Genomic DNA, 105,212 nt, shown 5'->3' with positions numbered 1-105,212 from the left:
TGAGATCGACTGCTATTATGCAACCACGAAGATCGGAACCATTACGGTTTCATCCACCGATGTTGGCAACGGCAAAGATCTTACCACGCCCGTGCCGGCAAATGTGATCCAAACGCTGGGAAGCGGGCGTATGCCCATCCATTATGTTGCCTCACGAACCAGTGCCATCAATCCCGGCGAAACCATGGTGACCAATTCCGCAATTTCGGTCAGTACAATGGTCACAGTCGAAAGCGCCGGCGATCTGCCAGGTGGGGAAAACGGCCTTCCTGCACCTGCCTTCGGTGTGAACATTATTGGCTTTGTTGCTGCACAAAATGGGGTGCCGGTCACTATCCCAGACTACCTTAACAAGGCTGTCGGGGATGAGGTGACAGTTATTTTCAAGGCCTATTTCATGGACACCGATACGCTCGAAGTGGGTGCTGAGATAGTTAAAGCCAGCTATACGTTGCCGAAGGGTGTTGGTCCAGACGACCTCAACGCATCAATGGCGTTCACTATCCCGTCAAGTAAGGCACTCTATCTATTTCCAATGGCTGAAGGGCGCCTCCAATTTAGCGCTAGGAATTCCCATGGCTCGGTGACCTCCACTCCTGCGGTTACTATCATCTGTGACACCCGCGGCAATCTCAATCCCCCGGATGACAGAGATGATCCATCGTAACCCTACCGCATATAAATTTTAGAAGTTTACTATCGAAACTTGGTTTCTAATGAATTCACGATAATAACACCGATCACACTATGTGTGATCGGTGTTGATAGAGAACTGTCCGATTAGTTAATCCCAAAAAAAAGACCATCGTGTTGAGACTATTGCAGCTTTTCTGGCCGCCACTGAATTTTAATTCAGTGGCGCTTTGCTGTTGGGTCCCGGTATATGATGGTTTAAATTCTTTCATCGAAGCAGCGGAGGGGAGCTTCGGCCGCGCAACTTGAAAGCGACCGGCCCCTGGAAATTCAAAGGTTACGAGATCAGCGGTTTCACGTTGATATTGCTGAGCTACCCATGAGCGCGGCAAAGGCTTTCTTTTTGTGGCGGTCGACCGGACGAGCAAGCTGGTGTTCGCCCGTATCTATCGCGAGGCCACAAAACTGGCGGTAGCCGGCTTCCTGAAGCCATTGATTAGAGCCCGTGTTTTACAGGATTCCCTACGATAACGACGGATAATGGCAACGCATCTTCATGGAGAATAGGGCCGTCTTCCACGCCTATGATTCAGTCCCGGCGTGGTATCGGGTCAACAAAAAACGGCACGGATGTTGTGATCCGTGCCGATATGAACGATTCGTCAGAGAAAGCTTACCGAATGTTCGCAGGCAAAGCGAAAATGCGCTTCCGCAATCTGGCTGCCAATGGCGAACCGCTGTTCGCGGCCTCGTAGAAAAGATGTCCGTCCAAATATGCCTTGACGCTAGAGCTGTCTCCGCCGTTATTCGCTCCACCCCATGTCACAACACCGCCACCGTTTTTGATAGCGACGAATGCCTGAGTATTGCTATAGATCGCGCGAATATCGTTGAGCTGGTTTGCCACATTGGTGATGTCGCCTCCCGCGTCTGCTTTTCCCCATGCAACCACCGTTCCGTCCCGTCGCAGAGCCGCGAACGCAGTGCTGGTTCCTGCCACTTGGATGATGTCGTGGTTGAGCGCGGCAAAGTCGTCCGGGATGCTGCCCCCAAAGTCAGGCCGGCCCCAAGCCACTACTGTGCCGTTGTGCCTACGAGCGCAAAACGCTCCGAAACTCGCAGTCACCTCTTCAATGTCAGTCAGCCCCAGAATGTCGGTGGGCACCGTGCCGCCATATTCCCCGGAACCCCAGGCAAGAACAGACCTTTGATCAGTTATCACCGCAAATGCCTGCTGTGTGGCGCTTGCCAATTCCACGATATCGTTTCGGTTCTTAATGTTTGCCGGGACAGATCCGCCGTAGCGTTCCGCGCCCCAGGCAACAACTGCGCCATTTCTCCGCAAAGCGACAAAGCTGGCGCCGTTGCCACGAATATCCACAATGTCATGATATTGGTTCACCTCGTCAAGACTGCCTCTCCGCGACCCCCAGGAGACTATCCGGCCATCACTGGTTAGTGCGCAGAAAGCTGCTCCTCCGGGAATGACGGCTACTATATTTTTCAAAGCAAGAATATCAGTCGGTATCTCTCCTCCGTAAAAAGCCCTTCCCCATCCGGTCAAGTAACCTTGGCCCCGCAGGGCCACGAAGGCACCGTCATTACCGAAGACGCGACGGGCGTCAGAGATAGCGTCTTCAGGGCCCCCTCCTCCCATAGTCGGGTCTCCCCATGCCGAAATGCTCCCGTTTTCATGGGTTACGGCGAAGGCGAGCATCGTGGAGCTGATATTGACGGCGGCTGCCTTGGTCGCGAGGATTGGCGGAACGCTGCCTCCTGCTTCAGCCGCTCCCCAGGCGGTTACGCTACCTTCCGAACTCAACGCCGATAGCGCCGCCGCACTGACGTCGGAGTTATTTCCGGAACCACATACATTAACCGGATTAATAATGACCATGCTCAAGTGCGATCGCACCCACAAGGGAATCCACGGGCGTGTATCCTTGAAACTGACACCCCGCACCCACGTCGTATCGTCTGCGTAGCACCACTCGGCGTCTAAGTCGGTTCTGGTGGTGACGTCCAGCGCATGCAGGTATTGCGACGCTCCGTAATCGCTGAAGCTGCCAATACATGAACGAGCTCCCATCACCAGCAGATTGTTGGCCTGAGGAGTTTGTAGCACATTGAACTCGTTCCATTCGGATTCTTGCGCCGCCATGCCAGGTGCCTTCGGCGTTACCTTGTAGCGGACGGTGACAGAATCGGCCTTGGCCGCGTCGGCTTCGATGACGCTCCTTGGTATCACAATCTGGATGTCGTGGCCTTTTTGCTGCGCGTCAACAATTTTATAGCCTTGAGTGCTGCCGTTCGTCGTATGGGCAGCCCAGTACCAATCGACTCTATCACCCTCGTCCATGTTGGGCCAAGCCGGAATGGTAACGTTCGCCCCGTTGGGAAACAGCGATGCGTACAACACGCCGTCCACCACTCCCTTGACCTCGGGTTTTGGAAGCAACTTACTGGCAGTAATGTTTAGAAACAGATGCCGAGACGACAGAGTACTGCTTTCCCGCTGGATTCGATAGAACACATCGACGCTGCCGCCAGCGAGTCTGTCCACAAAACTGAACGGCACGGTGACCGGAATAGGTAGATTCAGCGGGCTGTCTTGGCCTATCGTAGCCAAGTAAGGATAGACAATCTCATAACCATTGGAGTCAATGCCACTCCAGTAGAACCTCATGCTGTCGCCAAGCCGCATCCCAGGCCAGGCGGGAACAATCACATGCGCCCCACCAGGTGCATCAGCGGGATTGAGTGTATGATCATGAGCCTCGATGACCGATGGCTCGGCCGGGACTAACGCGGTTCCAATGATTTCGAGGGAGGTGCGCAGCGATTGTCCCTTGACGACGCCTTTTGCGTCTTTGACCAGATAGTAAAGCGACGCCGTACCAGGGGTCACCCACGCAAGTACGCCGTTGCTGATCTTCATCAGCTTGCCCTGGGCCGCATCGCTTTCTTCGTGACCAGGGAGGAGGGAACGAGAGTGCCCGTCAAACACCAGATGAATCGTATCATTGGCAGCTATCGATGCCTGACGGGGAATGGAGACGGTTGCGTCGTTACCCATCAATGCGTCACGGTTCAGAATGTCATTCGGAGCCTCGATCACAAAAGGAGCGGCAAAGACGGCGCCACTGAGCTGCACTGCAACAGGCGTGGATGGGGCGTATTTTGACCACGTGCTAACGGCATTGGTGACGCTATAGCTAATCATCATGTTGTCGCTGTCACCGGCATTTGCAATCGTTTGGCGATCCACGTCAACGATAACGGGACGGCCTATTTCGGTGGTTTTCAATCGCGGATAGGCAATGACTTGCGCTCCCCAATTTACCTGCAACAAATCGTTGACCGCCATGTTTTCCCATGCGGGAACAGTCACCATAACCCCGTGGTCTGCTGCGTGTGGGTCGATGAATGAAGGTTGCACCAATGGAGGCTGCAAGTTTTCGTTTATATATGGCGTATCGAGCACATTAGGATCGACACCACCGGGTATAGTGGTTTGCACTAAAACGGTCGTTTTATACGAGGGCTGTATCTGTCCGAAAACTCTAGTTCGAAACGTGTACCAGACATCGACTTTCCCATCGCCTGTCTTGACGATGTGAGCCGCATCAACCCACATCGAAATCGGGTTCTTTCTATCGAATTGTTCATCGATCAGGTGGGTATCGGCGGGATTTGTTTCATCGCCCCAATAGAGAGTGAGTGTGTCTCCCGTTCTGAATTCAGGTTGCGGGTCGATCAGTACGAGCACACGGTTGAAGGGGTTTTCAACATCTCGGCGACCTATTCCACCGTAGGCTATGGCGTGTTCCACAGTGGGTTCCCACAGGTTTTCTATCAGCCGCAGTGGCGGCGGCGCCATGGTGGAATCGATCTCGTTGGCTTGCGTGTTGGGTTGTTTTTTATTCATAAGTACCTCCAGTATTTCTAACAATTTTAAATAAAAACACCAGTCTGCTCACTTTGGTAACTATCAATGTTGACAGTTGATAAGTAAAAAACATCATGTTTGAATTGATGCGCAGAAAAGGTGAAAGCCGGATCGGCGAAACCATGGCGTCACGGCTCTTTTATTGAAATTGTCGCGAAATACACGTCGCAATGTACTTGATATTGATCCATCATATGAAATTGGAGGTTGAGAATATGTCCGCTTCTATCAGGAAAAGGAAGCTTTTCGGCATGCTGGCTGCAACAGCACTCAGTATGACTGTTTTTGGGTTGCCAGCTCACGCTGTCACGCCAACAGAAGAAGAAGACCAAGCAGCACTGTCGCTTTATCTAAGTAAAATTCCTAAGGGGAAAACTGTCGTGTTGGATCTGACCGATCCGATCGTTGAAGCCGCCATGATGGCTAGATATCGGCTTGACGGTATTACGCCTCAATCTGACCCCACGCTGTTTGAACAGCTGAAAGAATACAAGGAGCGGCAGCTGAAATTGAAGAGCAGAGGCGAACCTATCACAGCGCGTTCCATGATGAGGGCTGCTGGGATATCCGATGATGTGCCTCAACCTTATGTTCAGATGCTGGGGTTCAAAGGCACTAAGAATGTGAGTTACGACGTAGTTGGAACCGCATATGCGCCCATTGAAGGTCTTGCAACCGGGCCTTCAAATAAAAACCTGAAAATAACACAGCAAATTCTCGAGAGTGTTAACGGCAGATATGTGGCAATAACGCGTGCAAGCACTCAAAACAGCAATGACCCGAGCAAGAATTACGATATACGGCGCATGCCCGCAACCAGCAATACAACGCCTATCAAGCCCACTAGTGCAATCCTTGGCGTTACCAATATGAGATACAGCGAGGGGGCGGTCTTGGTACTTGCGACCGACCAGGCTGTAGGGCTACCCATTAATGACTTCCAAGCCACAGCGAGAGAACTGACTGATCCAATTCACATAAAAACGACCAACAAGTTGGAAAATCCGGTCGTTGTTTGTTTGAACAGAGGTAATCCTGTCGGTAGCCTTTGTGATTATGGCCCCACGGCCGCTAATACTCTCAAAGTGGTATTTCCAATAAGTGGGGCACTCAGGTACAGCCACGCGCTCATGCCCTTCGGAGGTGGAACGGAAGACACCAACCCGCATTTTGAAATAGCGTTGGGATCGATCGATGGCGGTGCGTGTCAGCTGGAGCCGAGCGCTATTTCCATCAAAGACAGCTTTCAGTTGGATGCGGACAAAAAAGGCTTCACGTTTAGTATCAAGGCTGCGGACTTTGGAGCGCCATGTTATAGAAGCGGCACTGTACTGCCCTTTGGTGTGACGGTCACGTCGACGCTCGACGACGGCGGCGCGTTTGGTCAGCCTTTTACTACTGGATGGGCGTCTAATTATACGCTTCTCCACGGTGTGGATGAGGACAATTTTGAGCGCATCTCCCCAATTGAAATCCAGTATGGTTGTGTGCTGGAAGGCACAATGGTGGAGCTCGTGAACGCGGAAGTGAGCGAGATGCCGATCGAAAACCTCAGAGAGGGAAGCCTGATTGCTGGCAAGGGTGGCGAGACTCTTCGAGTCCGCTCGGTTACGTACGGCACGGACACGGATTTTGTGCGGATTGTGGCAGGGGATAGCACGGTATTACTGACGCCGGGCCACCCTGTGCGTACCGGGAATGGCTTGATCGTCGCCAGCAAAATCAAGGCAGGCGACCATGTCTACGACAAAAGTGGCAATGCTGTGCAAGTGAAGGAAGCGGCCAAGCAGATCATGGATACCCCACGCAAGGTGTACAACCTGGTGCTCGAAAAACAGAACCGCGAAGATGTCTCGACGCCTGAAGATGCGATTTTTATGGCAGGAGGAATCCAGGTGGGCGACAACACCATGCAGGGTATGTTGGCCAAGAAACAATAACCCAATAGAAGATACAGGAACTCCTGGCAATATGACCGTGGTATATAGGCATATAATCAGGGGATCTATAGATACTTAAATACCGGACATTTTCAGTATTGTGCAATCAAAATGGCAGCTGAGCCGCGACGGTTTGTCTGGCGTTGTGGTGAAAGGACATAATCGCATTTGAACGTTGCGACAAAGCCTCGGCCATTCGATTTGATTGTCGGTTGCATACTGGCCTTCTCACTGTTCCGTGCGGATTTGCCGGAGCAGGGAAACGGTTCTCAACGGCTATGATGACAAGTGCTATCTGTGTAACCTCGAACGCCTTTTTGGTGCGATTTCAACACGGCGCTATCGGCTTCCAGTGATGGAGGACAGCATTATCCTCGCATGAATAGCTCCAGTAGTGCCCTTGAAAAGGCTGGTCATACTGGCGGCTGATCGGAAGACCGGCAAGAAAACAAAGAAGAAGCGTACCGGCACCGCCATGGCCAACAATAGCGATGTCGCCAGAGGGCAGGACTCGCCTCACTGCTTTGAAGCCCTCTACGATGCGCTGTTGCACATCAATGGCTCGCTCCCAGCCGTGAATGCTCGCCTCGGGCGCTGAAAAGAACTGGTCGGCGATGATTTCATGTTGCTCTGCGGGCAGGAAGCCGGTGGCGCTTCGGTCGATCTCGTTAAAACGGCGATCCGTGGAGGGAGCAATTCCCCGAACGCCAGCCAGAATTTCGGCAGCTTCAATTGCCTTTGTTTCGGTGCTGGACCAGATCGACGTGATCGATCGCAGCTCGGGCCTGCCGGCAAAGGAATGCATGCGTTCAAGGCCACGCTCTGACAGACTCCATGATGGAACAGGCTTGGCGGGATCTATCACGACTTCTGGATGTGAAATGAAATAGATTTTTGTCATGCGCGGCCCCAATCGTCGCATCATCGGAACCACAGGGCCTAAAAAGCGCTCTGTGGCCACCCTGACGAATTCAAATCCCGAATGTTACAAAGCCATTTTCGTCGATGGCCCAGGCCGGGTTCCAGGCGATTTCCCAGGCGTGATCGTCGGGATCGGCGACATAACCGCGAAAACCGCCATGGACTGGTGCATCGGCTGCCCGCAACAGTTTTCCGCCAGCCCCAACCAGCCGGTCCATCAGCGGCATGACATCCGCTTGCTGCGCCACATTATGCGCAAGAGAAAATGCGCCCGGCTGCAAAAGGCCATGGCGGTTCATGTCGGCTTCAAGGGAGGCTTTCAGGAAGGTTCCGAGAACGAAACCGTTCATCTGATAAAAGATGATTTCTTCGTTCTGGAAAACCGGCACCCACCCGAAACCCTCGGCATAAAAACGACGCGAGCGCGCAAGATCGACGATACCGATAGTGATGACGGAGATTTGCTGTTTCATGACCAAGACCTCTTTTTCTCCCATGCAGCATTGCATCGGAGTGGAAGGTCAAGGGACTCGACGCCTCTGCCGAAATGACAGCAATAGCGAAGGCCAGGACCCGCTTTGCAACGGGGATCGGGCTAACCGCACCGATCTCTCCTTTTTAGACCCGGAATGGATAGCACATTCCGGATCGTCTTCAAAACAAATAGGGAAGTTTCGATATCAGCGCACTGCGCCGACGAGCAGATTGTCCGGGCCTTCAATCGTGACCCAGCGACCGGTATCGTTGGCGGCCTGGCGCTTCAGATAGGTGTAGTCCGTCTCGTTCCAGCGCATGACTTCGTCGGTCAGGTTGTCGAGAACAAAGTCACCGCGATCAGTGCGAACGGTGAGGACCGCATGTCCTTCGCCGTCCGGCTTGCGAACAACAGTTATCAGAAGATCGGTGAGCGGAATACCAGCCTTCTGCAATTCGCGTTGCTTCAGCAGGACGTAATCCTCACAGTCGCCAACGGTCGTCGGATAAGCCCAATATTCCTCAACGCCGTAGATTTCCATGTCGGTCATCGGCTTGATACGTTCGTTGACCGAAAGGTTGACTTCGACGATGCGTTGCCAGTTTGAATGGTTGAGCTGCAGCGGGCGAGTGTCGCGGCTGGTAATGCCGCATTCCTTAGCTTCGCGCTTGCAGAATTCATAGTGTCCGATCGGCTGCGAGGTCAGCTTGCCGGTCTGCATGAAATCACCGGAGGCGGCTTCTGCGCCAAAGCTTGCCATCAGCAGCGACGCTGCGAAACCAGCGGCTGCCATAATCTTTGTGGTCGAGCGAACAACGCAAAACATACTCAACGCCCTTTGGCTCTCGCCATTACTCATTTATTAACGAAACGTTAATGTCTGAAATAGTGTGGAGTCAATTCGGTTTGCCCCGGGATTGCCCGACTTCTTAATTAATGGTTAATGCGAGTATCTTTCAATTATACAATCCTTGATTGATCTTGCGGGCGGACAGGGAGCAGCTTGGACGGCGAAAACAACCCATAATTTTGCCACGGTCCGGGCGCTTGTCTTTTGCCTCGAATAAGCCAATTGTTGGTGTTCGACCGGATCGGAACGATCCCTTTGCAAAGGCCCAAAAATGACAGGCGCAACGACGCGCAAGGCCACGGCAGACGACATGGATGCGCTCCTGCGCATCGAAGAACATTGTTTCCAGACAGACAGGATTTCCCGCCGTTCATTTCGCGCCCTCATCGCACGGCCGACAGCGGAAACCATCGTTGCAACGGTGGATGGCATAGTCATCGGCTATGCGATGATCCTGTTTCGTCATGGCACCGCGCTTGCACGGCTATATTCCATAGCTGTCGATCCTGAGGTCGGGATCAAGGGTATAGGATCGCTTCTGTTACAGGCCGCTGAGACTGCAGCTTACGATCACGACCGTCCATTGCTGCGGCTGGAGGTGCGCGAAGATAATGAGCGTGCCATCGCGCTCTATAAGCGCCACGGTTATCGCCCCATTGGACGTTATCTCGATTATTATGCGGATCATTCGGATGCGCTGCGTTTTGAAAAGACGGTTCGCGGTGACATTTCGCCGGTTACCGCCTTTCCCTATTACGAGCAGACGACTGATTTTACCTGCGGTGCGGCCTGCCTGATGATGGTGCTTGCCCGGCACAATCGGGAAACGCGGCTCGATCCGGTGCTGGAGGTCCGCCTTTGGCGGGATGCAACGACGATCTACATGATGTCGGGGCCGGGCGGTTGCGAGCCTTTCGGGCTCGCTGTTGCTGCACATGAGCGCGGCCTGAAAGCATCGATCATCGTCTCCATCGAGGACATGCTTTTTCTGCAATCGGTGCGATCGGAAGAAAAACGCAAGGTCATGCAACTGGCGCAGACCGATTTTCGCCAGCGCACGGAAGCCTATGCCATTCCGGTGGACTATCGCGGTTTCACGCTGCACGACATTCTGGCTGCCTTGCGCCGTGGAGCGGCGGTGATCGTGTTGATCAGCGGTTATCATATGTTCGGCAAGAAGGTGCCGCACTGGGTTCTGGCCCATGGTGAAGATGGGCGGCACATTCTCATTCACGACCCCTGGGTGGAGGAAGAGCTCGGCGAAACCATCGCCGATGCTGCAAATGTTCCTGTTCCCTTTCACATTTTCGACCGCATTGCGCGGTTCGGCAGCGATGGGCTCAGGGCGGCGGTTATTCTGGAAAAAAGGACGGACTGATGACGATCTGCGTCATTCTGGTAGGACGCCTCTCGGATATCGACAATGGGGCGACGCCGCATAAGGTCATGACCACGCGCGATTATCTCGCGCATCCCGCGCTCTTCAACGGCCAGCTGCGCCCGCGCATCATCAATCTGTCGCGCTCCTACGCTTATCAGAGCCGCGGCTATTACGCTTCGCTTCTGGCCGAAGCGCGGGGCCATCGCATCATTCCCTCCGTGGAAACGATGATCGATCTGTCGGAACGGCGGCTCTATGAAAACGCCGTTCCCGAACTGGAAGACATGCTGAACAGGGCGCTCGGCAAGCATCCGGAAAAAGCGCCGGAAACAATCCATGTGCATTTCGGTCTTGCCGACGATCCCGAGTTTGAACGGTTCGGACGGCTGCTCTTCGACTGGTTTCGCGCGCCCTCGCTGGAAGTCACGATCAAGCCCGGTGAATGGGCGCGAATCCAGAAGATCGGCTTTGCGAATATTGCGAAGTTTAGCAAAGCGCAGAAAGAACGCTTCGAGGAGGCGCTCGATCGCTATACCCAGCGTGAGTGGCGTGCCGCCCGCCCCAAGGTGCCGGCGCGCTATTCCTTTGCAACACTGTGCGATCCAAAGGAGGCCATGCCACCCTCGACAGTTTCCACGCTGAAGCACTGGGCGAGGATTGCGGCGCGGCTCGGTGTGGAGGTGGAACCGATCGGCAAGCGTGATCTGCCGCGGCTTGCCAATTATGACGCCCTGTTCATCCGCGAGACGACGTCGATTTCCAATCACACCTACCGTTTTGCACGGCGCGCGCAGCAGGAAAACATGCCGGTGATCGATGATCCGATTTCCATGATCCGCTGCACCAACAAGGTCTATCTGCACGAATTGATGCAGGCGAACGATGTGGCGGTTCCGCCAACGGTGATGATCGCGGGCGAGGAAGATCTGGAGCGAGCCGCCGATATGCTCGGCTTTCCGATGGTCATCAAGATACCGGATTCGTCATTTTCGCGCGGCGTGAAGAAGGTGAAGGATTTTGCCGAACTGAAAGCGCTCGCCACATTATGGCTGGAGGACAGCGATCTCCTGCTGGCGCAGAAATATATGCCGACGAAGTTCGACTGGCGCGTTGGCGTTCTTGACGGCAAGCCGCTGTTCATCTGCCAGTATATGATGGCGAAGAACCACTGGCAGATCGTCAAGCACGATACGGGCGGCAAGCCGCTGGAAGGCGGATTTCGTTCCTATGCGCTGGGCGATGCGCCGCCATCGGTACTGGAAACGGGCTTGCGGGCTGCACGCTGCATCGGCGACGGACTATATGGCGTCGACCTGAAGGAAACGGACGATGGCGTTGTGGTGATCGAGGTCAACGACAATCCCAATCTTGAACACGGTATCGAGGATGCAGCCGAAAAGGACGAGGTCTGGATCAAGCTGACCCGCTGGTTCACCGACCGGCTGGATCGGAAATAGATCCAGCAGTCAGGCGAAGTGCAGCTGAAATCAAAGCGGCGTAAAGCAGACCTTGGTGTGTCCCGCGCCGATGAAACCCAGACGGCCTGCGGCACCCTTTGACAGGTCGAGAACACGTCCCTTGATGAACGGGCCGCGATCATTGATGCGCACGACAAGCGACTTGCCGTTTCTCTGATTGGTAACCTTGACCTTGCTGCCAAGCGGCAGGGTGCGATGTGCTGCGGTCAGGCCGGACGGGTTCATGCGTTCACCCGAAGCCGTGCGGGAAGTGAGGGCGTACCAGGAGGCACCGCCGCATTGCTGTGCTGAAGCCTCGATTGCGGTGGCCGAGAGAAGACCGGTTGCCGCAACGGCAAGCATAGCCATACGGGTCTTGAAAGTCATGCCAGTTCCACTAGTTGTTAACGGGGTGTCCCACAGTTGTCGCTGAGAAAGACGGTTCCGAACTGGAATCTAAATGTGGCGCTGGCGTGGTTCGAATGAGAACATTGTGCGATAACTGAATCTATATCGCCTAGGGAAAATCATCCTATACTGACCGTTGTTTACTTCATATCTCAAACATAACACAGGAATATTAGGAAGTGTTTGGGTTGATTGCTGTAAAGCTGTTTACGATTCGTTAGGAATCTGCGGTGCGGCTTTGCTGTGCCTTAATTTCGCGCGCAGATCGCAAGAAAAGCTGCTTGCGTGTCGGGTAGCCGACCCCGATCGAGGTGCAATTTTTATTTGCAAGGCAAGTTTTCAGCGCTAGCGGCGAAGTTGACAAATTAAGGCGTTTTGGGGGCAAAATTGCAATTTCTGACTGTGTTCCAGAAGCTCCTCTCGAACTTCAAAAGTTATCCACAGGCCTGAAAGATGGTGAGATGACGTTTCTTTGACTGCTGTCACCCTGCACGAAACCGCTGAATTCCTGCTATAAGCGTTCAGATCAGACGACGGAACGCCATGCAGGACCACCCGGAAAAAGACAGGATCGACACCGCTTCGCCCGCGATTTCGGCGAGCAAGCGGATCGTCTATCTTTGCCTGGGCTTTCTCATGCTCGGACTTGGAATTGTGGGTGCCTTCCTGCCGGTCATGCCGACAACGATCTTCATCATTTTTGCCGCATGGTTCTTTGCGCGGTCTTCGCCAAAGATCGAGGCACGGCTGCTGGCCGATCAGCGTTTCGGACCGCTGGTCATCAAATGGCGCGAGCGCGGTGCCATCCCGCCGCGCGCCAAGCTTTACGCATGTCTTGGTATGACGGTCGGTTATGGCCTGTTCTGGTGGGGTGCAAAACCCGGCTGGCTGCTGGCAGGAGCGGTAACGCTGTTCATGCTGGGTTCCGCCGCTTATGTATTGTCACGCCCGAACGAGTAAGTTTGTCCGCCTTACGGCGTCACATCAAATCCGAACCATTTTTCGGACAGTCTTTTGATGGTGCCATCGGCCTTCGCTGCCATGATTGCAGAATTGAATTGGCGCTTGAGATCAGCTTCGTCCTTGCGCAGGCCGACAGCGACCCCGCGCCCGAGCAGGCCGCCTTTGAAAAGTGGCCCGGTCATGACGACATTCGCGTAGGCTGGCGTCTTCTGGATCGTATTCAGATAGGACCGCGCGGTAACCAGCATATCGATGCGTCCGCTTTTGAGGTCGAGATCGACTTGTTCGGCGGTCTTGTACTCACGGATCGTGGTTCCCTGGCTGAAATAGGTATCGACCAGCATCTGGGCTATCGATCCTCCCACAACGCCGATAGTTGCTCCCTTTAGCTCTGCGGCAAAGTCCCGAACGATCTTTTCGGTGTCTGCCTGATTGCCGGAAAGGTCGAGGTTTTCGTTCGAATGAGAAAGTCCGCTATAAGGACTGCCGCGCAAGGTGGCGAACACTTGCGGAGTGCGGGCATAGGAGATGGAGAAATCGATGATTTTCTCGCGCGCTTCCGTCGCCGACAGGGCGCCCATGACTGCATCGGCTTTTCCAGCCTGCAGGCTCGGGATGATGGCATCGAAAGGGATGGCAATAAAATTGCATTCGACGTTCATCGTCTGACAAAGATATTTGCCAAGCTCGACTTCATAACCGTCGAGCGTGCCGTCCGATTGCGTGAGATTGTAGGGCCGAAAGTATCCCTCGGTAGCAATGGTGAGCACGGGGCGCCCACCTTGAGCATAAGACGGCAGCGACCAGCTTGCGAGCGCTGTTATCCAGACGAGATTGAACAGACGTGGATAGGTCACGTAGAAACCTTGTGTTGTCACCGTGTCATTCGAAGCATAGGTCGGGAAATGCGGCTGCGTAAACTGGCCGGAAATTGGGAGCCGTTATTCGCGTGGCAGGTTCCATCCATTTGAAAACCTGACCCTCTTGCGGGCGGACGAATGCCGTCTCGTCCCTTGCCGGTTCAGTGGTCCCTGAAACCCCACAAAACCACTGGCAAACGGCTCTGATACAAACCTGTAACAATAGTGTCATATGAATGTAATATAGAGCGCGTAGAGGGCTAACGACGCCACATCGTCATATGTCTTTTACAACAGGAGCCGCAGCTCATGAACAAGATGATTTCCTCGACCGCAGCGCTTGCCATCGCTGCCGTTATGTCGGTTTCCGCCGCTCAGGCGCGCGATCAGATTCAGGTTGCCGGTTCCTCGACCGTTCTGCCTTATGCAAAAATCGTCGCCGAGACATTCGGCGAAACCTTCCCGAACTTCAAGACGCCGGTTGTTGAATCGGGCGGCTCGGGCGCAGGCATCAAGGAATTCTGCAAGGGCGTTGGTGAAAACACCATCGATATCGCCAATGCATCGCGCGCCATGAAGGACTCGGAACTGAAGTCGTGCATCGACGCTGGCGTAAAGGACGTTCAGGAAGTACGCTTCGGCTATGACGGCATCGTGTTTGCAACCGACGCCAAGGGTCCGGATTGGAAGCTGAAGCCGGAAGATGTCTACAAGGCGCTCGCAGCCAAGCTGGTCGTAGATGGCAAGCTGGTCGACAATCCGAACACCAAGTGGAACCAGGTCAACCCGAACCTTCCGGACTGGGACATTGCCGCCTATATCCCGGGCGAAAAGCACGGCACCCGCGAAGTGTTTGAGGAAAAAGTTCTGGCCGACGGCTGCAAGCACTCCGGCGCGTTGGACGAAATCAAGAAGACCGGCCTCGACGACAAGGCTGCCGCTTCCGCCTGTATCGCAGTGCGCAAGGACGGCAAGGCTGTCGACATCGATGGCGATTATGCTGAAACGCTGGCTCGCATCGACTCCAACAAGACCGGCATTGGCGTTTTCGGCCTCTACTTCTTCGAAAACAATGCCGACAAGCTGAAGGTCGCCACCGTCAACGACGTTACCCCTTCCGCTGCAACGGTTGCTTCGGGCGAATATCCGGTGTCGCGTCCGCTGTTCTTCTACGTGAAGAAGGCGCATCTCGGCGTCATCCCGGGCCTCAAGGAATATGTTGAGTTCTTCCTCAACGACCAGATGATCGGTCCTGACGGCCCGCTCGCCGAATACGGTCTGGTTCCGGCCCCGGATGCAGAACGTGAAGCACAGCGCGCTGGCTTCGCCGAAGGCAAGACGTTGGCTGCGAAGTAAGTTTTGATCTGTGGAACGCGGGGATGAGAAATCTCCGCGTTCTTCTCCTTTCGCGCCTTTATATTATGACAGGCGCATTCGCGCGGAACGGCATGGGTGGAAGCTGCACCTCAAAGCCATCCGCATTCATCAGGGCAACCGGGGAAATTGAATGTCCTTCTTTCTGGTTCTCGTCAGTATCGTTGCAATCGGGCTGATCGGATTCTTCATAGGCCGCCAGCGTGCCGTTGCACTGGACAAGGCGCAGTCGGCTTCCGCAAAAGCCTCGCCGACCGAGAAAATGCATTCCCGCCCGCATTATCACGGCTGGTGGGTTTTCCTCGTTTCAGCGTTGCCCGCGGTTCTGTTCCTCGCCATATGGGCCCTTGGAACGTCGGTTTATATCGATCACAGTGCGACCGCCCGCTTGCCGGATGCCATTGAGGAAGGTTCCTTCACCAATCGCAGCCTGCAACTCGGCATGGTTCGCGGTCTGGCCAGCGGGCTCGACCGGCTGACGCCAACCGAACTGGAAAGCTTTCCATCGAATTATCAGGATGCTCGCACGCTTCTGGGCGCAAAGGGCGTGGCGCTCGCGACCGAAGGCGCGGATTATATGGTGCCGATCGCGCTGTACCTGAAAAAGGCAACGGCGCTGACGCACACAATCGGTTCCGCAGTTTCTCTGGTGATCGCCGTCGCGGGCCTGATCTTTGGGCTTTCCACGATCAGCCGGCGCATGCGTGCGCGCAACAATGTCGAGCGGATCGTTCTCTGGGGCCTGATTGCAGCCTCCGGCATCGCGATCCTGACGACAGTCGGCATCATCTGCTCGATGCTGTTCCAGACCATCAGCTTCTTCCAGTCGGTTTCGCCGTGGGACTTCTTTTTCGGCACGGTGTGGGACCCGCGCTTTGCCGCTGCCGGGTCGGGTGGCGAGACGGGCCAGTTTGGTCTCATCCCGCTTCTGGCAGGCACGCTCTATATCGCATTCGTGGCCATGCTGTTCGCGGTTCCGGTCGGATTGTTCTCGGCCATTTACATGGCCGAATATGCTTCGCCTCGCGTGCGCACCATCGTAAAGCCGGTTCTGGAGCTTCTGGCGGGCATTCCCAGCATCGTCTACGGCTTCTTCGCGCTCGTGACCGTCGGACCTTTCCTGCGCGATCTCTCCATTGCCATCGCAGGCGGGCAGGGTTTTATCATGGCGCAGAGCGTCCTGACCGCCGGTCTCGTCATGGGCGTGATGCTAATCCCGTTTGTATCCTCGCTTTCCGATGACATCATCACCGCCGTGCCGCGTGCGTTGCGTGACGGCTCGCTCGGCCTCGGCGCGACCCGCTCGGAAACCATCAAGCGGGTGGTTCTTCCGGCGGCATTGCCTGGCATCGTCGGCGCGCTTCTGATGACCGCCTCCCGCGCCATCGGCGAAACCATGATCGTGGTGCTCGCTGCAGGTGTTGCGGCACGCATCAACATCAATCCATTCGAGGCGATGACCACCATCACGGTGAAGATCGTCAATCAGCTCACCGGCGACCTTGAGTTCAACTCGCCGCAGACGCTGGTGGCCTTTGCACTCGGCATCACGCTTTTCGTCCTGACGCTGATCATGAACATCTTTGCGCTGCACATCGTGCGCAAGTACCGGGAGCAGTACGAATAATGACCGATACGACCTTTAACGCCAGCGGCGCCACGGCACGGCCGACACGCCGCGATATTGGGATCAAGCGTCGCTACGCTGCTGAACGCCGCTTCCGCTACTATGGCATTGCCGCAATTGCCATCGGTGTGTTCTTCCTGTGCGCGCTCCTGTTCTCGGTCTTTTCCAAGGGCTATACTGCCTTCTGGCAGACGACGCTCTATCTGCCGGTCAAGCTTGAGGAAAAGGTGATCGATCCGGGCAACAAGCGTGCCACCGATCCGAATGTGCTGATCACCGCCAACTATCCGCTGCTGGTTCGCAACGCCCTGGCCGAAAAGCTTGGTATTTCCACGGCAGACCGGCCGGCTATGCGCGATCTGGGCCGCTTCTATTCGGACGGCGTACGCATTCAGCTGCGCAAGATCGTGATGGACAATCCGTCGCTCATCGGCACGACGCAGACCGTTCCGGTTCTGGCAGGCGCCGACATCGATTCCGCCTTCAAGGGACAGATCGATCTTTCCGTGCCGGAGACGAGCCGCAAGGTATCGGACCGACAAGTAGGCTGGATGAAAACGCTTTCGGAAGAAGGCGTCATGAAGGAGGCCTTCAATACGGGTCTGTTTACGTTCGGCGCATCCAGCCGCCCGGAAACCTCCGGTCTCGGGGTTGCGCTGGTTGGCTCGCTCTACATGATGCTCATCGTTCTCGGCCTCTCGCTGCCTATCGGCGTTGCTGCTTCGATCTATCTGGAAGAGTTCGCCAAGAAGAACCGGTTCACCGACATGATCGAGGTGAACATCAACAATCTGGCGGCCGTGCCATCCATCGTGTTCGGTCTGCTCGGGCTTGCGGTTTTCATCAATTTCTTCGGCCTGCCGCGCTCTGCGTCGCTGGTTGGTGGTCTGGTACTGACATTGATGACGCTTCCCACCATCATCATCGCGACTCGTGCCGCGCTTCGCGCCGTGCCGCCATCGATCCGTTCCGCGGCTCTTGGCCTTGGCGCTTCGAAAACGCAGATGGTGTTCCACCATGTCCTGCCGCTGGCCGCACCCGGCATCCTGACCGGCACGATCATCGGTCTCGCCCACGCGCTTGGTGAAACCGCGCCGCTCCTCCTGATCGGCATGGTGGCATTCGTTGCCGACGTGCCGTCGACGCCGATGGACCCGGCGACCGCTTTGCCGGTGCAGATCTATATGTGGGCAAACGAAGCAGAACGTGCCTTTGTTGAACGCACGTCAGGCGCTATCATCGTCCTGCTTCTGTTCCTGGCCGTGATGAATATTGCAGCAATCATTCTGCGCCGCCGCTTCGAGCGCCGCTGGTAAACGGGAGTCGCAAGCTATGAACCTGATGACTGAACGATCTCTCGAGAAAGCCGTAGGAGAAAAAATGAACGCCAACGCCAGTTCCATAAAGATGCGGGGCGACAAGGTCTGCGTGTTTTATGGCGAGAAGCAGGCTCTGTTCGACGTCGATCTGGAAATCCAGGAAAAGATGGTCACAGCGCTGATTGGTCCCTCCGGTTGCGGCAAGTCTACCTTCCTGCGTTCGCTCAACCGCATGAATGATACGATCGAAGGCTGCAAGGTCGGTGGCAAGATCACGCTCGACAACGAGGACATTTACGATCCGAAGATCGACGTCGTTGAACTGCGGGCCCGCGTCGGCATGGTGTTCCAGAAGCCGAATCCGTTCCCGAAATCGATTTATGAGAACGTCGCTTACGGCCCGCGCATCCACGGTCTTGCCCGCACCAAGGCTGATCTGGAGGAAATCGTCGTGACGAGCCTGCAGAAGGCCAGCCTGTTCGAAGAAGTGAAGGACCGCCTGCACGATGCGGGCACCGGCCTTTCAGGCGGCCAGCAGCAGCGCCTTTGCATTGCGCGCGCGATTGCGGTCAGCCCGGAAGTCATCCTCATGGACGAACCGTGCTCGGCGCTCGACCCGATCGCAACCGCGAAGGTGGAAGAGCTGATCGATGAACTGCGCCAGAACTATACGATCGTGATCGTCACGCACTCGATGCAGCAGGCCGCGCGCGTTTCGCAACGCACGGCCATGTTCCACCTTGGCAATCTGGTCGAAGTGGGCGACACGGAAACCATGTTCACCGCGCCGACCGAAAAGCGCACGCAGGACTACATCACCGGACGCTTCGGCTGATCCGGAACTGCGTTTCAACAGACAGTGCGGCTTCCCCGCAATTTTTATTACGAGGTCTACTATGCCGTCTCAGCATACCGTTCGTTCCTACGACGAGGAATTGAAGTTTCTCTCCCATAAGATCGCCGAGATGGGCGGACATGCGGAACGTATGGTCGAGCAGTCGGTCGCCGCAATCGTCAATGCGGACAATGCGCTCGCGCAGCGTGTCATCTCTGACGATCTCATTCTCGACGCCAGCGAGCGCGAGATCGACGACAAGGCCGTCATGATTATCGCCAAGCGCCAGCCCATGGCCGTGGACCTGCGCGAGATCATCGGCTCGATCCGCATCTCCGCCGATCTGGAGCGCGTGGGCGACCTCGGCAAGAACATTGCCAAGCGTGTTGCCGCCGTTTCGGAATCACGCCAGCCGGTAAAGCTCTATCGCGGTCTGGAAACGCTGGCCGAACTGGCGCTGACCCAGCTGAAGGACGTTCTCGACGCCTATGCGTCGCGTTCGGTGCAGCAGATCAATGTCGTTCGCGACCGCGACGACGAAATTGACGCCATGTACACGTCGCTGTTCCGCGAACTCTTGACTTACATGATGGAAGATCCGCGCAATATTTCCGCCTGCACGCATCTTCTGTTCTGCGCGAAGAATATCGAGCGCATCGGCGATCACGCGACCAATATCGCGGAGACTGTTTATTACATCGTGACCGGCCTGCAAATGCCGGCTGAGCGACCCAAGGAAGACCTGAGCCACGGTATTGTCGTGGATGAGGCGCGTAAACCCTGAACTGCAACCGGCCGGACTTTGGTCCGGCGGCTGAGAATGTATGAATAGCGCGGCGGCACGCGGTCGATTGGGGGGATTGTATCCACCGCCCGCCGAATTTGGATAGGGAAATACTGGATGTCACAGGCACCCAAAATCGCTGTGGTGGAAGACGAAGAGGCGCTGAGCGTTCTGCTTCGCTACAATCTTGAGGCAGAGGGCTATCAGGTCGATACGATGCTGCGCGGCGACGAGGCCGAAATCGCCTTGCGCGAGAATGTGCCGGATCTGCTCATTCTGGACTGGATGCTGCCGGGCGTATCGGGCATTGAGCTTTGCCGTCGCCTGCGCCAGTGGCCGGAAACCGAGCGCCTGCCGATCATCATGCTGACGGCGCGTGGCGAGGAGAGTGAACGCGTCCGCGGTTTAAGCGTCGGCGCCGACGATTATGTCGTAAAGCCATTTTCAACGCCGGAGCTTCTGGCCCGCGTCAAAGCAATGCTGCGCCGCTCCAATCCGAGCATCCTGTCTCACGTGCTGAAAGTGGGCGATCTTGTTCTGGACCGTCAGCAGCATCGGGTTTACCGCAAGGAAAAGGAAGTTCGTCTTGGACCGACGGAATTCCGGCTGCTCGAATATTTCATGATGTCGCCCGGCCGTGTCTTCTCGCGCAGCCAGCTTCTGGATGGCGTTTGGGGTCCCGATATCTATGTGGATGATCGCACCGTGGACGTCCATGTCGGGCGGCTTCGCAAGGCAATCAATGTCGGTCGTGCGCTTGATCCGATCCGGACCGTTCGCGGCGCCGGTTATTCTTTCGGTTGATCGACACCGTTTCGAAACTCTCAAATACAGCTCTTGATCGGCCCGTCATGTTCATCGTGGCGGGCCGTTTCACGGGTGATAGGCCCTGGGCAATGCTGACCCGATTCGCATCAGCCGGGTCAAAACCCGCGCCAATTAGGCGTTTTCACGCGATGTTACAAATATGTTTCCAAAGTTGACGGCAACCAACGGAACCCACGAAAAACCCAATTTTTGCAGGTCATTTGAAGCAGCATGAATGTGGTCGGGAAAACTATCCAAGCAAACACGAATTAAGGCAGCGATATGGCGTGTATTGCGAGAATTTGAATCGCATTAAATCAATATCTTATCTGAATTCGTAATTCTCGTTAATAAATTATTAATATATTTAAATGGCTTGTAGGCATATTCGCACTCTCGATTCGGGATTCATTTGAGGCTGTCTGGTCGCCTCCTGCATCGTTGGGATTTGACGCTTCGCCTTTTTTTGGCCTAAAAATTCCAAAACCTTGAATTCGATTGAGCGACAGTAGGATGAGCGATTTTGATCTTCGTCCTCTTTGACTTGCACCGCAGTCAGACGTTCCCGCGCATCGTTTCGGATGTGTCTGCCTGAACGTATGACTGGATCAGTTAAGGGTCCTAACATGAGACTGAGCCATTGACGCGCGCCGCGAAGTGGAAATTGCCCGTTCTTATCGGGCTGGTGGTTGCGCCTTTCGTGGTGACCGGCTGCACGACGACCGGGACTTCGGGAAAAGCCAATTCGGAAAAGACGGCGGCAAGCCACGTCAAATCCGTCAATGGCGTGAAGACCTACACCTACACCGCGCGTGACAAGGAATGTCTTGAACGCGCGATGTTCTTCGAATCCAACCGTTCGAGTCCCGACGGGCTTCTGGCTGTCGGCACGGTCGTCATGAATCGTCTCGCATCGGGCCGTTATCCTGATACGATTTGCGGTGTGGTCGGTCAGAAGAACCAGTTCGCACCCGGTGTTCTCACCCGCAAGATGAATTCCAAGGCGCTGCCTGATGTTCAGGCAACTGCCGATGCAGTCTTGAAGGGGCAGCGTCATCCGAAGCTCAAGAACGCCATGTTCTTCCATACGGCGGGCCTGAAGTTCCCCTACAACAACATGCACTATGTGCTCGTCGCTGGCGGCAATTCCTTCTATGAGAAGCGCAATCGCGACGGCTCGCTCCAGAATCCGGTTCCGCAGGAACCATACAATCTTGCGCTCGCCTATTCGCCGCAATCGCCTTCCGTTCCTCAAGATCCATCCTATGACGTGACCCTGCCGCAGACGGGCCCGGTTCCGGACGCAGCACCGACAGTTCAGGTGGCGCTCGCAGAGGCTTCCCAGGCTCAAAGCGCGGAACAGAACGGCGGCGCCGGTCCGCAGGTCCGCGGTGATCGCCTGGCGCGTCATCGCGGTGTCCCTGCAACTCAGCAGGAGAACCCCATGCAAATGGCCTCCTATCAGCCGCAATTCGATACGACCGCTCCGCAGCCGACGTCGCTCGGCTATGGTCCGGCAAGCCAGAAGCAGGCTGACGCCATCGGCGCGCTTCTCCTGTCTCAGGACAGGCCGGAAGCGCCGCTATAAAAAGCTGATCTGCACTTGATCAATCAGAACGCCGGTCCTGTTTGCTTCAGGCCGGCGTTTTGATTTGACCAAGAGTCGCCGTTTTCGGCACAAGGCGTCAGGGCCGGTATATCGGGCGATAGATCACCATCGGCGTGTCGTAGAAATCCACCTGATTCTGCCAAGCGCGCCTGTCGGCTCTGCGATCGAGGTCGAGCCGCATGAGGCAATTGGCGAAAGCATCGGTCCTGGGTTTGAAGCCATAGCTTTGGCAGGTTTGCTCGTCAGCCGCACGGCGCTGTTCGGGCGTCATCGTCACGCAGCCGGCCAGAAGGCCGGTAACGCCCAGTAAGATAAGCACTTTCTTATTCATTACTTTCTGCTTTCTTCTGCAACTGACCGCGTGAATACTATAGCGGAAAGGCAGGAAAAAAGGTGGTGAATTTATGCCGTCTGATAAACTGTCGGTGATTCCATATCCAAAGAGGTCTTCCACCCATGGCTCATGAACAGCTGAATCCAGTCATCGATCCGGTGAAACTTGAACGTCTTGCGGAAGTCGCCGTTCGTGTCGGTCTGCAATTGCGCGAGGGGCAGGATCTCGTCATCACCGCGCCGGTCGTCGCATTGCCGCTGGTTCGCCTTATCGCCAAACATGCCTACAAGGCCGGAGCCGGACTGGTGTCGCCATTCTTCGTGGATGACGAATTGGCTCTTGCCCGCTACGAGAACGCACCCGATGCAAGTTTCGACCGCGCGGCCAACTGGCTTTATGAAGGCATGGCGAAGGCCTATGCGGACGGTGCTGCCCGCTTGGCCATCGCCGCCGATAATCCGATGCTTCTTTCCAGTCAGGACCCGGCCAAGGTTTCACGCGCCAACCGCGCCAATTCAAAGGCCTATCAGCCGGCGCTGGAAAAGATTGCCGGTTTCGACATCAACTGGAACATCGTCTCCTATCCCAACCCGGCATGGGCAAAGCTCATGTTTCCGAACGACCCGGCGGACATCGCGACCCGCAAGCTGTCCGATGCGATCTTTGCGGCTTCGCGTGTCGACGTCGACGATCCGGTCGGCGCGTGGGCCGCGCATAATGCAGCGCTTCGCAGGCGCACCCGTTTCCTGAACGGCAAGGCTTATCGCGCCCTGCATTTCAAAGGCCCGAACACTGATCTGACTGTCGGGCTTGCCGACGGCCATGAATGGCACGGCGGCGCTTCCACGGCGAAAAACGGCATTACCTGTAATCCGAACATTCCGACGGAAGAAGTGTTTACGACGCCCCATGCCCTGCGTGTCGAGGGCCATGTGACCAGCACCAAGCCTTTGTCACATCAGGGCACCCTGATCGAGAATATAGCGGTTCGCTTTGAGGGCGGACGCATTGTCGAGGCGAAGGCAAGCCGCGGTGAAGAAGTACTCAACAAGGTGCTGGATACGGATGAGGGCGCGCGTCGTCTGGGCGAAGTGGCGCTGGTGCCGCATTCCTCACCGATCTCGCAGAGCGGGCTTTTGTTCTACAACACCCTGTTCGACGAAAATGCAGCGAGCCACATCGCGCTCGGCCAATGCTATTCCAAATGCTTTATCGACGGCGCCAAGCTGACGCCGGAACAGATCAAGGCGCAGGGCGGCAATTCGAGCCTTATCCATATCGACTGGATGATCGGCTCCGGCGAGATCGACGTGGATGGCATCAACGCGGACGGAACCCGGGAGCCGGTGATGCGCGGCGGCGAATGGGCTAACTGATCATGCAAAGGCCGGGGATTTCCCGGCCTTTGCACTATATCCGTTCGGTCAGTTCTTTTCCTGAACATGAGCTTCGAGGAACCACAGCGCCTTGTCGAGGCTGCGGGAAGCCGCGGTAAAAATATCCGCCGTGTCGTCATCGCCGGCATCGTCGGCATCCTTGATCGATTTGCGCAGCAAATTGGCGACATCGCCATAACGCTCGATCAATGCCAGCAGATGGTCATGAACGGCATAAATGTCGGTCGGATAGGGCTTCAATCTGGTTTCCTTCGCCACGACCTGCGTGGTGCCATAGGCTGTTCCGCCAAGCTGTACGGCACGCTCGGCAATCGTATCGACGTGTTCGTCGAGGTCGCCGCGAAAACCATCGAGCATTTCATGAACGGCGATGAATTGCGGCCCCTTGAGGTTCCAGTGAGCCTGCTTGGTGATGAGGGCAAGATCGATTGTCGCGGCCAGATTTTCGTTGAGCAGGGCGATCATTGTCGTCTTCGTATTGGAAGGAAGATCGTTGCGGGTTGCATGCATCGACTTGTTGGACATTTTATCCTCACATCCTTTTGCTCGATCCGGCTTGGAGAGACTGGGAGAATGTCGCTCATGATCGTGGGCAGCTATTCCAGCACAAACGAACCCGCCAGATCCTTAGAAGGCTCGATTTGCCGGAGGGGGCCTTCGTTGCCTTCAAGGCAACGCAAAACATTCCCGCACCCGGGGGTGAAATGCATGTGGGCAGTTTTTGTTCCGTGAGAAACGGCAAAAAAACGGCGCCGGTCCGGCTTCCACCAAGTTACGGCTTGTCGCAGCGCAAATTCTGATTTACCCGGTTGCGCATGAAGATACTTGCGCTCGATACTGCCGCTTCGTGGTGTTCTGTTGCCGTCTATGCTTCCGATGGCGATGTGGTGCTTGCCGATGTGAGCGAAAACATTGGCAAGGGTCACGCGGAAGTATTGATGACCTATGTCGAACGGGCTTTGACGGAAGCGAGACTATCGCTTCGCGACATGGATGGGGTGGCGGTCAATATAGGGCCGGGATCGTTTACCGGCGTTCGTATCGGTGTCTCGGCGGCCCGTGGTTTCGCGCTGGCGCTGGGCGTGCCAGCCATCGGGATAACAGCCTTCGAAGCGCTTGCCTCTGAAACCCGGATCGAGAGCCCGGAAAAACCGGTACTGGTCTTTCTCGACGCCCATCGCGGCGAGATTTATGCGCAATCGTTCGACGCAAAGGGGACCGCCAGCGCAGAGCCGCTGGTTCTGTCGCGGGAGGAAGCAGAGGCTCATGCAGCGTCCCAAGCGGAAAAGACGGTTCTTGCTGGCTCCGCCGCTCGCTCAATCAATGAAGCAATTGGCGGCCGCTTCGCGCTGGGCCCGGTTGAACCGACTGCAAAAATCGGCACCTATGCGCGTCTGGCAAGTTCCCGCCAGCCGGGGGATGCGCCGAAGCCGCTTTACATGCGCGGACCCGATGCAAAACCGCAGGTCGGATTTGCGTTGCCGCGGAAGAGCGCCGGGGAATAGCCGATGATGGGCTTGCCGTTCGGCCGTTTCGGTCGCAGGGAGGTTTCGGTAGAACCATTGCGCGCCCAGGACAGTCATGCGATCCAGCGCATTCACGCCGTCGCTTTCCTTCATGGCTGGAGTTCCGACGATTTCCGGTCACTGATTGCACAGGATACGGTTTTCGGCTTCGTTGCCCGTACGGAGGGTAAACCCAATGACGCCTGTGGCTTTGTGCTGGCGCGTCTTGTGGCTGGAGAAGCGGAAATCCTCACCATCGCCGTCGCGCGCGACGTGCAGCGGCAGGGCGTCGGGCGTGCGCTGATGGATGCCGTTCTGCGCCATCTTTATCAGGAACGGGCCGAAACGCTTTTTCTCGAGGTGGACGAGGCGAATGTCGCTGCGCAGGCCCTTTATCGCCGCCTCGGCTTCCAGAAAGTCGGCGACCGTCCTGCCTATTACGAAACGCCGAACGGCCGCTCGGCAGCGCTCATCCTCCGGCGTGACCTGAAGAGGGCGCAATGATCGGCGCGATCAGGATATTTCTGGTTGTCGCGGCCATGGTTGCGCTGAGCCTGTCGCTGATCCCGTTTCAATATCTGTTTCTGAAAATGAAGAACGGGTGGAAGCGCCGTCTGCCAAACTTCTTCCACCGCGTCGTGGCGCGCCTGTTCGGCTTCCGCATCAGGACTGTTGGCCAGATGCACGAGGGCCGCCCCCTTCTCCTTGTTTCCAACCATACCTCATGGAGCGACATTGTCGTACTCTCGGCGGTGGGGCAGGTATCGTTTATTGCGAAGTCCGAGGTGCGCGGCTGGCCGGTTTTCGGCATGTTCGCCGTTCTGCAGCGCACGGTTTTCGTGGAGCGCGAGCGGCGCGGCAAGACAGGAGAGCAAACGTCGGAGATTGCACGGCGTCTGGCAACCGAGGACGCAATGGTGTTGTTCGCCGAAGGCACGACATCGGATGGCAATCGCGTTTTGCCGTTCAAGACAGCGCTTTTCGGCGCGGCGCATGCTGCGATCAAGGAAACGAACCTACCGGAAGTCATGGTTCAACCGGTCGCCATTGCCTATACCGGGGTTCACGGCATGGCGATGGGCCGTTATTTCCGCCCGATTGCCGCATGGCCGGGCGATGTCGAGCTGATGCCGCATCTCAAAGGTATCTTGCGGGAAGGGGCGATAGACGTCGAAGTGCGTTTCGGGGAACCTGTCGTCGTAACGGCCGGGACCGATCGCAAGGCGCTTGCTCGCACAATGGAAAACCGGGTGCGCGCGCTTTTGCAAAGTGCATTGCTGGGCCGCGATATTCCCGAAGAGTGACAGCCGTCAGATTGTCACCTTCCAAAATGGCGACAAAAGCTGTAGATAGCCGCGCATGAGCGACAATATTACCGATCTCGACCCCACGGCAGAGCGCCCCAACGCGCGCAAGGTTTTCGTAAAGACCTATGGCTGCCAGATGAATGTCTATGACAGCCAGCGCATGGCCGACAGCCTTGCCGCGGAAGGCTATGTCGCGACCGACACACCGGACGATGCCGATCTGGTCTTGCTGAACACCTGTCATATTCGCGAAAAAGCATCGGAAAAGCTCTATTCCGCGCTTGGTCGTCTGCGGAAGATGAAGGATGCGCGTGAAGCGAATGGCAAGGAATTGACCATTGGCGTCGCGGGTTGCGTCGCGCAGGCCGAGGGACAGGAAATCCTGCGCCGCGCGCCGAATGTCGATCTCGTCATCGGGCCGCAGACCTATCATCGCCTGCCCAATGCGCTTGCGCGGGTTCGCAGCGGCGAAAAGGTCGTTGAGACGGAATACGCTCTCGAAGATAAATTCGAACATCTGCCGTCGCCCAAGCGCGAGGAAACGCGCAAGCGTGGTGTTTCCGCGTTCCTGACCGTGCAGGAAGGCTGCGACAAGTTCTGTACCTTCTGCGTGGTTCCCTATACGCGCGGTTCCGAGGTTTCGCGTAGCGTGAAGCAGATCGTGGCGGAGGCCGAGCGCCTTGCCGATAGCGGCGTGCGTGAACTGACCCTGCTTGGCCAGAACGTCAATGCCTGGCACGGCGCTGGCGACGATGGCCGCGAATGGGGCCTCGGCGAATTACTGTTCCGCCTTGCGCGCATTCCAGGCATTGCGCGCCTTCGTTACACGACCAGCCACCCGCGCGACATGGACGACAGCCTGATTGCCGCCCATCGCGACCTGCGGCAATTGATGCCCTATCTGCATCTGCCAGTGCAGTCCGGCTCGGACCGGATTCTCAAGGCAATGAACCGCCGTCACAAGGCGGATGAATATCTGCGCCTGATCGAGCGTATTCGTGAAGTGCGCCCGGATATGGCGCTGTCGGGCGATTTCATCGTCGGTTTTCCCGGCGAAACCGATCAGGATTTCGAGGATACGATGCGGCTCGTGCGGGAGGTCAATTACGCGCAGGCCTATTCATTCAAATATTCTCCGCGCCCCGGTACGCCCGGCGCCGATCTTGACGATCATGTTGCGGAAGCGGTGAAGGACGAGCGTCTCCAGCGCCTTCAGGCGCTGCTGTCGGAACAGCAATATGCGTTCCAGGATTCCATGATCGGTCGCGAGATGGATGTGCTTCTGGAAAAGCCCGGCCGCGAGGCCGGTCAGATGGTGGGCCGCTCGCCATGGCTCCTGCCTGTCATCATCGATGGCAACAGTGACAGGATCGGCGACATCATTCATGTGAAAATCACCTCCACAGGGACCAATAGCCTTATTGCGCAAAAACTGGCCTGAAGGCATGATGATGCCGAGGCAGAAAATTTCGGCGTCTTGAGTCGCTTGCCGGTAATCCTGTCGAGACTGTGATTGCAATGCGTGGACGGTTTGTGTTCGCGCATAATCTGGTCTGAGAAGTCTGCAACTTTTCAGGATTGTGCTTTAAGGAGATACGGTTGAGCGCTACGGAAAAGCTGAAATCTGCCAAGCCAACCAATCAAACGCAAAAAAGCCCGACGACCGGGGCCTCGGATATGGCCCATATCGTGCTCACCTTCGACAACAACCGTCTTGCCAGCGCGCTTTACGGTCAGTTCGATGAAAACCTTGCCCGTATCGAACAGAAGCTTGGCGTGGATGTCCGCTCCAAGGGAAATCAGCTGTCGATCCGGGGCGAGCCGACCGCGACCGAACAGGCGCGCCGCGCGCTCGACCATCTTTATGAAACGCTGCAGAAGGGCCATGAGCTGACGGTGTCGGATGTGGATGGCGCGCTGCGCATGGCTATTGCCGCCGACGACCAGCTCACCTTGCCAACGATGGAAAACAAGGGAAAGCTTTCCGCCGCCCAGATTTCCACGCGCAAGAAGACAATCTTCGCCCGCACGCCGACGCAGGATGCCTATATGCGTGCGCTCGACCGGTCGGAACTGGTGTTCGGCGTTGGTCCCGCCGGTACGGGCAAAACCTATCTTGCTGTTGCCCATGCGGCGATGCTTCTTGAGCGTGGTCTTGTCGAGCGGATCATTCTTTCCCGTCCGGCTGTGGAAGCAGGCGAGCGCCTTGGCTTCTTGCCGGGTGACATGAAGGAAAAGGTCGATCCCTATCTGCGCCCGCTTTACGATGCGCTTTACGACATGATGCCAGCGGAAAAGGTCGAGCGTGCCATTACCGCAGGTGTGATCGAAATCGCGCCCCTTGCCTTCATGCGCGGGCGTACGCTGGCGCATTCTGCGGTCATTCTCGATGAGGCGCAGAACACAACCTCCATGCAGATGAAGATGTTCCTGACCCGTCTCGGTGAAGGATCGCGCATGATCGTGACTGGCGACCCAAGCCAGATCGACCTTCCGCCGGGCCAGAAATCAGGGTTGGTAGAGGCGCTTCGCGTGCTGGACGACGTGGAGGGCGTCATCAAAGTGCGCTTCACAGAAAAGGACGTCGTGCGTCATCCGCTTGTGGCGGCCATTGTCGGTGCCTACGATCGCGACGGCAAACAGCACGCGCGTTCGGAATGATCTTGCAATTGCCGATCGGAATCACGATTTAAAAAATGCTGTCTGCCTTTTGGGCAGGCAGCTCTCATACAATTGAAAGGACGAAGCGGTCTGCTGGAAGGCGACCGCTGCATAACGTGTCAGACAACGCGATCCATATCGATATCATGATTGAAGCCGGCAACTGGCCGGACGAAGCGAGCCTTGAAGGTCTCGTCAGGAAGCCGGTCGAAGCCGCCTGGACCAGTCTGGGCCTCAAAAGCGCGGCAAGCGAACTGAGTGTGGTCTTCACCGACGATGCCTCAATCCAGACCCTGAACGCAGAATGGCGTGGCAAGGACAAGCCGACCAATGTTCTGTCCTTTCCGGCCTTTCCGGTGAAGGCCGGTTCTCAGCCGGGCCCGATGCTGGGCGACATCGTCATCGCGCGCGAGACGGTGGAGCGTGAGGCGAAGGAGGAAGGCAAGCCGCTCGAAAACCATCTTGCGCACCTCGTTGTGCATGGGTTTCTGCACCTTTTGGGGTACGATCATGAAACCGATGAGGAAGCGGAAGTGATGGAGGCGCGCGAGCGCGAAATCCTTCATGCTCTTGCCATTCCCGACCCTTATGCTGTATCCGATTAGAACACGAACAACGATTGACCATGGCTGATCAAACATCGCACCCTCCGTCCGCTGGCGAAAATCGCAGCGAGACTCAAGACGCCGAAGGGCAAAGTACGCAGCGGCCCGTAGTGGCCGAGAAGCGTTCCTTGTTGTCCAATATTTTCCCGTTCATGCGTTCGCGCCAATCATCTTCGCTGCGCGAAGATCTGGCCGATGCCCTTTCCAGCACGGCAAGCGAGCAGGATTCAGCATTCTCGCCAGAAGAAAAGGCGATGCTGCACAATATCCTTCGCCTGCGCGAAATCCGCGTCGAAGACGTGATGATCCCGCGCGCCGATGTCGAGGCGGTGGAAATCTCCACGCCTCTGTGGGAAGTGCTGGAGCTTTTCGAAAAATCCGGCCATTCGCGCATGCCGGTCTATGCCGAGACGCTGGACGATCCACGCGGCATGATCCATATCCGCGATGTTCTCAATTACATCACCAAGCAGGCCCGCCAGAAGACCACGCGCCGCAGCAGCACACGCAGCAAGGCGACAGCCGAAGACAAGGCCGCGAAGTTCGACATGGGCCGCATCGATCTCACCAAGACGATCGGTGAACTCAATCTCATGCGCAAGGTGCTGTTCGTGCCGCCATCCATGATGGCGAGCGGATTGATGGCGCGCATGCAGGCGACCCATATCCAGATGGCGCTGGTCATCGATGAATATGGCGGAACCGACGGTCTGGTCTCGCTGGAAGACATCGTCGAAATGGTTGTGGGCGACATCGAAGACGAACATGACGACGAAGAAATCATGATCGCCGAAGAAGCCGATGGCGTGTTCGTTGTCGATGCGCGCGCCGATCTGGAAGAACTGGCCGCGAAAATCGGCCCGTCTTTCGAAGTGGGCGAACATGGCGAGGACGTTGACACCGTTGGCGGTCTCATCTTCTCCGTGCTCGGGCGCATTCCGGTTCGTGGCGAGGTCGTGCAGGCTATTCCGGGTTACGAGTTCCATGTGCTGGAAGTTGATCCGCGTCGCGTGAAGAAGGTGCGGATTGTGCCGCTCTCCGCAGCCGATCGCCGTCGCCAGCAACGGGCAGTCGTTTCAGCCAGACCGGGTGAAGCCGAACCCGCAACCGACACCTCCAAAGAGGCCGGATGATCGAAAGGCTGGCGGGGAGGATCATTCTTTCGAGCGGCTGGCGTCGTGCGCTGGCCGCTTTTCTCAGTGGCGCTTTCGCCACGCTGACCCAGCCGCCATTCGATGTTTTTGTCGCTGGCTTCATCTCATTTCCCATTCTGGTCTGGCTGATTGATGGCGCCGTCGCCACCGTCAATGCGGGGCCTGTTCGCCGCCTCCTTCCCGCAGCCATGGTTGGCTGGTGGTTTGGCTTCGGCTATTTCGTTTCCGGATTGTGGTGGATCGGTACGGCGCTGCTGGTCGATGCGGACCAGTTTGCCTGGGCCTTGCCGCTCGCTGTTCTGGGCCTGCCCGCCTTTCTCGCATTGTTCTATGCGTTTGCAACCGCGGTTGCCCGCATCTTCTGGTCGGACGGTTTGGGGCGCATCGTCGCGCTTGCTTTTGGTTTTGCATTGGCAGAATGGCTACGCCTTTTCCTGTTCACCGGCTTTCCCTGGAACGCCATTGGCTATGCCGTCATGCCGACTCCGCTCCTGATGCAGTCGGTCGCCGTGGCGGGGCTGATCGGAATGAGTGCAGCGGCTGTTTTCGTCTTTGCCGCCCCGGCCCTGCTCATCGGCGGGCGGTTTGCGAAGACAGGCATTGCGGCTGCGCTTATACTTGTCATCAGCCACCTCGGTTTCGGTGCCTGGACGCTTTCACATGCTCCCGCCATCGGCGAGGAAAAGGGCGCGCTCGCAGTGCGCATCGTGCAGCCTTCCATTGCCCAGACCATGAAATGGGATAATGCGGAGCGCCGGTCGATCTTTGACAAGCTGGTGTCTCTGGCAGGTGAGGCTCCTGCCGAAGGCAAGCCGAAGCCCGATGTCATCGTCTGGCCGGAAACAGCGGTTCCTTATATTCTCACCTCGACGCCGGAAGCGCTGTCGCGCATTGGCGAGGTTTTGCAGGACGGGCAGGTGCTGCTGACCGGTGCTGTCCGTGAAGAGAAGGGGGCAGCGGGTGACCAGCCGCGTTATTATAATTCGATCTATACGATTGATGATCGCGGCGTCATTGTCGACGCCGCCGACAAGGTGCATCTCGTCCCCTTTGGCGAATATCTGCCTTATGAGAATTTTCTTCGCAGGCTCGGGCTTCAGGAGGTGGTGGAAATGCCCGGTGGGTTTACCGCTGGCACCACGCGCCGGGCGCTGAACGCGAAAGCTGGCCAAACCTTCTTGCCGCTGATCTGTTACGAGGCGATTTTCCCCGATGAACTCGGATATTCGGGCCAGAGGGCAAGCGCCATCATCAATGTGACAAATGACGCGTGGTATGGAGATACACCGGGACCGTACCAGCATTTCCGGCAGGCACAAGTCCGCGCCGTGGAGCAAGGCCTGCCCCTCATTCGCGCAGCCAATAATGGTCTTTCAGCTATTGTTGATGCCTATGGTCGAATCATCGATGGCCTCGCGCACGATGCTGTCGGGGTCATTGACGCTTACCTACCGTCAACTCGTGCACCATTTTGGGGCACGCCACCCGGGTCGCGACAATCTCTGGTAGCGCTGTTAACCTTACTCGTGTTGAGCGTGGCTTTCCGACTGCCAAACGGCAGGCGTTTTCATTGACAGACTAATATTGTTACGATGTTATGGCTCGGCGGCGACGGTTTTTGCGGAAAATCGTCAGACTACCTCCCAAAACTTATTAGTATCGCTGTTCAGATGAACAGAGCATGAATGAAAGCTCGCAGCTGCGAGGAGTGACAGTTGTATGATTGAGAACAAAAAGAAGCCCAACCCCATTGACGTGCATGTCGGCAGCCGCATCCGTCTCCGCCGTAACATGCTGGGCCTCAGTCAGGAAAAACTCGGCGAAAACCTCGGAATCACCTTTCAGCAAATCCAGAAATACGAGAAAGGCACCAACCGCGTCGGTGCAAGCCGTCTTCAAGCGATCTCGGCGATTTTGAACGTTCCGGTTTCCTTCTTTTTTGAAGATGCGCCGGGCTCCTCGAACCAGTCCGGTTTTGCAGAGGACAATGAAGCGACCTATGTCGTGGATTTTCTGAATTCCAATGAAGGTGTTCAGCTGACCCGCGCATTCACGAAAATTTCAGATCCTAAAGTGCGCCGCAAGATCATCGATCTCGTGAAGTCGCTCGCGGCGGACGCTGACTGATAGCATATCCGGAAAGAGCGATTTGTGCGGGACATGGCCATGTCCCGCGGGACTTTGCGCTTCACAGCGCCGGAACAGGCAGAAAATGCCATCTGGAACGAATTTTCGCGCCGGGGCACTGTCGCAACAAGAATATGCATTGACGGTTTAATCCCAACTTCGCTAACACATTACCGTGCCCGGAACGCTGGAACCTGTTCCGGGCGCTACTGTGTTTCCATGGCGGAAATATTCTCCGCTGGATTTTCAAGAGGGGTTACCCGTGTCGCGCAGTTCTTATCTCTTCACCAGCGAATCTGTGTCCGAAGGTCATCCGGACAAGGTTTGCGACCGCATCTCCGATGAAATCGTGGACATGATCTACAAGGAAGCGCGCCGCACCGGCGTCGATCCTTGGTCTGTTCGTGTCGCTTGCGAAACGCTTGCCACCACCAATCGCGTGGTCATTGCCGGCGAAGTGCGCGTGCCGGATACTTTCCTGAAGAAGAATAAGGACGGAACGATCGCCCATGATGCCGCCGGGCATCCGCTGATCAATCCTTCGCGTTTCCGCTCGGCGGCACGCAAGGCGATCCGGGAAATCGGTTACGAACAGAACGGTTTTAACTGGAAGACAGTGAAGATCGACGTGCTTCTGCATCCGCAATCCGCCGACATTGCCCAGGGCGTGGACAACGCCGCCGACCGTCAGGGCGAGGAAGGTGCAGGCGATCAGGGCATCATGTTCGGCTATGCCTGCCGCGAAACCCCGGACCTCATGCCGGCGCCGATCTATTATTCCCACAAGATTCTCGAAAAGCTCTCTGAGGCCCGCCACAAGGGCGAGGGCGATGCGGGCAAGCTCGGTCCCGACGCCAAGAGCCAGGTCACGGTGCGCTACGAGAACGGCAAGGCCGCCGAGGTCACGCAGATCGTTCTTTCCACGCAGCATCTGGATGCAAGCTGGGATTCGAAAAAGGTCCGTTCGGTTGTCGAACCTTATATCCGGGAAGCGCTGGGCGACCTCCCGATAGCGGCCAATTGCAACTGGTACATCAATCCGACCGGCAAGTTCGTCATTGGCGGGCCAGATGGCGATGCGGGCCTGACGGGCCGCAAGATCATCGTGGATACCTATGGCGGCGCAGCCCCTCATGGCGGCGGCGCATTCTCGGGCAAGGACACGACCAAAGTGGATCGCTCCGCTGCCTATGCCGCGCGCTATCTTGCCAAGAACGTGGTTGCCGCCGGTCTTGCCGACCGCTGCACGATCCAGCTCTCCTATGCCATCGGCGTCGCGCAGCCGCTTTCGGTCTATGTTGATCTGCACGGCACCGGCAAGGTTGCTGAATCCGCTGTCGAGGACGCGCTTCGCGAGGTCATGGATCTGTCGCCGACGGGTATCCGCAAGCATCTCGACCTCAACAAGCCGATCTATGCCAAAACCTCGTCCTATGGCCATTTCGGACGCAAGCCTGGCCGTGACGGTTCGTTCTCCTGGGAGAAGACGGACTTGACCAAGGCGCTGAAGGCGGCGGTGGCGTAACTTCCGGCGGAAAGTTGCATCACGGGCCGCTTGGCGTTATGTGTCCCGACGATTTTCGAGGAGCGCGGTCTTGGATCGCGCTCTTCTGTTATTCGAACCTGCTATGATGCCACGGATAAAATATGACCGAAGAATCTCATCCTCTGCGCGGTGCCGGAAATTTCTTCGGCCGTCGCCACGGCAAGCCTCTGCGAAGCCATCAGAAGAACCTGTTCGAGGACCTTCTGCCGCGCCTGAAGATCGATGTCGAAAACCCGGCACAGCAGGATTTGCGCACGCTTTTTGAAACTAAGGTCGATGCCGTGCGTCTGGAAATCGGTTTTGGCGGCGGTGAGCATCTGCACCATGAGACAGGCCGCTATCCGCAGACCGGTTTCATCGGGGTTGAGCCGTTCATCAACGGCATGGCCAAGATGCTGGCGGCATTGGACAGCGAACCGCGACACAATCTGCGTCTCTACGACGAGGATGCAACGGCGGTGTTGGACTGGCTGCCCGATGCGTCCCTTTCCGGCATTGATCTTTTCTATCCCGATCCCTGGCACAAGCGACGCCACTGGAAGCGTCGCTTTGTGAGCGACGCCAATCTCGACCGCTTCGCCCGCGTGCTGAAGCCCGGTGCGAAATTCCGCTTTGCCTCGGATATAGAACATTATGTCAACTGGACCCTCCAGCATTGTCGCCGTCATCCCGCTTTCGAGTGGCAGGCGGAAGGCCCGTCCGATTGGAATGAGGCATATGAAGGCTGGCCGGGCACCCGATACGAAGCGAAGGCGTTTCGTGAAGGTCGGCGGGCCGCCTATCTGACCTTCATCCGCCGATGAAGCTGCTGACCGCGTACGGAATGAATCGAACAGCAGAAGCGGTCTTGAAAAAATCCGCCTCTGCTGGTATATAGGTTTCAAATTCTTGGTCGTTTGAACAAGAGTGGGCCCTCCCGGACCCGCTCTTTTTTGTTACTTACGGCTCTGTAAAAAGGTTTATCGAGTGACGGAACAGGAACAGGCAATTGAAGCCGCAAGCGCAGATGAGCGTATCATTCGCGAAACGGGCATCGATGCGAAAGTGGCAGGCATTGTGGAGCCGGTGATCAATACGCTGGGTTTCCGCCTTGTGCGTGTGCGCCTTTCCGGCCTCAACGGCCAGACCTTGCAGATCATGGCCGAGCGTCCCGACGGCACGATGACGGTCGACGATTGCGAGCTTGTTAGCCGCACGGTTGCGCCGGTTCTCGACGTGGAAGATCCGATCAACGGAAAATACCATCTGGAGATTTCCTCTCCCGGTATCGACCGCCCGCTGGTCCGCAAGTCGGACTTCGCTGACTGGGCCGGTCACATTGCAAAGGTGGAAACCTCGATCGTCCACGAAGGCCGCAAGAAGTTCCGTGGCCGTATCGTTCTGGGCGATGCGGAATCTGTCGTGATCGAAAGCGATCAGATTTCCTATGGCAGCGAACCTGTCGTGCGCATTCCATTCGATCTGATCTCGGATGCGCGCCTCGTTCTGACTGATGACCTGATCCGCGATGCGCTGCGCAAGGACAAGGCCCTGCGCGAAGGCCGCATTCCGGGTGACGATCTCGGTAGCGATGAAGCGGACGAGCAGTCCGGCGGAGCCGCAACGGACGAAGCCCAAGATAAAGAATAAGTTTCAGGCGTCCGGCATCTTGAGGAGCCGGATGCGACACCAAGGAGAGTCCAATGGCAGTCAGTGCTAACAGGCTGGAGCTTCTGCAGATCGCCGATGCGGTCGCACGCGAGAAGTCGATCGACCGCGAGATCGTTCTTGCGGCCATGGCCGATGCGATTCAGAAGGCGGCGCGTTCGCGTTACGGCCAGGAAAGCAACATCCGCGCGGACATCAATGCGAAGTCCGGTGAGATCAAGCTGCAGCGCCTGCTTGAAGTTGTCGAGCACGTCGAAGATTACGCGACGCAGATTTCGCTCTTCACCGCCCGTGATCGCAATCCCGACGCACAGATCGGTGATTTCATTGCCGACCAGCTTCCGCCGATGGATTTTGGCCGTATTGCCGCGCAGTCGGCAAAGCAGGTCATCGTGCAGAAAGTGCGCGAAGCCGAGCGTGACCGCCAGTATGACGAATACAAGGACCGCGTTGGCGAAATCGTCAACGGCACTGTGAAGCGGGTCGAATACGGCAATGTGATCGTCGATCTGGGTCGTGGCGAAGCCATCGTGCGCCGCGACGAACTGATCCCGCGTGAAGCTTTCCGTTATGGCGACCGCATTCGCGCCTATGTGTACGACGTGCGCCGCGAACAGCGCGGCCCGCAGATATTCCTGTCGCGTACCCATCCGTCCTTCATGGCGAAGCTTTTCACCATGGAAGTGCCGGAAATCTACGACGGCATCATCGAAATCAAGTCGGTTGCCCGCGATCCGGGTTCCCGCGCCAAGATCGCGGTTGTCTCGCGTGATGCTTCCATCGATCCGGTCGGCGCCTGCGTGGGCATGCGCGGCTCCCGCGTTCAGGCCGTTGTCGGCGAACTGCAGGGCGAAAAGATCGACATCATTCCATGGTCGCCGGATGCAGCTTCCTTCATCGTCAACGCGCTTCAGCCTGCTGAAGTTGCCAAGGTTGTTCTCGATGAAGATGCCGAACGTATTGAAGTTGTCGTCCCGAATGACCAACTATCACTTGCAATCGGTCGTCGCGGCCAGAATGTGCGTCTGGCTTCGCAGCTTACGGGCTGGGACATCGATATCCTGACGGAAGACGAAGAATCCGAACGTCGCCAGAAGGAATTCGCTGAACGTTCGACCCTCTTCATGGAAGCGCTCAACGTTGACGAGATGGTAGGTCAGGTTCTGGCCTCCGAAGGTTTCGCATCGGTTGAAGAACTGGCCTATGTAGAGCCCGGCGAAATCGCCTCCATCGACGGTTTCGATGAGGATACGGCTGGTGAAATCCAGGAGCGTGCCCGCGAATATCTGGATCGCATCGAAAGCGAACAGGATGATCGCCGCAAGGAACTGGGCGTTGCCGACGAACTGCGCGAACTGCCGGGCATGACCACCGCGATGCTGGTGGCTGTTGGCGAGGACGGCGTCAAGACGATCGAAGACTTTGCCGGCTATGCCGTCGACGATCTGGTTGGCTGGCGCGAACGCAAGGACGGCGAAACCGTCGCTCATAGCGGCATCTTCTCGGCTTTCGACGTTTCGCGCGTCGATGCGGAACAGATGGTCCTGACTGCGCGTTTGAAGGCAGGATGGATCACGGAAGAAGAACTGGCATCGGCTCAGGAAGAAGTCGCTGAAGCAGAAGCCGGTGAAGAGGAAGCTGCTTCTTAAGAAGCGGCTGGAATAAAAAGAGCCGCGTGGCTTCTTACGTCTGGAGCAATTCAGGCGTAAGCTGTGCGGCTCTCGCAATTAAGCTCTGAAAAATGGTCGTCGTTCATTCGAATTGATCGGCCAGTCGGCTTTCGAGTGCGGTTCCGGCCATCTTACGGGTTGTGGTAGGGCTTTGGCTCTGGTACAGCGCCCGCGTTGGGTCCCCGTGTTGGATTTGATGTGCGGGCAGACCGCAATATGGCAAGACTGGAGTTCGCGTGGAGCAGGATATGAATGACAGAACCTGTATCGTCACGCGCGAAAGCGGTTCTGCCGATGATCTGATCCGTTTCGTGGCCGGTCCCGATGGTTCCGTGGTGCCGGACTTGAAAAGGAACCTGCCGGGCAGGGGATGCTGGGTCAAGGCCGAGCGTCGTCTGGTGGATGAGGCGGTCAAGCGCAAGCTTTTTGCGCGTGCGCTGAAAGAAGGCGTGACGCCGCAGGCGGATCTTGGCGCACTGGTAGACCAGTTGCTGACGAAATCTGCCCTTGGCAGCCTCGCTCTGGCCCGCAAGGCCGGAGCTGTGGTCTCTGGCTCGACCAAAGTGGATCAGGCGATCCGCACCGGGACAGCCGCCATGGTGTTGCATGCGAAGGAAGCCGCCGCCGACGGTGTGCGCAAGCTTGATCAGGCTCGCCGCGCCGTGGTGCATCTGGATGGTCCGGAAATCCCTTCTTTCTCTCTTTTTACGGGAGAAGAAATGGATTTGGCATTTGGGGGCGGAAATGTGATACATGCAGCCGTGCTTGAGGGAAAGGCGGCGGCCGGGTTCGTAAAGCGGGCACTTATGTTGCATCGCTATCGTGGTGAAAGCGCGTCGGGCCTGGATTAGAGCATGTCTCCCAAAAGTGGGAACTGGTTTTGGGATAAAGACATGCATGAAAATAAAAGCGTAAAGCGTGTCGTAAGAGTTTGATGAAACGCGACACGCTTTAGAGCGCAACTCTGGAGGGGCTTTGGCAGCCCTGGATCGGATTGCGCGTTGAAGCGGATGACTGGAGCTTTATCCAACATGACCCCGTCACGTTGGATAAAGCTCGAGTAGAGCGGCCGGAGCCGCGAAGGAAACGGAAACGTAATGAGCGATAAAACGAACGACGACAAGACGCTGAGCGTTAATACGAAGAAGACGCTGACCATGAAGCGGCCAGGCGTCGAGCAGAGCACCGTGCGCCAGAATTTCAGCCACGGCCGCACGAAGGCTGTCGTCGTTGAAACGAAGAAGCGCAAATTCTCGCGGCCTGATGAGAAGCCGGAAGTCGAGGCAGCGGCCCCGCGGCCTGCAGCACCCGCTCCGGCGGCTCCCGCGCCCGCAACTCCCGCACCGGCACAGGCCGCGCAGCCTGCCCAGCCTGCACAGCCCGCTCCGGCAGCGCGTGCGCCAGCGCCCGCAGCTCCGGCACCGAAGCCGGCGGCACCCGCTGCTTCGGTAACGAAGCCGCATGTCGCGCAGCAGCGCCCGACCCAGCAGCGCCCCGGTGGCCAGCAGGCTCAGCGTCCGCGCCCGTCCGACCGCTCCGGCATGGTGCTGAACACGCTGTCGCGCTCCGAAATGGATGCACGTCGCCGTGCGCTCGAGGAAGCGCAGGTTCGTGAAGTTGAAGAACGCGCCCGCGCGGTCGAGGAAGCCAAGCGCCGCGCCGAGGAAGATGCGCGCCGCGCCAAGGAACGCGAAGAATCTGCTCGTCGTCAGGCGGAAGAAGAAGCCCGTCTCAAGGCTGAAGCCGATGCCCGCCGCAAGGCCGAGGAAGAAGCTGCCAAGCGTATGCCGCAGCCAGAAGCCCGCACCGAACGCCGTGACGATGCACGTCCGCAGGGTAATCGCCCGCAGCAGGCTGGTCGCCCACAGGGCAATCGTCCGCCGCAAGGTGGCCGTCCGCAACAGGGCGGACCGCGCCCGGCGCCAAGCCTCGTCGATGCAGCCCCGATTCCGGGCAAGCCGCTTCCGCAGAGCCAGCTTCGCAAGCCTGGTCAGTCGGATGACGACGATGATCGTCGTGGCGCAGTCCGTCGCGGTACTCCCGCGAAGCCGGAAGTTCGCGCACCAAAAGCCACGAAGGGCGAGGATGATCGCCGCCGCGGCAAGCTGACGCTCACCAGCAACCTCGAAGAGGAAGGCCGGTCGCGTTCGCTGTCGGCGATGCGTCGTCGTCAGGAAAAGTTCAAGCGTTCGCAGATGCAGGAAACGCGCGAGAAAATTTCGCGTGAAGTGACCATTCCTGAAACCATCACGCTGCAGGAACTGGCCCAGCGTATGGCGGAGCGCTCCGTCGATATCATCAAGTACCTGATGAAGCAGGGCCAGATGATGAAGCCGGGCGACGTCATCGATGCCGATACCGCGCAGCTGATCGCTGAAGAATTCGGTCATACCGTGAAGCGCGTTGCTGAATCCGACGTTGAAGAAGGTATCTTCAACGTGGAAGACAATCAGGCTGCCATGGTTTCGCGTCCTCCGGTCGTGACCATCATGGGCCACGTCGATCACGGCAAGACCTCGCTTCTTGATGCCATTCGTCATGCCAATGTCGTGTCGGGCGAAGCCGGCGGCATCACCCAGCATATCGGTGCTTATCAGGTCGAACAGAATGGCCAGAAGATCACCTTCATCGATACGCCGGGCCACGCTGCCTTTACCGCGATGCGTGCCCGCGGTGCGCAAGCGACCGATATTGCCATTCTGGTGGTTGCAGCTGACGACAGCGTGATGCCGCAGACGATTGAATCGATCAATCACGCCAAGGCGGCGGGTGTTCCGATCATCGTGGCGATCAACAAGATCGACAAGCCGGCTGCCGATCCGCAGAAGGTTCGCACTGCCCTGTTGCAGCACGAAGTCTTCGTGGAATCGATGGGCGGTGAAGTGCTCGACGTCGAAGTGTCGGCCAAGAACAAGATCAACCTCGACAAGTTGCTCGATGCAGTTCTGCTTCAGGCTGAAATGCTCGATCTGCAGGCCGACCCGACCCGTACCGCCGAAGGTGTGGTCATCGAGGCCCAGCTTGATCGCGGTCGCGGTTCCGTTGCTACCGTTCTTGTTCAGAAGGGCACCCTGCATCCGGGCGACATTCTTGTCGCAGGCAGCGAATGGGGCCGCGTGCGCGCCCTGGTCAACGACCGTGGCGAGCATGTCAAGGAAGCCGGTCCGGCAATGCCGGTCGAAATCCTCGGTCTTCAGGGAACGCCGCAGGCGGGTGACCGCTTTGCCGTCGTTGCCAATGAAGCCAAGGCCCGTGAAATCGCTGAGTACCGCCAGCGTCTGGCCCGTGACAAGGCGGTTGCACGCCAGTCGGGTGCGCGCGGTTCGCTCGAGCAGATGATGAACCAGCTTCAGGTTTCGGGCACGAAGGAATTCCCGCTCGTCATCAAGGGCGACGTTCAGGGCTCCATCGAAGCGATCTCGAATGCGCTGGACAAGCTCGGCACGGACGAAGTTCGCGCCCGCATCGTCCATTCGGGCGCAGGCGGTATTACGGAAAGCGACGTGTCGCTGGCCGAGGCCTCCAATGCCGCGATCATCGGCTTCAACGTCCGCGCCAACAAGCAGGCACGCGACGCAGCCGACCAGCAGGGCATCGAAATCCGCTACTACAACATCATCTATGATCTCATCGATGACGTTAAGGCAGCGATGTCGGGTCTCCTGTCGCCGGAACGCCGCGAAACCTTCCTTGGCAATGCGGAGATTCTCGAAGTCTTCAACATCACCAAGGTCGGCAAGGTTGCCGGTTGCCGTGTCACCGAAGGCAAGGTCGAGCGCGGCGCAGGCGTCCGCCTCATCCGCGACAACGTGGTTATCCACGAAGGCAAGCTCAAGACGCTCAAGCGCTTCAAGGACGAAGTGTCGGAAGTTCCTGCCGGTCAGGAATGTGGTATGGCGTTCGAGAACTACGACGACATTCGCGCAGGCGATGTCATCGAAGCCTTCCGCGTCGAACACGTTTCGCGCACGCTTTAAAAACTATCCCGCCGGGCTGTCGAGAGGTGGCCCGGCTTTTCGTTATCCGGTCCAGAGGGTCTGACTCCCGGCTGGATTGTGGTAAGTTGCGTATTATTGCGCCTGCCAATTTGTAGTCATGTTGTCGGACAGTCCTTTGTGGCTGGATGCCGATTGGCGGCTGTTTATCGAGGATATAGCCATGGCACGTTCTCCAGATCCAAAAGGCTCGGGCGGCCTCTCCCAGCGCCAGCTTCGCGTGGGCGAGCAGGTGCGCCACGCATTGGCGCAGGTGCTTCAGCGCGGAGAAATCCGCGACAATCTCATTGCCCGCACGGTGATTTCCGTTTCGGAAGTACGCATGTCGCCTGACCTCAAGATCGCGACCTGTTTCATCACGCCGCTTGGCGATGCCGATACGCAGGCGGTCATCAAGGCGCTGGCGGCAAATGCGAAGTTCATTCGTGGCCGCATGGCGCCCAGCCTCAGCCAGATGAAATACATGCCGGAATTCCGCTTTCGGGCCGATACCAGCTTTGACAATTTTTCCAGGATCGACGCGCTGCTCCGCTCGCCGGAAGTCGCCCGCGACCTGACCCATAATGAAGACGAAGACGGCGAGGACAAAACCTCCCGCAATGGAGACGAATAAAGCATGGCAAGACGGGGCAAGAAAAAAGGTCGTCCGATATCCGGCTGGGTCATTTTCGACAAGCCGAAAGGGATGGGATCGACCGAGGCGGTCTCGAAGATCAAGTGGCTGTTCAACGCCGAAAAAGCCGGTCATGCCGGTACACTCGATCCGCTTGCTTCCGGCATGTTGCCTATAGCGCTGGGCGAAGCGACCAAGACCGTGCCTTATGTCATGGATGGAACCAAGATCTACCGTTTTACGGTTAGCTGGGGCGAGGAGCGTTCGACCGACGATCTGGAAGGCCAGCCGACCAAGACCTCTGACAAGCGCCCGACGCGTGCGGATATAGAAGTATTGTTGCCCAATTATACCGGCGTCATTTCACAGGTTCCGCCACAGTTCTCGGCGATCAAGATCGATGGCGAGCGCGCCTACGACCTCGCCCGTGAAGGCGAAACGGTCGAAATCCCGTCCCGTGAAGTCGAGATCGACCGTCTGGAGATCGTCGGCGTTCCGGATGCCGACCGCACTGAATTCGAAGTTGAATGCTCCAAGGGCACCTATGTGCGCTCGCTGGCGCGCGACATGGGGCGCGATCTTGGCTGTTACGGTCATATTTCGGAGTTGCGCCGCATAGAGGTCGCGCCGTTCACGGAAGAGGATTCCGTGACATTGGCGGAACTGGAGCAGGCATGGCCGCCGCTCCCGCCGAAGGATGAGGACGGCAATATCATTGAACCCGCGCCTCGCCGCGATTTTTCGGCGATTGACGCATTGGTCATCGATACGGGCGCCGCGCTCGACTGCCTGCCGCAGGTGCCATTGACCGACGATCAGGCCCAGCGCGTGCGTCTGGGCAATCCGGTGATCTTGCGCGGGCGCGACGCGCCTCTGGAAGCGGACGAAGCCTGCGTCACCACACGCGGAAAATTGCTCGCCATCGGCTATATCGAGCACGGGCAATTCAAGCCGAAACGTGTTTTCACAACAGGCCGAGATTTCGTCGGAAGCGTGCAGTGAGGCGGCAAATTGAATTGAGGCTGGCATTCCTGCCGATTTTGCACTATATGCCCCTCATCGATCATGCGTAAAAGCATGTCAATCGTGTAAATGGCCCGCGCTGGACGACATCCCGGCCCGGGCGTCAGGTTTTCCTCTCATCTAGAAAGGGTGTTACGATGTCGATTACTGCTGAGCGCAAGCAAGCACTTATCAAGGAATACGCCACCAAGGAAGGCGACACCGGTTCTCCTGAAGTACAGGTTGCCGTTCTTTCCGAGCGTATCGCCAACCTCACCGAACACTTCAAGGGCCACAAGAATGACAATCATTCGCGTCGCGGCCTCCTGAAGTTGGTTTCGCAGCGTCGTCGCCTTCTTGACTATGTCAAGGGCATTGACGAAGCGCGTTATCAGGCGCTGATTGGCCGTCTCGGCCTGCGCCGTTAAGGTTGAAATCGGGCGACGCCTCAAAACGTCGCCCGTTTGATTTTGAATGGGGCTATTCGTGGCCCTTGAAACCCGGTTCGGCGGCATGGTGCTCCCGGATCGGATGCCCGAGAGCCAAACGGCTCACGACTGGACCAGTCATGGGGCAGGATTGCAGGCAGTTCGTTTTGATTTTCCGCGAGCTTCCCGTTGTCTTGCCCGTGGCCTGTCCGCCAACCCGGCGATGCCTTCAGGCGCTTTTGCGCGGCATCACCACATGAGGACAAGATATGTTCAATACCCATAAAGTAGAAATCGAATGGGGCGGTCGTCCGCTCACGCTCGAAACCGGCAAGATCGCCCGTCAGGCTGACGGTGCGGTTCTCGCAACCTATGGCGAAACCGTCGTTCTGGCGACTGTCGTTTCTGCCAAGGAGCCGAAGCCGGGCCAGGATTTCTTCCCGCTGACCGTCAACTATCAGGAAAAGACCTACGCTGCCGGCAAGATCCCTGGCGGTTACTTCAAGCGTGAAGGTCGTCCGAGCGAAAACGAAACGCTGGTTTCGCGCCTGATCGACCGTCCGATCCGTCCGCTCTTCGTCGACGGCTACAAGAACGACACGCAGGTTGTCGTCACCGTCGTCCAGCACGATCTGGAAAACGATCCGGACGTCCTGTCGATGGTTGCCGCTTCCGCTGCTCTCACCATTTCCGGCGTGCCTTTCATGGGCCCGATCGGCGGCGCGCGCGTCGGCTACATCAACGGCGAATATGTTCTGAACCCGAATATCGACGAAATGCCGGAATCGAAGCTCGATCTGGTTGTCGCCGGTACGTCGGAAGCCGTGCTGATGGTTGAATCGGAAGCACAGGAACTCTCCGAAGAAGTTATGCTTGGCGCCGTTGTTTTCGGCCAGAAGGGCTTCCAGCCGGTCATCGACGCAATCATCAAGCTCGCTGAAGTTGCCGCCAAGGAACCGCGCGACTTCCAGCCGGAAGACCTGTCGGCTCTCGAAGCCAAGATGCTGGCCGTTGTCGAAAACGATCTGCGCGACGCTTACAAGATCACCGAAAAGCAGGCCCGTTACGCTGCTGTCGATGCCGCCAAGGCAAAGGCGAAGGAACATTTCTTCCCCGAAGGCGTGGAAGAAACCGAGATGTCGCCGGAACAGTTCGCGACCATTTTCAAGCATCTGCAGGCCAAGATTGTTCGCTGGAACATTCTCGACACTGGCAGCCGCATCGACGGCCGTGACCTTTCGACCGTTCGCCCGATCGTGTCGGAAGTCGGCATCCTGCCGCGCACCCACGGCTCGGCCCTGTTCACCCGCGGTGAAACGCAGGCTATCGTCGTCGCCACGCTCGGCACCGGCGAAGACGAACAGATGATCGACGCCCTGACCGGCACCTACAAGCAGCCTTTCATGCTGCATTACAACTTCCCGCCGTACTCCGTCGGCGAAACCGGCCGCATGGGTTCGCCGGGCCGTCGCGAAATCGGTCATGGCAAGCTCGCATGGCGCGCAATCCATCCGATGCTGCCTGCCGCTGAACAGTTCCCCTACACGATCCGCGCCGTTTCCGAGATCACGGAATCGAACGGCTCGTCCTCGATGGCAACCGTCTGCGGCACGTCGCTGGCTCTCATGGATGCAGGCGTTCCGCTCGCGCGTCCGGTTGCCGGTATCGCCATGGGCCTGATCAAGGAAGGCGAACGCTTCGCCGTTCTGTCTGACATTCTGGGTGATGAAGATCACCTCGGCGACATGGACTTCAAGGTTGCCGGTACGGAAAATGGCATCACCTCGCTCCAGATGGACATCAAGATCGACGGTATCACCGAAGAGATCATGAAGGTTGCTCTGGAGCAGGCCAAGGGCGGTCGCGTCCACATTCTCGGCGAAATGGCCAAGGCTCTGTCGACCTCGCGTGACGAACTGGGCGAATTTGCCCCGCGCATCGAAGTGATGAACATCCCGACCGACAAGATCCGCGACGTGATCGGTTCCGGCGGCAAGGTCATCCGCGAAATCGTGGAAAAGACCGGCGCCAAGATCAACATCGAGGACGACGGCACGGTGAAGATCGCTTCGTCCAACGGCAAGGAAATCGAAGCCGCCAAGAAGTGGATTCATTCGATCGTTGCTGAGCCTGAAGTCGGCGAAATCTATGAAGGCACGGTCGTCAAGACCGCCGACTTCGGCGCTTTCGTGAACTTCTTCGGCCCGCGTGACGGTCTGGTTCACATTTCGCAGCTGGCTAGCGACCGCGTTGCCAAGACCACCGATGTGGTCAAGGAAGGCCAGAAGGTTTGGGTCAAGCTGATGGGCTTTGACGAACGCGGCAAGGTTCGCCTGTCGATGAAGGTCGTTGATCAAGAAACCGGCAAGGAAATCGTTCAGGAAAAGAAGAAGGAAGAAGCTGACGCTGAATAAGCGTTGCGTCTTTTCTGACGTTGGAAAGCGCGCCTCCGGGCGCGCTTTTTTGTTGCATGGGATTCATTTCAAGACCATGGATGAGCCATGATTACACCGGCACAACAAACCCTCTTTCTCCCCTTCGATCAGGGCATTCTGGATATGCCCGCAGAAGGCCAGTTCTTTCTTGCCTGCGGCTTGTCTGCTGACCGGCGCCTTGAAGATGAATGGAAGCAGGCGCTCACTTTCCTGCAGCCCTGGCGCCCTGATTGGCTTGCGTTGGAAAAGGAAGGCTTCAAGGCAGTTCCCAGATTAGGCCTTAGATTGGATGAGGAGCGCCGTTTCGCCGGTGGGCTACTCCTGCTCGGAAAACATCGCGGACGCAACGAGGCATGGTTTGCGGAGCTTCTGGCGCGTGTTGAGCCGGGCGGCTGGATCGCAGTGTCCGGTGACAAGAAGCTGGGCATCGACAGTTTCCGGAAATGGGTCGGCAATATTGCCGAAATCAGCGACCGCATGTCGAAGAACCATGCTGTGGTGTTCTGGCTAAGAAGGCCTGCCGATCTGACCGATGACTTCATCGCGGCGCTCAAACCACTTGCGAGCGATATTGACGAGGTGTTCCGGACCGAACCCGGCATGTTCTCGCACGGCGTCATCGACAAGGGTTCGGCGCTGCTCGTGCCGCATATGGAAAGGATCGTCTTCGGCAACGTCGCCGATCTGGGCGCTGGCTGGGGCTATCTGGCTGCGCAATGCCTGAAATTTGCTGATCGCATCAAGGCGATAGACCTTTATGAAGCCGATTATGAGGCGCTGGAAGCCGCACGCGGCAATCTGGAGCGACTTGCTCCATCGGTGCCGATCAGCTTCAACTGGTTCGATGTGACCAGCGAGAAGCTGACGGGTATCTATGACACTGTGGTCATGAACCCCCCGTTCCATGAGGGGCGGGTGACGGATGTTTCGCTGGGGCAGGCATTCATTGCCGCTGCCGCTTCACGGTTGAAAACCGGCGGACGGCTGCTGATGGTCGCAAACCGTCAGCTGCCTTATGAGACGACGCTCAAAGGACTGTTCAAGAACGTGACGCTTCTTGAAGAGGCGAATGGTTTCAAAATCTTCGATGCGAAGAAATAAAACAAAACCCGGCATCTCAGCCGGGTTTTTTGTTGAGCAAAACGAAGATCACTCGCCGCGTTCGGCGTCGGAGCTTTTCAGCTCTTCCAGCGTCGGCATGGAGACGATGTTGTAGCCCGAATCCACATAATGGATTTCGCCGGTGACACCGCTCGAAAGGTCGGACAGCAGATAGACCGCCGATTTGCCCACATCGTCGATATCGACGGTGCGGCGCAGCGGCGAATTGCGGCGCTGATAGCTGAAGATCGCACGTGCATCGCCAATGCCGGCACCGGCCAGCGTGCGCACGGGACCAGCCGAGATCGCATTGACGCGGATACCCTGCGGGCCGTAATCGGCAGCAAGATAACGAACCATGGCTTCAAGTGCTGCCTTGGCAACGCCCATGACGTTGTAGTTCGGGATGGTGCGCGTCGATCCGCCATAAGTCAGCGTCAGGATTGAGCCGCCGTCCTTCATGAGCTTTTCGGCGCGCTGTGCCATTTCCGTGAAGGAGTAGGCGGAAATCACCATGGTGCGGCTGAAATTTTCGCGCGTGGTGACGTCTGCGTAGCGACCCTTCAGTTCGTTCTTGTCGGAAAAGCCGATGGCGTGAACGATGAAATCGAGCTTGCCCCACTTCTTCTCGATTTCGGCAAAAACCGCATCGACCGATTCGATATCTTCAACATCGCAGGGCAGCACGAAATCCGAACCGACCTGTTCGGCAAGCGGCTTTACGCGCTTGCCGAGCGCATCACCCTGATAGGTGAAGGCGAGTTCTGCACCCTGTGCTGCGAGTTGCTTTGAAATTCCCCAGGCGAGTGAGTGATTATTCGCGACCCCCATGATGAGGCCGCGTTTGCCTTTCATCAGACCTTCCATATTTTCCCTCTCCCTCAGCCCTGGTAACGCTGGAAAACCAGCGTCGCATTGGTGCCGCCAAATCCGAAGGAGTTGGAGAGCACGGTGTTGAGCTGAGCGTTGTCAATGCGCTTGCGAACGATAGGCATGTCCGCGAAGGCAGGGTCCAGTTCTTCGATATGTGCGCTTTCGCAAATGAAATTGTTCTGCATCATCAAAAGCGAATAGATGGCTTCCTGCACGCCCGTCGCACCCAGCGAGTGGCCGGTCAGAGACTTGGTCGCGGCGATCGGCGGGCATGCATCGCCCGAGCCGAAGACCTGACGGATGGCTTCGATTTCAGGAGCATCGCCGGCAGGCGTCGAGGTGGCGTGCGGATTGATGTAGTCGATCTTGGTCTTGACTGTCGAAAGCGCCATCTTCATGCAGCGGATAGCACCTTCGCCGGATGGAGCCACCATGTCATAGCCGTCGGAGGTTGCGCCGTAACCGACGATCTCGCCATAAATCTTGGCGCCGCGTGCCAGCGCCGTTTCGAGGTCTTCCAGCACCAGAACGCCAGCGCCGCCTGCAATCACAAAACCATCGCGGTTCTTGTCATAGGCGCGCGATGCGGTGGAAGGCGTGTCGTTATATTTGGTCGACATGGCGCCCATAGCGTCGAACAGAACGGAAAGCGTCCAGTCGAGATCTTCGCAGCCGCCTGCGAACATGCGGTCCTGCTTGCCATACTGGATCATTTCGAACGCGTTGCCGATGCAATGGTTCGACGTGGCGCAGGCCGAGGAGATCGAATAGTTGATGCCCTTGATCTTGAAGAAGGTTGCAAGCGTTGCGGAGGCCGTCGAGCTCATGGCTTTCGGCACGGCGAACGGGCCGACGCGCTTCGGACCCTTTTCGCGGGTGATGTCGGCACTATCGACAATCGTGCGGGTCGAAGGACCGCCGGACCCCATGATGATACCGGTGCGATCGTTGGAAACTTCCTCTTCGGAAAGTCCGGCATCTGCAATCGCCTGATCCATGGCAATGTGGTTCCAGGCCGTGCCACGGCCGTGGAAACGCATTGCGCGCCGGTCGACGAGGGCTTCGACGTCGATATTCGGGGCCCCGTGCACCTGGCAGCGGAAACCGAGCTCGGCATATTCCTCAGCCCGGGAGATGCCGGATTTTGCTTCACGAAGCGAAGCCGTCACCTCTTCGGTATTGTTGCCAATCGAGGATACGATCCCCATACCCGTTACGACCACACGCCGCATCGCGTTCTCCTTTACACCTGATCCGTGAGGGCGTGTCCGTCATGCGGATTGCCGCCTGTTCGCGGTTACATAGGTGCGATCTTCGCATGTTTTGAGCGCGGCCGCATGAAAACTGTTCACTTTTTTGCAGTCGCGCTCGTGGATGATGGTGACTGAGGCGCCTTACTGGCCCTCGCTGTCCTTGGACAGGCCGACGCGCAGATCGGTTGCCCGGTAGATGGTTTCGCCATCGGCTTTCAGCCAGCCGTCAGCCGTGCCAAGCACGAGGCGGCCGCGCATGACACGCTTGAAATCAATGCCATATTCAAGAAGCTTGGTATGCGGGCGCACCATGCCCTTGAACTTCACTTCGCCGGTGGAGAGCGCCATGCCGCGGCCCGGTTCGCCCAGCCAACCGAGGAAGAAGCCGGTCAGCTGCCACATGCCGTCGAGGCCAAGGCAGCCCGGCATGATCGGATTGCCCATGAAATGGCACGGGAAATACCAGTCGTCCGGCCGCACGTCATATTCAGCGCGGATATAGCCCTTGTCGAACTCGCCACCGGTTTCGGAAATATCGGTGATGCGATGGACCATCAGCATCGGAGGCAGGGGAAGCTGAGCATTGCCGGGGCCGAACATCTCGCCACGTGCGCAGGCCAGGAGTTCTTCATACCCGTAGCTTGATTTCTGTTCTGCCATTACGCCTCCCTTGAGGTTCATTCTGTATCGACCGGCAATCCGGCCCGATTGTAGGTTTCACCGGAACATCCCTACCATAGACTGTTTCCGGCAGTAAAATCATGCATTGGATTAATCCGGGGTTTATCCGAAAAACCGCGCAATTCCCAAGGCTATTGATAGTTATTTCGCAACGGCATATATCAATGTCAGTATGCAATGGGCAACAGCCCGTTTGACGATTGATGATTTTGCTACAAGCTTGTGACGGAACCAACGGTGAATATGCAGTCTTCACATACCCACTCGACGGTCTCGATGGAAGAGCAGCTCCGCCGCGCGGGCCTGCGTCCGACGCGCCAGCGCGTTGCGCTTGCGAGCCTGATCTTCGCCCAGGGCGATCGCCATCTGTCTGCGGAAGACCTTCACGAAGAGGCCGTCATGGCCGACGTGCCGGTGTCTCTGGCGACGGTCTACAACACGCTGCACCAGTTCACCGAAGCCGGTATGCTGCGCATCATCGCGGTCGAAGGCTCGAAGACCTATTTCGATACGAATATCTCGGACCACCAGCATTTCTTCCTTGAAGGAGAAAATGTCGTGTTCGATATTCCGCATGGTGAGAAGGGGCAGCCGACCGTTGCCAACATGCCGGATGCGCCGGACGGCATGGAAATCGTCAATGTCGATATTATCGTTCGCCTGCGCCGCAAGACCCAGTAACAGAGGCCAATAATGAGCCGATAGCGACGGGCATCTATCAGCGGATTGAAAAGAAAGCGGCGATGGCCGCTTTTTTGTTGCCTATTGGATCGCATGGGGCTGAAAAGAGGTAAAGTTCCCTCGCTCAGGCTGAATCGCCTCCCAGGTTTCGGCTGTACACCTTTCAAGGAGAAATCATGCGTAAACTACTCGTCGCTGCGACCATTCTCGCCGTTTTTACCGCTGGCAGCGCCTTTGCCAAGACCGTCCGGATCGGAGTTACGCCGGGGCCGCACGCCCAGATCATGGAAAAGGTCAAGGAAGTCGCCGAGAAGAACGGCCTTGAACTCGATATTCAGGAGTTCTCGGACTATGTCATTCCGAACATGGCGCTCGCGGATGGCGCGCTGGAAGCAAATTCGTTCCAGCACAAGCCTTATCTCGACAATCAGGTCGCTGATCGCGGCTTCGACATCGTGATGGTTGCCGAGACGGTCAATTTCCCGATGGGCGTTTATTCGAAGAAACTGAAGAATATCTCCGAACTGGCCGACGGCGCGACGATTGCAATCCCCAACGATCCGACCAATGGCGGCCGTGCTTTGCTCGTTCTGGCTGAAAACGGCATCATCAAGCTCGATCCGGCCAAGGGGCTGAAGGTCAGCGCCCTCGATATCGTCGAGAACACGAAGAAGCTGAAATTCGTGGAACTTGATGCGGCGCAGCTTCCGCGTTCGATGGAAGATGTCGATGCTGCCGTCATCAACACCAATTATGCCATGGAAGCCGGCCTGAACCCGGCAACCGATCCGCTGGTGCGGGAAGGCGAAAAGGCGCCTTACATCAATATTCTCGTCGTTCGCACCGCAGACAAGGATGCCGACTGGGTGAAAACCCTGATCTCATCCTATCACAGCAATGAGGTGAAGGAATTCATCGCCACAACGTTCAAGGGATCGGTGATTCCTGCCTGGTAATAATTCTGAGGAAGCGGGGCGATTTTCGCCCCGCTCGCTTGTCAGCTTTTCAGCTCCATCCGAATGTTGCGGAAGGGGAGGCCTTCGTCATCTTCCGACCGCTCGCCAATTACCTTGAAGCCCATGCGGCTATAGAAACGACAGGCCCGCTCGTTGTCGGCATAGACTTCAAGCGATAACTCGCTCTTCAATGCCAAGGCGTGGCGGAGCAGAGTTTGGCCCACACCAGAGCCTTGAAGGTCGGGATCGACAAACAGCCCGCCGATGAAGCAATCCAGAAGGCCAATAAAACCGGCTGGCCTGCCATCAATCGTGGCAACCCATGTTTCCGCCTTTTCGAGATAGACGTCTTCGATAAGCTGGCGCTGCTGTTGAAGTCGATCTTCTCCGAGAAAAGAATGGGCTTTCAGGGAGGCACGATACCAGATGGACGATAAGGATGGTTTATCCGATGCCTTATAGGCACGGATTGTCACTTCGTGATTTTTCATGATTTTCCAGAGTTTTGGATATACGCAAAAATTCCACCACGCGGGTGGGTTCAAATCCGTTAAAACGGCAGCGATGAACGTCTGCGCATAAAACTCCTTCGAAATTCAACCGCTTCACAATATCGGTCCGAGCCGGGCGAAGTCAAGTTTGGCCGGTTCCGCTATCCAATCCAATGGGGGAGGGCTAGTCGAAGACTTCGCCCGGATAAACGCCCCAGAGATCCGATTGCTTTATCCAGCCGCGCACGCCACCCATGTCAACCCGACACCATTGGCCGGTGCACTCGCGCACCGTACCGATCACGCCCGGCTCGATTTCGGCGGCAAGTCCTGCCGTATCGCTGGCCTCGCGGCGCATATTGATCATCGAACCCTGATTGTTCTTGAGCCAGGGAGCCGTGATGGCGGTTCGTTTGCCGGATAAAAGCGACTGGTAGACCCAACCTTCCGTGCCGTCCGCATCGCGAATACGACGCCAGTTGTCATATTCCTGGATGATCTCGACCGGCAGCCCTGCCTTCATGAAAAGCCAGGAAACCGCATAGTCGCGCCCCGGCCCGATGCGCAGATTGACGCGCGCGGGTTTAAGGCTGACGAAACGCGGCACCGGCAGTCCGCTCGCGCCGACGGTTGTGCCTGCTGACTCTGCGGCCTGCGCGCCATGGCTATGCGAAGCGCCGAGCGGCGCCAGAATGAGAAAAAATGCCAGACAGCCAAGCGTGGCCATCAAAAAGCGTTGCGAAAGTACTCTGTACAAACTGCGACCTCTCGCCGTCCTGTCACGACAGAACGGTAGCGGCTTCAGCAGTTGAAGGGGGCTGCGAGGCGACGTTGCCGTCCTGTTTTCAGATCGTGCTTCCATCTGTGTGCAACAGATCAATGTACGACCTAATTATTTGATTTTAATTGCACATTTTTGGAAAATCACTGTGGATTTTCCAAGCGGCATCTAAAGTTTCCGGTTTTTCTTTGTCTTTATCGCTTCGCCTTGATAGAGATGTTCAGCCGAAGCAATATCCCATATTGCACCGCCTTGGTTAAGGAGGTCTCAACATGAAGCTTCGGTTAACGCATTTCCCGGAAAAGTGGGAGTCGGTTTTCCGCTGGGAATGTGCAGGAAATTCCTTGGAGCGCAACCTGTCCGTTGTTTACAATACAGGCTGTTCCGGGGGGCTTTGCTCAACGATGGGGTGGAGATGTCGAACAAGAAGAAACCGCTGGTCGTTCTTACGCGAAAATTGCCGGACCCAGTGGAAACCCGGATGCGGGAACTGTTTGATGCGCGTCTGAACATAGACGACCACCGCATGAATCAGCCGGAAATCATCGCTGCGATGAAGGAAGCGGACGTTCTGGTGCCCTGCATCACGGATGTCATCGACGCGGCGGCGATCGAACAGGCTGGCCCCAATCTCAAGCTCATCGCAAATTTCGGCAATGGCGTGGACAATATCGATGTCGCAGCCGCTGCAAAGCGTGGCATCACTGTTACCAATACGCCAAAGGTGCTCACCGAGGACACTGCGGACATGACGCTGGCGCTGCTGCTTTCGGTGCCAAGGCGTCTGGTGGAAGGCGCGAACGTCCTCAACGAGCGTCATGGGCAATGGCCGGGCTGGTCGCCGACCTGGATGCTCGGGCGGCGCATCTGGGGCAAGCGCCTCGGCATTGTCGGCATGGGGCGCATCGGCACGGCTGTCGCCCGCCGCGCCAAGGCTTTCGGGCTTTCCATTCACTATCACAATCGCAATCGCGTCAATCCGCAGGTCGAGGAAGAGCTGGAAGCGACCTACTGGGATAGTCTGGACCAGATGCTGGCCCGGATGGACATCATTTCGGTCAACTGCCCGTCGACGCCTGCCACGTTCCATCTGCTGTCTGCTCGCCGCATCGCCCTGATGCAGCCGACCGCCTATATGGTCAATACGGCGCGCGGCCAGATCATCGATGAGAATGCTCTGATCGAGCTGATTGAACAGGGCAAGCTCGCCGGGGCAGGGCTGGACGTGTTCGAGAACGAACCGGCGGTCAATCCGCGCCTGCTGGCCCTTGCCGAAAAAGGCAAGGTCGTCCTGCTGCCGCATATGGGTTCGGCCACCATGGAAGGCCGCATCGATATGGGCGACAAGGTCATCATCAATATCAAGGCTTTTGTCGACGGGCATCGTCCGCCCGACCGCGTGTTGCCGAACCGGATTTAATTTTTCCGGCTCGCGGTCTGCGTTTCTTCGGCGTTCTTGTTGTCGATGAAACGCAGGACCGTATGCGCATAAAGGCGCGGATTTTCTACCGGAACGCCGTGCCCGGCGTCGGGCAGGATGATCAGTTGCGCGCCCGGTATCTGGCTGGCGATGAATTCCGTATGTTCACGCGTGATGGCGGTATCGCGGTCGCCGATCACAATCGCCGTGCGCACCCGGATATCGGACAAATCCTTATCCGTATAGTTCGGCTCATTTGCCCACAGTGCATGGATTTCCTTGTCGATGCTCTCGTAATGGCGCAGTTCCGGTATCGGTTTTCCTTTGGACCGCGCTTCGACATAGCCGGTATTGCCGTCAGGCGTCACGTTCGCCGCTTGCGCAAACAGGCTTTTCAGCCGTTCGGGATAACGCATGGCGATATCGAGGCCGATAATGCCGCCGTCGCTCCAGCCGACAAGATCAACCTTGTCGATGTTGAGAAAATCCAGCAGCGCCACATAGTCGTCGGCCATCAAGCCGTAGGTGATCGGCTCCCTGGTGCGGCTGGAGCGTCCCTGTCCGCGACTGTCGGCAACGATGACGGTGTGATGGCGCGCAAGAATCGGTAGCTGCGCATCCCATACATGCTGGTCGGACAAGCCGCCGGCAATGAGCAGGATAGGCGGGCCCTTGCCGACGATCCGGTAATACATTTCGATGCCGTTGACTTCGGCAAAGGCGGCAGGTGACGCGGGAATGGTCATGCGCGCAATTCTCTCAGTCGAGACGGTGGAAGGAAAAGACAAGGCAAAGCCGACCAGCAGGGCGGCTATCGTCATTGTCATCGTTCCCTTCATCGGTCCCCGGTCTCATTTTCAGGGTCTGCGGATGAGTGTCGGCAGATCGTAGAGATAGGCGATGCGCTTGATCGCCTCCTGTAGCGGTTCCAGCGTAACCGTCATCGTATGGCCGCTCGCGTGGATCAGCATGTCGGGCGATGCGCAGATGGCGACATGACCCTTCCAGAAGACGAGATCGCCGCGCTTGAGGTTCGAATAAGCAGCATCAGGCTCGACGATTTCGCCAAGCGAGGCCTGTTGCATGTCGGAATCGCGCAGAGCTTTTCGGCCTGCCACCCACATGGAAAGCTGCACGAGGCCGGAGCAGTCGATGCCGAAGCCCGAGGTGCCACCCCACAGATAGGGCGTGTGAAGAAGGGTTTCCGCGACGGCCACATAGTCCGCCGCATGTTCGCCGATTGGGGCAAGATGACTTGCGATCAGCGTCTCGCCGCTTTCCAGAACGGCATATTTCGTACCGCGCGTCTCGGCCGCGCCGACGATGCGCGTGCGTGAACCGAGCGACAGCGCCTTGGTGTGGGGCAAGCGGAGGTCAGCGCCGGGATAAACAAAGGTGCGCGGCACCACCACCATATGCGTGGCATCGCCCGCCGGGCGTTCCAGCGCGGCAGCGGAGACGTAGCCGGTATAGCCGTCGCGCTCCGCCTGAACCCACGACCAGCCGTCCATTTCCTCGAAGACGCAGACAGAATCCCCAAAGATCATCTGAGTCTGCGGTCCGCTATCCATGCGCGGTTCGGAACGCAGATCGACAACCGGGGCGGAAACCTTCATCGGCGTTCCCGCCGCAAAACGCGCCGCTTCCACCTGACCGGTCAGCCGTTCGTCGGCGAGGTCGGGGCGGTAGGCATTGAGGCGGCGGTCGAGCATGGTCAAAGTGGTAACTCCCTGGCTTTGGCGATCACCAGATCACCCAGTCTTTCAACATAAAGTGCACCGGCGACCGTTCTCTTTACTAGCACATTTCGCCGGTCTTTTTCATCACGATGCCGGGAAACAAGTTCGAGCGCGCCCATCGTGTCGAGCGCGCGGGTAATAACCGGTTTGGTGACATTCAGCTTTGCGGCGAGCCCCCGAACCGTATGCGGCGGGGGCTCCAGATAGATGGTGAGCAAAATGGCTGCCTGTCGCGTGGTGAGATCGGGCATCTCGTCGCGCACCTGTTCCAGCGACAGGGTTCTCAGCAATGTCAGCGCCTGCAACGGCTTCAGCTCAATTGGCATCCGGCTCCACCAAAATGGGGATTGTTTCGGAACCGTTTTATTCAATCTGCTTTCGGCGTTTCAGGCAAGCGGATTCAGCGTGCCGGGTAGCGTTCTTTCAAAAGCTGGTAAAGAGCGCGAATGGCTTGCGCTTCGCCGCCGACCGGCGAGGCGGGTTTTTCGACCGGAACCCAGCCGAAAATGTCGAAATGCGCCCATTTTTCAGCCTTCTCGACAAATCTGTCGAGGAAGAGTGCAGCCGTCACCGATCCGGCGAAACCGTCGGTGGTGACATTATTGAGGTCGGCAATCCGCGAGGAGAGTTTTTGCGCATAGGGCTTCCAAAGCGGCATCCGCCACAGCGGGTCCGCCGTTGCATCCGCGTTGTGCGCAATCGAAGCGGCAAGCCCGTCATCATGCGTATAGAAGGGCGGCAGATCGGGCCCGAGCGCGACACGCGCAGCCCCCGTCAGGGTCGCCATGTCAATGAGGAGTGCAGGCTCTTCTTCATCGGCAAGCGCAAGCGCGTCGGCAAGAACCAGGCGGCCTTCCGCATCGGTATTGCCGATTTCGACAGTCAGCCCCTTGCGGCTTTGCAGCACGTCGCCTGGCCGGAACGCATTTCCGGCAATCGAATTCTCCACCGCCGGGATCAACACGCGCAGCCGCACCGGCAGTTGTGCATCCATGATCATGGAGGCGAGGCCCAGCACATTGGCGGCTCCACCCATGTCTTTCTTCATCAGGAGCATGCCGCTTGCCGGTTTGATGTCGAGACCGCCCGTATCGAAGCAGACACCCTTGCCAACCAGCGTGATTTTTGGATCGCCTGCTTTGCCCCAGCCAAGATCGATCAGGCGTGGCGCGATAGCGCCAGCACGACCGACCGCGTGGATCATGGGAAAATTCTTCTCCAGAAGCGCATCGCCTTCGATGACGGCAATGTCAGCCTTATATTTCTTCGCCAGTTCGCGGGCGGCATTTTCGAGCGCATCCGGCCCCATATCGTTGGTTGGCGTGTTGATGAGGTCGCGCACCAGTGTGACTGCACTGGCGATGCGACGGACTTCGGCTTCATCCAGACCCTCAGGCAAGGCCAGGCGGATCGCCTTGCCATTGGCCTTGCGATAGCGCGTGAAATTATAGCCGCCCATCAGAAAGCCAAGAACGGCGAGCGCTGCATCATCGACAGCGCCTTCAAAATGCCAGTCCCCTTCTGGCAGACTGCGGGCGAGCTTTCCGGCGAGAAGCTGCGACTGGCTGCCCTTTTCCGCGTCTCCGGTTCCAAACAGTGCACCCGATAACGACCCGTCTGCACCGGGAAGGAGGAGCACGCGTCCGGCCTCGCCATCAAAACCGTTGGTTCTGGCCCACGCAATGGCCCCGGCGGGAAGGCCGGAAGTGTCCAGGCCGCCTTTCGGCGTAAACCAGATCGGACGGCTTTGTTCGGATTTTCGGGAGAGAAGTTCGACAGACATGATGCTCTTTCTGGCCAGTAAGCGATGTCCGGCAAAAGCGCTTGGATTTTGTCGGAAGTTCACAAAAACAAACAAATAGCGCATCCCGAAAAGTGTGAAACTGCTTTCGGACAAGATGCGCGCTAAAACAAACAGATAGCGCGATTATTGCCGCGCGGAAACCAAAACCGCAATCGCTTTATTAACCAATCATTAGGGTTAACAGATTATTGATTTGGCAGGAATTGGGCTTGATGGGGGGCGGGCGTATCGTCCGGCCTTCCAGCTTGCCTCCCGAAAGCGGAAACCGGCTTCGGGAGACATGCCGGGAAATAACAAACTGAAGCGCGACACGCTTTAGCGGGAGAGGCGGGATGCTGAATATCGCTCGAAAAGACGCCATCGCAACACGTCTTGGCTTCGCCTGTATTCTTTCGGCGTTTCTGCTTTCCGGCTGCACATCGGTAGACCGGACCACGACCGGATCGGTGCGCCGCGCCGCAACCGTCGCCACTTTCGATCACATGAACGACGCGCAGCTTGCAGCCATGGCCGGGCGGCTCGGCGCGCAATATGAACGCAATCCGAAGGATCGCCAGACGGCGCTCAATTACGCCAATGTGCTGGCGCGCCTTGGCCGCAACGATCAGGCGCTTGCCGTCATGCGGGCGCTTGCCATCGTCTATCCGAAGGATCAGGCTGTTCTTGCCGCCTATGGCAAGGCGCTTGCTGGTGCTGGGCAGTTCGACGGCGCGCTCGACGCCATTCGCCGCGCGCAGAACCCGGCCTATCCCGACTGGAAACTGGTTTCTGCAGAAGGTGCCATTCTCGACCAGATGGGCCGGAAGGAAGAAGCCCGCGCGACCTATCAAAAGGCGCTGCAGCTTCAGCCGAATGAACCATCAATCATCTCCAATATGGGCATGTCCTATCTGCTGGCGGGTGATGCGCGGACGGCGGAAACCTATTTCAAGCAGGCCGCAGCCGCTCCCGGTGCCGATAGCCGCGTGCGCCAGAACCTGGCCCTGTCGGTCGGCCTGCAAGGCCGCTTTCAGGAAGCGGAGGCGATTGCCGCGCAGGAGATTTCTCCGCAGCAGGCCAAGGCCAATACGGATTATCTCCGCTCCATGCTGGCCCAGCAGAACTCCTGGAACATGCTCAAGGACAAGCCGAAGGGCTGAAGCTTCTTTATCAGTTGCCGCCGAACAATCCGCCTTGCGCCGAAATCTGGATGAAGGCAGGGCCGAGGATGACGATAAAGAGCACCGGCAGGAAGAAAACGATCATCGGCACGGTGAGTTTTGGCGGCAGGGCCGCAGCCTTCTTTTCGGCTTCCAGCAGACGCAGGTCGCGGCTTTCCTGAGAAAGCGTGCGCAGCGCCTGCGCCACCGGCGTGCCGTAACGCTCGGCCTGGATCAGGGCCTGCGTTACGGATTTAACCGGTTCCAGACCCGTGCGATTGGCGAGATTTTCATAGGCCTGACGGCGCTCCGGCAGGAAGGAAAGCTCGGCATTGGTCAGCATGAGTTCTTCGGCAAGCTCGACGGACTGGATGCCGATTTCGTCGGCCACCCGGCGAAAGGCCGCTTCCGTGGACATGCCCGATTCAACGCAGATCAGCATCAGGTCGAGCGCATCCGGCCATGCCCGCCGGATGGATTGCTTCCGCTTGGTCGCCCTGTTCGAAACATAGAGATTGGGCGCATAGAAGCCGGCATAGCCAGCAAAAATGCAGACGAGTAGGCGAACGAAGAATGTTTGATCGGCAAGCACGCCGAGCATGAAAATATAGATGGCGGCAATGGCCATTGCCCCGAAAGGCAGCACGAAACGCAGGAACAGGAAGATGTTGAGCGGATTTTGTCCCCGGAAGCCCGCCTGCCTGAGCGAAGCGATCGTCTTTTCGTCGGCCAGTGCGCGTTTGAGATCGAGTTTTTCAACAAATTCCCGGATGCCCTGCTTCTGTTGATGACGCAGGCTGCTGCGACGGTCGCTTTCGGCGGCGAGGCGGGCCCGCTCGCGCGAACGAATGGCTTCTCGTTCGATGGCGACCGACTTCATGCGCGATTTGAGCGCGCTGCCGCTCAGCACCGGCATAAGGATCGTCACCACGGTTGCAAAAACCGCGACGGTAATCAGGACGCCGATCAGAAATTGCGGATCGGACAATTTCTGTGTGAGGAGAGAAATCATTTCCGATGCCTCACATATCGAAGTTGATCATGTTCTTCATGATGAAGATGCCGGTCAGCATCAGGACAGCCGCAATGCCGAGCAGCATGTGGCCGGTCGAAGACGTGAAAAGCAGTGTCATATATTGCGGGCTCGTCAGATAGACGAGAACCATGACGATGAATGGCAAGGCGCCGATAATCGCAGCTGAAGCCTTGGCTTCCATGGAGAGCGCATTGACCTTGGCCTTCATCTTCTTGCGGTCGCGCAGAACCTTTGACAGGTTATTGAGCGCCTCAGAAAGATTGCCGCCCGCCTGTGCCTGTATCTGGATGACGATGGCGAAGAAGTTTGTTTCGGGGCAGGGCATGGAATCGGGCATCTTGCCGACCGCTTCGGGGATGGAAAGCCCGATCTGTTGCGCCTCGACCACCTTCTTGAACTCGCTCTTGACCGGTTCCACAGCCTCACTCGCAATGAGCCGCAAGCCGTCATTGAGCGGAAGCCCGGCGCGGGTTGCGCGCACGATGACGTCGAGCGCATTGGGAAATTCCTCAAGGAACTTCTTCAGCCGCTGCTTGCGCCGGTGCAGCACGAACCAGCGCGGCAGGCCGAAGAAACCGGCAACGGCGATACCCGGCAGGAAAAGCAGCGGGGCGCCGAAAAGCAGCGCGATGAAAGTGACAAGAAAGGCCGCAGCGCCGGAATAGAGATAGAATTTCTGCAAGGTGAGATTGAGTCCTGCCTGCGTCAGCAGGATGCGCAGAGGCGGGTATTTCTGGTTCTTCTCACGCTGCTTTTGCCGGGCTTCCAGATCCTTGATATTGTCCTGCAGCTGTTTGCGGCGCTTCTGGATGTCGGCGTTTCTGTCGCGCTCGCTGCGCGTAATCGCCCGTTCCGAGCCGCTGTTGCGTACGGTCTCAAAGCGCCGCGCCGCTTGATCCTTCTTGCCGAGCTTGTCGTAAAAGAGCGCATAGAACAAAGCAGCACAGGCAATGACGGCAAGCACCACGAACATCGCAACGCTGGTCGGCCCCGTCATGCATTGGCCCTTTCCATGCTGTCGAGCACGGAGGCAAGGCGGCTGTCCTCATTATAGTAGCGGGCGCGCTCCCAGAAGGCGGGACGCCCGATGCCGGTCGAGCTATGGCTGCCGAGAATGCGGCCGGAAGCGTCTTCGCCCTTGATATCGTAGAGAACGAGATCCTGGGTGGTGATGACATCGCCTTCCAGTCCAACCACTTCCGTAATATGGGTGATGCGGCGTGAGCCGTCGCGCAGGCGTGCCGCCTGGATGATGATATCGACCGAACCGACGATGATCTCGCGCACGGTCTTTTGCGGCAGCACATAGCCGCCCATGGCGATCATGGCTTCCATGCGGTTGAGGCATTCGCGCGGGCTGTTTGCGTGGATCGTGCCCATCGAACCGTCATGGCCCGTATTCATCGCTTGCAGGAGATCGAACACTTCAGGACCGCGCACTTCGCCGACAATGATGCGTTCGGGACGCATGCGCAGGCAGTTCTTGACCAGATCGCGCATGGTGACCTCGCCTTCGCCTTCCAGATTGGGCGGGCGGGTTTCCAGACGCACCACATGCGGCTGCTGCAATTGCAGTTCAGCCGAATCCTCGCAGGTGATGATGCGTTCATGCGTGTCGATATAGCGTGTCAGGCAGTTCAAAAGCGTGGTCTTGCCCGAGCCGGTGCCGCCGGAAATGATGACATTGCAGCGCACCCGGCTGATGATCTGCAAGAGTTCGGCCCCGGCATTCGATATGGCGCCGAACCGCACCAGCTGGTCGAGCGTCAGCTTGTCCTTGCGGAACTTGCGGATGGTGAGGGTTGGACCGTCGAGCGACAGCGGTGGCGCGATGACGTTGACGCGCGAACCGTCCGGCAGGCGGGCATCGCAGATCGGGCTCGATTCATCGACGCGGCGTCCCACCTGGCTCACGATGCGCTGGCAGATGTTGAGAAGCTGCTGGTTGTCGCGGAAACGAATGCCGGTTTCCTGCAGCAGGCCATCCACTTCGATATAGGTGCGGCGCGAACCGTTCACCATGATATCGGCAATGTCGTCGCGGGAAAGAAGCGGCTCCAGCGGACCATAGCCCAGCACGTCATTGCAGATGTCGTCGAGCAGTTCTTCCTGCTCGGCAATCGACATGACAAAGTTCTTGATGGCGATAATGTCATTGACGATATCGCGGATTTCCTCGCGCGCGGCATCCGGCGCCATGCGGGACAATTGCGACAGGTCGATCGTATCGATCAGTGCCGAGAAGACCTGCGATTTGGTGTCGTAATAGCTCTCGGTCTTTTCACGTCCTTGCGTGCCAGCCTGGATGGGGGATTTCGCTGGCGTCGAAGGAATGGCTGCCTGCATCCGGGACGATTGCGCTGTTGGCAGGGTCGATGCGGGCATTGCAGCAGGCGTGGCAGGTTTGGGCGCGGGCGGTCGCTTTCCGCTTTCCGGTCCGTTTCCCGCATCGTTACCTCTTCTGCCGAACATGATTCCCTGCCGTTACCTGGTTTTGCGTGCAAACTTGCCGAGAAGGCCCGAAATGCCGCTTTTCTTGCGCGGTTGCACATCAGCCCTGCCGGTCACCACATGCGCGATATGGCTGACGGCTTCGGCAACCGGGCTTTCGGGATTGGTCTCTGCGATCATCCGGCCATTATTGGCGGCATTGCCGAAAAGTTGCGGATCGAAGTCGATGGTGGCGATTGGATCGATGCCGAGCGGTTCGGCAAAATCGGCGAGTGCGATTTCCGGTCGCTTCGGAATGCCCATCTGGTTCAGCACCAGATGCGGCTTCACATCGTTGGGGCGCAGTTGCGCCAGCGTGTCGAGGAGGTTCTTCGTATTGCGAAGATTGGCAAGATCGGGCGTTGCGACGATCACGACTTCATCGACGCGCATCAAGGTGGTCCGTGTCCATCCGCTCCAGCCATGCGCCACGTCCAGCACGACCAGCGGAGAATTGCGCTGGGCAACGTCGATCAATTCGGCAAAGGCGTCTTCGGCGAAGTCGAATGTCCGCTCCAGGCTCGACGGTGCCGCGAGGATCGACAGATGGTCGCCATATTGGACGAGCAGCCGGTCGAGATAGACCTCGTCAATGCGTTCCGGCGAAAAGACGGCATCGGCAATACCGAGCGTCGGGTCCTGATCGAAATTGATGTTTGCCGTGCCGAATGGCAGGTCCATATCCGCCAGCACCACATCGTGCCGGAACATATTGGAAATCGACCAGGCGACGTTATGGGCGATGGTCGATGCGCCGACGCCGCCTTTCGCGCCGATAAATGCGATGGAGCGGCCGAGCGGTTCCGCGCCGGGATCGAGAAAGATCGAGGACACGATGGCCAGAATGTCAGCGAGTGAAACAGGCGCTACGATATATTCCGAAACGCCGCGCCGCAGCAATTCGCGATAAAGCCAGACTTCGTTGGAATGGCCGATGACCATGACCTTCGAGCCGGGATCGCAGACCTCCGACAACTGCTGCAATTCTTCAAGCAGCACATTGGGTTCGGACGCCGATTCGACGATGATCAGATTGGGCGTGGAAGCGGTCTGATAGAATTCGATTGCAGCCGCAATGCCGCCCATCATCACTTTCAGATGGGTCTTTGCCATGCGCCGGTCGCCGCCTGCGCGCTCAATCGGAATGGCGACGCTTTCGTTCACGCAGAAAGCCTGGATGGAAATGCGCGGGATTGGACGCACATTTTCAAGCATGATCGGCGCACGACCTGTTTCCGGCGCTTCTTCCTCCGGTTCGAACGCGAAGTTGCTCATGGCGCCCTCTTAATACTCGGCCTGCTGGCTGCGGGGTTCGCGCCAGTTTTGCGTCTGGGCAGGCGACATTTTCACATAGCCTTGATTGCCGTTGAGTCGTGCCGTCGCGCGATCCGAATCGATAGGCGACATGGTGCGCGGCCCCAGAAGATCGGCCGGATTGGCGACCTGCGCGGCCAGATTGTTCTGCGAGGCGCAGCCAAAATTCGCGTAATGGCGGTTTTCGGGCGTGCTGGCGAGGTCGTCCGGCCAGCGTCCGCACGGCGTGGTGCCTGCCGTTATCGCATAGTAGCTGATGCGGATTGGCGCTGCCGCATCGGGGCTTTCGACCGGATAGTTTTCGATGGCGATATTGTTCGCCTTGATGCCGCTGCGACGCAATGTTGCCGACACTTCGGTGCTGAGCCGATAGGCTGCGGCCTGATTGGACGCGCCTGAAGGCACCAGAACATAAAGCATGCCGGAGCCGTTGCGTCGATAATTGGCGATGGCGCCCTGAACGATGCCGCGCTGCATCGGGCTCAGTTTCCGGTCGGCCTGCGCGACCGGAATATCGGTAACCTGCTCCCGCTCGGCAATCGTGATCGGGTGATTGGTGCGGTAATCGTCCGGCAGGGCACCCACGGTAACATGCTGGCGGTTCGCGCAGCCTGCGAGAAGGGCAAGCGACAGGGCGACGAGCGCTGGCCGGGCCGAAATCCTGAAAAAGCCTTTGGCTGAATAGGTCATGATCTGTCCCCGCTCACTTGTAGATATAACCGACGACGCCGTTGTAGCGACCCGGCGGCAATTTGGTTTCCATCGTGCCGTAAACGCGATTGACCTTGCCGAGTATGTATCCCGCGCCATCGCTGGCCGGGTTGAGGTTGTCGTCAGGCCGCGCAAGCTGCTGGCGGGCGACAGGTCGCGCCAGGTAGGGCGTTACGATCACCACCAGTTCGGATTCGTTGCGGATGAAATCCTTGCTGCGGAACAGCGCGCCCAGGACCGGAATCTTGGTAAGGCCCGGAAAGCCTGAAACCGACTGGCGCACTTCATCGCGGATCAGGCCGCCGATCATCATGGAGCCGCCGGACGGCAGCTCGACCGTCGTGTCGGCGACGCGTTTGCGCAGCGACAGGACGCTCGCGCCAACGCCTTCCATCTTGTTGGTCGTGCCCGCACCTTCCGTTGTCGGCTCCGACACGGAGGTTCTGATTTTCAGGCTGATGCGTCCCGGCCCTAGCACGATCGGCATGAATTCCAGACCGATGCCGTAATTGATCTTGGCCAGCTGATTGGTGCGTTTTCCGTCGTCATCATAGGTCACGCTGTTGATGACATTATATTCGCCGCCGACGTTGAAAGCTGCCTTTTCGCCGGAGATCGCGGTCAGCGTCGGCTCGGCCAGCGTCTTCATCACGCCAGCCGATTCCATTGCCCGCAGATAGGCGGAAAAGTTGCTCGTCGCGAGGCCGAAACCGGTATCGGACAGGTTGTTGCCAATGGCGCCTGCAATGCTCTCGGAAATCCCGCCATAGGAAATGCCGTTCGAAACGCCGCTGCCGCTCATATTGACGCCAAGCTGTTTCATGACCGAGCGGCTGACCTCGGCAACGGTGACTTTCAATGTCACCTGATCTTCGCCTACGATGGTGAGCATATTGACGATGGCGCTTTGACGGCGCCCCCAGTCGGGATTGTTGATGGCGACGCCGCCGCCATCCGTTGGCGCGGATGCGGTCGTGGTGAACTGGCCTGTTGTAGCCTCGCCGCCAGAAACGAAAAGACCGGCGAGCTTGGCCGCCTGCGCCGAATCCTGCGGGGTCTGAACGGTTCCGGTCAGCACCACATTGTCGTTGATCAATTCGACGCGAATGTCGGAACCGGGAATGAGACGCTTCAGCTGGGACGAGAGCCCGCTCACGTCCCGCTCGATCTCGACATCGATGGATGCAACCTGTTCGCCGTTCGGACCGAAGACGAAGATATTGGTCTGGCCGACCTGCTTGCCGAAAAGATAGATGCGCCGCGAGGTCCGCGTCACCGCATCGGCGATTGAAGGATTGGAGACGAGAACGTCATAGGCGTCCTGCGGAAGATCGAGAACGACCGACTTGTTGAGACCAAGCTTGATCGTCTGCGAACGCTGCTGGCCGCCTACCTTGACGATGCCGGCCGCGGCCATTGCGGTCATGTCGGCAAGCGGCATGGAAACGGCTGCAAGCGCGCCGGCTAACAGCGCGATCTTTGCGGAATACGGGCGCACGCGGTTTGTTTTTCTCATGAGCGCGGTCCTATTTCTGTAACGCTGCCGGATTTGATGACCTTGATCGTCCCGCTGCGAGTGGGCGAAGACACCAGATAATCGGCCTGCTTGATATCCTTGTCCTCAACATCCTGCGTCGAGCGAAGCGCCAGGGTCAGGCGGTCGGCCATCTGCTGGGCGACGGTGATGATTTCGGCCTGTTCCGGCGTGACTTCCAGCGTCGCGGTCTGGCCAACCATGACCTTGCGGCCCTGCTCGTCTTCCTGAATGGCCTGATCGATGGCCAGAACCCGCACATTCTGCAGCACGGTTTCCGTGGTGAAGGGCGCCAGTGATTTATCGCCGCTGTCCGGCTTGCGGCGGGTCATGATGACATCGACAAAATCATTGGGGAGGATGAAGCCGCCAGCCGAGCTTTCGGCGTTGATCTGCGTCGCGACGGCGCGCATGCCGGGCGGCAGGATCGACGACATGAAGCTCTGGCCGGGGCCGATAAGCTTGGCCTTGCGGATCGGTTCGCCTGTGAAGAACTGGAGCCGCACCGTGGCGCCGCTCAATTGGTTGATGGCGTCGGGTTCGCTCGCGCGGGTGATGTAGCCTTCGCTGATGGCCTCCGCTGGCCAGGGCTGCCAGCGCATCTGCGACGTAAGTTCTGCCCCGACACCAAGATTTTCGGTGGCGACGAGCACGTCCTCCAGTTTGATCTGCGGAGCTTCAGGCGCGGCGACGACAGGCGCAGGCGGCGGCGTGGCGAGGTTCATGGCAATATAGCCCGCTCCACCAGCCGCAAGAACGGCTACTCCTAAAATGAGCAGTCGAGCTGATTTCATGATGTGCCCCGCGCAAATCCCCACGCCTCGATGACGTGTTCCAAAATTGCACTGGCAATCGTGTAATTATGGTTAATATAATCTTATTCGCATAAAGAAAGATTGAAATTACACGTGGGCGTTGCGCATCGATGCGCTCAAAATATCCTCGCCATGGAGGCTCTCATCGTTTCTCCGACCGGCGATAGCGGGAATGTCCACAGACCGGCAGCGCCGAGCGCAATGCCATAGGGAATGCCTACGTCCTTGCGGGCCAGCGTTCCCATGAAGGCAAAGCGGTCAGCCAGAAGCGGACGCGGAGCCATCCGGTAGACAATGATCGTGAGCGTGAGCACGCCGCCGAGGATCGAAACCATCACGATATAGTCCATGAGGCCGGGATTGGGGCCGTACCACAAAACTGTCGCCGCGATGAGCTTGGCGTCTCCGCCACCCATGGCGCGAAGGCAGAAGAGCGAAAAGGTGATGATGAGCGCAATGCCGCCCACCGCCAGATGCCAGCCAAAATCGGAAAGCGAAATGCCGCAAAGTGGCGCGAGCAATAGAAAACCGAGTGTCAGTCCGATGGAAACACGGTTGCGGATCGTCATCGACGTCAGGTCTGTGATCATGGCGGTCACCATGGCCAGAGCGAAGATTGCCGTCATGGCTGTTGCTGTCATTGCCGCCCCCGCGTCGCCTGTGACCGCACCGTTTGCTCGGAATTGCTCGCTTATGCTTAGCGGTTTGTCGCTTGCTCGAACTGTTTTGCCGTGTCGTTGAATTTTTCGCCGACACTGCCGGCCATGAGCGCGACACCGCTGATGATCGCGATGGAAACGAGCGTGCCGATCAGCGCATATTCGATCGCTGTCGAACCGGCCCTGTTCTTCATGAAACGCGTCATCAATGTCGGCATCGCATGCTCCTCGCTGTTCCGATTGCGCTGGTTTTTGGAAGTGCGCTTTAATTTCGGATGTGCTGAAGCATAGGAGAGAGGAATTGTGGCCTTCTTAACGGGTATGGTTAACGAAATGCTGCAGCGCTTGTGAGGCGACGGCAATCGCGCGATTGGTTAATCTTTGGCAAATTGCGCGTGCGTCCTGCACGGACGGGCGATGGCTTAATTCTTCCTTCACCAATCCCGTTCATTCTTTGCTCATTATATTGATGGGGCTTCATGAGCTTGGCCCATTATATCAGCGGGGGGAATGTCGCGTGACGCGTCGTTTGTTTTCTTTGGGTGGCTTGGGCATGCTGTCGGCCATGGGCGCTGCATTCATGGCCGTCTCTGCTGGCGCACCGGCATCTGCGGAAGACTATATTGCCCTTGAAACCAGCCAGGCGCGCATATTGCGGCTGGCCCGTCCCGCCGACAGCGTCGTGATCGGCAATCCGTCGATTGCCGATGCGGTCGTTCAGGACGCGCAGACCATCGTCCTGACCGGCAGGGATTTCGGCGTCACCAATATTGTTGTGATGGACAAGCAGGGCGAACCGATCCTTGACCGCGAACTGGTGGTTTCCCGCAATACACGCGGGACCACGCGAATTTACCGTCAGGCCGAAGTGCAAACGCTTTCCTGCACGCCCTATTGCGAAAAAGCCTCCACGAAAAACGGTTTTGATGACAAATAGCCGTCTTCCGGTGTGAGGTCTCGTTTCCGTTAATACTCTTTCAGGTTGTCCTGTTGTAACGATACGCCCAATCGAATTCAGGCGGAGTTGGGTGGGGTTATGACTAAGGGGATTGTGGCACGCCATCTCACGCGGGCGAGTGAGGGCGTGCGCCGGTTCGCGCGCGCGCAAGACGGCGTGACTGTGGTGGAGTTCTCGCTGCTCATCGTTCCATTCCTGCTCATCGTTTTTGCGACGATCGAAGTCGGCGTGAGTTTTGCGGCACGTCAGGTCATATCCAATGCGACGGAGAGCGTGGCGCGCAAGTTGCAGACGGCGGGAAAGATCGGCGAGATCCAGATCAAGGACGCCCCGATCAGCGAGGAAGCCCTGCGAACCGAACTCTGCCAGCAAATGCAGTTCATGGTCGCTGCGGGCTGTCCCAATCTTTCGTTCAATCTGGGAACCTATGACGGGTTCGACAAGGTTCCGACGGACGATATTCTCGATGGGGAGGGCCGGCTCACACGGACAGGCATTTCCGGTACAAGCGGAACCTCGACGATCAACCAGCTCAACGTGGTTTACGCCTGGCCTTTGCTGACGAACATCCTTTATCTGGTCAAAAGTCCTCATGCGGCTGGCGGCACCATGCCGCTCTTTGCAACCGTCACCTGGCAGAACGAACCCTTTCCGAACTGAAACAACAGCGATCACCAGAGCGGCCAATTGTCATGCGTAATTATATTCGGAAATTTCTGAGTGACCGGCGCGGCTTGGGAGCGGTTGAGTTCGCGCTCATCGCGCCCCTTCTGCTTCTGATTTATCTGGGCTCCGTCGACCTTGCCGACGGGGTGGATACCAACAAGAAGGTGTCGCGCTCGGCGAGCGTCCTTGCCGATCTGGTTGCGCGCCAATTGTCGGTCACGACAAAAGATCTGAACAATATGTTCAATATCGGTCGCGCCTCGCTTCTGCCCTATGGCCGGAGCAGCCCGAAGATAAGGATCACCGCGATCAGGATCGACGGCACGTCAACTGCCAAGAACCTTACGCCGAAGGTCGACTGGTCCTATGCCAATGTCGCGGATTTTGCGGCAAAAAAGGGTGCCGTCGGCGATCTTCCGTCAAACCTCTTGAGTGAGGGATCGTATTTCATCAAGGTCGATGTCGAGCTCGACTACAAGCCGCTCAATGCATGGATTTCCACGAGCATTCCGATGCGCGAAACCTATTACCTGGCGCCACGCTACACGAACACGATCCCCTGCACCAATTGCTGAGCCCTTGGCATTGCGAATAAAACTGAACATATAAAGGCAAAGCCGATGCATGGCTCTTGTTCAGGATCAGTTTTCAATGCCCGAATTACCAGAGGTCGAGACGGTTCGCCGTGGCCTGCAGCCCGTCATGGAGGGCGCGACCGTCGCTAAGGTCGAACAGCGCCGACCGGACCTGCGTTTTCCCTTTCCCGATCGCTTTGTCGAACGTCTTTCCGGGCGGCGTGTCACAGCGCTCGGCCGCCGTGCGAAATATCTGACCATCCATCTTGATGACGGCCTTTCGGTCATCAGCCATCTGGGCATGTCGGGGTCGTTTCGCATCGAGACCGATGATGGCAGCGGCACGCCCGGCGAATTCCATCATGAGCGTTCCAAGCTGAGTGCGCATGATCATGTGGTGTTTCACCTCCAACGCGCCGATGGCGCTTCTGCCCGCATCGTCTACAACGATCCGCGCCGGTTCGGCTTCATGCTCTTTGCCGAAGAAGGCACGCTCGACAGTCATCCGCTGCTCGCAGGCCTTGGCATAGAGCCGACAGGCAATCTGCTTTCCGGCGCTGTCTTGGCGGAACTCTTTGCGGGCCGCAAGGCACCTCTCAAGGCCACGCTGCTCGATCAGCGCCTCATTGCCGGTCTCGGTAATATCTATGTCTGCGAGGCGCTCTGGCGCAGCCACCTGTCGCCGATGCGCGCCGCCGGGTCCGTGGCGCAGGACCCCGAAACCATGGACCGGCTTGCTTCCGACATCCGCACGGTGATTGCGGAAGCCATTGCCGCAGGCGGCTCCACGCTCAAGGATTACATTCAGGCGGATGGCGCGCTCGGCTATTTCCAGCACGCCTTCTCCGTCTATGGGCGCGAGGGTGAGCCGTGCCGAAATCCCGCCTGCAACGGCTTTGTGGAACGGGCGGTTCAATCTGGGCGTTCGACTTTTTTCTGTGCCTCCTGCCAGCAATGAATGCTTGAAAAAGTGGTTCTGCCGGTCCACCTTGCCCGCCAACGAGGGCGGTTCCTATTTTAACGGAATCGCCAAACCGCTCTAACTATTTGTCTTGTCGCATTTTCCAACGCAAAACCGTTTCACACTTTTGCTGGAAATGCTCTAGCTAGCCGTTGATGGAGGAGTTCAAACCCATGGCCTATGAGACGATCATCGTTGAGACGCGCGGCGGCGTTGGCCTTATCCGCCTCAATCGCCCGCAGGCGCTCAATGCGCTGAACCGCAAGGTGCTCGACGAACTGACGGAGGCGCTCGGTGCTTTCGATGCGGACGGCAAGATCGGCGCAATCGTGCTGACCGGCTCCGAAAAGGCCTTTGCGGCGGGTGCCGACATCAAGGAAATGCAGCCGATCGATTTCGTGGATGCCTATCTTCAGGACATGTTCGCCGACTGGCAGAAGGTGGACCGCGTCCGCAAGCCGATCATCGCGGCGGTTTCGGGCTATGCGCTCGGTGGCGGCTGCGAGCTGGCCATGATGTGCGATTTCATCATCGCGGGCAGCAATGCGAAATTCGGACAGCCGGAAATCACGCTCGGCGTCATGCCCGGCATGGGTGGCTCGCAGCGTCTCACGCGCTATGTCGGCAAGTCCAAGGCCATGGATATGTGCCTGACCGGGCGCATGATGGACGCGGCCGAAGCTGAACGCAGCGGCCTCGTTTCCCGGGTCGTCGCACCGGAAGAACTACTGGAAGAGGCGCTGAAGGCAGCCGAACGCATCGCCTCCTTCTCGCGTCCGTCGGTGCTGATGACCAAGGAAGCGGTCAACCGCACCTATGAAATGACATTGAGCGAGGGGCTTCGCTTCGAACGGCGCCAGTTCCATTCGCTGTTCGCGACCGAAGACCAGAAGGAAGGCATGGCGGCCTTCATCGACAAGCGGACGCCGTCGTTCAAGAATCGCTGATTGACCGGCTGGCGGTTCAATGGCCGCCCTGACAGGACTTTCCGGAAGCCTTCCAGCCGCGCTGGAGGGACTTCCGGGCCGGGTTTGCGGCTTTTTGATCGCGCTTCGGGGCAGAATCCACGTTGACGCCGCGCCAAAGCTGATCTATAAGCCCGCCCACGGATCGGCGGCCCAAAGGATTTTTCTCGGCTGCCCTAGAGGTTTTGTGCCCGGCGGTTTTTGCCCCTGGCTAGCTGACAGAAAAAAGAGAGGCATTTATGGCCAATACTCCTTCGGCCAAGAAGGCAGTGCGCAAGATCGCTGCCCGCACCGAAATCAACAAGTCCCGCCGTTCGCGCGTTCGCACTTTCGTGCGCAAGCTGGAAGACGCTCTGCTGAGCGGCGACAAGCAGGCTGCTGAAGTCGCATTCAAGGCTGCTGAGCCTGAACTGATGCGCGCTGCTACCAAGGGCGTGATGCACAAGAACACCGCTTCGCGCAAGGTTTCCCGCCTTGCTCAGCGCGTTAAGGCTCTGAGCGCCTAAGTACGCCTAAATATTCATCCATTCTAATGGATTGGTTTCGAAACCCGGCTCATTGTTAGCCGGGTTTTCTTTTTTGAGCATTTTTCGGGCAAACGGCATTCTTTCTCTCCACCTGGAATTGAAGAGCTATTTCAATGGCTAGCTGGATTTTTTTTAAAGGATGTCAATCGCCTGCGGCGAGATTTAATTAGTATTTTCAAATAGTTGCAGATTCTTATCCACTGTTATCCACAGGCTGGTTTAGGGACTCGGAAGGGTGTTTGAGTCAAGGAATATTTTTAAATTTATTTTTCGGACGGAACATATCAGGATCACCTAAAAATTGTCCTATGAAAACGCATTGAATCCAAAGGTGTTATTTCGCTGGCGTCCGATTCCCCCCTGTTATGGGGAGGGCCTGCAAGAGCTTTTGGCAAAAAAATGTGGTTTTCTGAGGCTTGCCCTTTGCAGTCGGGCTTCGCTAAAGTCAGGGCATAAGAGGGGTGGGCCATCGGCCCGGAGTTAGCATCAAATAACGAGTTTGTCGGCGTGGGCGTCACAGCCCGCGGGTGTTATATTCTGGTCTCAAGGTCCCGATCCTCATGGTTGATTGCTTACCATTCATTAACCGGAATGCCGTTTTAGGCATGTCCCCGACAATTGAATGGTTGTGGCGGATTTCTTTCCGGGCAATCAGCCTCCGGTAAAAGTGTTGTGAGTCGTAAAAAGGTCGCCGGGAAGGAGTATCCGGGTGTTGGTCCTGATGGGACCGTTTGAGTTTGTGTTGGGCCCAGAGCTTCAGAGCCGGGCTTGGTGAGTGAGTACCTGCTGGCCAGACGGATGATAAATCTGCGGTTCGGACAGGAAAAAATGACAAGCGTCAGAAAACGGCGCGTACGGATGTGAAGGCAGGCGAGACGATGGCAATGATGACCGGCAAATCGACGGCAACGATGGGTGATGATGCACATGCGAACCGTATCCACGGATCTTCTGCTAGCGGAAATGACAAGAGCCTGGTCGAGTTGAGCGGCAATGCAGGTGACGAGGTTTTCGAGCGCCTTTCGGCAAAGCTGAAAGCCCGCGTCGGTACCGAGATTTATTCCAGCTGGTTCGGTCGTCTGAAGCTTGATGACATTTCCAAGAGCATTGTCCGCCTGTCAGTTCCGACGGCATTTCTGCGCTCCTGGATCAACAATCATTATTCCGAACTGCTGACCGAGCTGTGGCAGGAAGAAAACCCGCAGATTCTGAAAGTCGAAGTGGTGGTTCGCGGCGTCAGCCGCGTGGTACGCAGCGCCGCTCCCGTGGAAGCCTCTGACGCAGCGGACGCCAAGCCTGTCGTCGCTCCGCGCGAAAAGGTGGTCTTCCCGATCGGCCAGTCTTTTGGCGGCCAAACGGCTGGTGAAAAACGAGGCTCCGCGGTGGTCGCGGAATCAGCAACGGCCTCCGGCGCTGTTCTGGGTTCGCCGCTCGACCCGCGCTATACGTTCGACAGCTTTGTCGATGGCGCATCGAATCGCGTGGCGCTCGCTGCAGCCCGTACCATTGCCGAAGCCGGTTCCAGCGCGGTGCGCTTCAATCCGCTCTTCATCCATGCTTCTGTCGGCCTCGGCAAGACTCACCTTCTGCAGGCCATCGCCGCTGCCGCGCTCCAGCGCCAGGAAAAGGCCCGGGTTGTCTATCTGACGGCTGAATATTTCATGTGGCGCTTTGCAACCGCCATTCGCGACAACAACGCGCTTTCCTTCAAGGAGCAGCTTCGCGATATCGATCTTCTCGTGATCGACGACATGCAGTTCCTGCAGGGCAAGTCGATCCAGCACGAATTCTGCCATCTCCTGAACACGCTGCTCGACAGCGCCAAGCAGGTCGTGGTCGCTGCCGACCGCGCGCCGTCCGAACTGGAATCGCTTGACGTGCGCGTCCGTTCGCGCCTTCAGGGTGGCGTTGCGCTCGAAGTGGCGGCGCCCGACTATGAAATGCGGGTCGAAATGCTGCGCCGCCGTCTGGCCGCTGCACAGGCGGAAGATCCGAGCCTCACCATCGGCGAAGAGATTCTCTCGCACGTTGCCCGCACCGTCACCGGATCGGGCCGCGAACTGGAAGGCGCTTTCAACCAGCTCTTGTTCCGCCAGTCTTTCGAGCCGAATATTTCCATCGACCGCGTCGATGAGTTGCTCGGCCATCTGACCCGCGTTGGCGAGCCGAAGCGCATCCGCATCGAGGAAATCCAGCGCATCGTGGCGCGTCATTACAATGTCTCGAAGCAGGACCTGCTGTCGAACCGCCGCACGCGCACCATCGTCAAGCCGCGTCAGGTGGCGATGTATCTCGCCAAGATGATGACGCCCCGCTCGCTGCCGGAAATCGGTCGCCGCTTCGGCGGTCGCGATCACACCACGGTTCTTCATGCTGTGCGCAAGATCGAGGATCTGGTCGGTGCCGATACCAAGCTGGCGCAGGAACTCGAACTTCTGAAGCGTCTTATCAACGATCAGGCAGCCTGATCGGCAACCTTCCCCGCTATCAACGGCGGTTATCAACAAAAAGCCCGGGCCCTGTCGCTTTCCGACACGGCGCGGGCTTGCTTTTCTCCTTAAAAATCTGCCACTTTAACGGACCTTCTGGCGCCCCGGGCGCCTTATCGACAGGGGCCGCCTGCCTGCCCGTCAGATGCAGTTGGCCTGTCCCAGCGAGCGAGTGCGTTTGAACATGCGTGTTACCCTAGAGCGATCGAACCTTCTCAAATCTCTCAACCACGTCCACCGCGTCGTGGAACGCCGCAACACGATACCGATTCTGTCGAACGTGCTTTTGCAGGCCGAGGGCGCAAGCCTCGCGCTGAAAGCCACCGATCTTGATCTTGAGGTCAATGAAGCGACTGCCGCCATGGTGGAGCAGGCTGGTGCCACCACGGTTCCGGCGCATCTCCTCTATGACATCGTCCGCAAGCTGCCGGACGGTGCCGAAGTCATGCTCTCGACCAACCCGGATGGCGGTTCCATGTCGGTCATCTCCGGCAAATCGTCCTTCCGCCTGCAGTGCCTGCCGCAGTCTGACTTCCCGGAACTGACCGCAGGCGCGTTCACTCACTCGTTCCGCATCGAGGCACAGGCGCTGAAGCGTCTTATCGACCGCACGCAGTTCGCGATCTCGACTGAAGAAACCCGCTATTATCTGAACGGTATTTTCTTCCACGCCATCGAAAGCGATGGGGCGCTGAAGCTGCGCGCTGTCGCGACCGACGGTCACCGTCTGGCGCGCGCCGAATTGGAAGCGCCGTCCGGCACGGAAGGCATGCCGGGCATCATCATCCCGCGCAAGACGGTCGCCGAACTGCAGAAGCTGGTCGATGTGCCGGATGTGGTTGTGACGGTCGAGCTGTCGGATGCCAAGATTCGCTTCACGGTTGGATCGGTGGTCCTCACATCGAAGCTGATCGACGGCACTTTCCCGGATTACCAGCGTGTGATTCCGTCCGGCAACGACAAGAAGCTCACCATCGGACGCCAGGAATTTGCGGCCTCCGTGGATCGCGTCTCGACCATTTCGAGCGAACGTGGCCGCGCGGTCAAGCTTTCGATTGCCGATGGCCAGCTGACGCTCACCGTCAACAACCCGGATTCGGGCAGCGCAACCGACGAGTTGGCTGCGGACTACGATGCCGATCCGCTCGATATCGGGTTCAACTCGAAATACCTGCTCGACATTACCAGCCAGCTTTCGGGTTCGGATGCGGTCTTCATGCTGGCCGATGCCGGTTCGCCGACACTGGTGCGCGATACGGGTGATGACGATGTGCTGTATGTTCTCATGCCTATGCGTGTTTAAAGACCAGAAAAGTGAATAGGCCCGAGCCTGATCAAAGCCGCCCGGATCGCGTTTCGATCCGGCGGCTTAAACTTTCCAATTTTCGCAATTATGCGGAATTGTCGTTGCCGCTTGGCCCCGGTCACGTGGTGCTGACCGGCGAAAACGGTTCCGGCAAGACCAATCTGATCGAAGCGGTTTCCTTTCTGTCGCCGGGGCGCGGTCTGCGGCGCGCCGCTTATGACGATGTGGCGCGCACCAATTCGCTGGACGGTTTTGCAATCCACGCCGCGCTCGACTGCAAGATCTATGGCGAGGCGGAAATCGGGACCGGAACCGCAGGCGGCGGCGAGGGTGGCCGCAGGGTCCGTATCAATGGTATTGCCGCTTCCGGTGACGATCTGCTTGATTACGCGCGCATTCTCTGGGTGGTGCCGTCCATGGACGGGCTTTTCACCGGCGGCGCTTCTGATCGGCGGCGTTTTCTCGACCGCATGGTGCTCGCCATCGATACAGCCCATGGCAAGCGTGTGCTTGATTATGAGAAGGCGATGCGCAGCCGCAATCGTCTGCTGAGCGACGGCAACAATGACGACCAATGGCTGGATGCGATTGAAAGCCAGATGGCGGAGCTTGGCATAGCCATCGCAGCCGCCCGCGCCGAGGCCATGCGTCTGATCGCGGCGATGATCGAACGACTTCCCGTTGAAGGACCGTTTCCGAAGGCCGATTGCTTTCTGGAAGGCGCGCTGGAGCAGAGAATCAATGTCGAGGCGGCGCTTGACCTCGAAGAAGATTTCCGCCGCATTCTGCATGATGGCCGCGCGCGCGACCGGGCGGCGGGCCGCACGCTGGAAGGTCCGCATCGCACCGACCTGATCGTCCAGCACAGGCCTAAATCCATGCCCGCCGCGCTCTGTTCCACCGGCGAGCAAAAGGCATTGCTGATCGGTCTGGTGCTTGCCCATGCGCGGCTGACGGCAGAACTTTCCGGCATGGCGCCGATCCTCCTGCTTGATGAAATCGCCGCGCATCTCGATACGGGACGCCGTGCTGCCCTGTTCGGCATTCTCGATGAACTGGGCGGGCAGGCTTTCATGACCGGCACTGATCGCGCGCTTTTTGAAGCGCTTGAAGGCGAGGCGCAGTTTTTCAATGTCGCGGCTGGTCAACTGACACGGATCTGAGGCAAAATACCCGCTGACAGAGCGTCGGTAGAGGCATATGTTCGGCCATCATGAACGCACCATCGAAGCCCTTTTCATCCGAAGAACTTGAACGCTATGCGCGCCATATCGTGCTGCCGGAAATCGGCGGTCCGGGCCAGCAGAAGCTGAAGGCCGCCGGCGTGCTGATTGTTGGTGCTGGCGGGCTTGGCGCGCCGGTGCTGCAATATCTGGCGGCCGCCGGTGTCGGCACGCTCGGCATCATCGATGACGACACGGTGTCGCTGTCGAACCTGCAACGTCAGGTCATTCACGATACGCAAAGCATTGGCGAGCCGAAAGTGGCAAGCGCGCTTGCCACCATTGCCCGCATCAACCCGCATGTGAAGGTCGAGGGGCACCAGCTTCGCCTCGATGCTGAAAATGTTGAAGCGCTGATCGCCAATTATGACGTGCTGGTGGACGGTTCCGACAATTTTGCCACGCGCTATGTTCTGGCCGATGCCGCCGCGAAAGTCGGGCGTCCGCTGGTCACTGGCGCGATGGGGCGTTTCGATGGCACGGTGACTGTCCTGATGCCCTATGCGACGGGGCCGGATGGCGCACGGAACCCGTCCTATCGCGATCTTTTCCCGGAAGCGCCGCCGCCGGGAACGGTGCCAACCTGTGCGGAAGCGGGCGTCCTCGGTGTGCTGCCCGGTGTCATAGGCAGTCTGCAGGCGATGGAGGTGATCAAGCTCATTACCGGCATCGGCGAGCCGCTGGTGGGTCGGCTACTGCTCTATAATGCGCTCAATGTCCGTTTCGAAACCATCCGTTACAAGGCGCGCAAGAAGGGCTGAGCATGGCGCTGACATTAACCGATGAAGAGCGTTCCATCGCTGCCGGGGAACAGGGCGAAGGCGCTGCGATCGCCATGCGCATCGTGGCCGACACGGCACGATTGATGGGCGCTCCGCATCTCATTCCAGTCGCATCCGCCCATATCGATGGCGCGCTTTATCATGGCGACAGCGGAACGCTTTTTGCAGAGAAGCTGGTAGAGGGCGGCGCGAAGGTGAAGGTGCGCTCCACGCTCAATGTCGGTTCCATCGATTTGACCGGCTGTTCGCGAAATAATTTGCCGGCTCACGAGGCGGATATGGCCAGGCGCATGATGCGCGCCTATATCAAGCTCGGCTGCGAACCGACATGGACCTGCGCCCCCTATCAGGCGGGACATCGCCCGGAGAAGGGCACGGATGTGGCTTGGGGCGAATCCAATGCAGTCGTCTTCTGCAATTCGGTTCTGGGCGCGCGCACCAATCGCTATGGCGATTTTCTCGATATCGCCTGCGCCATTGCAGGCCGCGCGCCGGATTATGGCCTGCACCGCCCGGAAAACCGCCGCGCTACGGTGGTGCTCGATATTTCCGCCATTGACCCCGCCTTCCTACGCTCCGAAGTGGCCTGGCCCATTCTCGGCAATCTGTTCGGGCGCAGCGTGGGCACGAATATCGGTGTCGTCGCTGGCAGTCCTGTCCATCCCGATGAGGACGATCTCAAGGCTTTCGGTGCGGCGTCGGCGTCGGTTGGTGCCGTCGGCCTGTTCCATATCGCGGGCGTGACGCCGGAAGCGCCCGATCTTGAAACGGCCTTGCAGCATCAGGAGCCGGAAGGTGTCATTCGGGTCACGCGAGACATGATCGAGATGACGCGCAAGCGGCTTTCGACGGTCGAACGGGTGGATCATATCGATGCGGTCGCCATCGGCAGCCCGCATCTTTCGATAGCGGAATTTGACCGCCTGGAGCGCGCCATCGCGGAACGCAAGCTTGCCGTGCCGCTTTATGCCTGCACCGGGCGCCATGCGCTGGCTGAACTGGAAAAGGGCGGGCGCAGGCAGGCGCTGGAGAAAGCGGGCGTCGTCATCGTCGCCGATACATGCGTGGTGGTAACGCCTATTTTGCCAGCTAAGAATGATGCCGTCCTGATGACCAATTCCGGCAAGTTCGCCCATTATGCACCCGGCAACACCGGCTATGGGGTGCTTTATGGCTCGCTGGAGGAATGCGTGGAAAGTGCGGTCACAGGGCGTCCCATTTTTGAAGGGCAAGCGGCATGAGCAGGCTCGAAACCACGATCCTTGTTGTCGGAAAAGGCGCGGAGGCGGAGGCGCTGGTCTTGTCCGCACCGATCAGTTTCTGGGGCGGCGTCGATCCCAAGAGCGGTCGCATTGCCGATGTGCGCCATCCCGAGCATGGACAGAGCATCGCCGGGCGCGTGCTGTGCCTGCCGGGAACCATCGGGTCGTCATCGGCGGCGGCGGTGCTTCTGGAGCTTGTCCATAGCGGCCATGCGCCTGCGGCCATTGTCCTGCATGAGCCGGATGCGATCCTGCTGCTCGGCCTGATCGTTGCCCGTGAAATGGGGCATTGTGTGCCGATTGCCATTGAGCTTGATCGTGAGGCGCAAAAGCAACTCGCCGGCCATCGGGTGACGGTCGGCGAGGATGGGATTATCCGGATCGCTGCTTAAACTAGTGTATTGTCGCTGTCGCCACGCTTCCCCTCGCCCTTCGAGACGCCTCCTTTCGACAAACTCAGGAGGCTCCTCAGGGCGAGGGAAAAGAGACCGCATAGGCGGCTCTAATATTGCGTGTTGCGATCCACGACGTGTTCCAGCGTCCCGTCGCGCTCAAAAGCTTCGATCTGGCGGATGATCTGCGGCACAAGAGCGGTCGCCGATGAGCTTGCCGCCGCATGCGGCGTGATCGTCACGCGCGGATGGTCCCAAAGCGGGCTGCCGGTTGGCAGCGGTTCCTGCGTGAACACATCGAGCGACGCTGCCGACAGAAGACCGCGATCGAGCGCGGCCAGTATATCCGCCTCATTCTGCAATCCGCCGCGCCCGGCATTGATCAGCACCGGCGCGCCGAGCGGCCCGTCACTCTTCAATTGCGCGAACATCGACATGGAGAGGATACCCTTCGTGTCCGGCGTCAGCGGCAGCAGGCAGACGAAGATATCCGGCGTCTTGAGGAATTTCCCAAAGCCGTCCTTGCCGTGATAGGTCTGTACGCCATCGATCTCCTGCGGACGACGGCTCCAGCCGGTCACGTTGAAGCCAAGCGTTTTCAGCTTTTCCGCCGCATCGCGACCCAATACGCCGAGGCCCATGATGCCGACTGTCACTTCATGCGCGGCGGGCTGGCGGCGATCTTCGTGCCAGACATGATTCTGCTGCTGCTTGCGATAGCGCTGTCCGAGACGGTGGTGGTCCAGCACCTGCCAGACGACATATTCCGTCATGCGCATGGTGAGATCGTCAGAGATGATGCGCACCAATGGCACATCGGGAATCCGGTCATCGCGGAAGACGTGATCGACGCCCGCACCCAGCGAAAAGATGACTTTCAGATTAGGCAGCTTCTCAAGTGAGCCCGGCTTCTGCTTCCACACCAACGCATATTTGATGGAGGGGTCGTTTTCCGCACGATCCGTCACTACCGGACGGTCTGGCGCGTGATCCCGAAACGTCTTCAGCCAGATTTCCGGGTCCCAGTCGGTGATCGCGAGAAGAATATTGCCCTTGGTTTCGCTCATTGTTTTACCCCTCCCTGTGTTGCTTCCATGTGGAAAGCGGCAGCCATCAACGCCTTGGTATAATCGGTCTGCGGATTGGCAAAAACATCCTTTGCCGCGCCATATTCGACTGCCTTGCCGTTGCGCATCACCAGCACATCATTGGCCAGTGCCCGCACCACTTTCAGATCGTGGCTGATGAAAAGATAGGCAAGATCGTGCTTCTTCTGCAATGCGCGCAACAGATCGACAACCTGCGCCTGCACGCTCATGTCCAGCGCCGAGGTCGGCTCGTCCAGCATGACGAATTTCGGGTTCAGCGCAAGAGCGCGTGCAATGGCGATGCGCTGGCGCTGGCCGCCGGAAAACTCATGCGGATAGCGGAAGCGGGTTTCAGGATCGAGGTTCACTTCCTTCAAAGCCGCAACGACACGCGCATCGCGGTCGTCTCCGGAAAGTTTCGGCTCGTGCACCAGAAGCCCTTCGGCGATGATGTCGGCGATGGTCATGCGCGGCGACAGCGAGCCGAACGGGTCCTGAAACACGATCTGCATTTCCCGGCGCAGCGGGCGCATGTCCTTGAAGCTGAATTTGGCGATGTCGCGACCGTCGAAATTGATCTCGCCCTTGGATGAGATCATGCGCGAAAGCGCCAGACCAAGCGTCGTCTTGCCGGAACCCGATTCGCCGACCACGCCGAGCGTCTGTCCGGCGCGCAAGGTCACGTCGATGCCGTCTACCGCCTTCACATGGTCGACGGTCTTGCGCAGGAAACCTTTCTTGATCGGGAACCAGACGCGGATGTCCTTGCCTTCCATCACCGTTTTCGCGGCGGGATCGGCAGCAGGCGGTTCGCCTTTCGGTTCGGCGGCAAGCAGGTGCTTGGTGTAGGCGTGCTGCGGGTTCTCAAAAATGTCCTGCGTCGAACCGGCCTCGACGATCTTGCCCTTGCTCATCACGCAGACCTTGTCGGCGATCTTGCGCACGATGCCGAGATCGTGGGTGATGAACAGCATCGACATGCCTTGCGCAGCTTTCAGTTCGGCAAGCAGCTTCAATATCTGCGCCTGCACGGTAACGTCGAGCGCGGTGGTCGGCTCGTCGGCAATCAGCAGTTTCGGCTTGTTGGCCAAGGCCATCGCGATCATGACGCGCTGGCGCTGTCCGCCGGAAAGCTGGTGCGGGAAAGCCGAAAGGCGCTTTTCCGGTTCGCGAATGCCGACTTCGTGCAGAAGTTCAAGTGTGCGTGCCCGTGCCTGGGCGTCGCCCATGCCTTGGTGCATTTTCAGGATTTCGCCAATCTGCCGCTCCACGCTGTGCAGGGGATTGAGCGAGGTCATCGGCTCCTGAAAGATCATCGTGATGTCGTTGCCGCGCACGCGGCGCAGTTCCGGTTCCGAAGCCTTCATCAGATCCTTGCCGTTGAAAAGAATTTCCCCGGAAGGATGGCTGGCGGAAGGGTAGGGCAGCAGTTTCAGGATCGACAGGGCTGAGACGGATTTGCCCGAACCCGATTCGCCGACGAGAGCTACCGTTTCGCCTTCGGCGATATCGAAGGATATGCGGTCTACGGAAATGCGTTCCTCGCCATTCTGGCGGAAGGCAACCGACAGATCGCGGACGGACAGGAGAGGATTGTTCATTGATCCGCCACTCATTGGCCCACTCATTGAAATGCCTTTCGCGGATCGAAGGCGTCGCGTGTTGCCTCCCCGATGAAGATCAGAAGCGACAGCATCAGCGAGATGACGACGAAGCCGGTAATGCCGAGCCACGGCGCCTGAAGGTTGTTCTTGCCCTGGGCAAGAAGTTCGCCCAGCGAAGCCGAACCGGGCGGCAGGCCGAAGCCGAGGAAGTCGAGCGAGGTGAGCGTGGTGATCGAGCCGTTGAGGATGAAAGGCAGGAAGGTCAGTGTCGCAACCATGGCGTTGGGCAACAGATGCCGCCACATGATGGTGCCGTTCTTCACGCCGAGCGCGCGCGCCGCATTCACATATTCAAAATTTCGCGCCCGCAAAAACTCAGCGCGCACGACGCCGACGAAGGCCACCCATGAGAACAGAAGCATGATGCCGAGCAGCACCCAGAAGCCGGGCGGCAATATCGCCGCGATAATCAGCAACAGGTAGAGAACCGGGATCGAGGACCAGATTTCGATGAAACGCTGGAACAGAAGATCAACCCAGCCGCCGAAATAGCCCTGCACTGCGCCCGCCGTCACGCCGATTATTGCCGAGAAGAAGGTGAGGATCAGGCCGAACAGCACCGAAATGCGGAAACCGTAGAGCGCGCGCGCAAAGACGTCGCGCGCCTGATCGTCGGTGCCGAGCAGGTTGAAATTGCCGAAGCGGCAGTTGGGATCACTCACGCCTTGGCTGTAGCGCTGACAGCGCTCTTCCGGCGAGTAAAGCCAGAATGGCTTCGACGGGGCCGCTTCTGGTATCTCGCTGTTCACGGTGTTGTAGGAATAGCGGATCGGCGGCCAGATGGCCCAGCCATTATTGTTGATCTCGTCCTGTATCACCGGATCGCGATAGTCGGTGACGGCATAAAAGCCGCCGAATTTTTCTTCCGGGTAATCGACAAAGACTGGGGCCAGCAACTCCCCCTTGTAGGAAACGAGGATAGGCCGGTCATTGGCGATGAATTCGGAACAAAGGGCTGCGACTAGCAGGAACAGGAAAATCCACAGCGACCAGTAACCGCGCTTGTTTGCCTTGAAATTCTGCCAGCGGCGCTTGTTGAGCGGCGACAGAAACGGACGTTTTACCGGCTTTGCGGTGGCGAGGGTGGTGTCGGTCATCACACGTCCCTCCGGTCAAAATCGATGCGCGGATCGATCCATGTATAGGTGAGGTCGGACAGGAGGCCGACCAGCAGGCCGATCAGCGAGAAGATGAAGAGATTGGCGAAGACCACCGGATAATCGCGGTTGATGACCGACTGGTAGCCAAGGAGGCCAAGCCCGTCGAGCGAGAAGATGGTTTCGATCAGAAGCGAGCCGGTGAAGAAAGCCGAAATGAAGGCACCCGGAAAACCGGCGATCACGATCAGCATCGCGTTGCGGAAGACGTGACCATAGAGAACCTGATTCTCGGTCAGCCCCTTGGCGCGGGCGGTCGTCACATATTGCTTGCGGATTTCCTCCAGAAACGAATTCTTGGTCAGAAGCGTGGTCGTCGCGAAGGCGGACAGCACGAGTGCTGTCACCGGCAGAACCATGTGCCACAGATAGTCGCCGATCTTGCCCCAGAACGACATCTGCGCGAAATCGGGCGAAGTGAGGCCGCGCAGCGGGAACCAGTCGAAAAACGAGCCGCCCGCGAAAAGCACAATCAGCAGGATGGCGAACAGAAAGCTTGGGATAGCATAGCCGACGATGATGACGGCGCTGGTCCAGGTGTCGAAGCGCGAGCCGTCCTTGATCGCCTTGCGAATGCCGAGCGGTATGGAGATCATGTAGGACAGAAAGGTCAGCCACAGGCCGAGCGAGATCGAAACCGGCATTTTTTCCTTGATGAGATCGATCACGCTGATATCGCGGAAATAGCTGCGCCCGAAATCGAAACGCAGATAGTTCCACAGCATCTGGCCGAAACGTTCCAGCGGGGGCTTGTCGAAACCGAACTGTTTTTCCAGATCGGCGATGAATTGCGGGTCCAGCCCCTGTGCGCCGCGATATTTGGAATTGACCGAGCCGCTATCGACGGCACTTTGTCCAAAATCGCCGCCACCGCCGGACAGGCGGTCGAGAGCATCGCCGCCCTGACCGGACAACTGCGCGATTACCCGCTCGACCGGACCGCCGGGGGCGAACTGAACGACGGCGAAGGAAATGGCCATGATGCCGAAAATCGTCGGAATCATCAGAAGCAGACGGCGGAGAATATAAGCGCCCATCAGCCGGTTTTTCTCCGCAGGTTCAGATCAGTCTTATGGCTTGCCAACAGCTTCTGCCTTTTCTTTATCAATCCACCACAGGGTCTCGACAGGGAAGCCGTAATCCGGCTTCGGCTCCTTGAAACCGAACCGGTCCCAATAGGCCACGCGATGATTCGCTCCTAGCCAATTTGGAATCCAGTCGCGCCGGATACGCAAGTACCGATCGAGCACACGCATCGTGGCGACGAGTTCTTCACGCGTCGAAGCTGCGCCGATATCCGCAATCAGCGCGTCGATCAACGGATCTTCCGTGCCGGGAAGGTTGTAGCTGCCCGGCATTCTGGCCGATTCGGAACCAAATGTGCCGGCAAGCGATTCCTGGGTCGGTGTCGGGCTGAACTGTAGCCCCCGACCCACCATGTCGAACTGGAAATCCCGCATCAGTGCCTGGTACTGGCTGGCATCGACAAGCCGGTGGCTCGCATCAATGCCTATGGCGCGAAGTTTCTGCACATAGGGGTTGTATATGCGGGAGAAACCCTCCGAATTGTTCAGGATTTCGAGCGCGAATTTCGATCCATCCTTGTCGTGGAACTGGCCGTTCTTGCGCTCGAAACCGGCTTCCTCCAGCAACTTGATGGCCTCTGCGAACTGTTTCCGGTCGCGTCCCGATCCATCCGATACCGGCATCAGTAGGGCTTCGCCGAAAATGGCGTCGGGCAGCTTGCCGCGATAGCGTTCCAGCACTTTCAGCTCATCGGGCGTCGGCAGGCCGCTTGCCTGAAAATCCGATCCCTGAAAGCAGGACTGCGCACGGGTATAGATATTGTAGAACAGATGCTCGTTGGTCCATTCGAAGTCGAAGCAGAGCGCAATTGCCTCGCGCACACGCGGATCGCGAAAACGTTCACGACGCTGGTTCAGCGCCCAGGCCTGCATCAGCGGCAGCTTTTCTTTCGAAAAGGTACGCTTGATGACCTTTCCCTGCTGGATGGCCGGGAAATCATAGGCCGTCGCCCAGTTCTTGGAAGCAAGCTCCTCGCGATAATCGATGCTGCCCTTCTTGAAGGCTTCGAACTGCGGCTGGCGATCGCGGAAAAATTCGATGCGAATGCGGTCGAAATGGCTGAAGCCTTTCCGGACCGGCAGGTCCTTCGCCCAATAATCTTCGACGCGATCATATTCGATGAACTGACCGGCGGCGAAATTGCCGACCTTATAGGCGCCAGAACCGAGCACCGGCTCCATGGTCGTGGCTTCGAAATCACGGTCCTTGAACCAGCTTTCCGGCAGGATCGGCACCAGCACGGCATCGAGAAGGGCGTTCGCGCCGCGCCCCTCGCCGATACGCATGCGCACTTCGCGTTTGCCGGTAGCCTCAACCTTTTCCACGCCTGCCAGATATTGGCGCAGGTTCGGATGGCCTTTCTGTTTGATGGTCGTATAGGTGAACGCCACGTCCTTCGCCTCGATCGGCGAGCCATCGTGAAAGCGTGCTTCCTTGCGAAGCTTGAAAGTGCAACTGCGGCGGTCTTTGGAAAGTGTCGCACTTTCCGCAATCAGGCCATAGACTGAATCGGGTTCGTCCAGCGCTGGAGCCATCAGCGTATCGAAGGTCAGCTCCATGCGCGGCGGCGCGTCGCCCTGGAAGGTGAAAGTGTTGAGCGTGTTGAACGTGTCGGTATTCTGGTTCCAGACCCAGGTCGACGGCGCGAAGTTGAATGTGCCGCCTTTCGGCGCTTCGGGGCTGGCATAGTCGAAATGCTGAAAATCGGGACCGTATTTCAGGTCACCGAAAGCCGAAAGTCCGTGCAGCGCCTTGCCCGTCGGTATGTCGGCAAAGGCCCTCGGTGGCAGGAAGGCCGCAAAAGCAGCACTTCCAGAAAGCCCCAGAAAATGGCGGCGGTTCATGCGAAGGATTGTCATTCTCGTCGGCCCTCATTCACTGCCGGTTTTGAGCTTGGCTTCCTTTGCAGGGTCTATCCACCAGGAGAACGGGTCAATCCCAACATAGTCGGGCTGCTTTTCAGGCATTCCGAATTTATTCCAGTAAGCCACATTGATCTTGTCGGAATACCATTGCGGAATGACGTAATAGTTCCACAGAAGCGTGCGGTCGAGCGCATGGGAGGAGGCGACCAGCTCATCGCGGTCCTTGGCATAGATGACGCGGTCGATCAGCTTGTCGATGGCGGGGTTCTGGATACCCGCATAGTTGCGGCTGCCCTTGAAGTCGGCGGCCTTGGAGCCCCACATGTCGCGCTGCTCATTGCCCGGTGAAGCCGTCTGCGGGATGACGGAAGTAATCACGTCATAGTCGAAATCATTGACGCGTGCCTGAAATTGCGCCGTATCGACGATACGCACGGTGGCGTTGATGCCGATCTTGCGCAGGCTTGCCGCGAATGGATTGTAGATGCGCTCGTCTGTCGGGTCCTTGCCGAGAAACTCGATGGTGAATGGATTGCCCTTGGCGTCGACGAGCTTGTTGCCCTGCAATGTCCAGCCTGCTTCCGAAAAGAGTTTCAGCGCGGTGCGCAGGTTTTCCCGCGTCGCCTGCGGCGTGTCATAGAGCGGCAGCTTGAATTCCTTGGTCAGCGCATCGGCAGGAAGCGAATCCTTCACCGTTTCCAGAATGGCCTGTTCTGCGGGCGTCGGCGGGCCGCTCAGTTCCAGTTCATTGCCTGCAAAATAGCTGTTGATGCGCTTGTACTGGTTGAAGAACAGCAGGCGGTTCATCGATTCGAAGTCGAAGGCGTAGGTCAGCGCCTGACGCACCTTCGGGTCCTTGAACTTGTCGCGGCGCATATTGAGGAAATAACCCTGCATGCGCCCGACCGCTTGGTAGGGGAACGACGTCTTTATGACATCGCCGCGTTGCACGGCGGGGAAATTATACTGCTCGGCCCAGCGTTGCGCGCGGTTTTCCAGACGATAATCATATTGACCGCCCTTCTTGAAGGCTTCCCAGGTCGCATCCTCGTTGAAATAATATTCATAACGCAGGCGGTCGAAATTGTTGCGCCCGACATTGACGGCCAAATCCTTGCCCCAGTAATCATCGACGCGCGCCCAGGTGATGGAGCGTCCGGGCGTCACGCTCTCGATCTTGTAGGCGGCGGAGCCAAGCGGGATTTCGAGCGTCGGGCGGGTGATGTCGCGCTGCCTGCCCTGCGCGTCCTTGCCCTCCCACCAGTGCTTGGGCAGAACGGCAAGCTGCCCCATGATCTGCGGCAATTCGCGGTTGCCCTTTTGGCTGAAGGTGAATTTCACCTCATGTTCGCCGGTCTTTTCCGCCTTCTCCACGTCGCCATAATATTTGTTGTATAGCGGCGACTGCTTCTTCAGCACATCAAACGACCAGATCACGTCATCGACGGTGATTGGCTGTCCGTCATGCCATTTGGCGTTCGGATTGAGCTTGAACTTCACCCAGGAAAAATCGTCGGGATATTGCAGGGCCTCGGCGATCACAGGATATTGGGTCGAGGCCTGATCGACCGAATCCGTCATCAGCGTATCGTAAAGCATCCCGCCGCCGAAGTCCGACAGGCCTGCGGCAGGAACCCCTTGCACCACGAATGGATTGAGGCTGTCGAAGGTGCCGACGGCAACCATGTTCAGCGTGCCGCCCTTCGGCGCATCCGGGTTCACATAGTCGTAATGCTTGAAATCGGCTGGATATTTGGGCTCGCCAAGCAGGCTGGAAGAATATCGCCATTGGGGTTCCGCATCATTTGCGCGAACCATTGAAACCGTGCTCGCAAGCATGGCCACCGCGAACGCACCCGCCCAAAAAGCTCTCATCCAGCCTCTCCGTTCCTGTTTCGGATATATTAGGAGAAGTCTTATGGGATTTTGCGGAGGAAGAAAGGCATGCGGGCAATAAATTTGATGGGAGCAAGAAAAAAGCCCGGCGAGCCGGGCTTTGATCGTCATTGTGTGTCGTCGGCTTAATTCGCCGGTGCCGGTTCCGCAGGCTTCTGTTCGCCGCCTGCCGGTGCGCCTTCGGCCGGCTTTGCATCGCCACCTTCAGCAGGCGCCGCATCAGCGGCCGGCAGCGGAGCCGGATTGTCGGACAGCGTGCGCAGATAAGCGATCAGATCGGCGCGCTCATTGTCTTTCTTGTCGCCGGCAAAGCCCATGGCCGTGCCCTTGATGAAGCCCTTCGGCGAGGTCAGGAACTTGTTGAGATGCTCAAAGTCCCACTTGTTGCCAGCAGCGCCGAATTCCTTCATCGCAGCCGAATAGCCAAAACCTTCAACGGAGGCAGCCGGGCGGTTCACGACATCCCACAGATGCGGACCGACCTTGTTGGCGCCACCCTTTTCACCGGTATGGCATGCAGCGCAACGCTTGAACACGGTTTCACCGCGCGCCGGATCGGCAGACTGCAGCAGCGTCGCAATGGAAACTTCTTCCTTGGCCGGTGCAGCGCCCCCTTCGCCAGTCGAGGCTTCCGCCGCTTCGATGGCAAAGCCCGGCTTTTCAGGCACAGGCGAATGAAACAGCGAATCGGACAGGATGCCCGTCGTCATGACAACGAACACCGTTGCCAGAAAAGCCATGATAAACTTGTTAGTCCGGGTTGAATTCATCGCCGGTCAGCGCTCCCTCTACCAAAACGCTCTCCCCGAGAACGCTCTCCTAGCCGGCATGCAAGCCTTTAATAAAGGTCGCAATTCTCTCCCCGGCATCGGGCGGAAACTAGGTCTTTTGCCAGGGCGATGCAACACCTATAAGGGTGACCGGACCCGTGACTTTTTGACACTTTTGATGCATTTCCAGCTCCGGCAAAGCGCGTTACAAGGCGTTCGCGACCTTATTCTTCTCAAGAGGCCATCATGTTGCAGACCTTAAAGACCCTCACGCTGATTCCCGCACGGATGGCTTCCACGCGCCTGCCGAACAAGCCGCTTGCCGATATTTGCGGCAAGCCGATGATCGTCCATGTGGCTGATCGTGCCGCGGCTGCAAAGCTGGGCCGGACGGTGGTTGCAACCGACAGCGAGGAGATTTTTTCGGTCGTGACCGCGCACGGCCATGAAGCCATCATGACGCGCGAGGATCACGAATCCGGTTCCGACCGCATCTACGAAGCGCTTTTGAAAGTCGATCCGGCGGGTGAGGTCGATGCGGTGGTGAACGTTCAGGGCGATCTGCCGACCATTGATCCCGACATCATCCGGCGCGCGCTTCTGCCGCTGGAAGACGGACCTGCCGACATTGCGACGCTCGGCGTCGAAATCGAGGAAGAATCGGAAAAGACCAATCCGAGCGTGGTGAAGATCGTCGGCTCGCCGCTGGCAGGCAACAGCCGCCTGCGCGCGCTCTATTTCACTCGCGCAACCGCGCCCTATGGCGAAGGTCCGCTCTATCACCATATCGGCCTTTACGCCTATCGCCGCTCGGCGCTGGAGCGCTTTGTGAAGCTCGGGCCATCGCCGCTGGAAAAGCGCGAGAAACTGGAGCAATTGCGGGCGCTCGAAGCTGGAATGCGCATCGATGTGGAACTGGTGAAGACGGTGCCGCTTGGCGTTGACACGCAGGCCGATCTTGACCGTGCGCGCCTTCTTGTCGCAAAGGGTATCTGACCACCGTCGTTTGGCGGCAATTGAGAAAGCATGGATACGATGAAAACCAACAGGATTTCCTTCCAGGGTGAAGCGGGCGCAAATTCCGATACGGCGTGCCGCAACATGTTTCCCGACATGGAGCCTTTGCCGTGCCCAACTTTCGAGGATGCCTTCAACGCGGTTGAAACCGGCGCCGCCGACCTCGCCATGATCCCGATCGAAAACACGCTGGCCGGTCGCGTCGCCGATATTCATTATCTGTTGCCGCTGGCCGACATGCATATCGTCGGCGAATATTTCCTGCCGATCCACTTCCAGTTGATGGTGCTTCCGGGCGTCAAGCGCGAGGAAATCAAGACCGTTCACAGCCATGTCCACGCGCTTGGCCAATGCCGCAACGTCATCCGCCAGAATGGCTGGAAGGGTGTCATCGCGGGCGATACGGCAGGGGCCGCGCGCCTCGTCGCCGATATGAAGGACCGTTCCATGGCAGCGCTCGCGCCGCGTCTTGCCGCCGATCTCTACGGTCTCGAAATTCTGGAAGAAAATGTCGAGGATTCGGAAGACAATGTGACCCGCTTCGTGGTCCTGTCCAAGAACAGCCAATGGGCGCCGCGTCCCGAAAACGGCGAGCGCATCGTGACGACTTTTGTCTTTCGCGTGCGCAACGTCCCGGCAGCGCTCTACAAGGCGCTGGGCGGTTTCGCCACCAATGGCATCAACATGACCAAGCTCGAAAGCTATCAGATCGGCGGGCGTTTCATCGCTACGCAGTTCTATGCCGATGTCGAAGGGCATCCGGAAGATGCCAATCTGAAGCTTGCGCTGGAAGAACTGCGCTTCTTCACCAAGGAAGTCCGCATCCTCGGCGTTTATAAGGGCAGCGACATTCGCGGCACGCAGCTGCTTGCCGCCGAATAATTAGCTTGGGTCGTAGACCCAGGCCTTGATCAAATGGGTTGCGATGGCGCCGGATGGCGGCACCCGCAGCCCGTTTTCATGCGTGCCTTCCAGCATGGTGCGCACTTCCGCCTTCGAGAACCAGCGGCCGTCTTCCAGCTCCGAGCGGTCGATGGTGAAATCGTCGCTCAAAACCTCGGCATGGCAGCCGATCATCAGCGAATAGGGGAACGGCCAGGGCTGGCTCGCGTGATAGGCGACACGGCCGATTGCCAGTCCCATTTCCTCGACACTTTCGCGGCGCACGGCAGCCTCGATCGTTTCGCCATGCTCGATAAAGCCCGCAAGACAGGAATAGGAGCCGGGCGCGAAATGCGGCCCGCGGGCCAGAATGCATTTTTCGCCGCGCACCGGCAGCATGATCGCCACCGGATCGGTACGCGGAAAATGCTCCGCGCCGCAATTCGGGCATTGCCGCTTGGCGCCACCGGCGCGCATTTCCGTTTTCGCGCCGCAGCGTCCGCAGTAGCGGTGATTGGCGTGCCATGCGGTGAGTGCGGCGGCTTGCGCCAGCGCGCCGAGCAGGTCGGCTGACACCAGTCCCTCGGTATAGACGCTGCGATAATCCTGCAGCCGGAAAGGCGCTTCCACTGCTTCCGGCTCGAGCGGCGTCGTCAGCGCGACAAGCGGTACGCCGTCCTGAAGGCCGAGCAGGATCGGCTCTTGCAGATCTGGCGCAAATTCCTTTGCTTCGCCGAGACGGAACAAGGCGCGGGGCGCTTTCTCATCGGCATAGTCGAGCAGCAGCCTGTTGCCGCCCAGGAGCATGATTCGCGTCTCGGGAAGTTCCAGCGCCGTGAAGGCAGAATCATCCTGCCGCTTTTCGGATTGGCGGTCGATCCGGTTGCCGGCAAAGCCGACAGATCGGCTCGGCTCGATTTCCGGCAGGTCATAAAGACGGAAAGCCATGATTGTCTCGGACTCGTGGGGGAGTTAAAGCGCATCCCGAAAAGTGTGAAACGGTTTTCGGGATGCGCGTGAAAACAAACTAAAGCGCCGCGCGAATGTCGGCGATGAATTTTTCGGCGTCTTTTTCGTCATAGGTTTCGCGTGTGCCAAAACCCCAGACGGGGCCGGGCCAGCCTGCGTCTCCTTCATTGCGGGCGATGACGTGCAGGTGCAACTGCCGCACAATATTGCCGAGCGCGCCGGTATTGATCTTTTGGCAACCCGTCACGGTCTTGAGCGCCTGCGCCACGATGCCCGTCTCGAAGGTCAGCATGGTCTGGTCGAGCGGCGTCATGTCATGAATTTCGGCGAGATCAGCACGGCGCGGCACCAGGATCAGCCATGGCCAGCGCCGGTCATTCATCAGCCGAAGCTCGCACAGGCCGAGCTTGGCGACAGAGAAAGTGTCGGCATTGAGCCGTTTGTCGAGTTCAAATTGTCCCATAGGCCGATTCCTATCAGTTTTTTTCGTTCAGTGCTTGCTTTTTGCGCAACGATTGACGATATGCAGACCGGGAGGTTGGTGGTGGACGAGCCACTCGCCAACCGGGTCAGGTCCGGAAGGAAGCAGCCCTAACGAGCAAGGCACGGGTCGCCGTGCCAGCCTCCCACCCTTTTCTCAATTGTTGACGGTTCTTGTCCCGTGTTGACGGGGCTCATACGCCCGGTTCAAACTGGCGTGAGAAAAGTAGGACAGGAAGAACGGAAGGGCAGCTCATGGACACGAAATCCGCCGATGGCGCCTATCGCGTTCTCGCCCGCAAATACCGTCCGCAGAATTTCAATGATCTGATCGGCCAGGAGCCGATGGTCCGCACGCTGAAAAACGCGTTCGAGACGGGCCGCATTGCTCAAGGATGGATGCTCACCGGCGTTCGCGGGGTCGGCAAGACCACCACGGCGCGCATTCTGGCGCGCGCGCTCAATTACAAGACCGATACGATCGACCAGCCAACCATCGAGCTTACCGTGCCGGGCGAACATTGCCAGGCGATCATGGAAGGCCGGCATGTCGACGTGATCGAGATGGACGCCGCCTCGCATACCGGCATCGACGATATTCGCGAGATCATCGAGCAGGTTCGTTACCGCCCGGTTTCGGCGCGCTATAAGGTCTACATCATCGACGAAGTGCACATGCTCTCCAATCAGGCCTTCAACGGCCTGCTGAAGACGCTGGAAGAGCCGCCGCCGCACGTCAAGTTCATCTTCGCCACCACCGAAATCCGAAAAGTGCCGATCACGGTCCTGTCGCGCTGCCAGCGTTTTGACCTGCGCCGCATCGAATCGGGCACGCTTGCCGCACATCTGCGCCGCATTGCGGAAGCGGAACAGATCGAGGTGGATGACGCATCGCTCGCCATGATCGCCCGCGCGGGCGAAGGCTCGGCACGCGATTCGCTGTCGATCTTCGATCAGGCCATCGCGCATGGCGCGGGCAGCGTCACGGCGGAAGCCGTGCGCTCTATGCTGGGCCTTGCCGACCGCGCCCGTATCATCGATCTCTTCGAAATGCTGATGCGCGGCGATGTTTCTGGCGCACTGACGGAGTTTCGCGCCCAATATGATGTCGGTGCCGATCCCTCGGTCGTGCTGACCGATCTTGCCGATTTCAACCATCTGGTCACGCGCCTGCGTTTCACGCCTGATGTGGCGGAAGACGTGTCGCTGTCGGAAGACGAGCGCGTGCGCGGTCGTGACTTCGCGCAGAAACTTTCGGTGCGTGTGCTATCGCGGACATGGCAGATGCTGCTCAAGGGCATTGCCGAAGTCGATACGGCGACAAGGCCGGTTCAGGCGGCGGAAATGCTGCTGATTCGCCTTGCCCATGCCGCCGATCTGCCAACGCTGGATGAAGCAATCCGCGGTCTCGACAATGGTTCGGTTTCGGCGCCGCGCCCGCAGCCGGGCAATCCGCGCCCAAATGGCGGCGGTCAGCCCGAAGCGCGTTTTGCTACTGACGCGGTTGGCGCATCGTCGATGGCTCCCGCTTCCGGCGGGCCAGCCACGGCCATGCGCATCGTGGAAACCACGGCACAAATGGCGCAGCCGGTGCAGGCCGCGCAGCCGGCTGTCGAGTCCACGCCGCAGCCCTCGGTGCCGATCAACAGCCTGCATGATGTTGTCGCCCTTGCCGACAAACACCGCGACATGCAGTTCAAGATTCTGGTCAAGAGCTGTGTGCGTCTGGCTTCCATTGCGCCGGGGCGTCTTGAAATCGGCTTGACCGACGATGCGCCGAAATCGCTGCCGAGCGATATTTCGCAGCGCCTCCTCAACTGGACCGGCATTCGCTGGATCGTCACCGTCGCGCGCGACGTGGCGGGGCAGACCATTTCCGAGGCTGAAACCGAGCGTCGCGACAATCTGGTGACTGATGCCCGCGCCGATCCTGATGTGGCCGCGATTCTGGCGGCCTTTCCGGGCGCGAAAATCACGGACGTGCGCATTGCCGTGCCGGAACAGAATGACGACGAGGATATCGACCTCGATGCAATACCGGAAACACCGGACGCACCGTCTGAAGACGACTGAACTACGGAATGATGGAGTGAACCCATGCGTGACATGATGGGCATGATGAAGCAGGCGAAGGAATTGCAGGCCAAGATGAAGGCCATGCAGGATGAGATCGCCAATATGGAAGCCTCTGCCTCGTCGGGCGGCGGGCTGGTGACGATCACGCTTTCCGGCAAGGGCACCCTGTCGGCGCTGAAGATCGACCCGTCGCTGATGAAGGAAGACGAGGTGGAAATCCTCGAAGACCTGATTATCGCGGCACATAACGACGCCAAGGCCAAGCTCGAAGCGGCCATGGCCGAAAAGACCCAGTCGCTCACCGCCGGCCTGCCGATCCCTCCGGGGTTTAAGCTGCCGTTTTAATTCTCAGGGGAGTAGGGGAATAAGGGAATAGGTGAGTATGTTTGCCTGGCGGTCTGCCGCAATGGTGCAAACTCCCTTGATCCTTTTTCCTACTCCCTTATTCCCCTACTCCCTTACTCCCCTAAAACAATGTCCAAACGAATAGCCGGTCCTGAAATCGAACGCCTCATCCAGCTTCTGGCCCGCGTGCCGGGGCTAGGGCCGCGTTCGGCCCGTCGCGCGGCGCTGCATCTGATCAAGAAGAAGGAAGCGCTTCTGGTGCCGCTTGGCGGCGCCATGCAGGAGGCTGCCGAAAAGGTGCGCATCTGTTCGTGCTGCGGCAATGTCGATACCTCCGATCCATGCACGATCTGCACCGATGAGCGCCGCGATCCGGCGACATTGATCGTCGTGGAGGACGTGTCCGATCTCTGGGCGCTGGAGCGCGCTGGCACGATGAATGTGCGTTATCACGTTCTCGGTGGTCGCCTGTCGCCGCTGGATGGCATCGGCCCGGACGATCTCAACATCAAGGGATTGGTGGAGCGTGTCGCCGCCGGTGAAATCAGGGAAGTGATTCTGGCGGTCAACGCCACTGTCGAAGGCCAGACGACCGCGCATTACATCACCGACCAGCTGTCGAGCTTCGATGTGCGCGTGACACGGCTTGCCCACGGCGTTCCGGTCGGCGGCGAACTCGATTATCTGGATGAAGGCACGCTTGCCGCCGCCTTGCGGGCAAGAACGACACTTTAGGGCATTTCCAAAAGTGTGAAACGGTTTTGCGTAGGATAATGCGACAAAACAAATCTAGGTTTGGAGACATGCATGGCAGCGGGAAATTGGAAGCGTAGCCTGAAGATTGCTCTCGGACTGGTTGCCAGTCTTGCCATTTTTCCCGCCATCGCCGCGCCCTCGAAGGCACAGATCGAAAACCAGTATCGCAACTGGCTCGAAAAGGATCTCTGGCCGGAAGCGAAGGCGGCAGGTGTGTCCCGCGCTGTGTTCGATCAGGCTTTCGCCGGGGTCTCGATCAACTGGAAACTGCCCGATCTCGTCATTCCCGGCGAAAAGCCCTCGACGCCGAAAGAGCAGAAACAGGCGGAATTCGGTGCACCCGGCAAGTATTTCAATGCAAAGACCATGGCGTCGGTCACGAACGGCGGGCAGGCGCGCCACGGCCAATATGCCGGGCTGTTGAAGCGCATCGAACAGAAATATGGCGTTCCGGGACTGATCCTGCTTGCCGTATGGGGCCGCGAATCCGGCTTCGGCACGGTGAAAATTCCCTATAATGCCTATGAAGTTCTCGGCACCAAGGCCTTTATGGCGACCCGCAAGGACATGTTCCGCAAGGAACTGATCGCCGCGCTCGAAATCGCTTCCAAGGGCTATATCGACGAAAGCGCCATGAAAAGCTCGTGGGCGGGCGCGCTCGGCCAGCCGCAATTCATGCCGACCTCCTATCTGAAACACGCCGTCGATTTCGATGGCGACGGCAAGCGCGACATCTGGAATTCGGTGCCCGACACGCTCGCCTCCATCGCCAATTATTTGAAATTGCATGGCTGGCAGAAAGGGCGCGACTGGGGCTTTGAGGTCAATGTTCCGCAAAACCTGTCCTGCTCGCTGGAAGGGCCGGATCAGGGCAAGACGATTGGCGAATGGGCGAAGCTCGGCGTCACCAGGGTGAATGGCAAGCCATTTCCGGCCAATGAAATGAAGGGCGAGGCGTTTCTGCTCATGCCTGCCGGTCGCTACGGCCCGGCCTTCGTGGTGAGCCCGAATTTCTATGTGCTCAAGGACTATAATATGAGCGATCTCTATGCGCTCTTTATCGGCCATGTCGGTGATCGCATCGCCTATGGCGCGGGCGATTTCAGCCGTGCATGGGGCGATGTCGGCTCCATGTATCGCTCCGATATTGGCGCAATGCAGAAGCGCATGCAGGCGCTGGGCTATGATGTCGGCAAGCCGGACGGGTTGCCCGGCTTCAAGACGCGCCGCTCCATCGGCCTGTGGCAGGCCAGGAACGGCATGGCTTCCACTTGCTTCCCGCAACCGGAATTATTGCGTCAGATTCGCTGAATGAGATCGGCAAAAGCCTGCAAGGCTTTGGTCCTGTAGCGGTCATTGTGCTGAAGCATGAGAAACTGGCGTTGCGGGAGAGCAAAGTCGGCCTTTACCAGTGTTCCCGCTGTCAGATGCGGCGCGGCGACAAGCTCCGATATGGCGGTCACATAATCGCCGGAGCGCACCGCCGAACAGATGGCTTCGTTGGAGGGTAGTTCCAGCGCCACATGCAGCCGCGCCGGATTGTAGCCGGAAGCGCGCATGGCGTCCTCGAAAACGCTGCGCGTTCCAGAACCCTGCTCGCGCAAAATCCATCTTCCTTCAAAAAGCCGGTCCCAGTTCAGCTTCCCACCGCCTGCCCAGTCATGGTCGGGACGCGCCACCAGAATAAGCTGATCGCTCGCAACCTTGGTGATCGATAGCGACGGTGCCTGCACCGCTCCTTCCACGAGGCCGATATCGGCAACGCCTTCCTCTGTCGCCTGGGTCACGCTTTCCGTGTTTCCGAGCGTCAGCCGCACATCGATCAGCGGATAGGCAGCGTGAAATCGCGCCAGAAAGGGCGGCAGCCAATAGCTCGCAATGGTCTGGCTGGCATGGATGGCGAGGATGCCGCGCTTGCCGCCGCCAAGTTCCGACAGCATACGCTCGGCGGAACGCGCGCGGGCAAGCGTGGCGCGCGCCTCTTCCAGAAACATGCGTCCATCGCCGGTCAGCTCGATCCGCCGTCCGATGCGGTTGAAGAGGGTCGCGCCGTAGCGGTCTTCCATCGTGCGGATGGCCGAACTGACCGCCGAAGGGGTCAGATGCAGGGCTTCCGAGGCTCGGGTGAGGTGCTCACGCTCGGCAACTTCTATGAAAATTCGCAGTTGTTCCAGTGTCATAGCTGCAATCATTCGATTTTATCGAATGAAACATGCCATATAATGAAATGGAATGAACAGCAAAAATCCGGCATCTGATCGGAAAATATTTCTCATAGGAGCATTTCCAGCAAAAGTGCGAAGCGGTTTTGCGTAGGACAATGCGAATGAAAACCATCAGAATTGAAATGCCAAAAATGACATACTCCAAAATCCAGAACATCCTCCCCGGACTTGGCTTGAGCATTGCCGTCACCGCCGCGGCGCTGGCGCTGGAAAAGATCGAGGAGCATTATGCGGGGCGGGCGTGGCTGGAAGCCCTTGTTATCGCCATTCTTTTGGGAACGGCGGTGCGAAGCCTGGCGCGCCCCGGCCCGCGCTTCAGCAAGGGCATCAATTTCTCGGCCAAGCTGCTTCTGGAAATCGCCGTCGTGCTGCTCGGAGCCTCGATCAGCGCCAGCGCGGTCATCGAGGCTGGTTCCGGCCTCATTTTCGGCATTGCGGCGGTGGTCGCCGTGGCAATCACCTTGAGCTACGGCATCGGGCGTCTGCTGAAGCTGCCCCATCGCATGGCGGCGCTGGTTGCGTGCGGCAATTCCATCTGCGGTAACTCGGCTATCGCCGCCACAGCTCCGGTCATTGGCGCGGGCAGCGAGGATGTGGCGGCTTCCATCGCCTTCACCGCGATTCTTGGTGTTGTCGTTGTGCTGCTCCTGCCGCTGCTGGTGCCGCTTTTGGGCCTGTCACACACGCAATATGGCGTTCTGGCGGGGCTGACCGTCTATGCCGTCCCGCAGGTTCTGGCGGCTACCGCGCCGGTCGCAACGGTCAGCGTGCAATTGGGTACGCTGGTGAAGCTCGTGCGCGTGCTCATGCTGGGGCCTGTCATTCTTGTTCTCGCGCTTCTTGCCGGAAACAAGGATGCGAACGCCAAGCCCGGCTTCTTCCAGCTTGTGCCATGGTTCATCATCGGCTTTCTGGGCATGATGGCGCTGCATTCACTGCATCTGATACCCGAAGCGCTGTTGCCCGGCATTCAATATGCCTCGACCATCCTCACTATCATTTCGATGGCGGCTCTCGGCCTTGGCGTCGATGTGCGCTCCGTGGCCGCAGCCGGTGGCCGCGTGACATTGACCGCCATTCTCTCCCTGCTTGCGCTTGGCTTCATCAGCCTCGGGCTTATCCATATGCTGGGCATCGCCTGATGGCATAAATCGACACCGCAATAATTGCGATTGTTGCGGGCTTGAGAACATGGTGCGATGCGGCAACCAACAAGTGAGAGGTTGCCATGGCCCTGTTGCCGCTTACCATGATCCCCGACCCGCTTCTGCGAAAGACGTCCCTGCCTGTCGAAGCCATTGATGACGGCATCCGTCAGCTTGCAAGGGACATGCTCGAAACGATGTATGAGGTATCCGGCGCGGGCCTCGCCGCCGTGCAGGTTGGAAGGCTCCTGCGCCTGACCACGGTCGATGTGGAATATCGCAATGGCGAGCGTAAACCCATCATAGCCATCAACCCTGAAATCATCGCCGCGTCCGAAGAGAAAAGCAGCTACGATGAGGGCTGCCTGTCTGTCGGGGCTTCCTACCGCGGCTCGGTTTCACGCCCCGCGCGGATCACTGTTTCCTATACGGACCTGGAGGGCGAAAGGCGCATACTTGATGCCGAGGGGCTTCTGGCCACCTGTTTCCAGCATGAAATCGACCATATGAACGGCGTGCTCTTTCTCGATCATCTGACGGCGGAAAAGCGCGAGGAAATATTGGAGAAAGTGGGGACGCAGGCCATGCCAGATGCCTGAAGAATCACGGAGGATGAAACCCCGTTTCGGGCATCCGTGACCAATGGCAAAAGAAAAAGCCCGCCGAAAAGCGGGCTTTTCCATGTTCGGTCGAAACCGGAAAAGATTAGTTCTTTTCCTGCTTCTTCAGAGCGGCGCCGAGGATGTCGCCGAGCGAAGCGCCGGAGTCGGACGAACCGTACTGAGCGACAGCTTCCTTTTCTTCAGCGATTTCAAGCGCCTTGATCGAGACCTGCAGCTTGCGGGTCTTCTTGTCGAAGGCGATGACGCGGGCGTCGACCTTCTGACCGACCGTGAAGCGTTCTGGACGCTGTTCGTCGCGGTCGCGCGACAGATCCGAACGCTTGATGAAGCTTTCCAGATCGTGGTCGACGAGACGGACTTCGAGGCCACCGTCGGTAACGGCAGTCACTTCGCAGGTCACAACGGCGTTCTTGCGCAGTTCGCCGGAAGCTGCTGCTTCGCCGACCTTGTCGCCGGAAAGCTGCTTGATGCCGAGCGAGATGCGTTCCTTCTCGACGTCAACGTCGAGAACGACAGCCTTGACGACTTCACCCTTGTTGTACTCTTCGATGACCTGTTCGCCCGGACGGTTCCAGTCGAGGTCGGAGAGGTGAACCATGCCGTCAACGTCGCCGTCGAGGCCGATGAACAGGCCGAATTCGGTCTTGTTCTTGACTTCGCCTTCAACAACGGTGCCGACAGGGTACTTCTGGGCAAAGGTCGTCCACGGATTGTCGAGGGTCTGCTTGAGGCCGAGCGAGATACGGCGCTTGACCGGATCAACTTCGAGCACAACGACTTCGACTTCCTGCGTGGTGGAAAGAATCTTGCCCGGATGGACATTCTTCTTGGTCCACGACATTTCGGAAACGTGGATGAGGCCTTCGATGCCCGGCTCGATTTCGACGAACGCACCGTAGTCGGTGATGTTCGTGACGGTGCCGGTGATCTTTTTGCCGATCGGGTACTTCGCGCCGATGCCATCCCAAGGATCGTTCTCGAGCTGCTTCATGCCGAGCGAGATACGATGGGTTTCCTGGTTGATGCGGATGATCTGCACCTTGACCGTCTGGCCGATGGTGAGGATTTCCGACGGATGGTTGACGCGGCGCCATGCCATGTCGGTCACGTGCAGCAGACCGTCGATGCCGCCGAGGTCGACGAACGCACCGTAATCGGTGATGTTCTTGACGACGCCTTCAACGACCTGACCTTCTTCGAGGTTCTGGACGATTTCCGAACGCTGTTCCGCACGGCTTTCTTCAAGAACGGTACGGCGCGAGACAACGATGTTGCCGCGGCGCTTGTCCATCTTGAGGATTTCGAACGGCTGCGGGACGTGCATGAGCGGGGTGACGTCGCGGATCGGACGGATGTCGACCTGCGAACGCGGCAGGAAGGCAACAGCGCCGTCGAGGTCGACGGTGAAACCACCCTTGACCTGATTGAAGATGACGCCGTCGACGCGCTCGCCATTGGCGAACTTCTGCTCGAGCTTGACCCAGCTTTCTTCACGGCGTGCTTTTTCGCGCGACAGGACAGCTTCGCCCAGAGCGTTTTCGATGCGCTCGACGTAAACTTCCACTTCGTCGCCCGGCTTCAGCGTGCCGTCCTTGCCCTTGGCGCCGAATTCCTTCAGCGGCACGCGGCCCTCGACCTTCAGACCGGCGTCGATGATCGCCATGTCCTTTTCAATGGCTACGATGCGGCCCTTGACGACATAACCTTCAGCAAGGTCGTTCGTGGCAAAGGATTCCGCCAGCAGCGATTCGAAATCTGCGAGGGATGGATTGAAATCTGACATGAATACTCCTGGTGCATCCGGAAAATTCATCGGATGCAGCGCCGGGGGTTAGTGTTGCGTTATGCCAGACCTCGGCCCCGTCTTTGCAGACAACCGGCGCGTGGAACGCGAAGTCAGGCTTTTCAGTATGAGTGCAGCCTATATAGGTCCGAACTCAGGATAATCCAGCTTTTCAGGGCACAAAGATATCCGAAAGGCTTGAAAACCTGCCGGATTTATCCCCGATGCTGCGCCAAAGCGTGATCGATCAGCTTTTTTGCGGCCAGAAATGCCGCTTCTATACTCATTTCGCTCGTATCAAGCAAGTGCGCGTCTTCTGCGGGCTTCAAGGGAGAATCGATGCGGTTCGTGTCGCGCTCGTCGCGCTTCCTGAGGTCGGCGAGGATTTCCGCAAGATCGGCCTTGTCGCCGCGCGCCACGATTTCCTCATAGCGACGCTCCGCGCGCACTTCCGGCGATGCCGTGACGAAGAGCTTTATGGCTGCATCGGGGCAGACGACGGTGCCGATATCGCGCCCGTCAAGCACGCTTGAGGGGAGCGCATTGGCGAAATTGCGCTGCGCTTCGACAAGCGCCCGCCGGACCTTCGGCATGACGGCCACTTTCGAGGCAGCTTCGCCAATTGCATGCGCGGAAAGGACGGCCTTGTCCATTTCGCGCAGGTCGAGATTGAGCGCGGCTTCTGCCGCCACCGCTTCGTCATCGAGCGGCAGCCCCTTGTCGAGAAGCGCCTTGGCGACGGCGCGATAGGTCAGCCCCGTATCCAGATGCGGCATGCCGTAGTGAATGGCAATGCGCCGGGCAAGGGTTCCCTTGCCCGAGGCGGCCGGTCCGTCGATAGCTACTACAAAGTTCATTCTTCTTCTTTATGAGATTGTTCTAAACCAGTCTCGAACGGTAAGCTCGAGTCTCAGTTTCTCATCGTCTGACATTTCACAACAATGAGCGATGGGACCACGAAGGACGTTTAGTCGATTTAGAATCGTAGAAACAGCGCTTTTTGAGCTAAAGATTGGCTCAAAAAGATCCCAATTACTCGTTATGAGAGTCGATAATTCACCAAAAGTTGTGTAGTCGATATCATGCTCAGACCGAAGGTCGAAACCTGAATCTAGTTCTTTCTTTTTTCTAGCAGCAACTTCAGTTGATACCCCGGGCGGGACACGAGCAGACGCCCACCAATTTTGCCCGGTGGCTTCCATCATTGTTTGAGAGACGAGTCTTCTAATGGAAATTTCCAAGCAATAGAATATCTCATAATACTCAGACATCATTGAAGCTTGATTTCGAATTTCCTTCTCGAATTGATCATAATCTTCGAGCTGCCTTTTGCGGCGAAGAGCTCCATTCAGGCCAAGATCAAAACCAGTAGATTTTGATATGCCATTCATCTCTTCGGAGATTTGGAGTGCCGACATTCCGAATGCTTTTATTAACGTTTTGGGGTTTTTAGCCATCGGTTTCTCGCAACAGATTTTCTCTCAAACTTTTAAAAATTGCATTGAATACAGCTATGTCGGTTGTTGCGGGCAAATTCAGATTAATTGTATAGCCCAAGTTTAAACCTATTCCCCCGCTATTATGTGGAATATCTTTCTGCACTGACGAATCTTGGGTTGGTTCAAAGCGCCTTTCCTCGATAACGATAGGCGTTGAACCAAAATCTGCGAAAGATTTTAGCTGCTTTATACATGAAAAAATAAGAGATACGACATTAGAGTCGTGAGCTTGTCCGGTTTCTTCTACTATAAGCCCTTGAAGATCTCTATCAGAAAGGTCATACATATATTCATTTCGTCTGAATAAAGGTTCGTACGCGGTGCGCATAGCTTGCGCAATTGCTTGACCGGATGTAGATGGATTTCTAAACTGATTATAAAGGGGCGTTGGTGTTCCGTCGCTACTTGCGAGGCCAATTTTCTTGAGAAATGAAGTCATTTGATCCCCGGACCCTCCGCGGATTTTCAGTACAGTTTTAACGAAGTCTTGAGAAAGCTTGGGCGGCGTCGCTGCTCTAGCAATTCCTTCTAAAGCTTTTTTGATATTCCCTGATGCTGTTACGTATGGAAGATTGGACATTAAACCCCCACTGAGACCAACCGGTAATAATGCCCAATCTCGCAAATAATATTTTCGCTGTCGAGTGACTAGAGAATGTTCAGTTCGATCTTCGCGCCCAGTCCCGGCATCATGTCCATGAATTCGGGGAAGGACGTGGCGATCATGGTGCTGTCGTCGACCGTCACCGGCTTTTCCGATGCAAGGCCCATGACGAGGAAGCTCATTGCGATGCGGTGATCAAGATGGGTTGCGACCGTGCCGCCGCCCAGTCCCTTGCCGTCGGGACGGCCACGGACTGTCAGCGACATTTCGCCTTCGGTGCAATCGACGCCATTGGCTTCGAGGCCGCGCGCAACGGCTGCGAGACGATCCGATTCCTTGACGCGCAGTTCGTCGAGACCGTCCATGACCGTTTCACCTTCCGCGAAGGAGGCGGCAATGGCCAGAACCGGATATTCGTCGATCATCGACGGTGCGCGTTCCGGCGGAACGGTAACACCTTTCAGCTTCGAGGCCTTCACGCGCAGATCGGCGACGTCCTCGCCGCCAGCGAGACGGGCATTGAGCACTTCGATATCGGCGCCCATTTCCTGTAGCGTCAGGATCAGGCCGGTGCGGGTCGGGTTCATCAGCACGTTGCGGATGGTGACGTCCGAACCTTCCACCAGAAGGGCGGCCACGAGCGGGAAGGCGGTCGAGGACGGATCGCCCGGCACGTCGATGGTCTGGCCGGTCAGCTTGCCCTGTCCAACGATGCGGATATGGCGCACGCCATCCTTGTCGGTTTCGACCGTCAGGTCCGCGCCAAAGCCCTGCAGCATCTTTTCGGTATGATCGCGCGTCATGACCGGCTCGATGACGGTGGTGACGCCAGGCGTGTTGAGGCCGGCGAGCAGCACGGCGGATTTCACCTGTGCGGATGCCATCGGCACGCGATAGGTGATCGGATTGGCCGTCTTCGGGCCGATCAGCGTCAGCGGCATGCGGTCGCCTTGGGCTGCTTCCACCTGAACGCCCATTTCGCGCAGCGGATTGAGCACGCGGCCCATGGGGCGAGAAGTCAGCGAGGCGTCGCCGATAAAGGAGGTCTTCATGTCATAGGTGCCGACAAGGCCCATGGTG

Annotated in this window: 98 protein-coding genes, 1 other RNA gene and 1 pseudogene (1 of these 100 only partly in view); 59 read left to right on the top strand and 41 right to left on the bottom strand. The window is 57.9% G+C overall.

The window, feature by feature from the left end; all coding sequences use genetic code 11:
* Both AC0TOF_RS05740 and AC0TOF_RS05735 read left to right on the top strand, forming a co-directional pair.
* Positions 1-667 (top strand): hypothetical protein (locus tag AC0TOF_RS05740; RefSeq protein WP_473767506.1); only part of this gene is annotated, 667 nt, incomplete at its 5' end.
* Between the two features lie 286 nt (positions 668-953).
* A pseudogene (locus tag AC0TOF_RS05735) lies at positions 954-1,134 on the top strand (IS481 family transposase); the annotation flags it as partial.
* 172 nt (positions 1,135-1,306) lie between these two features.
* Here the strand turns inward: AC0TOF_RS05735 and AC0TOF_RS05730 are convergent.
* The gene (locus AC0TOF_RS05730; RefSeq protein ID WP_473767505.1) at positions 1,307-4,561 is read right to left on the bottom strand and encodes an RCC1 domain-containing protein; all 3,255 of its coding nucleotides are present in this window, start codon (positions 4,559-4,561) and stop codon (positions 1,307-1,309) included.
* Between the two features lie 236 nt (positions 4,562-4,797).
* Here AC0TOF_RS05730 and AC0TOF_RS05725 point away from each other — a divergent pair, with 236 nt between their 5' ends.
* Positions 4,798-6,522: a Hint domain-containing protein gene (locus tag AC0TOF_RS05725; RefSeq protein WP_473767504.1), complete on the top strand. Its 1,725-nt coding sequence runs from the start codon at positions 4,798-4,800 to the stop codon at positions 6,520-6,522.
* Between the two features lie 328 nt (positions 6,523-6,850).
* Here the strand turns inward: AC0TOF_RS05725 and AC0TOF_RS05720 are convergent, their stop codons facing one another.
* The 3 genes from AC0TOF_RS05720 to AC0TOF_RS05710 all read right to left on the bottom strand — a co-directional run bounded on the left by AC0TOF_RS05720 (position 6,851) and on the right by AC0TOF_RS05710 (position 8,744).
* Complete coding sequence (locus AC0TOF_RS05720) at positions 6,851-7,423, bottom strand: histidine phosphatase family protein (protein ID WP_473767503.1); 573 nt, start codon at positions 7,421-7,423, stop codon at positions 6,851-6,853.
* A 70-nt stretch (positions 7,424-7,493) separates the two neighbouring features.
* A complete protein-coding gene (locus AC0TOF_RS05715; protein ID WP_473767502.1) occupies positions 7,494-7,916 on the bottom strand; it encodes a VOC family protein in 423 nt (140 codons plus the stop codon).
* Between the two features lie 207 nt (positions 7,917-8,123).
* Positions 8,124-8,744, bottom strand: a complete 621-nt coding sequence (locus AC0TOF_RS05710; protein WP_473767501.1) for a transglutaminase-like cysteine peptidase — start codon at positions 8,742-8,744, stop codon at positions 8,124-8,126.
* A gap of 295 nt (positions 8,745-9,039) precedes the next feature.
* Here AC0TOF_RS05710 and AC0TOF_RS05705 point away from each other — a divergent pair, with 295 nt between their 5' ends.
* Both AC0TOF_RS05705 and AC0TOF_RS05700 read left to right on the top strand, forming a co-directional pair.
* A complete protein-coding gene (locus tag AC0TOF_RS05705) occupies positions 9,040-10,146 on the top strand; it encodes a peptidase C39 family protein (RefSeq protein ID WP_473767500.1) in 1,107 nt (368 codons plus the stop codon).
* Positions 10,146-11,606 (top strand): RimK family protein, encoded by a 1,461-nt coding sequence (locus AC0TOF_RS05700; protein WP_122002875.1) that lies wholly within the window; start codon positions 10,146-10,148, stop codon positions 11,604-11,606. The genes AC0TOF_RS05705 and AC0TOF_RS05700 overlap by 1 nt, the downstream gene beginning before the upstream one ends.
* Positions 11,607-11,636: 30 nt before the next feature.
* Here AC0TOF_RS05700 and AC0TOF_RS05695 read toward each other — a convergent pair whose 3' ends face one another.
* Entirely contained in the window at positions 11,637-11,993 is a 357-nt protein-coding gene (locus AC0TOF_RS05695) for a septal ring lytic transglycosylase RlpA family protein (RefSeq protein ID WP_122002876.1), read from the bottom strand.
* 564 nt (positions 11,994-12,557) lie between these two features.
* Between AC0TOF_RS05695 and AC0TOF_RS05690 the strand changes: the two genes are divergently transcribed.
* Complete coding sequence (locus AC0TOF_RS05690) at positions 12,558-12,974, top strand: YbaN family protein (RefSeq protein ID WP_473767499.1); 417 nt, start codon at positions 12,558-12,560, stop codon at positions 12,972-12,974.
* A gap of 11 nt (positions 12,975-12,985) precedes the next feature.
* On the opposite strand, the gene AC0TOF_RS05685 is transcribed toward AC0TOF_RS05690, so the two are convergent.
* On the bottom strand, positions 12,986-13,855 hold the full coding sequence (locus AC0TOF_RS05685) for a transporter substrate-binding domain-containing protein (protein ID WP_473767498.1): 870 nt from the start codon (positions 13,853-13,855) through the stop codon (positions 12,986-12,988).
* Between the two features lie 291 nt (positions 13,856-14,146).
* Between AC0TOF_RS05685 and AC0TOF_RS05680 the strand changes: the two genes are divergently transcribed.
* From AC0TOF_RS05680 to AC0TOF_RS05650, 7 genes are all read left to right on the top strand, one after another.
* Positions 14,147-15,193 carry a PstS family phosphate ABC transporter substrate-binding protein gene (locus tag AC0TOF_RS05680; RefSeq protein ID WP_473767497.1) on the top strand — a complete coding sequence of 349 codons (1,047 nt, stop codon included), beginning with the start codon at positions 14,147-14,149 and terminating at the stop codon, positions 15,191-15,193.
* A gap of 151 nt (positions 15,194-15,344) precedes the next feature.
* Positions 15,345-16,838, top strand: coding sequence for a phosphate ABC transporter permease subunit PstC (gene pstC / locus AC0TOF_RS05675; RefSeq protein ID WP_473767496.1), 1,494 nt, complete (start codon positions 15,345-15,347; stop codon positions 16,836-16,838).
* A complete protein-coding gene (gene pstA / locus AC0TOF_RS05670) occupies positions 16,838-18,154 on the top strand; it encodes a phosphate ABC transporter permease PstA (RefSeq protein ID WP_473767495.1) in 1,317 nt (438 codons plus the stop codon). Before pstC ends, pstA begins: the two co-directional genes overlap by 1 nt.
* A 64-nt stretch (positions 18,155-18,218) precedes the next feature.
* On the top strand, positions 18,219-18,992 hold the full coding sequence (gene pstB / locus AC0TOF_RS05665) for a phosphate ABC transporter ATP-binding protein PstB (protein ID WP_473767494.1): 774 nt from the start codon (positions 18,219-18,221) through the stop codon (positions 18,990-18,992).
* A 61-nt stretch (positions 18,993-19,053) separates the two neighbouring features.
* Positions 19,054-19,776, top strand: a complete 723-nt coding sequence (gene phoU, locus AC0TOF_RS05660) for a phosphate signaling complex protein PhoU (protein WP_010657755.1) — start codon at positions 19,054-19,056, stop codon at positions 19,774-19,776.
* Positions 19,777-19,893: 117 nt separating this feature from the next.
* Positions 19,894-20,580: a phosphate regulon transcriptional regulator PhoB gene (gene phoB, locus AC0TOF_RS05655; RefSeq protein ID WP_006468130.1), complete on the top strand. Its 687-nt coding sequence runs from the start codon at positions 19,894-19,896 to the stop codon at positions 20,578-20,580.
* Between the two features lie 643 nt (positions 20,581-21,223).
* Positions 21,224-22,171: a cell wall hydrolase gene (locus AC0TOF_RS05650; protein ID WP_473767493.1), complete on the top strand. Its 948-nt coding sequence runs from the start codon at positions 21,224-21,226 to the stop codon at positions 22,169-22,171.
* Between the two features lie 97 nt (positions 22,172-22,268).
* On the opposite strand, the gene AC0TOF_RS05645 is transcribed toward AC0TOF_RS05650, so the two are convergent.
* On the bottom strand, positions 22,269-22,523 hold the full coding sequence (locus AC0TOF_RS05645; RefSeq protein ID WP_473767492.1) for a hypothetical protein: 255 nt from the start codon (positions 22,521-22,523) through the stop codon (positions 22,269-22,271).
* 125 nt (positions 22,524-22,648) lie between these two features.
* Here AC0TOF_RS05645 and AC0TOF_RS05640 point away from each other — a divergent pair, with 125 nt between their 5' ends.
* Positions 22,649-23,902 carry an aminopeptidase gene (locus AC0TOF_RS05640; RefSeq protein WP_473767491.1) on the top strand — a complete coding sequence of 418 codons (1,254 nt, stop codon included), beginning with the start codon at positions 22,649-22,651 and terminating at the stop codon, positions 23,900-23,902.
* Between the two features lie 48 nt (positions 23,903-23,950).
* On the opposite strand, the gene dps is transcribed toward AC0TOF_RS05640, so the two are convergent.
* On the bottom strand, positions 23,951-24,448 hold the full coding sequence (gene dps / locus AC0TOF_RS05635; RefSeq protein ID WP_122002886.1) for a DNA starvation/stationary phase protection protein Dps: 498 nt from the start codon (positions 24,446-24,448) through the stop codon (positions 23,951-23,953).
* Positions 24,449-24,738: 290 nt separating this feature from the next.
* Here dps and tsaB point away from each other — a divergent pair, with 290 nt between their 5' ends.
* From tsaB to AC0TOF_RS05535, 20 genes are all read left to right on the top strand, one after another.
* Positions 24,739-25,428: a tRNA (adenosine(37)-N6)-threonylcarbamoyltransferase complex dimerization subunit type 1 TsaB gene (gene tsaB / locus AC0TOF_RS05630; protein ID WP_473767490.1), complete on the top strand. Its 690-nt coding sequence runs from the start codon at positions 24,739-24,741 to the stop codon at positions 25,426-25,428.
* Between the two features lie 3 nt (positions 25,429-25,431).
* A complete protein-coding gene (gene rimI / locus AC0TOF_RS05625; RefSeq protein WP_473767489.1) occupies positions 25,432-25,932 on the top strand; it encodes a ribosomal protein S18-alanine N-acetyltransferase in 501 nt (166 codons plus the stop codon).
* Positions 25,929-26,732 (top strand): lyso-ornithine lipid O-acyltransferase, encoded by an 804-nt coding sequence (olsA, locus tag AC0TOF_RS05620; RefSeq protein ID WP_473767488.1) that lies wholly within the window; start codon positions 25,929-25,931, stop codon positions 26,730-26,732. The genes rimI and olsA overlap by 4 nt, the downstream gene beginning before the upstream one ends.
* A 55-nt stretch (positions 26,733-26,787) precedes the next feature.
* Positions 26,788-28,176 carry a tRNA (N6-isopentenyl adenosine(37)-C2)-methylthiotransferase MiaB gene (gene miaB, locus AC0TOF_RS05615; protein WP_473767487.1) on the top strand — a complete coding sequence of 463 codons (1,389 nt, stop codon included), beginning with the start codon at positions 26,788-26,790 and terminating at the stop codon, positions 28,174-28,176.
* A gap of 158 nt (positions 28,177-28,334) precedes the next feature.
* On the top strand, positions 28,335-29,396 hold the full coding sequence (locus AC0TOF_RS05610) for a PhoH family protein (RefSeq protein ID WP_411507541.1): 1,062 nt from the start codon (positions 28,335-28,337) through the stop codon (positions 29,394-29,396).
* 116 nt (positions 29,397-29,512) lie between these two features.
* Positions 29,513-30,001 (top strand): rRNA maturation RNase YbeY, encoded by a 489-nt coding sequence (gene ybeY / locus AC0TOF_RS05605; protein ID WP_473767486.1) that lies wholly within the window; start codon positions 29,513-29,515, stop codon positions 29,999-30,001.
* Positions 30,002-30,021: 20 nt separating this feature from the next.
* On the top strand, positions 30,022-31,134 hold the full coding sequence (locus tag AC0TOF_RS05600; RefSeq protein ID WP_122002893.1) for a hemolysin family protein: 1,113 nt from the start codon (positions 30,022-30,024) through the stop codon (positions 31,132-31,134).
* Positions 31,131-32,729 (top strand): apolipoprotein N-acyltransferase, encoded by a 1,599-nt coding sequence (gene lnt / locus AC0TOF_RS05595; protein WP_473767485.1) that lies wholly within the window; start codon positions 31,131-31,133, stop codon positions 32,727-32,729. Before AC0TOF_RS05600 ends, lnt begins: the two co-directional genes overlap by 4 nt.
* A 145-nt stretch (positions 32,730-32,874) precedes the next feature.
* A complete protein-coding gene (locus tag AC0TOF_RS05590; protein ID WP_122002895.1) occupies positions 32,875-33,282 on the top strand; it encodes a helix-turn-helix domain-containing protein in 408 nt (135 codons plus the stop codon).
* A gap of 262 nt (positions 33,283-33,544) precedes the next feature.
* Positions 33,545-34,807, top strand: a complete 1,263-nt coding sequence (gene metK, locus AC0TOF_RS05585; protein WP_122002896.1) for a methionine adenosyltransferase — start codon at positions 33,545-33,547, stop codon at positions 34,805-34,807.
* A gap of 122 nt (positions 34,808-34,929) precedes the next feature.
* On the top strand, positions 34,930-35,631 hold the full coding sequence (trmB, locus tag AC0TOF_RS05580; protein ID WP_473767484.1) for a tRNA (guanine(46)-N(7))-methyltransferase TrmB: 702 nt from the start codon (positions 34,930-34,932) through the stop codon (positions 35,629-35,631).
* A gap of 163 nt (positions 35,632-35,794) precedes the next feature.
* Positions 35,795-36,457: a ribosome maturation factor RimP gene (gene rimP, locus AC0TOF_RS05575; protein WP_473767483.1), complete on the top strand. Its 663-nt coding sequence runs from the start codon at positions 35,795-35,797 to the stop codon at positions 36,455-36,457.
* Between the two features lie 53 nt (positions 36,458-36,510).
* The gene (nusA, locus tag AC0TOF_RS05570; RefSeq protein ID WP_473767482.1) at positions 36,511-38,124 is read left to right on the top strand and encodes a transcription termination factor NusA; all 1,614 of its coding nucleotides are present in this window, start codon (positions 36,511-36,513) and stop codon (positions 38,122-38,124) included.
* A gap of 257 nt (positions 38,125-38,381) precedes the next feature.
* Positions 38,382-38,996, top strand: a complete 615-nt coding sequence (locus AC0TOF_RS05565; RefSeq protein ID WP_473767481.1) for an RNA-binding protein — start codon at positions 38,382-38,384, stop codon at positions 38,994-38,996.
* 246 nt (positions 38,997-39,242) lie between these two features.
* Positions 39,243-42,122 carry a translation initiation factor IF-2 gene (infB, locus tag AC0TOF_RS05560; RefSeq protein ID WP_122002901.1) on the top strand — a complete coding sequence of 960 codons (2,880 nt, stop codon included), beginning with the start codon at positions 39,243-39,245 and terminating at the stop codon, positions 42,120-42,122.
* Between the two features lie 181 nt (positions 42,123-42,303).
* Positions 42,304-42,753, top strand: coding sequence for a 30S ribosome-binding factor RbfA (gene rbfA, locus AC0TOF_RS05555; RefSeq protein WP_473767480.1), 450 nt, complete (start codon positions 42,304-42,306; stop codon positions 42,751-42,753).
* 3 nt (positions 42,754-42,756) lie between these two features.
* Positions 42,757-43,755, top strand: coding sequence for a tRNA pseudouridine(55) synthase TruB (gene truB / locus AC0TOF_RS05550; protein WP_473767479.1), 999 nt, complete (start codon positions 42,757-42,759; stop codon positions 43,753-43,755).
* Between the two features lie 158 nt (positions 43,756-43,913).
* On the top strand, positions 43,914-44,183 hold the full coding sequence (gene rpsO, locus AC0TOF_RS05545; RefSeq protein WP_006473093.1) for a 30S ribosomal protein S15: 270 nt from the start codon (positions 43,914-43,916) through the stop codon (positions 44,181-44,183).
* Positions 44,184-44,452: 269 nt separating this feature from the next.
* Positions 44,453-46,597 carry a polyribonucleotide nucleotidyltransferase gene (gene pnp, locus AC0TOF_RS05540; RefSeq protein WP_122002903.1) on the top strand — a complete coding sequence of 715 codons (2,145 nt, stop codon included), beginning with the start codon at positions 44,453-44,455 and terminating at the stop codon, positions 46,595-46,597.
* A gap of 87 nt (positions 46,598-46,684) precedes the next feature.
* Positions 46,685-47,719 (top strand): class I SAM-dependent methyltransferase, encoded by a 1,035-nt coding sequence (locus AC0TOF_RS05535; RefSeq protein WP_473767478.1) that lies wholly within the window; start codon positions 46,685-46,687, stop codon positions 47,717-47,719.
* Between the two features lie 48 nt (positions 47,720-47,767).
* On the opposite strand, the gene fabI is transcribed toward AC0TOF_RS05535, so the two are convergent.
* From fabI to fabA, 3 genes are all read right to left on the bottom strand, one after another.
* Positions 47,768-48,586 (bottom strand): enoyl-ACP reductase FabI, encoded by an 819-nt coding sequence (gene fabI, locus AC0TOF_RS05530; RefSeq protein ID WP_112588485.1) that lies wholly within the window; start codon positions 48,584-48,586, stop codon positions 47,768-47,770.
* Positions 48,587-48,600: 14 nt separating this feature from the next.
* Positions 48,601-49,824 carry a beta-ketoacyl-ACP synthase I gene (fabB, locus tag AC0TOF_RS05525; protein ID WP_121981301.1) on the bottom strand — a complete coding sequence of 408 codons (1,224 nt, stop codon included), beginning with the start codon at positions 49,822-49,824 and terminating at the stop codon, positions 48,601-48,603.
* A gap of 162 nt (positions 49,825-49,986) precedes the next feature.
* Complete coding sequence (fabA, locus tag AC0TOF_RS05520) at positions 49,987-50,505, bottom strand: 3-hydroxyacyl-[acyl-carrier-protein] dehydratase FabA (RefSeq protein WP_006473091.1); 519 nt, start codon at positions 50,503-50,505, stop codon at positions 49,987-49,989.
* Between the two features lie 264 nt (positions 50,506-50,769).
* On the opposite strand from fabA, the gene irrA reads away from it, so the two are divergent.
* Complete coding sequence (gene irrA / locus AC0TOF_RS05515) at positions 50,770-51,207, top strand: iron response transcriptional regulator IrrA (protein WP_122002905.1); 438 nt, start codon at positions 50,770-50,772, stop codon at positions 51,205-51,207.
* A gap of 176 nt (positions 51,208-51,383) precedes the next feature.
* Positions 51,384-52,163, top strand: a complete 780-nt coding sequence (locus tag AC0TOF_RS05510) for a MetQ/NlpA family ABC transporter substrate-binding protein (RefSeq protein WP_122002906.1) — start codon at positions 51,384-51,386, stop codon at positions 52,161-52,163.
* A 41-nt stretch (positions 52,164-52,204) separates the two neighbouring features.
* Here AC0TOF_RS05510 and AC0TOF_RS05505 read toward each other — a convergent pair whose 3' ends face one another.
* Complete coding sequence (locus AC0TOF_RS05505) at positions 52,205-52,654, bottom strand: GNAT family N-acetyltransferase (protein ID WP_473767477.1); 450 nt, start codon at positions 52,652-52,654, stop codon at positions 52,205-52,207.
* 184 nt (positions 52,655-52,838) lie between these two features.
* On the bottom strand, positions 52,839-53,411 hold the full coding sequence (locus AC0TOF_RS05500; RefSeq protein WP_122002908.1) for an SH3 domain-containing protein: 573 nt from the start codon (positions 53,409-53,411) through the stop codon (positions 52,839-52,841).
* A gap of 439 nt (positions 53,412-53,850) precedes the next feature.
* On the opposite strand from AC0TOF_RS05500, the gene AC0TOF_RS05495 reads away from it, so the two are divergent.
* Complete coding sequence (locus tag AC0TOF_RS05495) at positions 53,851-54,855, top strand: 2-hydroxyacid dehydrogenase (RefSeq protein ID WP_122002909.1); 1,005 nt, start codon at positions 53,851-53,853, stop codon at positions 54,853-54,855.
* Here the strand turns inward: AC0TOF_RS05495 and AC0TOF_RS05490 are convergent.
* From AC0TOF_RS05490 to AC0TOF_RS05475, 4 genes are all read right to left on the bottom strand, one after another.
* A complete protein-coding gene (locus tag AC0TOF_RS05490) occupies positions 54,852-55,694 on the bottom strand; it encodes an alpha/beta fold hydrolase (protein ID WP_473767476.1) in 843 nt (280 codons plus the stop codon). The two genes, AC0TOF_RS05495 and AC0TOF_RS05490, sit on opposite strands and share 4 nt — an antisense overlap.
* A gap of 18 nt (positions 55,695-55,712) precedes the next feature.
* Positions 55,713-56,567, bottom strand: a complete 855-nt coding sequence (locus AC0TOF_RS05485; protein ID WP_473767514.1) for a C40 family peptidase — start codon at positions 56,565-56,567, stop codon at positions 55,713-55,715.
* A 2-nt stretch (positions 56,568-56,569) separates the two neighbouring features.
* A complete protein-coding gene (locus AC0TOF_RS05480; RefSeq protein ID WP_010657792.1) occupies positions 56,570-56,920 on the bottom strand; it encodes a MarR family transcriptional regulator in 351 nt (116 codons plus the stop codon).
* Between the two features lie 74 nt (positions 56,921-56,994).
* Positions 56,995-58,377, bottom strand: coding sequence for a leucyl aminopeptidase family protein (locus tag AC0TOF_RS05475; protein ID WP_473767475.1), 1,383 nt, complete (start codon positions 58,375-58,377; stop codon positions 56,995-56,997).
* Between the two features lie 353 nt (positions 58,378-58,730).
* On the opposite strand from AC0TOF_RS05475, the gene AC0TOF_RS05470 reads away from it, so the two are divergent.
* Positions 58,731-59,537 carry a tetratricopeptide repeat protein gene (locus tag AC0TOF_RS05470; protein ID WP_473767474.1) on the top strand — a complete coding sequence of 269 codons (807 nt, stop codon included), beginning with the start codon at positions 58,731-58,733 and terminating at the stop codon, positions 59,535-59,537.
* 10 nt (positions 59,538-59,547) lie between these two features.
* Here the strand turns inward: AC0TOF_RS05470 and AC0TOF_RS05465 are convergent, their stop codons facing one another.
* The 9 genes from AC0TOF_RS05465 to AC0TOF_RS05425 all read right to left on the bottom strand — a co-directional run bounded on the left by AC0TOF_RS05465 (position 59,548) and on the right by AC0TOF_RS05425 (position 68,314).
* Positions 59,548-60,549 (bottom strand): type II secretion system F family protein, encoded by a 1,002-nt coding sequence (locus AC0TOF_RS05465; protein ID WP_473767473.1) that lies wholly within the window; start codon positions 60,547-60,549, stop codon positions 59,548-59,550.
* Positions 60,550-60,559: 10 nt separating this feature from the next.
* The gene (locus AC0TOF_RS05460) at positions 60,560-61,570 is read right to left on the bottom strand and encodes a type II secretion system F family protein (protein WP_473767472.1); all 1,011 of its coding nucleotides are present in this window, start codon (positions 61,568-61,570) and stop codon (positions 60,560-60,562) included.
* Positions 61,567-63,045, bottom strand: a complete 1,479-nt coding sequence (locus tag AC0TOF_RS05455) for a CpaF family protein (protein ID WP_473767471.1) — start codon at positions 63,043-63,045, stop codon at positions 61,567-61,569. Before AC0TOF_RS05455 ends, AC0TOF_RS05460 begins: the two co-directional genes overlap by 4 nt.
* Positions 63,046-63,057: 12 nt before the next feature.
* Complete coding sequence (locus AC0TOF_RS05450; RefSeq protein WP_473767470.1) at positions 63,058-64,338, bottom strand: CpaE/TadZ family protein; 1,281 nt, start codon at positions 64,336-64,338, stop codon at positions 63,058-63,060.
* A gap of 9 nt (positions 64,339-64,347) precedes the next feature.
* Positions 64,348-65,067: a CpaD family pilus assembly protein gene (locus tag AC0TOF_RS05445; protein ID WP_473767469.1), complete on the bottom strand. Its 720-nt coding sequence runs from the start codon at positions 65,065-65,067 to the stop codon at positions 64,348-64,350.
* A gap of 13 nt (positions 65,068-65,080) precedes the next feature.
* Positions 65,081-66,604 carry a type II and III secretion system protein family protein gene (locus AC0TOF_RS05440; protein WP_473767468.1) on the bottom strand — a complete coding sequence of 508 codons (1,524 nt, stop codon included), beginning with the start codon at positions 66,602-66,604 and terminating at the stop codon, positions 65,081-65,083.
* Entirely contained in the window at positions 66,601-67,416 is an 816-nt protein-coding gene (cpaB, locus tag AC0TOF_RS05435; protein ID WP_122002920.1) for a Flp pilus assembly protein CpaB, read from the bottom strand. The genes AC0TOF_RS05440 and cpaB overlap by 4 nt, the downstream gene beginning before the upstream one ends.
* Positions 67,417-67,553: 137 nt before the next feature.
* Complete coding sequence (locus tag AC0TOF_RS05430; protein ID WP_473767467.1) at positions 67,554-68,078, bottom strand: A24 family peptidase; 525 nt, start codon at positions 68,076-68,078, stop codon at positions 67,554-67,556.
* 56 nt (positions 68,079-68,134) lie between these two features.
* The gene (locus tag AC0TOF_RS05425; RefSeq protein ID WP_473767466.1) at positions 68,135-68,314 is read right to left on the bottom strand and encodes a Flp family type IVb pilin; all 180 of its coding nucleotides are present in this window, start codon (positions 68,312-68,314) and stop codon (positions 68,135-68,137) included.
* 299 nt (positions 68,315-68,613) lie between these two features.
* Here AC0TOF_RS05425 and AC0TOF_RS05420 point away from each other — a divergent pair, with 299 nt between their 5' ends.
* From AC0TOF_RS05420 to AC0TOF_RS05365, 12 genes are all read left to right on the top strand, one after another.
* Positions 68,614-69,033, top strand: a complete 420-nt coding sequence (locus tag AC0TOF_RS05420) for a pilus assembly protein N-terminal domain-containing protein (protein ID WP_473767465.1) — start codon at positions 68,614-68,616, stop codon at positions 69,031-69,033.
* A 99-nt stretch (positions 69,034-69,132) separates the two neighbouring features.
* On the top strand, positions 69,133-69,714 hold the full coding sequence (locus AC0TOF_RS05415) for a TadE/TadG family type IV pilus assembly protein (RefSeq protein WP_473767464.1): 582 nt from the start codon (positions 69,133-69,135) through the stop codon (positions 69,712-69,714).
* A gap of 32 nt (positions 69,715-69,746) precedes the next feature.
* Complete coding sequence (locus AC0TOF_RS05410) at positions 69,747-70,295, top strand: TadE/TadG family type IV pilus assembly protein (RefSeq protein ID WP_122002925.1); 549 nt, start codon at positions 69,747-69,749, stop codon at positions 70,293-70,295.
* A 76-nt stretch (positions 70,296-70,371) separates the two neighbouring features.
* Positions 70,372-71,253 carry a bifunctional DNA-formamidopyrimidine glycosylase/DNA-(apurinic or apyrimidinic site) lyase gene (mutM, locus tag AC0TOF_RS05405; RefSeq protein ID WP_473767463.1) on the top strand — a complete coding sequence of 294 codons (882 nt, stop codon included), beginning with the start codon at positions 70,372-70,374 and terminating at the stop codon, positions 71,251-71,253.
* A 176-nt stretch (positions 71,254-71,429) separates the two neighbouring features.
* On the top strand, positions 71,430-72,203 hold the full coding sequence (locus AC0TOF_RS05400) for an enoyl-CoA hydratase (RefSeq protein ID WP_473767462.1): 774 nt from the start codon (positions 71,430-71,432) through the stop codon (positions 72,201-72,203).
* Between the two features lie 257 nt (positions 72,204-72,460).
* Complete coding sequence (rpsT, locus tag AC0TOF_RS05395; protein ID WP_122002926.1) at positions 72,461-72,727, top strand: 30S ribosomal protein S20; 267 nt, start codon at positions 72,461-72,463, stop codon at positions 72,725-72,727.
* Positions 72,728-73,632: 905 nt separating this feature from the next.
* Entirely contained in the window at positions 73,633-75,216 is a 1,584-nt protein-coding gene (dnaA, locus tag AC0TOF_RS05390; RefSeq protein WP_473767513.1) for a chromosomal replication initiator protein DnaA, read from the top strand.
* Positions 75,217-75,421: 205 nt separating this feature from the next.
* Entirely contained in the window at positions 75,422-76,540 is a 1,119-nt protein-coding gene (dnaN, locus tag AC0TOF_RS05385) for a DNA polymerase III subunit beta (protein ID WP_112588530.1), read from the top strand.
* An 11-nt stretch (positions 76,541-76,551) separates the two neighbouring features.
* A complete protein-coding gene (gene recF / locus AC0TOF_RS05380) occupies positions 76,552-77,706 on the top strand; it encodes a DNA replication/repair protein RecF (RefSeq protein WP_473767461.1) in 1,155 nt (384 codons plus the stop codon).
* 50 nt (positions 77,707-77,756) lie between these two features.
* Positions 77,757-78,527 carry a molybdopterin-synthase adenylyltransferase MoeB gene (locus AC0TOF_RS05375; protein WP_473767460.1) on the top strand — a complete coding sequence of 257 codons (771 nt, stop codon included), beginning with the start codon at positions 77,757-77,759 and terminating at the stop codon, positions 78,525-78,527.
* 2 nt (positions 78,528-78,529) lie between these two features.
* Positions 78,530-79,789 (top strand): aconitase X, encoded by a 1,260-nt coding sequence (locus tag AC0TOF_RS05370; protein WP_473767459.1) that lies wholly within the window; start codon positions 78,530-78,532, stop codon positions 79,787-79,789.
* Positions 79,786-80,202, top strand: coding sequence for an aconitase X swivel domain-containing protein (locus AC0TOF_RS05365; protein ID WP_473767458.1), 417 nt, complete (start codon positions 79,786-79,788; stop codon positions 80,200-80,202). The genes AC0TOF_RS05370 and AC0TOF_RS05365 overlap by 4 nt, the downstream gene beginning before the upstream one ends.
* Before the next feature lie 110 nt (positions 80,203-80,312).
* Here AC0TOF_RS05365 and AC0TOF_RS05360 read toward each other — a convergent pair whose 3' ends face one another.
* From AC0TOF_RS05360 to AC0TOF_RS05330, 7 genes are all read right to left on the bottom strand, one after another.
* Complete coding sequence (locus AC0TOF_RS05360; RefSeq protein WP_473767457.1) at positions 80,313-81,269, bottom strand: 2-hydroxyacid dehydrogenase; 957 nt, start codon at positions 81,267-81,269, stop codon at positions 80,313-80,315.
* Entirely contained in the window at positions 81,266-82,891 is a 1,626-nt protein-coding gene (locus AC0TOF_RS05355) for an ABC transporter ATP-binding protein (RefSeq protein WP_473767456.1), read from the bottom strand. Before AC0TOF_RS05355 ends, AC0TOF_RS05360 begins: the two co-directional genes overlap by 4 nt.
* Before the next feature lie 23 nt (positions 82,892-82,914).
* The gene (locus AC0TOF_RS05350; protein ID WP_122002933.1) at positions 82,915-84,051 is read right to left on the bottom strand and encodes an ABC transporter permease; all 1,137 of its coding nucleotides are present in this window, start codon (positions 84,049-84,051) and stop codon (positions 82,915-82,917) included.
* Positions 84,051-85,148 (bottom strand): microcin C ABC transporter permease YejB, encoded by a 1,098-nt coding sequence (locus AC0TOF_RS05345; RefSeq protein ID WP_122002934.1) that lies wholly within the window; start codon positions 85,146-85,148, stop codon positions 84,051-84,053. The genes AC0TOF_RS05350 and AC0TOF_RS05345 overlap by 1 nt, the downstream gene beginning before the upstream one ends.
* Before the next feature lie 33 nt (positions 85,149-85,181).
* On the bottom strand, positions 85,182-87,056 hold the full coding sequence (locus AC0TOF_RS05340) for an extracellular solute-binding protein (protein ID WP_473767455.1): 1,875 nt from the start codon (positions 87,054-87,056) through the stop codon (positions 85,182-85,184).
* Positions 87,057-87,068: 12 nt separating this feature from the next.
* Positions 87,069-88,937 carry an extracellular solute-binding protein gene (locus tag AC0TOF_RS05335; RefSeq protein ID WP_473767454.1) on the bottom strand — a complete coding sequence of 623 codons (1,869 nt, stop codon included), beginning with the start codon at positions 88,935-88,937 and terminating at the stop codon, positions 87,069-87,071.
* Positions 88,938-89,083: 146 nt separating this feature from the next.
* Positions 89,084-89,728 (bottom strand): c-type cytochrome, encoded by a 645-nt coding sequence (locus tag AC0TOF_RS05330; RefSeq protein ID WP_122002937.1) that lies wholly within the window; start codon positions 89,726-89,728, stop codon positions 89,084-89,086.
* 246 nt (positions 89,729-89,974) lie between these two features.
* Here AC0TOF_RS05330 and AC0TOF_RS05325 point away from each other — a divergent pair, with 246 nt between their 5' ends.
* The gene (locus AC0TOF_RS05325) at positions 89,975-90,724 is read left to right on the top strand and encodes a 3-deoxy-manno-octulosonate cytidylyltransferase (protein WP_121987042.1); all 750 of its coding nucleotides are present in this window, start codon (positions 89,975-89,977) and stop codon (positions 90,722-90,724) included.
* Between the two features lie 39 nt (positions 90,725-90,763).
* On the top strand, positions 90,764-91,627 hold the full coding sequence (locus AC0TOF_RS05320; protein WP_473767512.1) for a prephenate dehydratase: 864 nt from the start codon (positions 90,764-90,766) through the stop codon (positions 91,625-91,627).
* Here AC0TOF_RS05320 and nudC read toward each other — a convergent pair whose 3' ends face one another.
* A complete protein-coding gene (nudC, locus tag AC0TOF_RS05315; RefSeq protein ID WP_473767453.1) occupies positions 91,628-92,575 on the bottom strand; it encodes an NAD(+) diphosphatase in 948 nt (315 codons plus the stop codon). It lies immediately after the preceding gene.
* Positions 92,576-92,654: 79 nt separating this feature from the next.
* Positions 92,655-93,059 carry an HIT domain-containing protein gene (locus tag AC0TOF_RS05310; RefSeq protein ID WP_473767452.1) on the bottom strand — a complete coding sequence of 135 codons (405 nt, stop codon included), beginning with the start codon at positions 93,057-93,059 and terminating at the stop codon, positions 92,655-92,657.
* 70 nt (positions 93,060-93,129) lie between these two features.
* On the opposite strand from AC0TOF_RS05310, the gene ffs reads away from it, so the two are divergent.
* The 5 genes from ffs (at position 93,130) to AC0TOF_RS05285 (ending at position 97,564) form a co-directional block, all read left to right on the top strand.
* Positions 93,130-93,226, top strand: an RNA gene (ffs, locus tag AC0TOF_RS05305) — signal recognition particle sRNA small type.
* A gap of 105 nt (positions 93,227-93,331) precedes the next feature.
* Positions 93,332-95,149 (top strand): DNA polymerase III subunit gamma/tau, encoded by a 1,818-nt coding sequence (locus AC0TOF_RS05300; protein WP_473767451.1) that lies wholly within the window; start codon positions 93,332-93,334, stop codon positions 95,147-95,149.
* Positions 95,150-95,173: 24 nt separating this feature from the next.
* Positions 95,174-95,497, top strand: coding sequence for a YbaB/EbfC family nucleoid-associated protein (locus AC0TOF_RS05295; RefSeq protein ID WP_473767450.1), 324 nt, complete (start codon positions 95,174-95,176; stop codon positions 95,495-95,497).
* Positions 95,498-95,626: 129 nt separating this feature from the next.
* Entirely contained in the window at positions 95,627-96,232 is a 606-nt protein-coding gene (gene recR, locus AC0TOF_RS05290) for a recombination mediator RecR (protein ID WP_021587673.1), read from the top strand.
* A gap of 72 nt (positions 96,233-96,304) precedes the next feature.
* A complete protein-coding gene (locus AC0TOF_RS05285) occupies positions 96,305-97,564 on the top strand; it encodes a lytic murein transglycosylase (RefSeq protein ID WP_473767449.1) in 1,260 nt (419 codons plus the stop codon).
* Here the strand turns inward: AC0TOF_RS05285 and AC0TOF_RS05280 are convergent.
* Positions 97,552-98,433 carry a LysR substrate-binding domain-containing protein gene (locus AC0TOF_RS05280; RefSeq protein WP_473767448.1) on the bottom strand — a complete coding sequence of 294 codons (882 nt, stop codon included), beginning with the start codon at positions 98,431-98,433 and terminating at the stop codon, positions 97,552-97,554. The two genes, AC0TOF_RS05285 and AC0TOF_RS05280, sit on opposite strands and share 13 nt — an antisense overlap.
* A 167-nt stretch (positions 98,434-98,600) precedes the next feature.
* Between AC0TOF_RS05280 and AC0TOF_RS05275 the strand changes: the two genes are divergently transcribed.
* Together AC0TOF_RS05275 and def are read left to right on the top strand one after the other, a co-directional pair.
* Entirely contained in the window at positions 98,601-99,620 is a 1,020-nt protein-coding gene (locus tag AC0TOF_RS05275) for a YeiH family protein (protein ID WP_473767511.1), read from the top strand.
* Positions 99,621-99,706: 86 nt separating this feature from the next.
* Entirely contained in the window at positions 99,707-100,222 is a 516-nt protein-coding gene (gene def / locus AC0TOF_RS05270) for a peptide deformylase (RefSeq protein WP_473767447.1), read from the top strand.
* A gap of 106 nt (positions 100,223-100,328) precedes the next feature.
* On the opposite strand, the gene rpsA is transcribed toward def, so the two are convergent.
* From rpsA to aroA, 5 genes are all read right to left on the bottom strand, one after another.
* Entirely contained in the window at positions 100,329-102,029 is a 1,701-nt protein-coding gene (gene rpsA / locus AC0TOF_RS05265) for a 30S ribosomal protein S1 (RefSeq protein WP_121981345.1), read from the bottom strand.
* Positions 102,030-102,244: 215 nt separating this feature from the next.
* A complete protein-coding gene (gene cmk, locus AC0TOF_RS05260; RefSeq protein ID WP_473767446.1) occupies positions 102,245-102,886 on the bottom strand; it encodes a (d)CMP kinase in 642 nt (213 codons plus the stop codon).
* 9 nt (positions 102,887-102,895) lie between these two features.
* Positions 102,896-103,486, bottom strand: coding sequence for a Swt1 family HEPN domain-containing protein (locus tag AC0TOF_RS05255; RefSeq protein WP_473767445.1), 591 nt, complete (start codon positions 103,484-103,486; stop codon positions 102,896-102,898).
* Positions 103,479-104,108 (bottom strand): DUF5343 domain-containing protein, encoded by a 630-nt coding sequence (locus AC0TOF_RS05250; RefSeq protein WP_473767444.1) that lies wholly within the window; start codon positions 104,106-104,108, stop codon positions 103,479-103,481. Before AC0TOF_RS05250 ends, AC0TOF_RS05255 begins: the two co-directional genes overlap by 8 nt.
* A gap of 68 nt (positions 104,109-104,176) precedes the next feature.
* On the bottom strand, positions 104,177-105,212 hold the 3' portion of the coding sequence (gene aroA, locus AC0TOF_RS05245) for a 3-phosphoshikimate 1-carboxyvinyltransferase (RefSeq protein WP_473767443.1). 314 nt of this gene lie beyond the right edge of the window; the window shows 1,036 of its 1,350 coding nt (coding positions 315-1,350); its start codon lies off the right edge, out of view; the stop codon is at positions 104,177-104,179.

This window comes from Ochrobactrum sp. PL_is501 (assembly GCF_055816895.1).
Note: the sequence above shows the minus strand (reverse complement) of the source record. Positions and strands in the feature narration are given on the sequence as shown.

Excerpts from the sequence above, each read along its gene's own strand:
- AC0TOF_RS05730 (WP_473767505.1), bottom strand. The coding sequence starts at position 4,561 with ATGAATAAAAAACAACCCAACACGCAAGCCAACGAGATCGATTCCACC.
- AC0TOF_RS05725 (WP_473767504.1), top strand. The coding sequence starts at position 4,798 with ATGTCCGCTTCTATCAGGAAAAGGAAGCTTTTCGGCATGCTGGCTGCA.
- AC0TOF_RS05720 (WP_473767503.1), bottom strand. The coding sequence starts at position 7,423 with ATGACAAAAATCTATTTCATTTCACATCCAGAAGTCGTGATAGATCCC.
- AC0TOF_RS05715 (WP_473767502.1), bottom strand. The coding sequence starts at position 7,916 with ATGAAACAGCAAATCTCCGTCATCACTATCGGTATCGTCGATCTTGCG.
- AC0TOF_RS05710 (WP_473767501.1), bottom strand. The coding sequence starts at position 8,744 with ATGTTTTGCGTTGTTCGCTCGACCACAAAGATTATGGCAGCCGCTGGT.
- AC0TOF_RS05705 (WP_473767500.1), top strand. The coding sequence starts at position 9,040 with ATGACAGGCGCAACGACGCGCAAGGCCACGGCAGACGACATGGATGCG.
- AC0TOF_RS05700 (WP_122002875.1), top strand. The coding sequence starts at position 10,146 with ATGACGATCTGCGTCATTCTGGTAGGACGCCTCTCGGATATCGACAAT.
- AC0TOF_RS05695 (WP_122002876.1), bottom strand. The coding sequence starts at position 11,993 with ATGACTTTCAAGACCCGTATGGCTATGCTTGCCGTTGCGGCAACCGGT.
- AC0TOF_RS05690 (WP_473767499.1), top strand. The coding sequence starts at position 12,558 with ATGCAGGACCACCCGGAAAAAGACAGGATCGACACCGCTTCGCCCGCG.
- AC0TOF_RS05680 (WP_473767497.1), top strand. The coding sequence starts at position 14,147 with ATGAACAAGATGATTTCCTCGACCGCAGCGCTTGCCATCGCTGCCGTT.
- pstC (WP_473767496.1), top strand. The coding sequence starts at position 15,345 with ATGTCCTTCTTTCTGGTTCTCGTCAGTATCGTTGCAATCGGGCTGATC.
- pstA (WP_473767495.1), top strand. The coding sequence starts at position 16,838 with ATGACCGATACGACCTTTAACGCCAGCGGCGCCACGGCACGGCCGACA.
- pstB (WP_473767494.1), top strand. The coding sequence starts at position 18,219 with ATGAACGCCAACGCCAGTTCCATAAAGATGCGGGGCGACAAGGTCTGC.
- phoU (WP_010657755.1), top strand. The coding sequence starts at position 19,054 with ATGCCGTCTCAGCATACCGTTCGTTCCTACGACGAGGAATTGAAGTTT.
- phoB (WP_006468130.1), top strand. The coding sequence starts at position 19,894 with ATGTCACAGGCACCCAAAATCGCTGTGGTGGAAGACGAAGAGGCGCTG.
- AC0TOF_RS05645 (WP_473767492.1), bottom strand. The coding sequence starts at position 22,523 with ATGAATAAGAAAGTGCTTATCTTACTGGGCGTTACCGGCCTTCTGGCC.
- AC0TOF_RS05640 (WP_473767491.1), top strand. The coding sequence starts at position 22,649 with ATGGCTCATGAACAGCTGAATCCAGTCATCGATCCGGTGAAACTTGAA.
- dps (WP_122002886.1), bottom strand. The coding sequence starts at position 24,448 with ATGTCCAACAAGTCGATGCATGCAACCCGCAACGATCTTCCTTCCAAT.
- tsaB (WP_473767490.1), top strand. The coding sequence starts at position 24,739 with ATGAAGATACTTGCGCTCGATACTGCCGCTTCGTGGTGTTCTGTTGCC.
- rimI (WP_473767489.1), top strand. The coding sequence starts at position 25,432 with ATGATGGGCTTGCCGTTCGGCCGTTTCGGTCGCAGGGAGGTTTCGGTA.
- olsA (WP_473767488.1), top strand. The coding sequence starts at position 25,929 with ATGATCGGCGCGATCAGGATATTTCTGGTTGTCGCGGCCATGGTTGCG.
- miaB (WP_473767487.1), top strand. The coding sequence starts at position 26,788 with ATGAGCGACAATATTACCGATCTCGACCCCACGGCAGAGCGCCCCAAC.
- AC0TOF_RS05600 (WP_122002893.1), top strand. The coding sequence starts at position 30,022 with ATGGCTGATCAAACATCGCACCCTCCGTCCGCTGGCGAAAATCGCAGC.
- lnt (WP_473767485.1), top strand. The coding sequence starts at position 31,131 with ATGATCGAAAGGCTGGCGGGGAGGATCATTCTTTCGAGCGGCTGGCGT.
- AC0TOF_RS05590 (WP_122002895.1), top strand. The coding sequence starts at position 32,875 with ATGATTGAGAACAAAAAGAAGCCCAACCCCATTGACGTGCATGTCGGC.
- trmB (WP_473767484.1), top strand. The coding sequence starts at position 34,930 with ATGACCGAAGAATCTCATCCTCTGCGCGGTGCCGGAAATTTCTTCGGC.
- nusA (WP_473767482.1), top strand. The coding sequence starts at position 36,511 with ATGGCAGTCAGTGCTAACAGGCTGGAGCTTCTGCAGATCGCCGATGCG.
- infB (WP_122002901.1), top strand. The coding sequence starts at position 39,243 with ATGAGCGATAAAACGAACGACGACAAGACGCTGAGCGTTAATACGAAG.
- rbfA (WP_473767480.1), top strand. The coding sequence starts at position 42,304 with ATGGCACGTTCTCCAGATCCAAAAGGCTCGGGCGGCCTCTCCCAGCGC.
- truB (WP_473767479.1), top strand. The coding sequence starts at position 42,757 with ATGGCAAGACGGGGCAAGAAAAAAGGTCGTCCGATATCCGGCTGGGTC.
- rpsO (WP_006473093.1), top strand. The coding sequence starts at position 43,914 with ATGTCGATTACTGCTGAGCGCAAGCAAGCACTTATCAAGGAATACGCC.
- pnp (WP_122002903.1), top strand. The coding sequence starts at position 44,453 with ATGTTCAATACCCATAAAGTAGAAATCGAATGGGGCGGTCGTCCGCTC.
- AC0TOF_RS05535 (WP_473767478.1), top strand. The coding sequence starts at position 46,685 with ATGATTACACCGGCACAACAAACCCTCTTTCTCCCCTTCGATCAGGGC.
- fabI (WP_112588485.1), bottom strand. The coding sequence starts at position 48,586 with ATGGAAGGTCTGATGAAAGGCAAACGCGGCCTCATCATGGGGGTCGCG.
- fabB (WP_121981301.1), bottom strand. The coding sequence starts at position 49,824 with ATGCGGCGTGTGGTCGTAACGGGTATGGGGATCGTATCCTCGATTGGC.
- fabA (WP_006473091.1), bottom strand. The coding sequence starts at position 50,505 with ATGGCAGAACAGAAATCAAGCTACGGGTATGAAGAACTCCTGGCCTGC.
- irrA (WP_122002905.1), top strand. The coding sequence starts at position 50,770 with ATGCAGTCTTCACATACCCACTCGACGGTCTCGATGGAAGAGCAGCTC.
- AC0TOF_RS05510 (WP_122002906.1), top strand. The coding sequence starts at position 51,384 with ATGCGTAAACTACTCGTCGCTGCGACCATTCTCGCCGTTTTTACCGCT.
- AC0TOF_RS05505 (WP_473767477.1), bottom strand. The coding sequence starts at position 52,654 with ATGAAAAATCACGAAGTGACAATCCGTGCCTATAAGGCATCGGATAAA.
- AC0TOF_RS05495 (WP_122002909.1), top strand. The coding sequence starts at position 53,851 with ATGTCGAACAAGAAGAAACCGCTGGTCGTTCTTACGCGAAAATTGCCG.
- AC0TOF_RS05490 (WP_473767476.1), bottom strand. The coding sequence starts at position 55,694 with ATGAAGGGAACGATGACAATGACGATAGCCGCCCTGCTGGTCGGCTTT.
- AC0TOF_RS05485 (WP_473767514.1), bottom strand. The coding sequence starts at position 56,567 with ATGCTCGACCGCCGCCTCAATGCCTACCGCCCCGACCTCGCCGACGAA.
- AC0TOF_RS05480 (WP_010657792.1), bottom strand. The coding sequence starts at position 56,920 with ATGCCAATTGAGCTGAAGCCGTTGCAGGCGCTGACATTGCTGAGAACC.
- AC0TOF_RS05475 (WP_473767475.1), bottom strand. The coding sequence starts at position 58,377 with ATGTCTGTCGAACTTCTCTCCCGAAAATCCGAACAAAGCCGTCCGATC.
- AC0TOF_RS05470 (WP_473767474.1), top strand. The coding sequence starts at position 58,731 with ATGCTGAATATCGCTCGAAAAGACGCCATCGCAACACGTCTTGGCTTC.
- AC0TOF_RS05465 (WP_473767473.1), bottom strand. The coding sequence starts at position 60,549 with ATGATTTCTCTCCTCACACAGAAATTGTCCGATCCGCAATTTCTGATC.
- AC0TOF_RS05460 (WP_473767472.1), bottom strand. The coding sequence starts at position 61,570 with ATGACGGGGCCGACCAGCGTTGCGATGTTCGTGGTGCTTGCCGTCATT.
- AC0TOF_RS05455 (WP_473767471.1), bottom strand. The coding sequence starts at position 63,045 with ATGTTCGGCAGAAGAGGTAACGATGCGGGAAACGGACCGGAAAGCGGA.
- AC0TOF_RS05450 (WP_473767470.1), bottom strand. The coding sequence starts at position 64,338 with ATGAGCAACTTCGCGTTCGAACCGGAGGAAGAAGCGCCGGAAACAGGT.
- AC0TOF_RS05445 (WP_473767469.1), bottom strand. The coding sequence starts at position 65,067 with ATGACCTATTCAGCCAAAGGCTTTTTCAGGATTTCGGCCCGGCCAGCG.
- AC0TOF_RS05440 (WP_473767468.1), bottom strand. The coding sequence starts at position 66,604 with ATGAGAAAAACAAACCGCGTGCGCCCGTATTCCGCAAAGATCGCGCTG.
- cpaB (WP_122002920.1), bottom strand. The coding sequence starts at position 67,416 with ATGAAATCAGCTCGACTGCTCATTTTAGGAGTAGCCGTTCTTGCGGCT.
- AC0TOF_RS05430 (WP_473767467.1), bottom strand. The coding sequence starts at position 68,078 with ATGACAGCAACAGCCATGACGGCAATCTTCGCTCTGGCCATGGTGACC.
- AC0TOF_RS05425 (WP_473767466.1), bottom strand. The coding sequence starts at position 68,314 with ATGCCGACATTGATGACGCGTTTCATGAAGAACAGGGCCGGTTCGACA.
- AC0TOF_RS05415 (WP_473767464.1), top strand. The coding sequence starts at position 69,133 with ATGACTAAGGGGATTGTGGCACGCCATCTCACGCGGGCGAGTGAGGGC.
- AC0TOF_RS05410 (WP_122002925.1), top strand. The coding sequence starts at position 69,747 with ATGCGTAATTATATTCGGAAATTTCTGAGTGACCGGCGCGGCTTGGGA.
- mutM (WP_473767463.1), top strand. The coding sequence starts at position 70,372 with ATGCCCGAATTACCAGAGGTCGAGACGGTTCGCCGTGGCCTGCAGCCC.
- AC0TOF_RS05400 (WP_473767462.1), top strand. The coding sequence starts at position 71,430 with ATGGCCTATGAGACGATCATCGTTGAGACGCGCGGCGGCGTTGGCCTT.
- rpsT (WP_122002926.1), top strand. The coding sequence starts at position 72,461 with ATGGCCAATACTCCTTCGGCCAAGAAGGCAGTGCGCAAGATCGCTGCC.
- dnaA (WP_473767513.1), top strand. The coding sequence starts at position 73,633 with ATGATGACCGGCAAATCGACGGCAACGATGGGTGATGATGCACATGCG.
- dnaN (WP_112588530.1), top strand. The coding sequence starts at position 75,422 with ATGCGTGTTACCCTAGAGCGATCGAACCTTCTCAAATCTCTCAACCAC.
- AC0TOF_RS05375 (WP_473767460.1), top strand. The coding sequence starts at position 77,757 with ATGAACGCACCATCGAAGCCCTTTTCATCCGAAGAACTTGAACGCTAT.
- AC0TOF_RS05370 (WP_473767459.1), top strand. The coding sequence starts at position 78,530 with ATGGCGCTGACATTAACCGATGAAGAGCGTTCCATCGCTGCCGGGGAA.
- AC0TOF_RS05365 (WP_473767458.1), top strand. The coding sequence starts at position 79,786 with ATGAGCAGGCTCGAAACCACGATCCTTGTTGTCGGAAAAGGCGCGGAG.
- AC0TOF_RS05360 (WP_473767457.1), bottom strand. The coding sequence starts at position 81,269 with ATGAGCGAAACCAAGGGCAATATTCTTCTCGCGATCACCGACTGGGAC.
- AC0TOF_RS05355 (WP_473767456.1), bottom strand. The coding sequence starts at position 82,891 with ATGAACAATCCTCTCCTGTCCGTCCGCGATCTGTCGGTTGCCTTCCGC.
- AC0TOF_RS05350 (WP_122002933.1), bottom strand. The coding sequence starts at position 84,051 with ATGACCGACACCACCCTCGCCACCGCAAAGCCGGTAAAACGTCCGTTT.
- AC0TOF_RS05345 (WP_122002934.1), bottom strand. The coding sequence starts at position 85,148 with ATGGGCGCTTATATTCTCCGCCGTCTGCTTCTGATGATTCCGACGATT.
- AC0TOF_RS05340 (WP_473767455.1), bottom strand. The coding sequence starts at position 87,056 with ATGACAATCCTTCGCATGAACCGCCGCCATTTTCTGGGGCTTTCTGGA.
- AC0TOF_RS05335 (WP_473767454.1), bottom strand. The coding sequence starts at position 88,937 with ATGAGAGCTTTTTGGGCGGGTGCGTTCGCGGTGGCCATGCTTGCGAGC.
- AC0TOF_RS05330 (WP_122002937.1), bottom strand. The coding sequence starts at position 89,728 with ATGAATTCAACCCGGACTAACAAGTTTATCATGGCTTTTCTGGCAACG.
- AC0TOF_RS05325 (WP_121987042.1), top strand. The coding sequence starts at position 89,975 with ATGTTGCAGACCTTAAAGACCCTCACGCTGATTCCCGCACGGATGGCT.
- AC0TOF_RS05320 (WP_473767512.1), top strand. The coding sequence starts at position 90,764 with ATGAAAACCAACAGGATTTCCTTCCAGGGTGAAGCGGGCGCAAATTCC.
- nudC (WP_473767453.1), bottom strand. The coding sequence starts at position 92,575 with ATGGCTTTCCGTCTTTATGACCTGCCGGAAATCGAGCCGAGCCGATCT.
- AC0TOF_RS05310 (WP_473767452.1), bottom strand. The coding sequence starts at position 93,059 with ATGGGACAATTTGAACTCGACAAACGGCTCAATGCCGACACTTTCTCT.
- AC0TOF_RS05300 (WP_473767451.1), top strand. The coding sequence starts at position 93,332 with ATGGACACGAAATCCGCCGATGGCGCCTATCGCGTTCTCGCCCGCAAA.
- AC0TOF_RS05295 (WP_473767450.1), top strand. The coding sequence starts at position 95,174 with ATGCGTGACATGATGGGCATGATGAAGCAGGCGAAGGAATTGCAGGCC.
- recR (WP_021587673.1), top strand. The coding sequence starts at position 95,627 with ATGTCCAAACGAATAGCCGGTCCTGAAATCGAACGCCTCATCCAGCTT.
- AC0TOF_RS05285 (WP_473767449.1), top strand. The coding sequence starts at position 96,305 with ATGGCAGCGGGAAATTGGAAGCGTAGCCTGAAGATTGCTCTCGGACTG.
- AC0TOF_RS05280 (WP_473767448.1), bottom strand. The coding sequence starts at position 98,433 with ATGACACTGGAACAACTGCGAATTTTCATAGAAGTTGCCGAGCGTGAG.
- AC0TOF_RS05275 (WP_473767511.1), top strand. The coding sequence starts at position 98,601 with ATGCCAAAAATGACATACTCCAAAATCCAGAACATCCTCCCCGGACTT.
- def (WP_473767447.1), top strand. The coding sequence starts at position 99,707 with ATGGCCCTGTTGCCGCTTACCATGATCCCCGACCCGCTTCTGCGAAAG.
- rpsA (WP_121981345.1), bottom strand. The coding sequence starts at position 102,029 with ATGTCAGATTTCAATCCATCCCTCGCAGATTTCGAATCGCTGCTGGCG.
- cmk (WP_473767446.1), bottom strand. The coding sequence starts at position 102,886 with ATGAACTTTGTAGTAGCTATCGACGGACCGGCCGCCTCGGGCAAGGGA.
- AC0TOF_RS05255 (WP_473767445.1), bottom strand. The coding sequence starts at position 103,486 with ATGGCTAAAAACCCCAAAACGTTAATAAAAGCATTCGGAATGTCGGCA.
- AC0TOF_RS05250 (WP_473767444.1), bottom strand. The coding sequence starts at position 104,108 with ATGTCCAATCTTCCATACGTAACAGCATCAGGGAATATCAAAAAAGCT.